The organism is Sphingomonas changnyeongensis (assembly GCF_009913435.1).
GTDB classification, from domain to species: Bacteria; Pseudomonadota; Alphaproteobacteria; order Sphingomonadales; family Sphingomonadaceae; genus Sphingomonas_B; species Sphingomonas_B changnyeongensis.
The window spans coordinates 549,544-658,807 of the sequence record NZ_CP047895.1 but is presented as its reverse complement, the minus strand read 5'-3'; the positions used below and the strand labels follow the sequence as shown (position 1 = coordinate 658,807).

The 109,264-nt window shown below is 69.3% G+C and carries 112 protein-coding genes, 1 tRNA gene and 5 pseudogenes (1 of these 118 cut by a window edge); 49 read left to right on the top strand and 69 right to left on the bottom strand.

All coding sequences use genetic code 11. The annotated features are described in order from the left end of the window. Positions 1-250 precede the first annotated feature (250 nt). The 4 genes from hemE (at position 251) to GVO57_RS03375 (ending at position 4,026) form a co-directional block, all read left to right on the top strand. A complete protein-coding gene (gene hemE / locus GVO57_RS03390; protein ID WP_160591849.1) occupies positions 251-1,279 on the top strand; it encodes a uroporphyrinogen decarboxylase in 1,029 nt (342 codons plus the stop codon). After that, positions 1,279-1,722: a CopD family protein gene (locus tag GVO57_RS03385; protein WP_160591847.1), complete on the top strand. Its 444-nt coding sequence runs from the start codon at positions 1,279-1,281 to the stop codon at positions 1,720-1,722. Before hemE ends, GVO57_RS03385 begins: the two co-directional genes overlap by 1 nt. Before the next feature lie 254 nt (positions 1,723-1,976). Continuing rightward, a complete protein-coding gene (gene rho / locus GVO57_RS03380) occupies positions 1,977-3,233 on the top strand; it encodes a transcription termination factor Rho (RefSeq protein ID WP_160591845.1) in 1,257 nt (418 codons plus the stop codon). Positions 3,234-3,333: 100 nt separating this feature from the next. Further along, positions 3,334-4,026, top strand: coding sequence for a YjbE family putative metal transport protein (locus GVO57_RS03375; RefSeq protein ID WP_407695707.1), 693 nt, complete (start codon positions 3,334-3,336; stop codon positions 4,024-4,026). Positions 4,027-4,099: 73 nt separating this feature from the next. On the opposite strand, the gene GVO57_RS03370 is transcribed toward GVO57_RS03375, so the two are convergent. Continuing rightward, positions 4,100-4,795 (bottom strand): dienelactone hydrolase family protein, encoded by a 696-nt coding sequence (locus tag GVO57_RS03370; protein WP_160591841.1) that lies wholly within the window; start codon positions 4,793-4,795, stop codon positions 4,100-4,102. Between the two features lie 92 nt (positions 4,796-4,887). Here GVO57_RS03370 and GVO57_RS03365 point away from each other — a divergent pair, with 92 nt between their 5' ends. Genes GVO57_RS03365 through GVO57_RS03340 form a run of 6 tightly spaced genes read left to right on the top strand, consistent with a single transcriptional unit; the run spans position 4,888 to position 10,636 of the window. Further along, positions 4,888-5,121, top strand: coding sequence for a DUF6489 family protein (locus GVO57_RS03365; RefSeq protein ID WP_160591839.1), 234 nt, complete (start codon positions 4,888-4,890; stop codon positions 5,119-5,121). Next, positions 5,118-6,413 (top strand): tRNA uridine-5-carboxymethylaminomethyl(34) synthesis GTPase MnmE, encoded by a 1,296-nt coding sequence (mnmE, locus tag GVO57_RS03360; protein WP_160591836.1) that lies wholly within the window; start codon positions 5,118-5,120, stop codon positions 6,411-6,413. Before GVO57_RS03365 ends, mnmE begins: the two co-directional genes overlap by 4 nt. A 56-nt stretch (positions 6,414-6,469) precedes the next feature. Continuing rightward, complete coding sequence (gene mnmG, locus GVO57_RS03355) at positions 6,470-8,305, top strand: tRNA uridine-5-carboxymethylaminomethyl(34) synthesis enzyme MnmG (RefSeq protein ID WP_160591834.1); 1,836 nt, start codon at positions 6,470-6,472, stop codon at positions 8,303-8,305. After that, positions 8,302-8,919, top strand: coding sequence for a 16S rRNA (guanine(527)-N(7))-methyltransferase RsmG (gene rsmG / locus GVO57_RS03350; protein WP_160591832.1), 618 nt, complete (start codon positions 8,302-8,304; stop codon positions 8,917-8,919). The genes mnmG and rsmG overlap by 4 nt, the downstream gene beginning before the upstream one ends. Next, complete coding sequence (locus GVO57_RS03345) at positions 8,916-9,695, top strand: ParA family protein (RefSeq protein ID WP_160591830.1); 780 nt, start codon at positions 8,916-8,918, stop codon at positions 9,693-9,695. Before rsmG ends, GVO57_RS03345 begins: the two co-directional genes overlap by 4 nt. Positions 9,696-9,742: 47 nt before the next feature. Further along, positions 9,743-10,636 carry a ParB/RepB/Spo0J family partition protein gene (locus tag GVO57_RS03340; protein ID WP_160591828.1) on the top strand — a complete coding sequence of 298 codons (894 nt, stop codon included), beginning with the start codon at positions 9,743-9,745 and terminating at the stop codon, positions 10,634-10,636. Positions 10,637-10,700: 64 nt separating this feature from the next. On the opposite strand, the gene holA is transcribed toward GVO57_RS03340, so the two are convergent. From holA to GVO57_RS03320, 4 genes are read right to left on the bottom strand one after another with little or no spacing between them, the layout of a single operon-like run. After that, the gene (gene holA / locus GVO57_RS03335; RefSeq protein ID WP_160591826.1) at positions 10,701-11,729 is read right to left on the bottom strand and encodes a DNA polymerase III subunit delta; all 1,029 of its coding nucleotides are present in this window, start codon (positions 11,727-11,729) and stop codon (positions 10,701-10,703) included. A 24-nt stretch (positions 11,730-11,753) separates the two neighbouring features. Continuing rightward, on the bottom strand, positions 11,754-12,257 hold the full coding sequence (gene lptE, locus GVO57_RS03330; protein WP_160591824.1) for an LPS assembly lipoprotein LptE: 504 nt from the start codon (positions 12,255-12,257) through the stop codon (positions 11,754-11,756). Further along, complete coding sequence (leuS, locus tag GVO57_RS03325; protein ID WP_160591822.1) at positions 12,254-14,758, bottom strand: leucine--tRNA ligase; 2,505 nt, start codon at positions 14,756-14,758, stop codon at positions 12,254-12,256. The genes lptE and leuS overlap by 4 nt, the downstream gene beginning before the upstream one ends. A gap of 6 nt (positions 14,759-14,764) precedes the next feature. After that, positions 14,765-15,244, bottom strand: coding sequence for a DUF3576 domain-containing protein (locus tag GVO57_RS03320; protein ID WP_160591820.1), 480 nt, complete (start codon positions 15,242-15,244; stop codon positions 14,765-14,767). 191 nt (positions 15,245-15,435) lie between these two features. On the opposite strand from GVO57_RS03320, the gene GVO57_RS03315 reads away from it, so the two are divergent. Further along, a complete protein-coding gene (locus tag GVO57_RS03315; protein ID WP_233281449.1) occupies positions 15,436-16,134 on the top strand; it encodes a porin in 699 nt (232 codons plus the stop codon). A gap of 27 nt (positions 16,135-16,161) precedes the next feature. On the opposite strand, the gene GVO57_RS03310 is transcribed toward GVO57_RS03315, so the two are convergent. Next, positions 16,162-16,731, bottom strand: coding sequence for a thiamine phosphate synthase (locus tag GVO57_RS03310; RefSeq protein ID WP_160591818.1), 570 nt, complete (start codon positions 16,729-16,731; stop codon positions 16,162-16,164). A gap of 53 nt (positions 16,732-16,784) precedes the next feature. On the opposite strand from GVO57_RS03310, the gene GVO57_RS03305 reads away from it, so the two are divergent. Together GVO57_RS03305 and GVO57_RS03300 are read left to right on the top strand one after the other, a co-directional pair. Further along, positions 16,785-17,486 carry a YggS family pyridoxal phosphate-dependent enzyme gene (locus GVO57_RS03305; protein ID WP_160593797.1) on the top strand — a complete coding sequence of 234 codons (702 nt, stop codon included), beginning with the start codon at positions 16,785-16,787 and terminating at the stop codon, positions 17,484-17,486. Continuing rightward, complete coding sequence (locus GVO57_RS03300; RefSeq protein ID WP_160591816.1) at positions 17,483-18,151, top strand: HAD family hydrolase; 669 nt, start codon at positions 17,483-17,485, stop codon at positions 18,149-18,151. Before GVO57_RS03305 ends, GVO57_RS03300 begins: the two co-directional genes overlap by 4 nt. A 66-nt stretch (positions 18,152-18,217) precedes the next feature. Here GVO57_RS03300 and ribA read toward each other — a convergent pair whose 3' ends face one another. The 7 genes from ribA to GVO57_RS03265 form a co-directional block, all read right to left on the bottom strand. Further along, positions 18,218-19,270 (bottom strand): GTP cyclohydrolase II, encoded by a 1,053-nt coding sequence (gene ribA / locus GVO57_RS03295; protein ID WP_233281448.1) that lies wholly within the window; start codon positions 19,268-19,270, stop codon positions 18,218-18,220. Next, positions 19,267-20,058, bottom strand: a complete 792-nt coding sequence (locus GVO57_RS03290) for an exodeoxyribonuclease III (protein ID WP_201752678.1) — start codon at positions 20,056-20,058, stop codon at positions 19,267-19,269. The genes ribA and GVO57_RS03290 overlap by 4 nt, the downstream gene beginning before the upstream one ends. A gap of 198 nt (positions 20,059-20,256) precedes the next feature. Next, a complete protein-coding gene (locus GVO57_RS03285; RefSeq protein WP_160593794.1) occupies positions 20,257-20,859 on the bottom strand; it encodes a LolA family protein in 603 nt (200 codons plus the stop codon). A 149-nt stretch (positions 20,860-21,008) separates the two neighbouring features. Continuing rightward, on the bottom strand, positions 21,009-22,928 hold the full coding sequence (locus GVO57_RS03280; RefSeq protein ID WP_160591814.1) for a S9 family peptidase: 1,920 nt from the start codon (positions 22,926-22,928) through the stop codon (positions 21,009-21,011). A gap of 102 nt (positions 22,929-23,030) precedes the next feature. After that, the gene (locus GVO57_RS03275) at positions 23,031-23,453 is read right to left on the bottom strand and encodes a hypothetical protein (RefSeq protein ID WP_160591812.1); all 423 of its coding nucleotides are present in this window, start codon (positions 23,451-23,453) and stop codon (positions 23,031-23,033) included. Then, positions 23,396-23,713 (bottom strand): hypothetical protein, encoded by a 318-nt coding sequence (locus GVO57_RS03270; RefSeq protein ID WP_160591810.1) that lies wholly within the window; start codon positions 23,711-23,713, stop codon positions 23,396-23,398. Before GVO57_RS03270 ends, GVO57_RS03275 begins: the two co-directional genes overlap by 58 nt. Further along, positions 23,697-26,012, bottom strand: a complete 2,316-nt coding sequence (locus GVO57_RS03265) for an FtsK/SpoIIIE family DNA translocase (RefSeq protein ID WP_160591809.1) — start codon at positions 26,010-26,012, stop codon at positions 23,697-23,699. The genes GVO57_RS03270 and GVO57_RS03265 overlap by 17 nt, the downstream gene beginning before the upstream one ends. Before the next feature lie 190 nt (positions 26,013-26,202). Here GVO57_RS03265 and GVO57_RS03260 point away from each other — a divergent pair, with 190 nt between their 5' ends. Next, a complete protein-coding gene (locus GVO57_RS03260) occupies positions 26,203-27,408 on the top strand; it encodes an FAD-dependent monooxygenase (RefSeq protein WP_160591807.1) in 1,206 nt (401 codons plus the stop codon). Positions 27,409-27,505: 97 nt separating this feature from the next. Here GVO57_RS03260 and GVO57_RS03255 read toward each other — a convergent pair. Continuing rightward, positions 27,506-28,451 (bottom strand): annotated as a pseudogene (locus tag GVO57_RS03255) (isoaspartyl peptidase/L-asparaginase family protein). A gap of 147 nt (positions 28,452-28,598) precedes the next feature. Between GVO57_RS03255 and ispG the strand changes: the two are divergent. From ispG to GVO57_RS03235, 4 genes are read left to right on the top strand one after another with little or no spacing between them, the layout of a single operon-like run. After that, on the top strand, positions 28,599-29,735 hold the full coding sequence (gene ispG / locus GVO57_RS03250; protein ID WP_160591805.1) for a flavodoxin-dependent (E)-4-hydroxy-3-methylbut-2-enyl-diphosphate synthase: 1,137 nt from the start codon (positions 28,599-28,601) through the stop codon (positions 29,733-29,735). Between the two features lie 37 nt (positions 29,736-29,772). Beyond that, the gene (locus GVO57_RS03245) at positions 29,773-30,972 is read left to right on the top strand and encodes a DMT family transporter (protein WP_327785537.1); all 1,200 of its coding nucleotides are present in this window, start codon (positions 29,773-29,775) and stop codon (positions 30,970-30,972) included. Further along, positions 30,866-31,183 (top strand): GNAT family N-acetyltransferase, encoded by a 318-nt coding sequence (locus GVO57_RS03240; RefSeq protein WP_327785553.1) that lies wholly within the window; start codon positions 30,866-30,868, stop codon positions 31,181-31,183. Before GVO57_RS03245 ends, GVO57_RS03240 begins: the two co-directional genes overlap by 107 nt. Further along, a complete protein-coding gene (locus tag GVO57_RS03235) occupies positions 31,183-31,497 on the top strand; it encodes a DMT family transporter (protein WP_160591801.1) in 315 nt (104 codons plus the stop codon). The genes GVO57_RS03240 and GVO57_RS03235 overlap by 1 nt, the downstream gene beginning before the upstream one ends. Positions 31,498-31,562: 65 nt before the next feature. Here GVO57_RS03235 and GVO57_RS03230 read toward each other — a convergent pair. Further along, positions 31,563-31,637: transfer RNA gene (locus tag GVO57_RS03230), tRNA-Gly, on the bottom strand. Between the two features lie 146 nt (positions 31,638-31,783). Here GVO57_RS03230 and GVO57_RS03225 point away from each other — a divergent pair. From GVO57_RS03225 to GVO57_RS03215, 3 genes are read left to right on the top strand one after another with little or no spacing between them, the layout of a single operon-like run. Next, entirely contained in the window at positions 31,784-32,680 is an 897-nt protein-coding gene (locus GVO57_RS03225) for a tetratricopeptide repeat protein (RefSeq protein ID WP_160593793.1), read from the top strand. Beyond that, positions 32,680-33,303, top strand: coding sequence for an LON peptidase substrate-binding domain-containing protein (locus tag GVO57_RS03220; protein WP_160591799.1), 624 nt, complete (start codon positions 32,680-32,682; stop codon positions 33,301-33,303). Before GVO57_RS03225 ends, GVO57_RS03220 begins: the two co-directional genes overlap by 1 nt. Then, positions 33,300-33,515 carry a Trm112 family protein gene (locus tag GVO57_RS03215; protein ID WP_160591797.1) on the top strand — a complete coding sequence of 72 codons (216 nt, stop codon included), beginning with the start codon at positions 33,300-33,302 and terminating at the stop codon, positions 33,513-33,515. Before GVO57_RS03220 ends, GVO57_RS03215 begins: the two co-directional genes overlap by 4 nt. A 6-nt stretch (positions 33,516-33,521) precedes the next feature. Here GVO57_RS03215 and GVO57_RS03210 read toward each other — a convergent pair whose 3' ends face one another. The 15 genes and pseudogenes from GVO57_RS03210 to GVO57_RS03140 all read right to left on the bottom strand — a co-directional run bounded on the left by GVO57_RS03210 (position 33,522) and on the right by GVO57_RS03140 (position 44,008). Continuing rightward, entirely contained in the window at positions 33,522-33,740 is a 219-nt protein-coding gene (locus GVO57_RS03210) for a toxin-antitoxin system HicB family antitoxin (RefSeq protein ID WP_160591794.1), read from the bottom strand. Between the two features lie 2 nt (positions 33,741-33,742). Further along, positions 33,743-34,624 (bottom strand): SPFH domain-containing protein, encoded by an 882-nt coding sequence (locus GVO57_RS03205; protein ID WP_160591793.1) that lies wholly within the window; start codon positions 34,622-34,624, stop codon positions 33,743-33,745. A gap of 73 nt (positions 34,625-34,697) precedes the next feature. Beyond that, the gene (pal, locus tag GVO57_RS03200) at positions 34,698-35,204 is read right to left on the bottom strand and encodes a peptidoglycan-associated lipoprotein Pal (RefSeq protein ID WP_160593792.1); all 507 of its coding nucleotides are present in this window, start codon (positions 35,202-35,204) and stop codon (positions 34,698-34,700) included. 33 nt (positions 35,205-35,237) lie between these two features. Beyond that, a pseudogene (gene tolB / locus GVO57_RS03195) lies at positions 35,238-36,586 on the bottom strand (Tol-Pal system beta propeller repeat protein TolB). 55 nt (positions 36,587-36,641) lie between these two features. Next, complete coding sequence (locus GVO57_RS03190) at positions 36,642-37,418, bottom strand: cell envelope biogenesis protein TolA (RefSeq protein ID WP_160591792.1); 777 nt, start codon at positions 37,416-37,418, stop codon at positions 36,642-36,644. Between the two features lies 1 nt (position 37,419). Next, positions 37,420-37,848: an ExbD/TolR family protein gene (locus tag GVO57_RS03185; protein WP_160591790.1), complete on the bottom strand. Its 429-nt coding sequence runs from the start codon at positions 37,846-37,848 to the stop codon at positions 37,420-37,422. After that, positions 37,848-38,549: a protein TolQ gene (gene tolQ / locus GVO57_RS03180; protein ID WP_407695720.1), complete on the bottom strand. Its 702-nt coding sequence runs from the start codon at positions 38,547-38,549 to the stop codon at positions 37,848-37,850. Before tolQ ends, GVO57_RS03185 begins: the two co-directional genes overlap by 1 nt. After that, a complete protein-coding gene (ybgC, locus tag GVO57_RS03175; protein WP_160591786.1) occupies positions 38,546-38,995 on the bottom strand; it encodes a tol-pal system-associated acyl-CoA thioesterase in 450 nt (149 codons plus the stop codon). The genes tolQ and ybgC overlap by 4 nt, the downstream gene beginning before the upstream one ends. Positions 38,996-39,066: 71 nt before the next feature. Next, a complete protein-coding gene (ruvB, locus tag GVO57_RS03170) occupies positions 39,067-40,083 on the bottom strand; it encodes a Holliday junction branch migration DNA helicase RuvB (RefSeq protein WP_160591784.1) in 1,017 nt (338 codons plus the stop codon). Next, positions 40,080-40,694, bottom strand: a complete 615-nt coding sequence (gene ruvA, locus GVO57_RS03165; RefSeq protein WP_160591782.1) for a Holliday junction branch migration protein RuvA — start codon at positions 40,692-40,694, stop codon at positions 40,080-40,082. The genes ruvB and ruvA overlap by 4 nt, the downstream gene beginning before the upstream one ends. A gap of 31 nt (positions 40,695-40,725) precedes the next feature. Then, positions 40,726-41,202, bottom strand: coding sequence for a crossover junction endodeoxyribonuclease RuvC (gene ruvC / locus GVO57_RS03160; protein ID WP_160591780.1), 477 nt, complete (start codon positions 41,200-41,202; stop codon positions 40,726-40,728). Positions 41,203-41,227: 25 nt separating this feature from the next. Beyond that, entirely contained in the window at positions 41,228-41,971 is a 744-nt protein-coding gene (locus GVO57_RS03155; RefSeq protein WP_160591778.1) for a YebC/PmpR family DNA-binding transcriptional regulator, read from the bottom strand. 30 nt (positions 41,972-42,001) lie between these two features. Further along, positions 42,002-42,241, bottom strand: coding sequence for a DUF2312 domain-containing protein (locus GVO57_RS03150; protein ID WP_160591776.1), 240 nt, complete (start codon positions 42,239-42,241; stop codon positions 42,002-42,004). Between the two features lie 91 nt (positions 42,242-42,332). Beyond that, positions 42,333-43,706: a metal-dependent hydrolase family protein gene (locus GVO57_RS03145; protein ID WP_160591774.1), complete on the bottom strand. Its 1,374-nt coding sequence runs from the start codon at positions 43,704-43,706 to the stop codon at positions 42,333-42,335. After that, positions 43,703-44,008 (bottom strand): DUF1244 domain-containing protein, encoded by a 306-nt coding sequence (locus GVO57_RS03140; RefSeq protein WP_160591773.1) that lies wholly within the window; start codon positions 44,006-44,008, stop codon positions 43,703-43,705. Before GVO57_RS03140 ends, GVO57_RS03145 begins: the two co-directional genes overlap by 4 nt. A gap of 73 nt (positions 44,009-44,081) precedes the next feature. On the opposite strand from GVO57_RS03140, the gene pyk reads away from it, so the two are divergent. Further along, complete coding sequence (pyk, locus tag GVO57_RS03135) at positions 44,082-45,542, top strand: pyruvate kinase (RefSeq protein ID WP_160591771.1); 1,461 nt, start codon at positions 44,082-44,084, stop codon at positions 45,540-45,542. A 51-nt stretch (positions 45,543-45,593) separates the two neighbouring features. On the opposite strand, the gene GVO57_RS03130 is transcribed toward pyk, so the two are convergent. Then, positions 45,594-46,034, bottom strand: coding sequence for a hypothetical protein (locus GVO57_RS03130; RefSeq protein WP_407695705.1), 441 nt, complete (start codon positions 46,032-46,034; stop codon positions 45,594-45,596). A 227-nt stretch (positions 46,035-46,261) separates the two neighbouring features. Here GVO57_RS03130 and GVO57_RS03125 point away from each other — a divergent pair, with 227 nt between their 5' ends. Next, positions 46,262-47,260: an adenosine kinase gene (locus GVO57_RS03125; RefSeq protein ID WP_160591769.1), complete on the top strand. Its 999-nt coding sequence runs from the start codon at positions 46,262-46,264 to the stop codon at positions 47,258-47,260. Between the two features lie 84 nt (positions 47,261-47,344). Here the strand turns inward: GVO57_RS03125 and GVO57_RS03120 are convergent, their stop codons facing one another. The 8 genes from GVO57_RS03120 to GVO57_RS03080 form a co-directional block, all read right to left on the bottom strand. Beyond that, complete coding sequence (locus tag GVO57_RS03120; protein ID WP_160591767.1) at positions 47,345-48,877, bottom strand: amino acid permease; 1,533 nt, start codon at positions 48,875-48,877, stop codon at positions 47,345-47,347. A 147-nt stretch (positions 48,878-49,024) separates the two neighbouring features. Further along, positions 49,025-49,414 carry an HIT domain-containing protein gene (locus tag GVO57_RS03115; protein ID WP_160591765.1) on the bottom strand — a complete coding sequence of 130 codons (390 nt, stop codon included), beginning with the start codon at positions 49,412-49,414 and terminating at the stop codon, positions 49,025-49,027. A gap of 226 nt (positions 49,415-49,640) precedes the next feature. Then, positions 49,641-51,302 carry an ATP-binding protein gene (locus GVO57_RS03110; protein ID WP_160591763.1) on the bottom strand — a complete coding sequence of 554 codons (1,662 nt, stop codon included), beginning with the start codon at positions 51,300-51,302 and terminating at the stop codon, positions 49,641-49,643. Between the two features lie 58 nt (positions 51,303-51,360). Further along, complete coding sequence (locus GVO57_RS03105) at positions 51,361-52,122, bottom strand: TIGR02186 family protein (protein ID WP_160591761.1); 762 nt, start codon at positions 52,120-52,122, stop codon at positions 51,361-51,363. Then, positions 52,119-53,033 carry a sulfite exporter TauE/SafE family protein gene (locus GVO57_RS03100; protein ID WP_160591759.1) on the bottom strand — a complete coding sequence of 305 codons (915 nt, stop codon included), beginning with the start codon at positions 53,031-53,033 and terminating at the stop codon, positions 52,119-52,121. Before GVO57_RS03100 ends, GVO57_RS03105 begins: the two co-directional genes overlap by 4 nt. Before the next feature lie 56 nt (positions 53,034-53,089). Next, positions 53,090-53,452 carry a hypothetical protein gene (locus tag GVO57_RS03095; RefSeq protein WP_160591757.1) on the bottom strand — a complete coding sequence of 121 codons (363 nt, stop codon included), beginning with the start codon at positions 53,450-53,452 and terminating at the stop codon, positions 53,090-53,092. A gap of 109 nt (positions 53,453-53,561) precedes the next feature. Beyond that, positions 53,562-55,472: a glycosyltransferase gene (locus tag GVO57_RS03085; RefSeq protein ID WP_327785536.1), complete on the bottom strand. Its 1,911-nt coding sequence runs from the start codon at positions 55,470-55,472 to the stop codon at positions 53,562-53,564. 134 nt (positions 55,473-55,606) lie between these two features. Continuing rightward, positions 55,607-56,791, bottom strand: a complete 1,185-nt coding sequence (locus GVO57_RS03080) for a serine hydrolase domain-containing protein (RefSeq protein WP_160591753.1) — start codon at positions 56,789-56,791, stop codon at positions 55,607-55,609. Positions 56,792-56,867: 76 nt separating this feature from the next. Here GVO57_RS03080 and GVO57_RS03075 point away from each other — a divergent pair, with 76 nt between their 5' ends. Further along, on the top strand, positions 56,868-57,233 hold the full coding sequence (locus tag GVO57_RS03075) for a hypothetical protein (protein WP_160591751.1): 366 nt from the start codon (positions 56,868-56,870) through the stop codon (positions 57,231-57,233). A 37-nt stretch (positions 57,234-57,270) separates the two neighbouring features. On the opposite strand, the gene GVO57_RS03070 is transcribed toward GVO57_RS03075, so the two are convergent. Together GVO57_RS03070 and GVO57_RS03065 are read right to left on the bottom strand one after the other, a co-directional pair. Further along, positions 57,271-58,611: an amidohydrolase gene (locus GVO57_RS03070; protein WP_160591749.1), complete on the bottom strand. Its 1,341-nt coding sequence runs from the start codon at positions 58,609-58,611 to the stop codon at positions 57,271-57,273. 2 nt (positions 58,612-58,613) lie between these two features. Further along, on the bottom strand, positions 58,614-59,228 hold the full coding sequence (locus GVO57_RS03065) for a DUF3617 domain-containing protein (RefSeq protein WP_160591747.1): 615 nt from the start codon (positions 59,226-59,228) through the stop codon (positions 58,614-58,616). A gap of 67 nt (positions 59,229-59,295) precedes the next feature. On the opposite strand from GVO57_RS03065, the gene uvrB reads away from it, so the two are divergent. Both uvrB and GVO57_RS14765 read left to right on the top strand, forming a co-directional pair. Beyond that, positions 59,296-61,497, top strand: coding sequence for an excinuclease ABC subunit UvrB (gene uvrB / locus GVO57_RS03060; protein WP_160591745.1), 2,202 nt, complete (start codon positions 59,296-59,298; stop codon positions 61,495-61,497). A gap of 439 nt (positions 61,498-61,936) precedes the next feature. Then, positions 61,937-62,290, top strand: coding sequence for a hypothetical protein (locus GVO57_RS14765; RefSeq protein ID WP_233281447.1), 354 nt, complete (start codon positions 61,937-61,939; stop codon positions 62,288-62,290). Positions 62,291-62,591: 301 nt separating this feature from the next. Here GVO57_RS14765 and GVO57_RS03050 read toward each other — a convergent pair whose 3' ends face one another. The 3 genes from GVO57_RS03050 to GVO57_RS03040 form a co-directional block, all read right to left on the bottom strand. Continuing rightward, positions 62,592-63,065, bottom strand: a complete 474-nt coding sequence (locus GVO57_RS03050; RefSeq protein ID WP_201752720.1) for a DUF2721 domain-containing protein — start codon at positions 63,063-63,065, stop codon at positions 62,592-62,594. 98 nt (positions 63,066-63,163) lie between these two features. Next, positions 63,164-63,589 carry an acyl-CoA thioesterase gene (locus tag GVO57_RS03045; protein ID WP_160591741.1) on the bottom strand — a complete coding sequence of 142 codons (426 nt, stop codon included), beginning with the start codon at positions 63,587-63,589 and terminating at the stop codon, positions 63,164-63,166. Between the two features lie 4 nt (positions 63,590-63,593). Next, entirely contained in the window at positions 63,594-64,808 is a 1,215-nt protein-coding gene (locus tag GVO57_RS03040; RefSeq protein ID WP_160591739.1) for an LL-diaminopimelate aminotransferase, read from the bottom strand. A 111-nt stretch (positions 64,809-64,919) separates the two neighbouring features. Here GVO57_RS03040 and GVO57_RS03035 point away from each other — a divergent pair, with 111 nt between their 5' ends. The 5 genes and pseudogenes from GVO57_RS03035 to murA all read left to right on the top strand — a co-directional run bounded on the left by GVO57_RS03035 (position 64,920) and on the right by murA (position 70,122). Further along, a complete protein-coding gene (locus GVO57_RS03035) occupies positions 64,920-65,390 on the top strand; it encodes a DUF3429 domain-containing protein (protein WP_160591737.1) in 471 nt (156 codons plus the stop codon). 155 nt (positions 65,391-65,545) lie between these two features. After that, a complete protein-coding gene (locus GVO57_RS03030) occupies positions 65,546-67,339 on the top strand; it encodes a PHA/PHB synthase family protein (protein ID WP_160591735.1) in 1,794 nt (597 codons plus the stop codon). Between the two features lie 121 nt (positions 67,340-67,460). Further along, the gene (locus tag GVO57_RS03025) at positions 67,461-68,294 is read left to right on the top strand and encodes a phasin family protein (RefSeq protein ID WP_160591733.1); all 834 of its coding nucleotides are present in this window, start codon (positions 67,461-67,463) and stop codon (positions 68,292-68,294) included. A gap of 159 nt (positions 68,295-68,453) precedes the next feature. Beyond that, complete coding sequence (gene clpS, locus GVO57_RS03020) at positions 68,454-68,786, top strand: ATP-dependent Clp protease adapter ClpS (protein WP_201752677.1); 333 nt, start codon at positions 68,454-68,456, stop codon at positions 68,784-68,786. 53 nt (positions 68,787-68,839) lie between these two features. Continuing rightward, positions 68,840-70,122 (top strand): annotated as a pseudogene (gene murA, locus GVO57_RS03015) (UDP-N-acetylglucosamine 1-carboxyvinyltransferase). A gap of 14 nt (positions 70,123-70,136) precedes the next feature. Here the strand turns inward: murA and GVO57_RS03010 are convergent. The 3 genes from GVO57_RS03010 to GVO57_RS03000 form a co-directional block, all read right to left on the bottom strand. Next, a complete protein-coding gene (locus tag GVO57_RS03010; RefSeq protein ID WP_160593788.1) occupies positions 70,137-71,354 on the bottom strand; it encodes a DUF445 domain-containing protein in 1,218 nt (405 codons plus the stop codon). Positions 71,355-71,500: 146 nt separating this feature from the next. Further along, positions 71,501-74,575 carry an efflux RND transporter permease subunit gene (locus tag GVO57_RS03005; protein ID WP_160591731.1) on the bottom strand — a complete coding sequence of 1,025 codons (3,075 nt, stop codon included), beginning with the start codon at positions 74,573-74,575 and terminating at the stop codon, positions 71,501-71,503. Positions 74,576-74,598: 23 nt separating this feature from the next. Next, a complete protein-coding gene (locus GVO57_RS03000) occupies positions 74,599-75,780 on the bottom strand; it encodes an efflux RND transporter periplasmic adaptor subunit (RefSeq protein WP_160591730.1) in 1,182 nt (393 codons plus the stop codon). A gap of 272 nt (positions 75,781-76,052) precedes the next feature. Between GVO57_RS03000 and GVO57_RS02995 the strand changes: the two genes are divergently transcribed. Next, the gene (locus GVO57_RS02995) at positions 76,053-76,313 is read left to right on the top strand and encodes a GlsB/YeaQ/YmgE family stress response membrane protein (RefSeq protein WP_160591728.1); all 261 of its coding nucleotides are present in this window, start codon (positions 76,053-76,055) and stop codon (positions 76,311-76,313) included. Between the two features lie 67 nt (positions 76,314-76,380). Then, positions 76,381-77,103: an SIMPL domain-containing protein gene (locus GVO57_RS02990; protein ID WP_160591726.1), complete on the top strand. Its 723-nt coding sequence runs from the start codon at positions 76,381-76,383 to the stop codon at positions 77,101-77,103. A gap of 9 nt (positions 77,104-77,112) precedes the next feature. Here GVO57_RS02990 and GVO57_RS02985 read toward each other — a convergent pair whose 3' ends face one another. Then, a complete protein-coding gene (locus GVO57_RS02985; protein ID WP_160591724.1) occupies positions 77,113-77,370 on the bottom strand; it encodes a GlsB/YeaQ/YmgE family stress response membrane protein in 258 nt (85 codons plus the stop codon). Between the two features lie 155 nt (positions 77,371-77,525). Between GVO57_RS02985 and GVO57_RS02980 the strand changes: the two genes are divergently transcribed. The 3 genes from GVO57_RS02980 (at position 77,526) to GVO57_RS02970 (ending at position 79,747) form a co-directional block, all read left to right on the top strand. Continuing rightward, the gene (locus tag GVO57_RS02980) at positions 77,526-78,287 is read left to right on the top strand and encodes a class II aldolase/adducin family protein (protein WP_160591722.1); all 762 of its coding nucleotides are present in this window, start codon (positions 77,526-77,528) and stop codon (positions 78,285-78,287) included. Between the two features lie 4 nt (positions 78,288-78,291). Next, complete coding sequence (locus GVO57_RS02975; RefSeq protein WP_160591720.1) at positions 78,292-78,861, top strand: (2Fe-2S)-binding protein; 570 nt, start codon at positions 78,292-78,294, stop codon at positions 78,859-78,861. A 115-nt stretch (positions 78,862-78,976) separates the two neighbouring features. Next, positions 78,977-79,747, top strand: a complete 771-nt coding sequence (locus GVO57_RS02970) for an RcnB family protein (protein WP_233281446.1) — start codon at positions 78,977-78,979, stop codon at positions 79,745-79,747. A 66-nt stretch (positions 79,748-79,813) separates the two neighbouring features. On the opposite strand, the gene rplT is transcribed toward GVO57_RS02970, so the two are convergent. The 4 genes from rplT to GVO57_RS02950 form a co-directional block, all read right to left on the bottom strand. Beyond that, positions 79,814-80,191 carry a 50S ribosomal protein L20 gene (gene rplT, locus GVO57_RS02965; RefSeq protein WP_160591716.1) on the bottom strand — a complete coding sequence of 126 codons (378 nt, stop codon included), beginning with the start codon at positions 80,189-80,191 and terminating at the stop codon, positions 79,814-79,816. Between the two features lie 12 nt (positions 80,192-80,203). Continuing rightward, complete coding sequence (gene rpmI, locus GVO57_RS02960) at positions 80,204-80,407, bottom strand: 50S ribosomal protein L35 (RefSeq protein ID WP_160591714.1); 204 nt, start codon at positions 80,405-80,407, stop codon at positions 80,204-80,206. Positions 80,408-80,557: 150 nt separating this feature from the next. After that, on the bottom strand, positions 80,558-81,055 hold the full coding sequence (locus GVO57_RS02955) for a Dps family protein (protein WP_160591713.1): 498 nt from the start codon (positions 81,053-81,055) through the stop codon (positions 80,558-80,560). A gap of 109 nt (positions 81,056-81,164) precedes the next feature. After that, positions 81,165-81,473 carry a hypothetical protein gene (locus tag GVO57_RS02950; protein WP_160591712.1) on the bottom strand — a complete coding sequence of 103 codons (309 nt, stop codon included), beginning with the start codon at positions 81,471-81,473 and terminating at the stop codon, positions 81,165-81,167. Between the two features lie 233 nt (positions 81,474-81,706). Here GVO57_RS02950 and rpmG point away from each other — a divergent pair, with 233 nt between their 5' ends. Then, positions 81,707-81,874: a 50S ribosomal protein L33 gene (gene rpmG / locus GVO57_RS02945; RefSeq protein WP_066571778.1), complete on the top strand. Its 168-nt coding sequence runs from the start codon at positions 81,707-81,709 to the stop codon at positions 81,872-81,874. 189 nt (positions 81,875-82,063) lie between these two features. On the opposite strand, the gene GVO57_RS02940 is transcribed toward rpmG, so the two are convergent. Next, positions 82,064-82,426: a response regulator gene (locus GVO57_RS02940; protein ID WP_160591710.1), complete on the bottom strand. Its 363-nt coding sequence runs from the start codon at positions 82,424-82,426 to the stop codon at positions 82,064-82,066. A gap of 43 nt (positions 82,427-82,469) precedes the next feature. On the opposite strand from GVO57_RS02940, the gene GVO57_RS02935 reads away from it, so the two are divergent. The 3 genes and pseudogenes from GVO57_RS02935 to GVO57_RS02925 all read left to right on the top strand — a co-directional run bounded on the left by GVO57_RS02935 (position 82,470) and on the right by GVO57_RS02925 (position 83,867). Beyond that, positions 82,470-82,739, top strand: a complete 270-nt coding sequence (locus tag GVO57_RS02935; protein ID WP_160591708.1) for a DUF3572 family protein — start codon at positions 82,470-82,472, stop codon at positions 82,737-82,739. Further along, positions 82,736-83,410, top strand: coding sequence for an HAD family hydrolase (locus GVO57_RS02930; RefSeq protein ID WP_160591706.1), 675 nt, complete (start codon positions 82,736-82,738; stop codon positions 83,408-83,410). Before GVO57_RS02935 ends, GVO57_RS02930 begins: the two co-directional genes overlap by 4 nt. Continuing rightward, a pseudogene (locus tag GVO57_RS02925) lies at positions 83,407-83,867 on the top strand (RidA family protein). The gene GVO57_RS02930 and the pseudogene GVO57_RS02925 overlap by 4 nt, the downstream one beginning before the upstream one ends. Before the next feature lie 17 nt (positions 83,868-83,884). Here the strand turns inward: GVO57_RS02925 and GVO57_RS02920 are convergent. Next, complete coding sequence (locus GVO57_RS02920; protein ID WP_160591704.1) at positions 83,885-84,349, bottom strand: cytochrome c; 465 nt, start codon at positions 84,347-84,349, stop codon at positions 83,885-83,887. A gap of 116 nt (positions 84,350-84,465) precedes the next feature. On the opposite strand from GVO57_RS02920, the gene gyrB reads away from it, so the two are divergent. Next, positions 84,466-86,925, top strand: a complete 2,460-nt coding sequence (gene gyrB, locus GVO57_RS02915; protein WP_160591702.1) for a DNA topoisomerase (ATP-hydrolyzing) subunit B — start codon at positions 84,466-84,468, stop codon at positions 86,923-86,925. Between the two features lie 222 nt (positions 86,926-87,147). Here gyrB and GVO57_RS02910 read toward each other — a convergent pair whose 3' ends face one another. The 3 genes from GVO57_RS02910 to GVO57_RS02900 all read right to left on the bottom strand — a co-directional run bounded on the left by GVO57_RS02910 (position 87,148) and on the right by GVO57_RS02900 (position 89,512). Then, positions 87,148-87,978 (bottom strand): ferredoxin--NADP reductase, encoded by an 831-nt coding sequence (locus GVO57_RS02910; protein ID WP_160591699.1) that lies wholly within the window; start codon positions 87,976-87,978, stop codon positions 87,148-87,150. A gap of 116 nt (positions 87,979-88,094) precedes the next feature. After that, on the bottom strand, positions 88,095-88,451 hold the full coding sequence (locus GVO57_RS02905) for a hypothetical protein (protein WP_160591697.1): 357 nt from the start codon (positions 88,449-88,451) through the stop codon (positions 88,095-88,097). Beyond that, complete coding sequence (locus tag GVO57_RS02900) at positions 88,448-89,512, bottom strand: Glu/Leu/Phe/Val family dehydrogenase (protein ID WP_160591695.1); 1,065 nt, start codon at positions 89,510-89,512, stop codon at positions 88,448-88,450. Before GVO57_RS02900 ends, GVO57_RS02905 begins: the two co-directional genes overlap by 4 nt. A gap of 131 nt (positions 89,513-89,643) precedes the next feature. On the opposite strand from GVO57_RS02900, the gene GVO57_RS02895 reads away from it, so the two are divergent. After that, positions 89,644-90,105 (top strand): Lrp/AsnC family transcriptional regulator, encoded by a 462-nt coding sequence (locus tag GVO57_RS02895; protein WP_160591693.1) that lies wholly within the window; start codon positions 89,644-89,646, stop codon positions 90,103-90,105. Positions 90,106-90,127: 22 nt separating this feature from the next. Here the strand turns inward: GVO57_RS02895 and GVO57_RS02890 are convergent, their stop codons facing one another. From GVO57_RS02890 to GVO57_RS02860, 7 genes are all read right to left on the bottom strand, one after another. Next, positions 90,128-91,516: a tetratricopeptide repeat protein gene (locus tag GVO57_RS02890; RefSeq protein ID WP_160591689.1), complete on the bottom strand. Its 1,389-nt coding sequence runs from the start codon at positions 91,514-91,516 to the stop codon at positions 90,128-90,130. 35 nt (positions 91,517-91,551) lie between these two features. Then, entirely contained in the window at positions 91,552-92,292 is a 741-nt protein-coding gene (locus GVO57_RS02885; RefSeq protein WP_160591687.1) for a transferrin-binding protein-like solute binding protein, read from the bottom strand. 469 nt (positions 92,293-92,761) lie between these two features. Next, the gene (gene rpoN, locus GVO57_RS02880; protein ID WP_160591685.1) at positions 92,762-94,378 is read right to left on the bottom strand and encodes an RNA polymerase factor sigma-54; all 1,617 of its coding nucleotides are present in this window, start codon (positions 94,376-94,378) and stop codon (positions 92,762-92,764) included. A gap of 8 nt (positions 94,379-94,386) precedes the next feature. Beyond that, positions 94,387-95,211 carry an LPS export ABC transporter ATP-binding protein gene (gene lptB / locus GVO57_RS02875; protein ID WP_160591683.1) on the bottom strand — a complete coding sequence of 275 codons (825 nt, stop codon included), beginning with the start codon at positions 95,209-95,211 and terminating at the stop codon, positions 94,387-94,389. 126 nt (positions 95,212-95,337) lie between these two features. Then, a complete protein-coding gene (locus GVO57_RS02870) occupies positions 95,338-95,889 on the bottom strand; it encodes an LptA/OstA family protein (RefSeq protein WP_407695704.1) in 552 nt (183 codons plus the stop codon). After that, entirely contained in the window at positions 95,886-96,533 is a 648-nt protein-coding gene (locus tag GVO57_RS02865) for an LPS export ABC transporter periplasmic protein LptC (RefSeq protein WP_160591681.1), read from the bottom strand. The genes GVO57_RS02870 and GVO57_RS02865 overlap by 4 nt, the downstream gene beginning before the upstream one ends. A 53-nt stretch (positions 96,534-96,586) precedes the next feature. Then, the gene (locus GVO57_RS02860; protein WP_160591679.1) at positions 96,587-97,204 is read right to left on the bottom strand and encodes a ribonuclease D; all 618 of its coding nucleotides are present in this window, start codon (positions 97,202-97,204) and stop codon (positions 96,587-96,589) included. Here GVO57_RS02860 and GVO57_RS02855 point away from each other — a divergent pair. After that, the gene (locus tag GVO57_RS02855; protein WP_160591677.1) at positions 97,193-97,576 is read left to right on the top strand and encodes a hypothetical protein; all 384 of its coding nucleotides are present in this window, start codon (positions 97,193-97,195) and stop codon (positions 97,574-97,576) included. The two genes, GVO57_RS02860 and GVO57_RS02855, sit on opposite strands and share 12 nt — an antisense overlap. A gap of 38 nt (positions 97,577-97,614) precedes the next feature. After that, positions 97,615-98,376: a cold-shock protein gene (locus GVO57_RS15345; RefSeq protein WP_160591674.1), complete on the top strand. Its 762-nt coding sequence runs from the start codon at positions 97,615-97,617 to the stop codon at positions 98,374-98,376. Between the two features lie 103 nt (positions 98,377-98,479). Here GVO57_RS15345 and GVO57_RS02845 read toward each other — a convergent pair whose 3' ends face one another. The 5 genes and pseudogenes from GVO57_RS02845 to GVO57_RS02825 form a co-directional block, all read right to left on the bottom strand. Then, complete coding sequence (locus tag GVO57_RS02845; protein WP_160591672.1) at positions 98,480-99,178, bottom strand: DJ-1/PfpI family protein; 699 nt, start codon at positions 99,176-99,178, stop codon at positions 98,480-98,482. A gap of 41 nt (positions 99,179-99,219) precedes the next feature. Next, a pseudogene (locus tag GVO57_RS02840) lies at positions 99,220-102,629 on the bottom strand (chromosome segregation SMC family protein). 67 nt (positions 102,630-102,696) lie between these two features. Beyond that, entirely contained in the window at positions 102,697-103,452 is a 756-nt protein-coding gene (locus GVO57_RS02835) for a thioredoxin domain-containing protein (RefSeq protein WP_160591670.1), read from the bottom strand. A 22-nt stretch (positions 103,453-103,474) separates the two neighbouring features. After that, positions 103,475-104,152 (bottom strand): DsbA family protein, encoded by a 678-nt coding sequence (locus GVO57_RS02830; RefSeq protein WP_160591668.1) that lies wholly within the window; start codon positions 104,150-104,152, stop codon positions 103,475-103,477. Then, positions 104,149-104,709 carry a DUF721 domain-containing protein gene (locus tag GVO57_RS02825; protein WP_160591666.1) on the bottom strand — a complete coding sequence of 187 codons (561 nt, stop codon included), beginning with the start codon at positions 104,707-104,709 and terminating at the stop codon, positions 104,149-104,151. The genes GVO57_RS02830 and GVO57_RS02825 overlap by 4 nt, the downstream gene beginning before the upstream one ends. A gap of 55 nt (positions 104,710-104,764) precedes the next feature. Between GVO57_RS02825 and mutY the strand changes: the two genes are divergently transcribed. The 5 genes from mutY to GVO57_RS02800 all read left to right on the top strand — a co-directional run. Further along, positions 104,765-105,850, top strand: coding sequence for an A/G-specific adenine glycosylase (mutY, locus tag GVO57_RS02820; protein WP_233281445.1), 1,086 nt, complete (start codon positions 104,765-104,767; stop codon positions 105,848-105,850). Beyond that, complete coding sequence (locus tag GVO57_RS02815) at positions 105,828-107,153, top strand: serine hydrolase domain-containing protein (protein ID WP_160591664.1); 1,326 nt, start codon at positions 105,828-105,830, stop codon at positions 107,151-107,153. Before mutY ends, GVO57_RS02815 begins: the two co-directional genes overlap by 23 nt. Continuing rightward, positions 107,153-108,067 carry an NAD(+) diphosphatase gene (nudC, locus tag GVO57_RS02810; protein WP_407695703.1) on the top strand — a complete coding sequence of 305 codons (915 nt, stop codon included), beginning with the start codon at positions 107,153-107,155 and terminating at the stop codon, positions 108,065-108,067. The genes GVO57_RS02815 and nudC overlap by 1 nt, the downstream gene beginning before the upstream one ends. 111 nt (positions 108,068-108,178) lie before the next feature. After that, a complete protein-coding gene (locus GVO57_RS02805) occupies positions 108,179-109,096 on the top strand; it encodes a DnaJ C-terminal domain-containing protein (RefSeq protein ID WP_160591662.1) in 918 nt (305 codons plus the stop codon). Between the two features lie 6 nt (positions 109,097-109,102). After that, positions 109,103-109,264 carry the 5' portion of a YihY/virulence factor BrkB family protein gene (locus tag GVO57_RS02800; RefSeq protein ID WP_160591660.1) on the top strand. It continues 828 nt past the right edge of the window, so only the first 162 of its 990 coding nucleotides appear in the window; its start codon is at positions 109,103-109,105; its stop codon lies beyond the right edge, outside the window.

Here is a 109,264-nt window from a genome sequence, read left to right as displayed (position 1 = left end):
CGCGTGACACGCAAGGGGAAGCATCGAACGGGCGATTCAGGCCCCGCTGTCCGGTGATTCGCACACCATGCCGTCCACAGCCCCGAATTTTCATCCAGACCATGTGGATAATGGGGAGGAGCGAAACGACTCGCGGCGCTTTTGCGGATTCCCACGCCGTCAAATTGTTGGCAGGATCAGGATGCGTCCTGAATTCCCATGACTCGCGCTCTAACATCATCAACCACCCGAACCTTAAGAAAAGGATAAGATGAAGAGCGATCGTCCCTTGCTTGCCGTCCTGCGGGGCGAGCGCCGTGATCCCCCGCCCGTCTGGCTCATGCGCCAGGCCGGCCGTTACCTTCCCGAATATCGCGCCTTGCGGGCGGAAAAGGGCGGTTTTCTCGAGCTTGTGCATGACAGCGCGGCGGCTGCCGAAGTCACGCTGCAGCCGCTGCGCCGGTTCGGATTCGACGGGGCGATCCTGTTTTCTGACATTCTCGTCATTCCCCATGCGCTGGGGCAGGATCTGCGCTTCCTGGCGGGCGAAGGGCCGCAGCTGAGCCCCAGGCTGGTCGACACCGCGCTTGAACAACTGGCCCCGGTGCCGGCGCGACTCGATCCGGTCTATGAAACGGTCCGGCTGGTCGCAGGCGCGCTCGATCCGGCGGTGACGTTTCTCGGCTTTGCCGGCAGCCCCTGGACGGTCGCGACCTATATGGTGGCGGGCGAGGGCAGCCGCGAACAGGCCGAGGCGCGGCGCATGGCGTATCGCGACCCTCAAGCCTTTGGCGCGATCATCACCGCGATCGAGCAGGCGACCATCGATTATCTCGACCGCCAGATTCAGGCGGGCGTCCATGCCGTGCAGCTGTTCGACAGCTGGGCCGGCAGCCTGTCGCCCGATCAGTATGAGACCTGGGTCATCGCGCCGACCGAACGGATCGTGAAGGCGCTGCGGGCGCGGCATCCCGACACGCCGATCATCGGCTTTCCCAAAGGGTCGGGGGGCAAGCTGCCCGCTTATGCGCGTGAAACCGGCGTCGATGCGGTCGGGCTGGACGAGACGGTCGATCCGGCCTGGGCGAACGCCAATCTGCCCGAAGGGTTGCCGGTGCAGGGCAATCTCGATCCGCTGGCGCTGATCGCAGGCGGCGCCCCGCTCGATGCGGCGATTGACCGGGTGCTGGATGCCTTTGCCGGTCGGCCGCATGTGTTCAACCTCGGGCACGGCATTCTGCTCGACACCCCGATCGAGCGTGTCGAACAATTGCTGGCCCGCGTGCGGAAAGGCGGCTGATGGCAGCCTGGCTTGCGCCCGCCTATGACTGGCTGAAGGCCGCGCACATCATCTTCGTGATTTTCTGGATGGCGGGGCTGTTCATTTTCCCCCGCTATCTGATCCATCATCAGGATGCGCTCAGCCGGCCGGACGAGGCGGCGCGCTGGGTGGAGCGCGAGGCGCGGCTGCGCCGGATCATCCTGACGCCGGCGCTGATCGCGGTCTGGCTGTTCGGGCTGCTGCTTGCCGCCGGGGGCCAGTGGTGGGCGTCGGGCTGGCTGCATGCCAAGATGGCGCTCGTTTTCGGGCTGAGCGGCTTTCATGGCTGGGCGGTCGGCTATGCGCGCAAGCTCAGTGAGGGGCGGGCGACGCTGCCGGATCGCCGGCTGCGGATGCTCAACGAGCTGCCCGCGCTGGGCGTCGTGCTGATCGTCTGGCTGGTGGTGCTGAAGCCGTTCTGACGCAGCGGCTTCTGCCTCCCCGTCAGGTGCTGGCCGGGGGCTCTGGCTGCCGGGGACGCCCCGGCTTGACTCGCCTTGGACCGCTGCCTAACTCGTTGGCATCTGCCTGCGGACGCGTCCTGCGCCGCACCGGGCATCGTCGATCCGCGTCTGTGTCGTTCGTCTGCTTGTGTCGTCGCCCGATGACCGGCTGTTGACCGGCTCCGGTCCGAGACGATCGCTCCACCCCCAAGCCCCTAGCCACCGGACTTTACATGCACCTCAAGGATCTGAAGAAAAAATCGCCGGCCGAATTGGTCGAAATGGCCGAGCGGCTGGGCGTCGAAGGGGCGTCGACGCTGCGCAAACAGGATCTGATGTTCGCCATCCTGAAGGCCGAGGCCGAAAATGGCGTCCAGATCATGGGCGAGGGCACGATCGAGGTGCTGCCCGACGGCTTCGGCTTTCTGCGCAGCCCGGAGGCCAACTACCTCGCCGGTCCCGACGACATTTATGTGTCGCCCAACCAGGTGCGCAAATACGGCCTGCGCACCGGTGACACGGTCGAGGGCGAGGTGCGCGGACCCAAGGATGGCGAGCGTTATTTCGCGCTCACCCGGCTGGTCGCGGTGAACTTCGACGATCCCGAGGTGGTGCGCCACCGGGTCAATTTCGACAATCTGACCCCGCTCTATCCCGAACAGAAGCTGAAGCTCGACCTGGGCGATCCGACGGTCAAGGATAAGTCGGCGCGGGTGATCGACATCATCGCGCCGCAGGGCAAGGGCCAGCGCGCGCTGATCGTCGCGCCGCCGCGCGTCGGCAAGACGGTGCTGCTCCAGAACATCGCCCGCTCGATCACCGCCAACCATCCCGAAGTGTTCCTGATCGTGCTGCTGATCGACGAGCGGCCCGAGGAAGTGACCGACATGCAGCGGTCGGTGAAGGGCGAGGTGATCAGCTCGACCTTCGACGAACCGGCGTCGCGCCATGTGCAGGTCGCCGAAATGGTGATCGAAAAGGCCAAGCGCCTGGTCGAGCACAAAAAGGACGTGGTGATCCTGCTCGATTCGATCACCCGTCTGGGCCGCGCCTACAACACTGTCGTGCCCAGCTCGGGCAAGGTGCTGACCGGCGGCGTCGATGCCAATGCGCTGCAGCGGCCGAAGCGTTTCTTCGGTGCGGCGCGCAACATCGAGGAAGGCGGGTCGCTGTCGATCATCGCCACCGCGCTGATCGATACCGGCAGCCGCATGGACGAGGTGATCTTCGAAGAGTTCAAGGGCACCGGCAACTCGGAAATCGTCCTTGACCGCAAGGTCGCCGACAAGCGCATCTTCCCGGCGATGGACGTCGGCAAATCCGGCACCCGCAAGGAAGAGCTGCTGGTCGACAAGTCGACGCTCAGCAAGATGTGGGTGCTGCGCCGCATCCTGATGCAGATGGGCACGGTCGACGCGATGGAGTTCCTGCTCGACAAGATGAAGGATTCGAAGACCAACGAGGATTTCTTCGATTCGATGAACCAGTAAGGATCCGCGGCACCGCCGCTCCGGAATGTCGGGGCGGCTGCCGACGGTTTCTGCAGCCCGGCTGCACAGCCTGTGGGGATCGACGGAAACAATGTTTGAAATGCTGATGATGACCGCTGCGACCGGCGGAATCTGGGCGCATGTGGTGGCCGATTTTTCCAATCTGGGCTCTCCCGCCGCGCTGGCGGCGTTCGGCCAGGTGCTGATGATCGACATCATGCTGGCCGGCGACAATGCGATCGTCGTCGGCTCGCTGGCCGCCGGCCTGCCTGCCGATCAGCGCCGCAAGGTGATCATGATCGGCATCATCGCGGCGCTGGTGCTGCGCATCGCCTTTGCACTGATCGTCACCCAGCTGATGCAGATTGTCGGCCTGATCTTTGCCGGCGGTCTGTTGCTGCTCTGGGTGTCGTGGAAGCTGTTCCGCGAGCTGCGTCCGGCAGGGCAGAGCGGTGATTCACCCGAAATCGCCGGTGACGAGGATTCGGGCGTTGCCCCGGCCAAGAGCTTTGCCGCCGCGGCCTGGGCGGTCGCGGTTGCCGATGTCAGCATGAGCCTCGACAATGTGCTGGCCGTCGCGGGCGCGGCGCGTGACCATCCGGGGATCCTGATTGTCGGCCTGCTGCTGTCGGTGGTGCTGATGGGCATCGCGGCGAATGTGATCGCCAAATATATCGAGCGGTATCGCTGGATCGCCTATATCGGCCTGGTCGTGATCCTCTATGTCGCGGGGACGATGGTCTATGAAGGCGTCGTCGATCCGAAGGTGGGCATCGGCACGCTGTTCGGCTGAGGTGAACGCCCCGAAATGACAACGGCCCCGGAGCAGGAGCTCCGGGGCCGTTTTCATGTCTCGGCCAGTCGTGTCAGCCCAGATGTTCGGCGAAAAAGGCTTCGGTGCGGCTGTCGGCCAGCCGGGCCGCCTCGTCATTGCGCCGCTGGCCCATTTCGGCGGCAAAGCCGTGGTCGAGCCCGACATAATCATGCAGCACGACGCGCGGATGATCATCCAGCGCGTCATGCATCGCCTGTTGCACCTCGGGGCCGACAAAATGGTCGGCAGTCGGGATGTGCAGCATCAGCGGGTTGGCGATCGCGTGGCGCTCATCCAGCAGATTGTCGATGCCGACGCCATAATAGCCGACACTGGCGTCGATATCGGTGCGCGCGGCCGCCATGAACGCCAGCCGCCCACCTAGGCAATAGCCGACACAGCCGGTCTTGGCCGCCCCCATCGCCCGCGCGGCGCGGATCGTCGCTTCGATATCGGCAACCCCGGCATTCTGGTCGAACTGCCCGAACAGGCCGAGGGCGCGCTGAAACTGGTCGGGCACATCGGGATCAAGCTCGATGCCCTTTTCCAGCCGCCAGAACAGGTCAGGTGCGATGGCCAGATAGCCAAGGCTTGCCCAATGGTCGCATTTGCGGCGGATGCCTTCGTTCACGCCGAAGATTTCCTGGATCACGATGATCGCCGCGCGCGGCGTGCCCGCCGGTTCGGCGGCATAGGCGCTGAAACTGCCGTCGCCGGCCAGGGTGTCGATGCTGATCATGCGGCCCATCCAATCTCTCCCTTGCTTGCGGATCGCGCGCCCCCGCGTCACTGTTTCGGCGTTAGCAGCGCGGCCCGGCGCGGCTCAAGCGGGAGGACAGGATGAAGTTCAATGTCGAGGTGGATTGCACGCCCGAAGAGGCGCGCCGCTTTCTGGGCCTGCCCGATCTGACGCCGGTGCACGAAGCCTATGTCGCCCAGCTGGTCGACACGGTGAAGAATGGCGTGAGCGGCGAGGCGGTGGAGGCGATGTTCAAAAGCTGGGGCCCGATGAGCGATGCCGGCTTTCGCATGTGGCAGCAGCTGCTTGACGGGATGAGCGGTCGCAAGCCGTGACGGACACGATCTTTGCGCTGTCGAGCGGTTCGCCGCCGTCAGCGATTGCGGTGATGCGGATCAGCGGCCCGGCGGCGCAGCAGGTGCTCGACCGGCTGGCCGGGGTGGTTCCCGAACCCCAGCGCCTGTCGCTGCGGACGCTGCGCGATGCAGCCGGAGAGGTGCTGGACCGGGCGCTGGTGGCGTTTTTCCCGGCAGCATCGTCGGTGACCGGTGAGGATCTGGTCGAGCTGCATCTGCATGGCGGGCGTGCGGTGGTGGCCGCTGTCGAACGCACGCTGGGCGCGATGCCTGGCGTGCGCGCGGCGCGCGCCGGTGAGTTCACATGGCGGGCGTTCGAGAATGGCCGCATGGATCTGGTGCAGGTCGAGGCGCTGTCCGATCTGCTGCGTGCCGAGACTGAGGGACAGAGGCGGGCCGCGTTGGCCGGCAACCGGCTGTCGGCGCAGGTCGAAGGCTGGCGCCAGCAGATCCTGATGCTGTCGGCGCTGGTCGAGGCGGCGCTCGACCAGTCGGACGAGGATGATGTTCCGGTCGAGGACGGGCGGATCGCCGCACTGGCGGCGGCGCTGGACGCGGACATGGCAGCGCTGCGCGCGAGGCCCGAGGCGGAACGGCTGCACGACGGGATCAGGGTCGTGTTCGCCGGACCGCCGAACGCCGGAAAATCAAGCTTGATCAACGCTCTGGCAGGCCGGGACGTGGCGATTACCTCGCCGGTGGCCGGCACCACCCGCGACGTGATCGAAGCGCCGGTGCGGATCGGCGGCGTCGCATTTGTGCTGACCGACACCGCCGGGCTGCGGGCCGAAGCCGGGGATGCGATCGAACGGATCGGGATCGAGCGCGCACGCGAGCGGCTGCGGGGTGCCGATATTCTGGTCTGGCTCGACGATGCCGAACCGGACCCGGAGACAGTGGGGGAAGACGGGCCTGATGCCGTCATTCTCGTTCATGCCCGGGCCGACATGGCCGGGCGGGAGACCCTGCCGGCAGGTCGGCTCGCGGTGTCGGCCATGACGGGGGAGGGGCTGGGCGCGCTGGCGGACCGGCTTGTCGCCACGGCACGGACATTGTTGCCGGTGGAAGGGGAGGCGGCGCTCAATCGGCGGCAGCGCGCGCTGGTTGCGGAATGTCACGAGTTGATCGTCGCCTTTCGGGGCGAGCCCGATGAGCTGATCCGGGCCGAATTGCTGCGACGGTGCCGGCAGGCCTTGGATGCGCTGACCGGAAGGGCCGGCACCGAGGACATGCTCGACGCGCTGTTCAGCACCTTTTGTGTCGGCAAATAGGCCGTTCCACGTGGAACATTTTTGACTTTTGGGTCCGTTCGGGGCTTTAGGGCGGCATGTTTGACGTGATCGTCATCGGCGGCGGCCATGCCGGCTGCGAGGCGGCAGCGGCCAGCGCGCGTGTCGGCGCGCCGACGGCGCTGGTCACATTTTCGCACGCAACCATCGGCGCGATGTCGTGCAACCCGGCAATCGGTGGCCTGGGCAAGGGCCATCTGGTGCGCGAGGTCGATGCGCTTGACGGCCTGATCGCCCGTGCCGCCGATGCAGCGGCCATCCACTACCGGATGCTCAATGCCTCGAAGGGCGCTGCCGTGCGCGGCCCCCGCGTGCAGGCTGACCGACGCCTGTACCGCGCGGCGATCCAGCAGATGCTGGCCGATCAGCCGGGGCTGGACATTGTCCAGGCCGAGGTCGCGTCGCTGCTCGTGGACGGCGGGCGGATCGCCGGTGTTCGCCTTGCCGATGGCCGTGATCTTGGTGCCGGGGCAGTGGTGATCGCGACCGGCACCTTCCTCAACGGCCGCATGTTCTGTGGTCGGGAAACCCAGACCGGCGGGCGCACCAGCGAGCCGGCAGCGCAATTGCTGGGTGATCAGCTGCGCGCGCTTGGCCTGCCGATCGCGCGGCTGAAGACGGGCACCCCACCGCGCCTTGATGGGCGGACCATTGACTGGGCAGCGCTGGACAGCCAGCCCTCCGACGCGCCGGGCTGGACGATGTCCGCGATGGTCGCTGACCGCCCCAATCCGGCCATTGCCTGCGGGATCACCCGCACCAATGCGGCGACGCATGATGTCATCCGCGCGGCCCTTGATGAATCGCCGCTGTTCAGCGGGGCGATTGAAGGGCAGGGCCCGCGATATTGCCCCTCGATCGAGGACAAGATCGTCCGCTTCGGCGACCGTGACGGCCATCAGATTTTTCTGGAGCCGGAGGGGCTGGACGACGCGACCGTCTATCCCAATGGCATTTCGACCTCGCTTTCGGCGGCCAGCCAGCTCGCCTTTGTCCGCACGATTGCCGGGCTGGAGCGCGCGGAGATCGTGCAGCCCGGATATGCGGTCGAATATGACCATATCGATCCACGTGCGTTGACCGCCGATCTGCAACTGCGCGCGCTCCCCGGGCTGTTCCTTGCCGGGCAGATCAATGGAACCACCGGCTATGAAGAGGCCGCAGCGCAGGGGCTGGTCGCGGGCCTCAACGCCGCGCGCCATGCCGGCGGCCAGGATCCATGCATATTCGACCGCGCCGAATCCTATATCGGCGTGATGATCGACGATCTGACCCTTCAGGGCGTGACCGAGCCTTACCGGATGCTGACCGCACGCGCCGAATACCGGCTGAGGCTGCGGGCGGACAATGCCATAGAGCGGCTGACCCCGATCGGTGTGGCGCTGGGCTGTGTGGGTGCGCCGCGCCGGGCCTTGTTCGATCAGCGCGCCGCTGCCCGCGCCGAAATCGCGATGGTGCTGGCGCGCAAGGTTCGCGCCGAGGTGCTTGGCGTGGCGGGTCTGCCCGCAGACGGCGCGCCGCGCCCGCTGGCGGAATGGGTGCGTCATGCCGGTGTCGATGCGCCTGCGCTGGTGCGGGCTGTGCCGGAACTGGAAAAGGTCGACCGCGCGATCGTTGATGGGGCGATCGAGGATGCCCGCTATGCGCCCTATCTCGAGCGCCAGGATGCAGAGGTCCGCGCGCTCCGCCAGGCCGGATCGGTGAGCCTGCCGGTGGATCTCGATTATCGGTCGATCCCTGGCCTGTCGAACGAGATGGTCGAGCGCCTGGAAGCCGCGCGTCCTGCCGATTTCGAGGCCGCCCGCCGCATCCGGGGGGTGACCCCGGCGGCGCTCGCCACGATTCTCGCGCATCGCCAGAAGCGCGCCGCGTGACCGAGGAGGAAGCGCGGGCGTGGCTCGCCGCCCGCTGGCCACAGGCCGCCTGTGCCCGGCTTGAGCTTTATGTCGATCTGCTGCTGGCCGAGAATGGCCGGCAGAATCTGATCGCGCGCGCCAGTGAGGCGGTGGTCTGGGGGCGGCATATCGTTGATTCGGCCCAGCTGCTCACCCATGCGCCCGACGCCGCCAGCTGGCTCGATATCGGGTCGGGGCCGGGGTTGCCGGGGCTGGTGCTCGCTATTCTGGCCGACCAGCCGATGACATTGGTCGAGCCGCGGGCGCGCCGGGTGACGTTTCTTCGCGATGCGACCGAGATGCTCGGGCTCGGTCATGTCAGCGTCCATCAGATGACGGTCGAGAAGCTTGTGCCCGGCCCGCACCGGGCGATCACCGCCCGCGCTTATGCGCCGCTGCCGCAGATCTTCGCATCGGCTGCCCATGTTGCGGACTTATCCACAGTCTGGATCCTGCCCAAGGGGCGCAGCGCGCAGTCTGAACTGGAAGCTGCGCGCGCGGCATGGCAGGGTGTGTTCCACGTGAAACAGAGCGTGACGGACGATCAGGCACAGATCGTTGTCGCGACCCAGGTCAGGCGGACGGCACGATGATCTGTATCGGCGTGGCAAATCAGAAGGGCGGGGTGGGCAAAACGACCACCGCGATCAACGTCGCCACCGCATTGGCCGCAACCGGCTGGCGCGTGCTGCTGGTCGATCTCGATCCGCAGGGCAATGCGTCCACCGGTCTTGGCGTCGGTCAGGCTCAGCGCAGCCATTCGAGCTATGATCTGCTGACGGCGCAGTGCAGCCTTGCCGATGCGGTGGTGCCGACCAAGGTGCCGCGCCTCGATCTGGTGCCGGCAACGGTCGATCTGTCGGGTGCCGAGATCGAGCTGGTCGAGATGGACCAGCGCACCCACCGGTTGCGCAATGCGCTTGCCGGCGCGCCGGGCCGTTGGGACATTTGCCTGATCGACTGCCCGCCTTCGCTGGGTTTGCTGACGATCAACGCGATGGTGGCGGCGGATTCGCTGCTCGTGCCGCTGCAATGCGAGTTTTTCGCGCTGGAGGGGCTGAGCCAGCTTCTTCAGACCATCGACCGCATCCGCGCGCGCTTCAATCCGGCGCTGGCGATCCTCGGCGTTGCGCTGACCATGTATGACCGGCGCAACAATTTGACCGAGCAGGTCGCCGAAGATGTCCGCACCTGTCTGGGCGGAGTGGTGTTCGACACCGTCATTCCGCGCAATGTCCGTCTGTCGGAAGCGCCAAGCCATGGGGTACCGGCGCTGATCTATGACCATCGCTGTCCGGGGTCCGAAGCCTATATCGCGCTGGCCCGCGAGCTGATCGGCCGGCTGCCGCCCAGCGCCCGCGCCGCATGACCGGGGCCAGAGTTTGACCGGGGCAGGCGCATGATCGGGGGAAGGGGATGAGCGAGGGCAATCGTAAACGGCCTGCCGGGCTTGGTCGCGGCCTGTCGGCTCTGCTGGGTGAGGCGGTGCGCGAGGAACCGGTCGCGCCCGCTGGCGAGCGGTCGCGCGGAATCCTCATGGTCCCGGTTGCGGAACTGCAGCCGCATCCGGAGCAGCCGCGCCGCCATTTTGACGAGGCGGCGCTCGACGAACTGGCCCGATCGATCGAATCGCGCGGCCTGATCCAGCCCATCGTCGCGCGCCCGTTTGGCGGCGGCTATCAGATCGTCGCCGGCGAACGCCGCTGGCGCGCGGCGCAGCGGGCACGGCTGCATCAGGTGCCGGTGATCGTCCGCGATTTCGACGAGGCCGAAACGCTCGAACTGGCGCTGGTCGAGAATATTCAGCGCGAGGATCTGAACGCCATCGAGGAAGCCGAGGCGTATAAGAAGCTGATCGTCCGTTTCGGCCACAGCCAGGAAGCGCTGGGGCGGATCGTCCACAAAAGCCGCAGCCATATCGCCAATCTGCTGCGCTTGCTCGATCTGCCCGCGCCGGTCCGGGCGGCCGTGGCCGATGGGCGGCTGTCCATGGGCCATGCGCGCGCGTTGATCACGGCCCGCGATCCGGAAAAGCTGGCGCAGATGGTGATCGACAAGGGGCTGTCGGTGCGGGAGACCGAGCGGCTGGCCCGCGATGTCCGCACCGGCGGCACGCCTGCCCAGAGCGCGGCGCCGCGCGTGCAGGCGGCCGATGCCGATATCGCCGCGCTCGAGCGGCAGCTGGGCGATCTGCTGGGCCTGAAGGTCAGGATCAGCCATAGCGGCACCGCCGGCAGCGTCACCCTTGGCTATTCAAGCCTCGATCAGCTCGATCTGATCTGCCAGCGCCTGTCCGGCGAGCGGATCTGACCGGTTAGAGCGGTTTCCAGTCAGGTGGACTCACCTGACGGTTCGGAAAACGCGGCAAACCGCTCTATCGCCGCCGTGCTGCTGCCCGGGCAATGGTCAGCAGCTGTTCGGCTGCGATCAGCCCGGCTGGGCTGCCTGGGGCCATCATCTGTGCGTGAGCGTCGGTCAGCCGGTCGATGATCGTCGCAAGGCCGGGTCCGTCCCACCGCCGCAATGCTGCCTCGATCACTGGTTTATCTTTCCAGAACAAAGACTTGCCAGCCGCCTCCAACGCCGCAGAGATGCTCTGCCGGTCATCCGCCTCAACCCTGAGTGCGGCAAGCTGCAAGACCCGCCGGAATGCCGCCCGGATCACCGCCACCGCCTCCGGCCCGGCGACTGCACCTTGCCGGATCTGATCGGCCACTTGCCGGGCCATGCCGGTCAGCACGGGATCGATGACGTCGAACGGATCAGCGTCCCGGTCATTGGCGATCACCGCCGCAATCGCTTCAGCAGAAACCGTGCGCGGCGTCTGCGCATCGGCGTCGAGATAATCGGCCAGCTTGTCCAGCTCCCGCTCCAGCACCGCCCGGTTGCCGCCGCTCGCCTCGACCAGCGCGCGCGCCCCTTCGCCCGACAGGGTCAGGCCCCTTGCCGCCGCCAGCCCCGTCGCCAGCCGCGCGGCGTCGCCGCCTTCGGGCACATAGCTGGCAAAGGCGAGGGCGTGCGGCGATGCCAGCGCGAGCTTGAGCAGTTTGGATGCAGGCTTGAGCGCACCGGCCAGGATCACCACCGGATTGCCCGCGCGCGGGGCTTCGAGCAGCGCCTCCGCGGCTGCCAGCACCTCATCACCGCTCGCGCGCACGCGGATCCAGCGCGGTCCGCCGAACAGCGACTGGGCGGCGGCCTCGTCGGCCAGCCAGGCCGGGTCGCGGGCCAGCTGCGCGCCATCGGCATCGATCCGGTCGGCATCCGCGCCCAGCCGCGCCCCAACCCGTTCGGCCAGCGCCGCCGATCCCGCCTCGTCAGGGCCGTGAAACAGGAACAGCCGGACCGACTCGTCCAGCCGCTCAATCGCCCGTTCGACATCGGGGCGCTTCGCGGCTTTCATCGCCCGACCATCAACGACGCACCGTCACGGCTTTGCCTGCCGCGACGCGAACAGGGCCACCCGGGCGACAATCTGGTCCGCCACCTCGCCCGCCAGCCGCTCGAGCGCGCTGTTCTCCGCCGCGATGGTCGCATATTCGGACCGGACCACGTCGATGCCGGCATCCGATCCCGCCGTGGCGTCGAGCACCACGGTGCCGCCGTCCAACTCGACCAGCTGGTAACGGGCGCGCAGCGTCCGCCGTTCACGCGTCACGGCATCGTCGGCGCGCACGCCAAAGCCCTCGATCTTGTCCTCAAGCGTCACGTCGAGCCGGTAGCGCGGCTGGGCGCTCGCCGCCCCCGGCAGCCGGTCCTGCAGCGCGCTGCGCACCAGCCAGCCATCGCGCCCCGCAATCGGGCCGATGCTGACATCACCCAGCGCCTGAACGACGCCCGACCCGCCACCCCCGCCATAAAGCGGCCGCAGCCCGCAGCCCGGCAGCAGCATGGCGAGCGCCGCGGCGGCGAAGAGCGCCCACCGGGTCATGCGACGAGATTGACCAGCCGGTCGGGCACGACGATCACCTTGCGCGGCGGCTTGCCGTCAAGAACGCGGGCGACATTGGGCGCGGCGAGCGCCAGCGCCTCGACCGCCTCGCGCGCCTGGCCGCGCGCCACGGTGAGCGTGTCGCGCAGCTTGCCATTGACCTGCACGGCAATGGTCACCTGATCGTCGACCAGCAGCGCCGGATCATGTGCCGGCCAGGCGGCATCGGCCACCAGCCCGTCTTCGCCCAGCAGCGCCCAGGCTTCTTCGGCCAGATGCGGCATCATCGGCGCGACGAGCAGGACGAGCGTGCGGATCGCCATGTTGCGTGCCGCCGACGGCGCGGCCTTTTCAACGGCCCCGGTGAACTCATACAACTTGGCGATCGCCTTGTTGAAGGCAAGCGCCTCGATATCGGCGGCGACGCCCGCGATCGTCTGGTTGCGCCGGCGTTCCAATGCCTCGTCGTCCCCCGTTGCCGCGTCCATCGCCGTCACCAGCCGCCAGACGCGATTGACGAAGCGCGATGCGCCCTCGATGCCGTTGACCGACCATTCAAGGTCACGCTCCGGCGGCGAATCCGACACGACGAACCAGCGCACCGCGTCTGCGCCATAGGCGTCGATGATGCCGGTCGGATCGATGACGTTCTTCTTGGATTTCGACATCTTCTCGACGCGGCCGACAGTTACCGGCTGGCCGTCACGCGTGACGAAGCCGCCGTCGCGTTTCTCGATATCGTCCGGGCTCAGCCATTTGCCGTCCGGGCCCTGATAGGTTTCGTGCGTCACCATGCCCTGGGTGAACAGGCCGGTGAACGGCTCCTTGACGTCAAGACGCCCGATCCGCGCCAGCGCCCGCGTCCAGAACCGGGCATAGAGCAGATGCAGGATCGCATGTTCGACCCCGCCGATATACTGGCCGACCGGCAGCCAGCTTTCGGCCACCGCCTTGTCGAACGGCCGGTCAGCGGGCTGGCTGGCGAAGCGGATGAAATACCAGGAGGAATCGACAAAGGTGTCGAGCGTGTCGGTTTCCCGCCGCGCCTTTGCACCGCATTTGGGGCAGTCGACATGCTTCCAGCTCGGATGGCGGTCGAGCGGATTGCCGGGGATGTCGAAGCTGACATCCTCGGGCAGCACCACGGGCAGCTGATCCTTGGGCACGGGCACCGCGCCGCAATGGTCGCAATGGATGATCGGGATCGGGGTGCCCCAGTAACGCTGGCGGCTGACCCCCCAGTCGCGCAGCCGGAACACGGTTGTTCCCTGTCCCCAGCCGCCGGCCTCTGCGCGTTCGATCACCAGCCGCTTGGCGGCCTCGACCTCCTGCCCGTCAAGGAAGCGCGAGTTTACCAGCCGCCCCGGCCCGGTATAGGCGGTGTCACCGACAAAGACCGGATCGGTCTCGTCCCCGTCCGCGACGACGCGGGTGACCGGCAGGCCGTATTTGCGCGCGAAATCCATGTCGCGCTGGTCGTGCGCCGGCACGCCGAACACCGCCCCGGTGCCGTAATCCATCAGCACGAAGTTCGCGATATGGACGGGCAGGCGCCATTCCGGATCGAACGGATGGGTGGCCGTCAGCCCGGTATCGAATCCCTTTTTCTCCGCTGTTTCCAGCTCGGCCGCGGTCGTGCCGCCGGCGCGGCATTCGGCGATGAAGGCGGCGGCCGCCGGGTTGGTTTCGGCCAGCGCGGCGGCGATCGGATGATCGGCGGCGACAGCGACAAAGCTGGCCCCGAAGATCGTGTCGGGCCGGGTGGTGAACACCTCGACCGTGCCGCCCGACGACAGGGCGAAGCGGAATTGCAGCCCCTGGCTGCGGCCGATCCAGTTTTCCTGCATCAGCCGGACCTTTTCGGGCCAATGTTCGAGCGTCTGCAGCCCGTCGATCAGCTCGTCGGCGAAATCGGTGATCTTCAGAAACCACTGGCTGAGCTTGCGCTTTTCGACGAGCGCGCCCGAGCGCCAGCCCCGACCGTCGATCACCTGTTCATTGGCGAGCACCGTCTGGTCGACCGGATCCCAGTTGACCGCCGATTCCTTGCGATAGACCAGCCCATGTTCGAACAGGTCGAGGAACAGCGCCTGTTCCTGGCCATAATATTCGGGCTCGCAGGTTGCGAGTTCGCGGCTCCAGTCGAGCGCGAAACCCAGCGATTTCAGCTGGTCGCGCATCGTGGCGATGTTCGCCCGCGTCCAGGTGCCGGGATGCACGCCCTTTTCCATCGCGGCATTTTCAGCCGGCATGCCAAAGGCGTCCCAGCCCATCGGATGCAGCACTTCCATGCCCTGCATCCGGCGGAACCGCGCCAGCACGTCGCCCATCGTATAGTTGCGGACATGGCCCATATGGATGCGCCCCGAGGGATAGGGGAACATCTCGAGCACATAGCTTTTGGGCTTCGGGCTGTCGTCCGACGCATGGAAGGTGCCGCGTTCGGCCCAGACCTTCTGCCAGCGTGCATCGGCCGCCCGCGGATTGAAGCGCGCGGTCATCGGGATTTACTCGGCAATGGTGGCGCGGCGCAGGTCGCGCGCCCGCGTCAGGATGATGTCTTCCAGCTTCTGCACGGTCGCCGCCTGCACGGGCGCATCGACCCATTGGCCGTTCTGCAGCGTCTGGCGCGATGCGGCGACGCGCAGCCCGTCGGCGCGCAGATCCTGGTCGAGAATGGTGACGGTCACCTTCATCCGCTCGCTCTGCGCGGCCGGGTTCACATACCAGTCGGTGACGATCACGCCGCCATTGGAATCGGTCTGCACCAGCGGCATGAACGACAGCGTCTCAAGCGCCGCGCGCCACAGATAGGCGTTGACGCCGATCGTCGTCACCTTGGATGCGGCGATGTCCGCCTCGCGGCTGCGGTCCTTCTTGCTGCCGCCGCCCAGGCCCTTGGACAGATCGTCCTTGATCCACTGGCATCCCGCCAGGCTCAGGGATGCGGTCAACAGCAACGCGGCGGCACGGCTCAAGCGCGGCATTCTTTTTCCTCAGGATCGGGGCTTATGGCGTTTGCGCCGTTATAGGCTCTGGCCCCGCCCCCGCAAGCGTCCCTGCCATGCCGGTGCTGTGGGCTTGCGGCCACACCTGCCGGGAAAGCGACTCCGGGCGGTGGCAAAGCCGAAAAACATCATATAGTTGAAAATATGAACCGGGAGCATTTGGACAGCTGATGGCAATGAGTCGGAACTGGTGGATTGCGGGGGGCGCGGCACTTGCCGTCGTCGGCGCCGCGATGTCGCCGGTTTTTGGCGCGCCCCATGCCGCTGCCGAACGTCCCGTCCGGCTGAGCGCCCGGGGCGGCATCGGCTCCTTCACGCCGGCCGCCGCCGATCCGCGCGTCGCCGCCGCGCTCGCCCGGGCCGGGCTCAGCCATAGCGGATTCCGCTTCACGCCGGCGGCGATCGGCACCGGCAACCGGTCGGTCACCGTCGCCGTCCGCGCCGCATCCAATGCCGGGCGCACCGACGGCACACGCACGGCCGGCACCGTCATCCTGACGCCTATCGCCTATAATCTGGGCGTGGCCGTGGGCTGGAAACGCTTTGCCCTGTCGGGTGATGTCGCCCGCATCGACACCGCCGGAATGCCCGGCAGCCGTGAGCGCGTCGATCTCGGCCTCAGCTACAACGCCCCGCGCTGGAGCGGCCGCATTCAGGTGGAGCGTGACCGGCCGATGGATCCGGTGTCGAAGCTGACCGGTGGCCAGTCGACCTCGTTCGATCTGGGCGGCTCCTATCGCATCGCGCGCAACATCGATGTGACGGCGGGCGTGCGCTACCGCGCCGAGGACCGCGACCGGCTGAAGCTGGTCGACGATCGCCGGCGTGACGCGCAGGCGGTCTATATCGGCACCGCGTTCAAGTTCTGATCCGCGCGGGTGTTCCGCGCCCGGCATTCAACGCGCTTGCGCGCCCCAGCCATCGATCCCGGCCCAGCCATGCGCGCCCAGGGCGGCCAGCCGCCGCGCCCGGTCTGACGTCATGCCGCCAAGTGCGATCACCGGCAGCCGCGCATGCCGGGCCAGCAGGCCGAAGCGCACCGGCCCCAGCGTCGCGGCACCAGGGTGGGAGCGGGTGGCAAAGACCGGCGACAGCAGCACCTGATCGGCCCCGCGCCGGGCTGCGGCCACCAGCTCCGCCCGGTCATGCGCGGTCGCCAGTTCGATCAGCTGCCGGTGCGCCCGCCGGGGATGCTGGTAGACACCGTCGAGCCGGAGGCGCACCGCGTCCTCTGCCGGCCCGGCCAGCACGACGGTCAGGCCGCGCCGCCGCGCAAGGGCGCGGATACGGGTGATCAGCGCGCCGCGCGCCCCGGCATCCAGCCCGTAATGGCGCACCACGACGCCCGCGCCGCGCTGCAGCCGCGCCAGCGCCGGCCACAGCGCCGCGCCCTGCCGTTCGTCGGTGAGCAGCCAGCAGCGCGGCAGGGGACGGGACCGGGGCAAAGGGCGGTGGCGTTCGGGCATGGGCCTATCCTATAGCAGCGGCCATGACCCTTGCCGCAACGCCCCCCGGCGACATGCCTCCAGCCCCGCCCTCAACCCCGCCCGCAACCTCGGCGGACAGCCCCGCCGCGCGGCTGGCCGCCGTGCAGCAGCGCATTGCCCGTGCCGCCAAAGTCGCGCGGCACGACTTGGCCGACATCGCGCTCATTGCCGTGTCCAAAACCCATGAGGCCGAGGCGATCCGCCCGCTGATCGCCGCCGGCCAGCGCCGGTTCGGCGAAAACCGCGTGCAGGAAGCGGCGGCGAAATGGCCGGCGCTGCGCGCCGAGCATGACGGGATCGAGCTGCATCTTGTCGGCCAGCTGCAATCGAACAAGGCCGACGAGGCGGTGGCGCTGTTCGACGCGATCCATGCGCTCGATCGCCCGTCGCTGGTGACCGCGCTGGCGCGCGCGATCGACCGGGCGGGGCGCGCGCCGACGCTGTTCGTGCAGGTCAATATCGGCGATGAGCCGCAAAAGGGCGGCTGTGCGGTCGCCGATCTGCCGGGCCTGCTCGGCGAGGCGCGGGGCGCGGGGCTGGCACCGGCCGGGCTGATGTGCGTGCCGCCGCTGGGCGTCGAGCCGGCACCTTATTTCGCGCTGCTCGCCAAAATCGCGCGCGACCATGGCCTGCCGCTGCTGAGCATGGGCATGTCGGACGATTTCGAGACCGCCGTGACGCTGGGCGCGACCCATGTCCGTGTTGGCTCCGCACTGTTCGGGCCGCGCGCATGAGGTTCGATGCGATCATCTTCGATTTCGACGGGGTGCTGATCGAAAGCGAATATGTCGGCAATGCCCATCTGGCCGGGCTGCTGACCGAACTTGGCCATCCGGTGTCGGTCGAGGATGCGCTGACGCGTTTTTCCGGCCTGTCGGGACAGGCATTTTACGACGCGATCGAGGCGCATATCGGCCACAGACTGCCCGAGGGGTTCCATCAGGGCCGTGCCGAGGAAGACGCCCGCGTGCTGCGCGAGGGGCTGGAGGCGGTGGCCGGGGCGGTCGATTTCGTCCGCGATCTTCCCACCGATCTGCCGCGCGCCATCGCATCGTCCAGCCGGGTCAACTGGATCGCCACCCATCTGGCGCATCTGGGGCTGGCCGATGCGTTCGGCGACCGGCTGTTCAGCGGGCGCGAACATGTCGCGCGCGGCAAGCCGGCCCCGGATATCTATCTGCACGCCGCCCGCGCGCTGGGCGTCGACATCGCCCGCACCGTCATCCTCGAGGATTCAGAGGTCGGCGCGACCGGCGCGGTCGCATCGGGCGCGCATGTGATCGGGCTGGCCGCCGGCAGCCACTGCCTTGACGGGCATGACGCGCGGCTGCGGGCGCGCGGCGTGCATGCGGTGGCCCATGATTTCCACGAGGTGCGCCGGCTGATCGGCATGATCTGATCCGACCGGGCTAATCGCGCCGCATTTTCCGAGCCGTCAGGTGATTCCACCTGACTGGAAACCGCTCTAGAGCTGGTGGCCGGTCCGGTCCCGCTTGGTGTCGAGATAGCGGGCATTGTGCGGATTGGGCGTCATCCGGTGGGGCACGCGCTCGACCACGTCGATGCCTGCCCGGCCCAGTTCGGCGACCTTGTCGGGATTGTTGGTCATCAGCCGCACCCGCGTCTGGCCGAGCAACGTCAGCATCCGCGCCGCGACGCGGAAATCGCGCGCATCGACGGCAAAGCCCAGCCGGACATTGGCATCGACCGTGTCGAAGCCCTGATCCTGCAGCGCATAGGCGCGCAGCTTGTTGACGATGCCGATACCGCGCCCTTCCTGGCGCAGATAGAGCAGGATGCCCCAGCCCGATCCGGCCATGGCCTGAAGTGCGGCCTGAAGCTGCGGCCCGCAATCGCATTTGAGCGATCCGAACACGTCGCCGGTCAGGCATTCGCTGTGCAGCCTCACGAGCGGTGGCGTGCCGTCGGGCTGGCCGATCACCAGCGCGACATGGACATCGCCGCCATCGGCCGAGCGGAAGGCGACGATTTCCGCCCCCTCCGCCGCCGATACGGGCAGCCGCGCCCGGGTGGCGATGTGCAGATTGGCGGCATCCTCGGCAGCGGCGATGTCCGCCGGGCTGAGCGCGTCGGCGCTGGCCTCCGCCTCCCTGACGAAAAATGCCGGCAGCAGCCCGGCGATCCGCGCCAGTTCGAGCGCCGCCGCCGCCAGTTGGGGCGACGTGACCGGGATCGCCCGGAACGGTCCCTTGAGCGGCGTCGACAGGTCGAGCGCCGGATCGGCAAGCGCCACCGCGACATCGAAATCGATCCAGGGCGCGCGCATCACCTGCACCGCCTGGCCGGGCGTGGCCGCCGCCGCCTGGTTGGCGAGCCTGAGCGTCGCCGCCCGGCTGGCCGACAGCAGCAGATCGGCCCGGTGATCGGGGTCGAACGCCGCCAGCCGCGTGGCATCGGCCGTTTCGACGGGCAGCAGCGCGATCGCCTGCCCGTCTGCGCCGATCACGACGGGCCAGCCCCGGCGCAGCCCGTCAATCGCCCGCGCCGCGGCGCTCAAAAGCGGAACTCCGTCACCAGCGGGACATGGTCGGAGGGCTTTTCCCAGCCCCGGCAGGGTTCGTGGACGCGGTGCGCAACCGCGGTCGCGGCCAGATCGGGGCTGGCCCACATGTGATCGAGCCGCCGGCCACGGTCGGACGCCGCCCAGTCGCGCGCGCGGTAGCTCCACCAGCTGTAATAACGCGCCGGGGCGGGGATGAACCGGCGGCCCAGATCCACCCAGCCATGCGCATCCTGCAGCCGCGTCAGCGCCTCGACCTCGATGGGCGTGTGGCTGACCACGTCGAGCAGCTGCTTGTGGCTCCACACATCGCTTTCCAGCGGCGCGATGTTGAAATCGCCGACCATGATCGTCGGCGCGTCGACCGTTTCCGACCAGCGCGTCATCCGCGCGATGAAATCCAGCTTCTGGCCGAATTTGGGGTTGAGCTCGCGGTCGGGAACGTCGCCCCCGGCGGGCACATAGACATTTTCCAGCCTGACGCCGTTGGGCAGGCGCACGCCCAGATGCCGGGCCTCGCCATTGTCCTGCCAGTCATGGCGCATGTCGGCGGTCAGCGGCACGCGGCTGATGATCGCGACGCCGTGATGCATCCGCTGGCCATTGAGCAGCACATGGGGATAGCCGAGCGCCGCGAACGCGGCGGCGGGAAAGCTGCTATCCTCGACCTTGGTTTCCTGCAGGCACAAGATGTCGGGCGATTCCTCGGCCAGGAAGCGTTCGACAATGGCCAGCCGGAAGCGGACCGAGTTGATGTTCCACGAGGCGAGTTTCAGGCTGTCCATCGCTGCCGAGCAATAAGGAGCCGGGCCGGGTTCGACAAGGAAAGACCCCCGCTCCGGGGGCGTGGAGCGGGGGCCGACCGAGCGTCATCACGCTGGCGGGTCAGAGGCTTGGGGCGGGGAACAGGGGGAAGTCCCGCCGGGCTCTTTGACCACGAAGCCAATCTAGCAGGCCAAGCTGTCGCTGCGATGAATGGGTGTTCAGCGCTGCCGGTCGCGGCGCGGATCGGTGAAACGGAACAGCGTGTCGCTGAGCGGCGGGTTGAGCCGCTGGTTGGCGAGCCGGACTGTCGTGCGGTTGTTCTGCGCGTCGAGCGCCACCCAGCCCTGCAGCAACAGCCCGCCGGGCGCGTCGCCGCGCTGGGTGAAGGCCAGGGTGATCGCGCCATATTCGGGATGCTTGGGGTCGCGGACCAGCACGTTCACCACATCGGACTGGCCGGACGGGACGATGCGCGCGACCCGCGACAGATCCTTGCGCGGATCGAGCAGCACGCCGAGCGGCGACCCGCCGATCGGCCAGCGCGACACCTGCCGCACCTGATAGTCGACAAAGCTGAGCGCGCGCCCGTCGCTGACGACGAGCAGCGGCACGCCCGGCGCATACTGGAACCGGATCTTGCCCGGCTGCTTGAGCGACAGCGTGCCGGTCAGCGTCTTGCCGGTGCGGTCGGTCTGGGTGAAATCGGCGGTCATCGCCGCCAGCCCGCGCAGATGCGCGCCGACCCGGGCAAGATCGCCGCCCGGCTGGGCAGGCGCCTGTGCTTGGGCAGCCGCCATAGCGGGAACCAGCAGGGCCGGCATGACGCCCGTCAGGGCAAGCCGCAGGGCCGGGCGCAGGCAATGGCGCAGAAACTGGCGGGGGCGCAGCGACATGATTTCTCCTGTAGCGGGGGGCGGGCCGACCCTGGCCCGGCACCGTTGAACCGGCGCTGAACCCCCCGCAAACGGCCTTATTTCAGCAGATTCTGATCCCAGAACATCAGCGTGGTCCACATCAGATAGTCCTGGTTCGCCTTTTTGGCGAAGCCATGGCCCTCGTCGGCGGCCAGCAGGTGCCAGGCGGTCCGGCCCTTGGCGCGCACCGCCTTGACGATCTGGTCCGCCTCCGACGCCGGGACGCGGGGATCATTACCGCCGGTCACGACCATCAGCGGGATGCGCAGCTCGTCCACCCGGGTCATCGGCGAGATCTCGATCAGCTTCTGCCGCTGCTTGGGGTCGCGTTCGTCGCCATATTCGACGCGGCGCAGATCGCGGCGATAGCCCTGGGTGTTTTCGAGGAAGGTGACGAAGTTCGAGATCGCGACCGTGCACTGGGCGGCCTTGAACCGGTCGCCGAAGCGGATCGCGCTCGCATAGCACATATAGCCGCCATAAGAGCCGCCCGACACGCCGAACCGCGCCGGATCGAGCCCGGCATCGCGGCCGAGCACGTCGAGGAATGCGCCGATGTCGCGCACCGAATCCTCGCGCTTGAACGGCCCGTTGTCGAGCGACACGAATGTCTTGCCGAAGCCGGTCGAGCCGCGGACATTGGGGAAGAATAGGGCGACGCCCAGTTCGTTGAGATAATAATTGTTCCGCCCCAGAAAACCGGGCTGGGACTGGCCTTCCGGCCCGCCATGGATCGAAAAGATCAGCGGCCGCCGCCCGGGGAAGCGCGCCGGATCGGGGCGGTAGAGAAAGCCCGACACCTCAAGCCCGTCAAAGCTCCTGACCGTCACCAGCTCCGCCGGGCGGTTGCGCGCCGGATCGAGTCCGCCGGTCTCGCTCTGCGTCCAGCGGGTGACGGCGAGCGTCGCGGGATCGACCGCATACATGTCGGCCGATGCGGTTGCGGAACTGAGCGTCAGGCCGATCATGCCCCAGGGCGCGATCTCGATGCCGCCCGCCACGCCCTGCGGCAGGGCGTCGACGGTGCGCACGGCGCGCGTCCGCGTGTCGAGGATGCGCAGCCGGCTGGCCCCCGCCTCGTTGACCAGATAGGCGATGAAGCTGCCATCGGCGGCAATGTCGAACCCGTCGACATCCCAGCGCGGTTCGGGCGACACCGGGGTGAACCGGCCGGTCGCGGGATCGAGCGTGCCGAGCCGCTGGAAATCCGATCCGTCGTCGGACGTCACCCACAACACCCCGTCGGGGGCGAATTTCGCGCCCGAATAGGCGATGTCGCGGCGATGATCGCCGATCGGCGTCATCGCCCCGCTGGCCAGATCCATGCGGAACAGGTTTGTCTTGGTGACCGACACATATTGGGCGACGATCGCGCTTTTCCCGTCGGGCGCGAAATCGGCGACCGCCCAGCCGCCGCCCTTGACCTGGGCGACCATGCGGTCGGTCGCCGGATCGCGCGGGTCCATCACATAGAGGTCCGAATCCGTGCCGTTCCGCCGTGTCGAGCTATAGGCGATCAGCCGCCCGTCATGGCTCCATGCGTTGAGCGAATTGCGGCTCTTGCCGTCGGTCAGCAGCTTCAGCCGTCCATCGGCGAGCGTATAGAGCTGCCAGAACTCGCTGCCGCCGACATCCTTCTGGACGACGGTGACATCGCCCCGCCCGCGCGCGACCGACACGCCGGCAATCGCATCGGCTTCAAAGCTGATCTGCGTGCGCGCGCCCATCGGCTGCGCCACTTCATGGATCTGCGGCACATTGCCGAACCGGGTGGTGATCAGCGCCGACCGCCGCGTCGGGTGCCACGCCCTAAACGCGCCCGAACGGACCTCCAGATAGGGGCGGGTCTGGTCGGCAAGCGCGGCGGGGACGGCGGGGATGCCATCGGCGGTCAGCGCCTCGGGCTTTGCCGCGGTTTGCGCGACGGCGGCGCTCGCGGTCAGCGCGGCGCAGCCAAGCAGCACGGTTTTGAACATGATCCCTCCCTTCTGTGTGTCTGAGTTCTGGTTCGGGCCAAGGCGTAGAATGTGGCGCTGCGGCTGTCGATGCGGCCCTCGTCGATGCATATTCTGCTCTTGCTAGCGGCAGCCAGCCGGCCGCCGCTCGGTCAGCCGCCATTCGGGCACTGCGGCAACGAGATACCAGTTCCTGGTGTCGTCGGTTGACCGCCCGCCCAGCGGTCCGCCGCCGGTCACTTTGAAGGACAGGCAGGTCTCGCCATGCCAGACCAGGTCTGCCGGCTCGCCATTGCCGGTCACGACCGCGCGGACCGGCAGGTCGCTGCCGACCGGCCACAGCCGCACCCAGCCGCCATTGCCGCCCGCATGGTCGATGAACGCGCTCGCGAAATAACGCCCCGAGGGCGCGAACACCGGCCGTTCGCCGGTCTGGATCCCCGCGCCGATCCTGTCGATGACCATGTAATCCATGCCCTCGTAGAAACTCAGCCGGATGCCGAACAGGCGCTCAGCCGCCCAGACCCGGTCGAGCGTATAGACCACGCAGCTGTCGGGCAGGGCCGCGCAATCGCTGCTTTCCAGCCTTTCCCACCCCGGTCGGTGCGCAGCTCGAGCACCGGCCCGGTGCGCCGGACCAGATCGGCATGGCGGGCGATCAGCGCCGCCTCATCCGCCGATGCTGCGCCCGGTTGCGGCTGGGGGCTGGCCGGAGCCGCTGTCGCCGGCTGGGCGGCGGCGGGTGCCGCGCCGAACGGGGCGCTCAGCGCCGCCGCAATCGCAATCAGATCAGACCGGATTGCCATCGGTGTCGATCAGCACTTCGCGGCGGCCGACATGGTCCGGCCGCCCGACCTTGCCCTCTTTTTCCATCCGCTCGATCAGCCGGGCGGCGCTGTTATAGCCGATGCGCAGCTGGCGCTGGACATAGGAGGTCGAGGCCTTCTGGCTTTCCGCCACGATCTGCACGGCGCGGCGATAGAGCTGGTCTTCCGGGCTGTCGTCGCCCGACGGCGCGCCATCGAGTTCGAAGCCGCCATCCTCCGGCTCCTCGGTGACGGCCTGGATGTAATCGGGCTTGCCCTGTGCACGCCAGTGATCGGCAATGGCGCGCACCTCGTCGTCCGACACGAACGGGCCATGGACGCGGGCGATCTGCTTGCCGCCGGGCATATAGAGCATGTCGCCCTTGCCGAGCAGCTGCTCGGCCCCCTGTTCGCCCAGGATGGTGCGCGAATCGATCTTGGAGGTGACCTGGAAGCTGATCCGCGTCGGCAGGTTCGCCTTGATGACCCCGGTGATGACATCGACCGAGGGGCGCTGCGTCGCCATGATCAGATGGATGCCCGCCGCGCGCGCCTTCTGCGCCAGCCGCTGGATCAGGAACTCCACTTCCTTGCCCGCGGTCATCATCAGGTCGGCTAGCTCGTCGACGATCACGACGATCTGCGGCAGCGGTTCATAGACCAGCTGCTCTTCCTCATAGAGCGGCTGGCCGGTCTCGGCGTCATAGCCGGTCTGCACGCGGCGGCCGAGCGGCTGGCCCTTGGCCTTGGCGAGCCGCACCTTCTCGTTGAAGCTGGCAAGCGAGCGCACCGAGACCGAGGCCATCATCCGGTAGCGTTCCTCCATCTGCTCGACCGCCCAGCGCAGCGCGCGGATCGCCTTGGGCGGTTCGGTGACCACCGGGGCGAGCAGATGGGGAATGTCGTCATAGATGCTGAGTTCGAGCATCTTGGGATCGATCATGATCATCCGGCACTGGTCCGGCGTCAGCCGGTAGAGCAGCGACAGGATCATCGCGTTCAGGCCGACCGACTTGCCCGACCCGGTGGTGCCCGCGACCAGCAAATGCGGCATCGGGGCCAGATCGGCGATCACCGGATCGCCGGCGATGTTCTTGCCCAGGATGATCGGCAGCGATCCCGCCTGGTCGGCAAAGGCGCTGCTGGCGACCAGTTCATGCAGCACCACCGCCTCGCGCTTCTGGTTGGGCAGCTCGATCCCGATTACCGTGCGGCCCGGGATCGTCGCGACGCGCGCCGACAGCGCCGACATGTTGCGGGCGATGTCGTCGGCCAGCTGGATCACGCGGCTAGCCTTGATGCCGGCGGCGGGCTCCAGCTCATACATGGTGACGACCGGGCCGGGCCGGACCTCGACGATCGAGCCCTTTACGTGGAAATCGTCGAGCACGCTTTCGAGCAGCCGGGCATTGCGTTCGAGCGCCGCGGTGTCGAGCGTGCCGCCGCTTGCCGGCGGGGCCGGGCGCAGCAGGTCGAGCGGGGGCAGGGCGTAACGGTCCTTGAGGTCAAGGCTTGCCTGGACCGGCGGCTGGGGGCGCGGGTCCTTGTCCTTTTTCTCAGGCACCGAGATCACCGGCGGCGGCCGGTGGTCCGCCTCGACCGGCCGGCGCTTTTCCGCCGGGGCGCGCGGGCGCTTGACCGGGGCGGGCGTGTCGTCGTGCCAGATCTCGTCATCCATTTCCGGCCGGGTGCGCCGCCGCAGCAGCCAGGCGCGCTCCATCTCGTCAAGCTCGAGGCACAGGGTCCAGACGATCAGCCCGGCCAGCCCGGTGACGGCGACCAGGCCTGCCCCGGTCCAGCCGCGCACCGCCGGGTCGGCAATCGCCGACAGGCCAAGCTGGCCAAGCTGCGCGCCGAGATGGCCGAGCACGCCGCCAACCCCCGCCGGCAGGCCCGGAATGGCCCCCGGGCGGATGCCGGTCGCCGCCGCGCCGATCAGCGCGATGCCGACCAGCGCGACCGGCAGGTTGCGCCGCCAGCGCCCGACCGCGCGGTCATGATAGAGGCGCAGCGCCATCAGGCCGAGCATCGGCAGCATCAGGCCGATCGCCGGGCCGAAGCCGGTCAGCAACAGGTCGGCGGCCCATGCGCCGGGGGTGCCGATCCAATTGCCGGGGGCCCCGCCGGCGGCGGTGTTGAGCGCCGCGTCACTGGGACGGTAGCTGATCAGCGCGAGCGCGAGCAGCAGCGCGAGCGCCGCCAGCGCCACCGCGCCGGCCACCGCCGCGCCGCGCTGCACGCCGCGCGCCACCGCCTGGCGCCAGCCGGGCATGTCCTCGTCCGCCACCTGTGTCGCCATCGCCCTCATCTCCCGCGTCCATCGCCCGCGCCGCGCCTGCGCGCCACCGAGACGATGGGGCGGCTTTGTGCGCGAAATGTTCCCGGCCCTGCCCATGTCGCCCAGCCGGACTCGGTCGTCAAGTTCGGGGGCGTGAGGCACCGGCGATCGCCGCTGGTGATGCGGTGTGCGAGGCGCTATCTGTCAGGCCATGGATAGCGACGTCATCATCCTCGGCGGCGGCCTTGTCGGCCTGACACTGGCGCTGGCGCTCGACGCGCACGGCCTGTCGTCGACGGTCATCGATCCGGCCGAGCCGGCCACGGTGCTTGCCCCGGCGTTTGACGGCCGGGCATCGGCCATCGCCTCGGCGAGCTGGCGGATGCTCGAGGCGATCGGTCTTGGCGCGCGGCTGGAGGGCAAGGGCTGCCCGATCGCCGCGATCCGGGTGTCGGACGGGCTGAAACCGGGCGCGCTGGATTTCGAGCCCGCGGCCGATGACGGCGCGCTGGGCATCATGTTCGAAAACCGGGCGCTGCGCCACGCGCTCCACGCTGCCGCCGCCGATGCCGCCAATGTCACGCTGCTGATGCCGGCCCGCCCGGTCGCGACCGAGCGCGGCGAACATGGCGTCATGGTGCGCCTGGCCGATGGCCGCGAGGTGCGCGCGCCGCTGCTGATCGCGGCCGAGGGGCGCCAGTCGCCGACGCGCGAGGCGGCGGGCATTCCCATCGCGCGCTGGCAATATGAGCATGTGGCGATCATCGCGGCGATCGAGCATGAACGCCCGCACGACAATATCGCCTATGAGATTTTCTATCCCGAAGGTCCGTTCGCGATCCTGCCGATGCTGCCGGGCAACCGTTCGGGGCTGGTCTGGTCGGTCACCCGCGACGATGCGCCGGGCTATCTGAAGCTTGGCCCGCGCGGCTTCGTCGCCGAACTGCACAAGAAGATGGGCGGGCTGCTCGGCGACATGAGGCTCGCCGCGCCGCTGTCCAGCTATCCGCTCGGGTTCCACCATGCCGCGCGCATCACCGATCAGCGGCTGGCGCTGGTCGGCGATGCGGCGCACGGCATTCACCCGATTGCCGGGCAGGGCCTCAATCTCGGCCTGCGCGACGCCGCCGCGCTCACCGAGGTGCTGGTCGATGGCGCGCGGCTGGGGCTTGATCTGGGTGATCAGCAGCTGATGGACCGGTATCGCCGCTGGCGCAGCCTCGACACCTTCCTTGTCGCGGCATCGACCGACGGGCTGGCGCGGCTGTTCGGCATTCGCGGCGAAGCGGCATCGGCGGTGCGCCGCTTCGGGCTGGGCGCGGTGCAGCGGGTGCGCCCGCTCAAGCAGCTGTTCATGGCCGAGGCGCGCGGCGAGGCGGGCGATCTGCCCCGGCTGCTTGCCGGGGCGATGGTCTGACGGTCAGGTCGCCTGCGGCAGGACCGTCACCGCTCCAGCTGTTTGTTTTGCCGCGTTTTCCGGGCCGTCAAGTGATTCCACCTGACTGGAAACCGCTCTAGCCTTCATCGCCATAGATGGCGACCTGGCGCGCCCCCGATGCATCGGCGCGGCCCCGGTACATGCCCCGGCTGTTGAACAGCCAGAAGCCTTCGCCCCCCGGCCCGGCGACGATCGTGCCGCCGGTGCCGCCCAGCGCCCCATATCGGCGATGGCGGCGGCGGCGGCGCTGCGCAGATCCTCCCCGCCAGCCGCACCCGCGCCGCGATCTCATGGCCGACCCCGGCGCGGATGAAGAACTCGCCCGCCCCGGTGCAAGACACCGCCCCGGCGCGATCATCGGCATAGGTGCCGGCCCCGATCAGCGGCGAATCGCCGATCCGCCCCCAGATCTTGCCCATCACCCCGCCGGTCGAGGTCGCGGCCGCGACATGGCCGTCGCCGTCGCACGCGACCGCGCCCACCGTGCCGTATTTCATCTCGATATCGAACGCGTCGCCGCCGCTGCTCAGCAGCTCGCCCAGCTGGCGGCGGCGTTCGGGCGTGGCGAACCAGTCCGGCCCCGCTTCGGGCAGGCCCTGTTCGCGGGCGAACAGATCGGCCCCCGAGCCCGACAGCAGCACATGCGGGCTTGCCTCCATCACCCGCCGCGCGAGCGTGACCGGGTTGCGGGTGGCGGTCACGCCGGTCACCGCGCCGGCGCGGCGGTCGCGCCCGTCCATCACCGCCGCGTCCAGCTCGATCCGGCCGTCACGGGTGAACACCGCGCCGCGCCCCGCATTGAAGGCGGGATCATCCTCCAGCACGCGCACCGCCGCCTCGGCGGCATCGAGCGCGGTCCCGCCCGCAGCCAGGATCGCCGTCCCGGCATCAAGCGCCGCCGCCAGCCCGGCGCGCGCCGCCCGGTCCTGTTCGGCAGACACGGTGTCGCGCGTCAATATCCCCGCGCCGCCATGGACGACCAGGCTCCACCGGCCCTGCGATCTTGCTTGTGCTTCGGTCATGCCGGGTGCCCTAGCGTCACTGCGTTTCCTGCGCCACCCGGCTGCCGGTTTGCGCCCGGCTTTGGCCATTGGCGCGCGGTTGCTTCCGGGGGCGGGCACAGCCTGCTATGACGCGCAGGGTCTTCCTTGCAGGTGAACGGGAACAGCATGTCCGTACGTCCCTGGCGCGATATTGCGCGCCGTCAGTGCCGCCAGATCATGGTCGGGAACGTGCCGGTCGGCGGCGACGCCCCGGTGACGGTCCAGACGATGACCAACACCCCGACATCCGATGTCAAGGCGACGATCGACCAGATCCGGCGCTGCGAGGAGGCGGGGGCCGACATCATCCGCGTGTCCTGCCCCGATGTCGAAAGCACGGCGGCGCTGAAGCAGATCGTGCGCGCGGCGCGCGTGCCGATCGTCGCCGACATCCATTTCCACTACCAGCGCGCGCTGGAGGCGGCGGATGCGGGGGCGGCGTGCCTGCGCATCAATCCGGGCAATATCGGCTCGGCCGACCGGGTGCGCGAGGTGGTCAATGCCGCCAAGGCCAATGGCTGCGCGATCCGCATCGGCGTCAATGCCGGCAGCCTGGAGCGCGATCTGCTGGAAAAATATGGCGAGCCCTGCCCCGAGGCGCTGGTCGAATCCGCGCTCGACCATATCCGCATCCTCGAGGATCATGATTTCCGCGAATACAAGGTGGCGGTGAAGGCGTCGGACGTGTTTCTGGCGGTCGCCGCCTATCAGCAGCTGGCCGAGGCGGTCGACTGTCCGCTGCATCTGGGCATCACCGAGGCGGGCGGGCTGATCGGCGGCACGGTCAAGTCGGCGATCGGGCTGGGATCGCTGCTGTGGTTCGGGATCGGCGACACGATCCGCGTCTCGCTGTCGGCCGAACCCGAGGAGGAAGTGCGCGTCGGCTTTGAAATCCTGAAGGCGCTCGGCATCCGCAATCGCGGCGTGCGCATCGTCTCCTGCCCCAGCTGCGCGCGCCAGGGGTTCGACGTGATCCGCACCGTGGAAACGCTCGAGGCGCGGCTGCAGCATATCCGCACGCCGCTGTCGCTGTCGGTGCTGGGCTGTGTCGTCAACGGCCCCGGCGAAGCGCGCGAGACCGATATCGGCCTGACTGGCGGCGGTGCCGGCAAGCACATGGTCTATCTGTCGGGCGTCACCGACCATCATGTGAACGATGCCGACATGATCGACCATATCGTCCGGCTGGTGGAGGCCAAGGCGGCCGAGATCGAGGCGGCGAATGCGGCGGCCGACGGCGTTGCCGCCCGGTCGCAGCGGTGAACGGCGCGGCGCAGGCTGCCGAATAACCCCCGGCCCCGTGCCGCCCGAACGGGGCCATGACGTCATGCCGGTGCCGCCGACCCTTGCCCTGCCGCTGGCCGCCGCCTGCGCCGGAATCGCGCTGTTCGCGCTGATGGACGCGGCGATGAAGGCGGCGGCGATCGCGATCGGGGCCTATAGCGCGATGCTGTGGCGCGCGCTGATCGGCACGGTGCCGACCGGGCTGGCGTTCTGGGCGGCGGGGATGCGCTGGCCGGGCGGTCATGCGCTGCGGCTGCACATGCTGCGCGGCGCGATCACGGCGGTGATGGCGGTGCTGTTTTTCTGGGGCATTGCGCGGATGCCGCTGGCCGAAGCGGTGGCGCTGACCTTCGTTGCGCCGCTCGCCGCGCTCTATCTCGCGGCCGTGCTGCTCGGGGAAAAGGTGCGGCCGGCGGCGATCCTCGGCTCGCTGCTCGGGCTGGCGGGCGTCGGCCTGATCCTGGTGGCGCGGGGACAGGCGGGCAGTGGCGGCGTCGGCTTTGCGGGGCCGGTCGCGATCATCTGCTCGGCGATGCTCTATGCGGTCAACCTCGTGCTGATGCGCAAACAGGCGCTGGTCGCCCGCCCGCTCGAAGTCGCGTTTTTCCAGAATCTGACCAGCTTTGCCGTGCTGATGCTGGCCGCGCCCTTTGCCGCGACATGGCCGTCGACGGCGGAAATCCCGCTGCTCGCGCTCAGTGCGCTGCTCGCCACCGTGTCGCTGCTGCTCACCTCCTGGGCCTATGCGCGGGCCGAGGCGCAGGCGCTGATCGCGGTCGAATATACCGCCTTTGGCTGGGCGGCGCTGATCGGCTGGCTGGCGTTCGGCGAACGGCTGGGCTGGCCGGTCATGGCCGGAACAGCGCTGATCATCGCCGGTTGCATCATCGCCGCGCGCGGCCAGCCAAAGGCGGCGGTCGGCGCGGCGCAAGGGGGACTGGATGACGGAGAATATCGCGATCCGGCTGGCGCGGCCGGGGGACGAGGGCGAGGTGCTGCGGCTGATCAAGGCGCTGGCCGTTTACGAACGCTGCCCCGATGCGGTGGCGGCGACGGCCGAATCGCTGCGCGCGACGCTGTTCGGCCCGGCCCCGCAGGTCTTCGCCTTTCTGGCCGGGCCGGAGGCGGCACCGGTCGGCCTTGCGCTCTGGTTCCAGACCTATTCGACCTGGACCGGGCGGCCGAGCCTGTATCTGGAAGATCTGTTCGTCGATGATTCGGCGCGCGGCCAGGGGGTGGCGCGGGCGCTGCTCCGCCGGCTGGCGCAGGAGGCGCTGGCGCGCGACTGTGCGCGGATCGACTGGGCGGTGCTCGACTGGAACACCGAAGCGATGGCCTTTTACCGGCGGATCGGCGCGCGGGCGCAAAGCGGCTGGCAGCCCTGGCGGATCGAGGGCGCGGCGCTCAGCGCGCTGGCGGCGGGCTGATGGCCTGGCTGCTGCTGATCCTGGGCGGGCTGTTCGAGGTCGGCTTCACCACCTGCCTGCGATTCGTCGACGGGTTTCGCAACATTCCCTGGACGCTCGGCTTCCTCGGCTCGGTGACCCTGTCGATGAGCCTGCTCGAACTGGCGGCGCGGCAGATCCCGCTCGGCACCGCCTATGCGGTGTGGACCGGGATCGGCGCGATCGGCACGGTCATGATCGGCGTCCTGTTTTTCGGTGAGGCGGCAACACCGCTCCGGCTGGTGCTGCTGACCGCCATCGTCCTGTGCATCGCCGGGCTGAAGCTCATCGGCTGACAGGCCGACAGGCCCGCGCGGCATGGCCGTGCGCTGCCGGTGGATTTCGATGCTGTCTGGAAAACTGGAGCGGGCGAAGGGATTCGAACCCTCGACCCCAACCTTGGCAAGGTTGTGCTCTACCCCTGAGCTACGCCCGCTCTGGCGCCGTTGCCCCGGCGGACCGGGGCGGGTGAGGTGGCGGGCATTAGCGCCTGATTCGGATGTGCGCAAGTCCCTTGGCATATGCCGGCTTTGCCCCACATAAGGGGGCACACAACGGAGCGTGAAAGTGGCCAGTTTGGGATTGAGCCCCGCCGAGCGCGAGGCGATCGAGACGTTCAAGCGCGAGGTCATCGAACCATCGATGACGTCGCTGGTGATTCTCGATTTCTGGGCGCAGTGGTGCGGCCCGTGCAAGGCGCTGGCGCCGATCCTTGAAAAGGTCGCGGCCGATTATGCCGACAAGGGCGTCCTGCTCCGCAAGATCGACGTCGATGCGAATCAGCTGATCGCCGCGCAGTTCCGTGTCCAGTCGATCCCGACGGTCTATGCCGTCCATCAGGGGCAGCTGGTCGCCGACCTGACCCCGGCGCGCACCGAGCGCCAGCTGGCCCAGGCGCTCGACCAGATCCTGAAGCAGCTGAACATCACCGGCGCCGCCCAGGCCCGCGAGGCCGAACTGGAACCGCTGGTCGCGATGGGGGAACAGGTGCTGGCCGAAGGCGATGGCCCGCGTGCCGTCGGCATTTTCCGGCAGCTGGCCGACATGGCACCCGAGGAGCCGGCGGTCGTCTCCGGCCTTGCCCGTGCGCTGGTCGCGGCTGGCGAGGTCGAGGAGGCGTCCACGCTCCTCGCCGGGCAGAGCGAGGCGGTGCGCAAGGATCCGGCCGTCGCCCGGGCCGAATCGGCGGTTGCGCTGGCGCGCGAGGCACCGGCGGTTGCCGATCTGGCCGGTCTGCGTGCGCGGGTGGCGGCGAATCCCGGCGATCTGGCCGGGCGTTATGACCTGGCCGGCGGGCTGATGGCGGCGGGCGACCGCGACGGGGCAGCCGATGAGCTGCTGGCGATCATCGCTGCCGAGCGCGACTGGAATGACGGCGCGGCGCGCACCCGGCTGCTGCGCCTGATGGAGGTTGTCGGGCTGGAGGACCCCTGGGCGGCGGCCACGCGGCGGCGGCTTTCGGCGGCGCTGTTCACCTGATGGCCGAGGGCGCCACCCGGCTGTCGGTGTTTCCCCTGGGCGGGGCGCTGCTGTTTCCGCGCATGCAGCTGCCGCTGCACATTTTCGAGCCGCGCTACCGGGCGCTGGTCAGCGATGCGATGGCGCGCGACCGGCGCATCGGCATGGTGCAGCCGCGCGGCCCCGGCGATCCGCCGCCTTTGTTCGAAATCGGCTGTGTCGGCCGCATCGCGCATGTCGAGGCGCTCGACGATGGCCGCTACAACATCATCCTCGAAGGGCTGGCGCGGTTCCGCATCCTGTCCGAACTGCGCGTGGCGACGCCGTTCCGCCAGGTCGAGGCGCAGCTGATCGACGATGCGCCCGAAGATCCGCTGCCGCTGGCGCAGCGCGCGGCGCTGGAGACCGAATCGCGCCGCTTCGCCGAGGCGCAGGGCTATGCGGTCGACTGGAACGCGGTCAGCCGGCTCGACGACGAATCGCTGGTCAATGGCATCGCCCAGATCGCGCCGTTCGACACCGCCGCCAAACAGGCGCTGCTCGAGGCACCTGACCTTGCCGACCGGGCCGAGCTGATCATCCAGCTGATGCAGTTTTTCGGCCGGCATGGCGGCGAGCGCGACGATCCGGTGACGCTTCAATGAGCGGGGCCGACGACTCGCCTGCGCCCGCCGCGCTCGACCCCCGGCTGCTTGCCGTGCTGGTCTGTCCGCTCACCCGCACGCCGCTGCGCTATGACGCGGCGGCCGGGGAGCTGATTTCCGATGCCGCCGGCCTTGCCTATCCGGTGCGCGGCGGCGTGCCGGTGATGCTGGTCGAGGAAGCCCGGCAGATCGGCGACCGCGCGCCGGCCTGACCGTGTTCAGCCGCGTGGCGGTCGGCCGCGCCGGGCCGGTGCCGGCGCAGCGACCTGGATACCGCGCCGCGCCAGCGCCTCGCGCAGCAGCGCCTCGATCTCGGCATTGACCGAGCGCAGTTCCGCCGCCGCGCAGCGCTCGATCGCGGCGTGCAGGGCCGGATCGAGACGCAGCGCAAAGGGCTTGCGCCCCGGCGGTGGGGAATCGGCGGGCGGTGCCGCCATCGTCACTGATACAAGGTGCCGGTGTTGACGACCGGCTGGGTGTCGCGTTCGCCGCACAGCACGACCATCAGGTTCGACACCATCGCCGCGCGGCGTTCATCGTCCAGTTCGACGACATTCTTCTGCGACAGCAGCTCGAGCGCCATTTCGACCATGCCGACCGCCCCTTCGACCAGCGTCTGGCGCGCGGCGACGACCGCCTGGGCCTGTTGCCGGCGCAGCATCGCCCCGGCGATTTCGGGCGCATAGGCCAGATGGGTGAAGCCGCATTCATCGACCGCGATGCCTGCGGTCGCCAGCCGCTTCATCAGCTCCTGGCGCAGTTCCTCGCCCACCTCGTCATGATTGCCGCGCAGCGTGACCTCGGCATGGGTGAAATCGTCATAGGGATAGCGCGATCCGATGGCGCGCACCCCGGCCTCGATCTGCACATCGGCAAACGCCTTGTAATCATCGACGTCGAACAGCGCCTGGGCGGTGTCGGTGACCCGCCACACCACCTGTGCGGCGATCTCGATCGGGTTGCCGCGCAGATCGTTGACCTTCAGGATCTCGCTGACCAGGTTATTGGCGCGCACCGACACTTTTTTGCGGACCAGCCACGGCCAGGTCCAGCGCAGGCCGGTGCCGCGATCGGTGCCCAGATAGGCCCCGAACAGGATGATCGCCGCCGCCTGATTGGGCTGCAGCATGTAAAAGCCCGGCGTGATGACCAGCAGCGCGATGGCCGCCGCGACCAGCAGCGGGCCGTTCTGCGTCGCCGCCGCCAGCCCGATGACGCCGACCGCGCCAAGCAGCAGCAACAGCATCACATAGCCATTGACCGCCTGGGTCGAGCGTTCGCGGCTGACGTTCAGCGCCTGATGGGGTGTCTCGCTAGTCATGGTGCCTCCCGAAAATATGATATCATATTAATATCATTTTCCGGGAGGCGCAAGCTGATCCGGGGACCCGTCGTTACTGGACCGTCACGGTGACGGCGCGGCGGTTCTGCGCCCAGGCGGCCTCGTCCGATCCGGTCGCTTCGGGGCGTTCCTTGCCATAGCTGAGCACGCTGATCCGCGCCGCATCGATGCCGAGCGAGGCGAGATAATTCTTCGCCGCATTCGCCCGGCGTTCGCCCAGCGCGAGATTATATTCGCGGGTGCCGCGTTCATCGGCATGGCCCTCGATGGTCACGCGCACCTGCGGATATTGGCGCAGATAGGCGGCCTGGCTGTCGAGCACCGCCCGGTCGGTCGCGTCGACATCCGACTGGTCGGTGTCGAAATAGATGCGGTCCGACTGCACGGCGGCGCGGAAATGCTCCTGGCTGCCCGGCTGCGGGCCGGCATCGGGCGTCGGCGTCGCCGCCTGGCTCTGTTCAACCGGCGGCGGCGGCAGGTCTTCGGCCTTGGGCGTCTTGGCGCAGCCCGCAAGCGCGATCAGCGCGGCCGAGGCCAAAAGGGCGGGGGAAAGGCGGATCATCTGGGTTCTCCTTTTTGGCAAACAGGGGCGTCAGGGGAGCAACGGCCCCCAGGTGGGATCGGAGCCGTCGACCGGAGTCGGGATCCGGCGCAGGTTGCGGCCGGTCAGATCGACCTGCCACACCGTCGAGCGGCCCGACCGGCCGGGGCTGGTGCGGAAAAACTGGATCACCCGGCCATTGGGCGACCAGGTCGGCGCTTCATCCTGCCAGTCATCGGTCAGCAGCCGCTCATTGCCGCCCGAAGGCGCCATGACGCCAATGCGGAAGCCGCCGGCGATCCGCGTATAGGCGATCAGGTCGCCGCGCGGGCTCCATTCCGGGGTCGCATAGGCACCGCCGCCAAAGCTGATCCGGCGCTGGTCCGATCCGTCGGCGTTCATCACGTAAAGCTGCTGCTTGCCCGACCGGTCGCTCTCGAACACGATCCGGCTGCCGTCGGGGGAAAAGCTGCCGCCAACGTCGATCGCCGGCGACGTCGTCAGCCGCACGGGCGTGCCGCCGGTCGCGGGCATCTTGTAGATGTCGGTGTTGCCGCCGACGCTCATCGAGAACAGCAATGTCCGCCCGTCGGGCGAGAAACGCGGTGCGATGATCTGGTTGGCGGTGTCGAGCACCAGCCGCTGGCCGCCGGTGCCGACATCATAGACATAGATTCGCGGCCGCCGCCCCTGATAGCTGACATAGACGATCGACTTGTAATCGGGCGAGAAACGCGGGGTGAGGACCAGATTCTGGCCATTGGTCAGGAACCGGTGATTGGCCCCGTCCGAATCCATGATCGCCAGCCGCTTGACGCGCGCATCCTTCGGCCCGGTTTCGGCGATATAGGCGATGCGGCTGTCGAAGAACGGGCTTTCGCCCGACAGGCGCGAATAGACCATGTCGGCGCATTTGTGCGCGGCGCGCCGCCAGTCGCGCGGCGCGACGACAAAGCCGGCGCGCTTCAGCTCGGTCTGCAGCGTCACGTCATAGAGATAGCAGCCGATGGTCAGCTGCCCCTGATCGGCGCGGACATAGCCCTGGACCAGCGCCTCGGCCCCATGCCGCGCCACACGCCATAGCCTGGGGCGTTGATCTGGCCGAAATCGGGCGTCGGCAGCCCGCCCGGCCCCACCGGCACGAACAGCCCCGATCCGCGCAGATCGGTCGCGATCACATCGGCGATCTGCCGCCCGAGCGTGTCGGTCGCCCCCGCCTCGGTCTGCTGCGCGGCGGGCGTCGCGAGCGCGGGCACGGCGATCTTCAGATCATCGCCGCTCGCCGCCGTCACATCGACGCTCAGGCCCGCGGGCGGCGCGGTGTCCGCCGCGCCGCCTGCGGTCTGCGCTGCCGCGGCACCTGCGCCAAGCGCTGTCAGCACCGCCGCCAGCCGGACCATCCTGTTCATCCCTGCCACCACCCTGTCCTGTCCTTCCATCCGTCCCGCGCGGCGGTCACAGCCCTTCGTAAAGCTGCGGCCGGATCACCCGCCACGCCGCATAATATTGTTTCGGCAGCCGATAGGGGGCCGCCCGTCTGACCGCCGCCAGCGCCCGTTCGACAAACACATCGGCCTGGGCACGGTTGCTTGCCGTCACGCCGCTCGGGCCGATCACGCGCAGTTCGCCGACGATCGCGCCGTCTTCCGACAGGTTGGCGACGATCGTCACCCGCAGCCGGTCGACATCGGCACCGCTTGGCGGCTTCCAGTGCGGCTTGAGCTGGCGGATCAGCTCCGCGGCCAGCGCGCCCTGTTCCTTCGGGCCGATGGGCGCGTCGGTTGCGGTGCTGCGGCTGGCCGATGCCTTTTCGGCAATGCCCTTCAGAAAATCGGGGCCGAGCCGCGCGCCTTTGGGTGGTGCTGCTGCGCTGGCCTCGGCGGGCTTGCGCGGCGGCTTGGCAGTTTCGGTCGCGGCTTTGGCCGGGGCCGGCTTGTCGGCAGCGCGCGGGCGCGGCGCGGGTGCATCGGGCCGGGGCGCGGGGGCGGCGACGGGTTCGGCTGCCGGTTCGGGCTGACCGAGTTCGGGTGCGATGCTCGTCGCCGGCTGTGTCTTTGCAGGATCGGGCGTCGCGGCCTCCAGCCCGACATCCTCGACGAACTGGACTTCGACCGGCGGCCGGTCGGCGGTCAGCGGCAGCGGGGCGGCGAAAAAGCCGATCGACAGCAGGCCGATCGCGAGCACATGGCCGCCCGCCGCGATTCCCAGCCCCAGCCGCTCGGCCCGGTCCATGTCAGCGCCGCTCCTCGCCGGTGCTGACCAGCGCCACCTTGTTGAGCCCCGCCCGGTTGAGTTCGCCCAGCACGCGCATCACCCGCCCGTAATCGAGCGTGCGGTCGGCGCGCAGATGGATTTGCGGCTTTTCCCCCCGCCCGGCAATCGCGCGCAGCCGGTCGGGCAGATCGTCGGCGGTCACCGGATCCTCGCCGATCGCGATGACGCCGTCGGCGGCGATGGCAATCACCACCGGCTCGTCGGGCTGGTCGAGCGCGCCGGCGCGGCTTTCGGGCAGGTCGACGGGCACCCCGGTGGTCAGCAGCGGCGCCGTCACCATGAAGATGATCAGCAGCACCAGCATCACATCGACGAGCGGCGTGACGTTGATGTCGGCCATCGGCGCGCGCCCGCGCCCCCGCCGGCCCGAGGGAAGCTGCGCCCCCATCAGCGGTCGGCGTCCAGTTCGCGCGACAGGGTGGCGTGGAAGGCATCGGCAAAGCGCAGCAGCCGCGCCTCCAGCCGGTCGATGCCGTGGCTCAGCCGGTTATAGGCGATGACCGCGGGGATGGCCGCGAACAGACCGATCGCGGTCGCAAACAGCGCCTCGGCAATGCCGGGTGCGACGACGGCAAGGCTGGTATTCTGCGCCGATGCGATGGCGGTGAAGCTGCGCATGATGCCCCACACCGTTCCGAACAGGCCGACAAAGGGCGCGACGCTGCCGATGGTCGCCAGCACGTTCAGGCGCGCCGACAGCCGGTCGATTTCGGCCGCGCAGGCGCTGTTCATCAGCGTCGCCAGCCGGGCGCGCACGCCCTCGCGGTCGATCACCGGGCCGGCGGTCGAGCGCCGCCATTCGCGGATGCCGGCGGCCAGGATGCGGGCGGCGGGGATTTCGGCCTCGCCGTGCCGGTCGAAAAACCGGTCAATGTCCTGGGCTTTCCAGAACTCCCGCTCTAGCCGGTCGCTTTCGCCGCCCGCGCGGCGCAGCTTCGCACCGGCGGCAAGGATGATCGCCCAGCTCCAGATGCTCGCGGCGAGCAGGCCGATCATCACCGCCTTCACGACCAGATCGGCCTGCTGGAACAGGGCGATGGGCGACAGGCTGGCGGGATCGCCGGGCAACAGGGTCGGGTCCAAGGTCAGGCTTCCTCCAACAATTCGGCGAACCGGTCGATCCAGGCGCGGGGCTGGCGCCGGGGCCGCCCCTCGGGGCTGACGAACGCCGCCAGCACCTCTGCCTCGGTCAGCATTTCGTCGCCGCGCATGACTGTCTGATGAATATGAACGGCAGGTGCCGTGATCCGGGTCAGCCGGGTCACGACCAGCAGATCGTCGTCGAGCCGCGCCGGGCGGCGATAGCGGATCCTGAGGTCGGCGACCGCATAGACGCCGTCGCCCGCCTCATGCGTGGCGCGCTGGTCGATCCCGGCAACGCGCAGCATGTCCGACCGCGCCCGTTCCATGTAGCGCAGATAATTGGCGTGATAGACGATGCCCGACAGGTCGGTGTCCTCGAAATAGACGCGCACCGGGAACCGGTGCGTGCGCCCGACAAAGCGGCCCGAGGCAGGAAGATCGCGGCTGTCCATCGCGCCCGCCTTAACCCATTGCGACTCGGGCGACCAACCCCCCTTTGGGGACAGGTTGGGGGGCGGGCCGGTCAGTCGAACAGCCCGCCCGGATCGCCGCCCGGCACCTCAAGCCCCAGATGCGTCCAGCCCGGCCCGTTCAGGCAGCGCCCGCGCGCCGTGCGGGCGACGAGGCCGAGCTGGATCAGATAGGGTTCGATCACATCCTCGATCGTGTCGCGCGGTTCCGACAGGCCGGCGGCGAGCGTTTCCACGCCCACCGGGCCGCCGCGATAAATGTCGGCGATCATCGTCAGATAGCGGCGGTCCATCGCGTCGAGGCCGAGCGAATCGACCTCCAGCCGGGTGAGCGCGGCATCGGCGATCGCGCGCGTGACCACGCTTGCCCCGGCCACCTGGGCAAAGTCGCGCACCCGGCGCAGCAGCCGCCCCGCGACCCGCGGCGTGCCGCGCGCGCGCCGTGCGATCTCGCTCGCGCCATCGGGATCGATGCCCATGCCGAGCAGCCGTGCCCCGCGCGTCACCACCCGTTCCAGCTCGGCCACCGTGTAGAAATTGAGCCGGACCGGAATGCCGAACCGGTCGCGCAGCGGCGTGGCGAGCAGCCCCTGCCGCGTCGTCGCGCCGACCAGCGTGAACGGCGGCAGATCGATCCGCACCGACCGCGCCGACGGCCCCTCGCCGATCATCAGGTCGAGCGCGCGATCCTCCATCGCCGGATAGAGCACCTCCTCGACCGCCGGGTTCAGCCGGTGAATCTCGTCGATGAACAGCACATCGCCCGCTTCAAGGTTGGTCAGCAGCGCCGCCAGGTCGCCGGCCTTGGCGATCACCGGCCCCGATGTGGCGCGAAAGCTGACCCCCATTTCGCGCGCCATGATCTGGGCGAGCGTCGTCTTGCCAAGGCCCGGCGGGCCGAAGAACAGCACATGGTCGAGCGCCTCGCCGCGCAGCCGGGCGCTGTCGATGAACACGCGCAGATTGGCGCGCGCCGCTTCCTGGCCGACAAACTCCTCAAGCGTCTTGGGCCTGAGTGCGGCATCGGGATCATCGTCCTGCCGGGCGGGCGACAGCAGCGGCGCGGTCATGCGGTCGCCAGCCGCAGCGCGGTGCGCACCAGCGCGTCAAGCCCGGCATCGGCGCCCAGCTCGTCGGCCGCGCGCGCCACCGCGCTGGCGGCGACCGCCGGTTTGAAGCCCAGATTCTGCAGCGCCGAGACGGCATCGGCTGCAGCCCCTGCCGGGGGTGACGTCATGCCGTCAGCCAGCGCGGTGCCGGGAATGCCGGTGATGCCCATGGCTCCGGCCTTGTCCTTCAGCTCGTTGACGATGCGCGTCGCCAGCCGGGGGCCGACGCCATTGGCGCGCGCGACCATCGCCTGGTCGCCCGCCGCGCAGGCGCGGGCCAGTTCCTCGGCCGACAGCGCCGACAGGATGGCGAGCGCGACCTTGCTGCCCACGCCCTGAACCGCGGTCAGCAGGCGGAACCAGTGGCGTTCCTCGGCGCTGGCAAAGCCGATCAGGCGCATGTCGCTGTCGCTGACCTGCATTTCGGTGTGGATGGTGACGCGCGCGCCTTCGCCGCCCAGCCGGTCGCGCGTGCGTGCGCTGCACTGGACCAGATAGCCGACGCCCTGAACGTCGATCACCGCCCAGTCGGGGCCGGTTGCATCCAGAAGGCCGGTCAGCTTTGCGATCATGCTTTGTTCTAGGCCGGGGGCGGCCCGGCGGTCAACGATGGCTGCCGAGCAGATGGGCGTGGGTGATCGCCACCGCCAGCGCATCGGCGGCGTCCGGCCCGGCCAGCCTGACGCCGGGCAGCAGCACGCCCAGCATCGCCTGAATCTGCTTCTTGTCCGCGCCGCCGGTGCCGACCAGCGCCTTCTTGACCAGCTTGGTCGCATATTCGGCGACCGGCAGGCCGGCACGGGCGAGCGCGAGCAGCGCGACGCCGCGCGCATGGCCAAGCTTCAGCGTCGACTGCGGATTGACGTTGACGAACACCTCCTCGACCGCGCCGGCATCGGGCCGGTGGCGGGCGATCACCTCGGCCAGCGCGGCATCGAGCGCGGCGAGCCGGTCGGGCAGCGGCAGCGCGGCATCGGTGCGCACCTGCCCGTTCGCGACATGCGACAGGCGGCTGCCGGCCTTGGCGATCACGCCCCAGCCGGTCGCCGTCAGCCCCGGATCAAGGCCGATGATGATCATCGCCGGCCAGGCTGGCGGTGCCGGTTCAGCCCAGCCGCTCCATCACCGCGTCGGGGATGTCGTAATTGCCCCACACGGTCTGGACGTCATCGTCATCGTCGAGCGCGTCGATGAGCTTGAGCAGCAGCCGGGCATCGTCCTCGCCCACTTCGGCGCGCATGTTGGGCCGCCAGGCGAGCTTCACCCCGTCGGCCGCGCCCAGCGTCTGTTCGAGCGCGCGGGCGACCTCGTGCAGCGAATCGACGCTGGTCCACACCGCATGGCTGTCGCCATCGCTCTCGACATCGTCGGCACCGGCCTCGATCGCGGCTTCCAGCACCTTGTCCTCGTCGCCGACATGGCCCGGATATTCGATCAGCCCCAGCCGTTCGAACCCGTGGCTGACCGAACCCGACGCGCCCATATTGCCGCCATTCTTGGTGATGGCGGTGCGGACATTGGTCGCGGTGCGGTTGCGGTTGTCGGTCAGCGCCTCGACGATCAGCGCGACGCCGCCGGGACCGAAGCCCTCATAGCGGACTTCTTCATAATTCTCGCCTTCGCCCTTCGACGCCTTGTCGATCGCCCGCTGAATATTGTCCTTGGGCATCGACTGCGCCTTGGCGGCGTTGATCGCCGCGCGCAGCCGCGGGTTCATGTCCGGGTCGGGCAGGCCCATCTTGGCCGCGACGGTGATTTCGCGGCTGAGCTTGGAAAACATCGCCGAGCGCTTTTTGTCCTGCGCGCCCTTGCGGTGCATGATGTTCTTGAATTTGGAATGGCCGGCCATCGTCCCTGACCCTTTGCTGGCAGCCCGCGCTCAGTCGAGGCCGAGTGCGTTGCGATAGGTTTCGAGAAGGGCGTCGGCTTCCTGCCGCGCATTCTTTTCCATGCGGCGCAGGCGCACGATCGCCCGCATCGTCTTCACGTCATAGCCATTGGCCTTGGCCTCGGCATAGACGTCGCGGATATCGTCGGCGATGCCCTTTTTCTCTTCTTCCAGCCGTTCAATCCGCTCGATGAACAGGCGCAATTGCTCGGCTGCGACCGCGTCACTCATATCAACCCCGCTCAAATGAAGGCGTGCGCTTTACGCGCTCGGCGGCGATAGGGCAACGCCCTGCGCCGCCAGGGGCCTGCGCGACCGGGCCTCAGCGCGCCGGGAAGGTCTGGCGCGCCCCGCCCAGCTTGTGGACGACGCCGCGCCGCATCACGAACTCGACCTTTTCCAGCCGCCGCACATCGTCGATCGGATTGCCCTCGACCGCGATCAGATCGGCGTCCTTGCCGGGGGCGATCGATCCGATCCGGTCGGCACGGCCAAGCAGCGTCGCCGCCTCGACCGTCGCGGCGCGGATCGCATCGACCGGCGTGATGCCGACCGCGGTCATCAGCGCGAACTCCTCGCCATTGATGCCGTGCACGCCGACGCCCGAATCGGTGCCGAAGGCGATGCGCACCCCGCCCCTGGCGGCGCGGGCATGGCTTTGCTTCACGACCTTCGCCACTTCCTCGGCCTTGGCGACCGAGGCGGCGGGCCGCTCGCCGGCGCGGCCCTGGCGCAGCACGCTTTCAAAGGCGAGCATCGTCGGCACCAGATAGGCACCGGTCTTGCGGAACAGGGCGATCGTCTCGTCATCGATGAACGAGCCATGCTCGATCGAATCGACGCCCGCGCGCAGCGCGGCGTCGATCCCTTCCTTGCCATGGGCATGGGCGGTCGCCTTGCGGCCAAAGGCATGGGCGGTGTCGATGATCGCCTTCATCTCTTCGTCGGTCATCTGCTTGCCGAGACCGCCTGCGATATTGCTGCCGACCCCGCCCGAGGCGGCGAACTTGATCACCTCGGCGCCCTGGAAGATCTGGTCGCGCGTCGCCCGGCGGCAATCATCGGCACCGTTGCACAGGGCGGTCGAGCCATGGCGCTCGGCCTCGGCAAACTCGGCCTTCAGGCCATTGGCATCGCCATGCCCGGCGGTGACCGAGATCATCTCGCCGGCATTGACGATCGTCGGCCCTTCGACATCGCCGCGCGCAATCGCGTCGCGCAGCGCGCGGATGCCGCGCGGCTGGCCGCCCAGGTCGCGCACCGTGGTGAAGCCCGCCGCCAGCGTCTTGCGCGCCGCGACCAGCGCGTCGACAAACCCGTCCTCATCGTCCTTGATCGCAAAATCGAGCCGGGCGCGCAGCGGCTCGCCGGTCGAATAGAAATGGACGTGCATGTCGATCAGGCCCGGCAGCACATGGCGCGTACGCAGGTCGATCAGCTCGGCCCCCGGCTCGGGGGTCACAAAGCCGTCGCGCAGCTCGGCGATCGTGCCGCCGCGCACGATGATCGTCGTCGGCCCGCGCGTGACGCGGCCGGGTTCGGCCAGCACCGCCCCGGCCTGGATGTAGCGGACAGGTGCTGCCGCCGGCGCGGTCTGGGCTGCCGCAGGCCCGGTCTGGGCGACCGCCGGCATTGTCTGGGCCAACGCGGCGCCGGCCATCAGCCATGCGCCGAGTGCCAATCTGCTGATCCTCATCCCTGTTCTCCCTGTTCGCGGTTGCGGGCGATGCTCTGTTCCATCCGCGCGAGCTGTTCGGCGGTCGCGGGCTGCTGATGGGCGGCTTTCCACTGCGCATAGGGCATGCCGTAAACCGCCTCGCGCCCCTGGTCGCGGTCAAGCGCGCCACCGCTCGCCTCGGCCAGCCAGTCGCCCAGGCAATTGCGGCAAAAACCGGCGAGCCCCATCAGGTCGACATTCTGCGCATCGGTGCGGTGCTGCAGATGGGCGACGAGGCGGCGGAACGCGGCGGCGGCCGCGGCGTCGGAATATTGTATCATGCGCCCTTCCCCCGGGTTGATCGCCCCCGATTAGACGCTAGACCCATCAAATCCAACGGCAATGGCGAGAGTGATGGCGAATAGCGTGGAGGCGCGGTCGCGCCGGGTGCGGGTCCTGGCGACATTGGGACCGGCCAGCCGCAGTCCCGAAATGATCGAGAAACTGTTCCGGGCCGGGGCGGACGCATTCCGCGTCAACATGAGCCATGGCGCACAGGCCGATCATGCGCAGACCATCGCCCATATCCGGGCGCTCGAAAAGCAGCTCGGCCGCCCGACCACCATCCTTGTCGACCTGCAAGGGCCAAAGCTGCGCGTCGGCAGCTTTGCCGAGGGCATGGTGCTGCTCAAGACCGGCCAGACCTTCGTGCTCGACCGCGACACCACGCCCGGCGACCAGAGCCGCGTCTGCCTGCCGCACCGCGAGCTGTTCGTGGCGCTGGAGGAGGGCGCGCGGCTGCTGCTCGACGATGGCAAGCTGGTGCTGCGCGTCGTCGCCCACAGCCATGACCGGATCGAGACGGTGGTCGAGGTCGGCGGCGCCTTGTCGAACAACAAGGGGCTGAACGTCCCCGATGTCGTCGTGCCGCTGGCCGCGCTCACCGAAAAGGACCGTTCGGATCTGGCCTTTGCGCTCGATCAGGGGGTGGACTGGGTCGCGCTCAGCTTCGTCCAGCGGCCCGAGGATGTCGCCGAAGCGCGGCGGATGATCGGCGGGCGCGCGGCGCTGCTGGCCAAGATCGAGAAGCCGGCGGCGCTCGAACGGCTCGATGCGATCATCGAACTGGCCGATGCGGTGATGGTCGCGCGCGGCGATCTGGGCGTGGAGCTGCCGCCCCAGGCGGTGCCGCCGATGCAGAAGCGGATCGTCGAGGCGGCGCGGCGCATGGGCCGGCCGGTGGTCGTCGCCACCCAGATGCTCGAATCGATGATCAAGGCCCCGACGCCGACCCGGGCCGAAGTGTCCGACGTCGCGACCGCCATCTATGACGGCGCCGATGCGGTCATGCTGTCGGCCGAAAGCGCGGCGGGCGACTGGCCGGTCGAATCGGTGGCGATGATGAACGCCATTGCCGAGGCGGTGGAGCGCGATCCCGGCTATGCCGCGCGCGTCCATTTCACCGAAACGCGGCCCGATCCGACCACCGCCGATGCGCTGGCCGAAGCATCCGGCGAGATCGCCCGGACGATCGGCGCGGCGGCGATCATCTGCTTCACCACCTCCGGCTCCACGGCCCGGCGCGTGGCGCGCGAGCGGCCCTCGGCGCCGTTGCTCGTCCTCACCCCCCGGATGGAAACCGCGCGCCGGCTCGGCCTGCTCTGGGGCGCGCATGCGGTGCGCACGCGCGACGTGTCGTCGTTCGAGGAAATGATCGGCAAGTCGAAGCGCATGGCCCTGCGCCATGGTCTCGCCAAGGCGGGCGACCGGGTGATCATCATGGCCGGGGTGCCGTTCGGGACGCCGGGGTCGACCAATGTCGTCCATGTCGCGCGCATCAGCGGCGACGAGCTGCGCGGCCACCGCACCGACTGACGCTGCGCCCGGCGCCGCCGGCATCGCGGCTGGCGGCGCAGCAGGCGGGGCTCAGGGGCGCGTGGCGCCCTGGGGCCGGTGCCGGGCGGCGAGCGCGGCGACGCAGCTTGCCCGGTCGATGTCGCGGCCGTCGGGCTGGCGGGCATCGACATAGGTGACGACCGGTTCGCCGCGCGCGCGGGTGCGGTAGAGATAGGCGTCGAGCACGCAGATCGGCCCGGCGAATTGCAGCTTCACCGCCTGATCCTCGCGGATGTCGAGCTCGGGCGGGCCGAACAGCGCCACCAGCCCGGCCGCGGTCGCGCCGAGCACCCGTTCCAGCCCGGAGACGCTCAGCACCGGCGGCGTCACCGGCAGCGCGCGCGGTAGGGGCGCGGGCCGCGCGGTACAGCCGCCGACCAGCGCCAGGCCCGCCATCGCCGCCATCGTTGCGCCTTTCGCCCGCAGGCACGCCATGTTCTGCAGTCCGCTCCGCCCGATCATCGCCGTCATGCCCGCTGACAAACATGGCCGCCGCCGCCCGGCAAGCGGCGGCTGATCCGGCTGCGCCAGCCCGGTTGTGGGCAAAGGCGGCCCGTGTCCGCCTGCCCAGCCTGCCAGCCTTGGCCGCCGCCCGCGCTTTGGCCGGAGTTGACGGCGCTCCGATCCGCTCTATGGCCCGCGCGATCCCCCGGGCTGCGGCGTGCGCCGCGCGCCCCCGCCCTTTGAAGGAGAAGAATGTGTCCGATGCCCGTTACGATATCGTCGCGATCGGCAATGCGATCGTCGACGTGATCGCCCGCGCCGACGAAGGCTTCATCACCGACAATGGCCTGCGCAAGGGCTCGATGCAGCTGCTGTTCTCGACCGATGAGGCCGAGACGCTCTATGCCAAGATGGGGCCGGGCGTGGAAACCAGCGGCGGGTCGGCGGCGAACACGCTTGCCGGGCTGGCGGCGCTCGGGCTGCGCTGCGGCTTTATCGGCCAGGTTGCCGACGATCAGCTCGGCCGCGTCTTCGCGCACGACATGCGCGCCCAGGGCGTGCGCTTCGACACCGCGCCGCGCGCCGGCGAACCGGCGACCGCGCGCTGCCTGATCGTCGTCACCCCCGACGGGCAGCGGACGATGAACACCTTTCTCGGCGCGTCGCAGTTCCTGCCCGCGACCGCGCTCGACCGGGAGATGATCGCGGCGGCGGAGATCCTCTATCTCGAAGGCTATCTCTGGGATCCGGAAGAACCGCGCGCGGCGATGCGCGACGCCATCGCAGTCGCGCGCGCCGCCGGCCGCCGTGTCGCCTTCACCCTGTCGGACGTGTTCTGCATCGAACGCCACCGTGACAGCTTCCGCCAGCTGCTGGCCGACGGGCTGGTCGACATCCTGTTCGCCAATGAAAACGAACTGCTGTCGCTCGAGGAAAGCGACGATTTCGAAGCCGCGCTCGCCGCGGTCGCCGCGCGGGTGCCGACGCTGGTCGTCACCCGCAGCGAACAGGGCGCGATCGCCGTGCAGAATGGTGAGCGCGCGGCGGTTGCCGCCGAACCGGTGACCCAGGTGGTCGACACCACCGGAGCGGGTGACCTGTTCGCCGCCGGTTTCCTGGCCGGTCAGGCGGAAGGCCGCAGCCTGGGCGACAGCCTGGTGATGGGCGCCGTCTGCGCCGCCGAAGTGATCAGCCATGTCGGCCCGCGCCCGCAGGCCGACATCAAGGCGATGGTCGCCGCCCGGCTGGGCTAAACGAAAACGGCCGGCCCGTCCCCGACGGGGGCGGGCCGGCCGGTTCGGGGTGCCGGGCTGAAGCGTCAGCCCGGCAAAACGCGATTACAGTCCGGTGGGCAGCGGCGGCACCGGGCCGGGCGGCACATCGCCATCGGTTTCCGGCACATCGACGATGCCGCGCCCGACATGGCTGCGGCTGCGGCTGTAGAGGAAATAGACGACCAGCCCGATCGCCGCCCACACGAAGAACAGCAGCTTGCTCTTCTCGTCCAGGCTCCAGAACAGATAGGCGCAGCCGGCAACCGCGATCGGCGCGGTCAGATAGAGCGCCGGCGTGCGGAACGGCCGCTTCCGCGTCGGCTCGGTCTGGCGCAGGATCATCACCGCGATCGACACCGCCGCAAAGGCGAACAGCGTGCCCGAGTTCGAGATGTTGGCCAGCTGCCCGACCGGGAAGAAGGCGGCGAACAGCGCCACCGCGATGCCGGTGATCACGGTGATCACGTGCGGCGTGTTGTAGCGCGGGTGGATCTTCGAAAACGCCTGGGGCAGCAGCCCGTCGCGGCTCATCACGAAGAAGATGCGGGTCTGGCCGAACATCATCATCAGGATGACCGATGGCAGGGCAAGGCCCGCCGCCAGCCCGATCAGGTTGCCGATCTGCGGCCAGCCGATCTGGCGCAGCGTCCAGGCCAGAGCTTCCTTCGAACAGGTGACGGCATTGTCGCTGATCAGCGCGCACTGGGCAGCCAGTTCGCGGCTGCCGGGTTCGAGCGCCTCGCCGCCCGGGCCGAGCACCGGCTGCCCGCCGACCGTGCCGATCACCCCGGCTGCGACGAGCAGGTAGAAGATCGTGCAGATGGCAAGCGAGCCGATCAGGCCGATCGGCATGTTGCGCTGCGGGTTCTTGGTCTCTTCGGCCGCGGTCGAGACGGCGTCGAAGCCGACATAGGCGAAGAAGATCGACGCCGCCGCCGCCGACACGCCGCCAAAGCCGAGCGGCATGAACGGCGTGAACTTTTCCATGTTCATCACCGGCACGGCGAGAACGATGAACAGGCAGAGCGCCGCAACCTTGATCGCAACGAGGACGGCGTTGACCGTCGCGCTTTCCTTGGTCCCCAGCACCAGCAGCCAGGTGACCAGCCCGGCAATCGCCATCGCCGGCAGGTTGATCATCCCGCCATCGAACGGCCCGAGCACCAGAGTGTCGGGAATGTCGATGGCAAAGGCATGTTCGATCAGCCCGACGACATAGCCGGACCAGCCGACTGAGACGGCCCCCGCCGCCACCGCATATTCAAGGATCAGCGCCCAGCCGACCATCCAGGCCAAAAGCTCGCCCATCACCGCATAGCTGTAGGTGTAGGCGGAGCCCGAAACCGGCACCATCGCCGCCATTTCGGCATAGCAGAGTGCCGCGACCGCGCAGACCAGCCCGGCGATCACGAACGAGATCATCATGCCCGGTCCGGCCTTTTGCGCGGCCTCCGCCGTCAGCACGAAAATGCCCGTGCCGATGACCGCGCCGATGCCGAGCATCGTCAGCTGGAACGCCCCCAGCGTGCGGTGCAGCGATTTTTTCTCCGCCGTGGCGAGAATGGCGTCGAGAGGCTTTTTACGCCCGAAAAACATGCCTGTCTGATCCCCGATTGTCATGCGCGGTCGGCCGCGTCGCTCTGGGGCGGAAACCCTAGAGGCTAATCACGGCCGTGCAACATTATTATCATGAACGGCCCCCTGCGCGCCGCCGGGCCGGCCCAATCCCCGCCCGATGCGCGGTCAGGCGTCGCCTGGCCGGGCGAGCATCGGACCGAGCGGCCGCCCGGCCAGGATATGGACGTGCAGGTGCGGCACCTCCTGATGGGCGTCATGGCCGATATTGGCGAGCAGCCGGTAACCCGGCTCGACCAGCCCCGCCGCGCGCGCAACCAGCCCGACCGCGCGGACAAAGCCGGCAATCTCGGCATCGCTCGCCCGGGCCGAGAAGTCGTCCCACGACACATAGGCCCCTTTGGGGATCACCAGCACATGGTGCGGCGCCTGCGGGTTGATGTCGGCAAAGGCGAGCGTCCATTCGTCTTCATGCACGCGCGTGCACGGCAGCTCACCGCGCAGGATGCGCGCGAACACATTGCCGTCGTCATAGGGCAAGGTGGCGTCGGTCGGCATGGGTCCTCCCTGTGGTCGGCCATGGCCGATAGGGCGAAACCGGCGCGTCTGGCAACGTGGCGCGTTTGATGGGAAGAACGGCACCGGGCGTCGTTAGCTGGGAAGAACGGCACCGGCCCGCTCCCCCACCCGGCCTCCCATAGCGTAACCTGCCGTTGGGAGGCCGGGTGGGGGAGCGGGCCGGTGCCGCCCCTGCGCCGGAAGGCGCAGCACAAACATCCCCTGCTCAGCGCCCCTGGGAGCGCCAGCGCTTGATCACGCGGCCGAGCATCTCGTCCTCGCCGCCGGTCTGTTTCCAGAGTTCTGAGAATAGCGGGTCGCCCGAGGCGGGACGGCGATGTTCCTCCAGCGTGTCGAGCGACACGCGGATCGGGATCGACACGCCTTCGCCGCAGATGATCGCCTCGCGGTTGCGAAGCGCCGGCACCGAATCGAGGAAGCCGCGAGAGCCTTCGGGCATCGCCGCTTTCACGAACGCCTGGTCGCGTTCGTTGTTGAGGCGCATCGAGATGATCGTGCCGCACTGCGACAGAACGCCTTCGGCCAGATCGGACGGACGCTGGGTGATCAGGCCCAGCGACACGCCATATTTGCGCCCTTCCTTGGCGATGCGGCTGAGGATGCGGCCGACCGACGAGCCATCGGCATTGCGTTCATTGGGCACGTAGCGATGCGCTTCCTCGCAGACGAGCAGCACCGGCCGCTGGCGCTCGCCGCGCGCCCAGATCGCGAAGTCGAACACCATGCGCGACAGCACGGCGACGACGACCGAGGTGATTTCCGACGGCACGCCCGACACGTCGATGATCGAGATCGGCTTGCCGTCGCCGGGCAGGCGGAAGACCCGCGCGATGAAATCGCTCATCGTGTCGGCGACCAGCATGCCTGAGAACATGAAGCTGTAGCGCGGATCGGCCTTGATCTCGTCGATCTTGGTCTTGAGCCGCATATAGGGCGCGCTGTCGCCGGCCTTGTCCAGCTTGCCCATTTCCAGCTGGATCAGGTTGGTCAGATCCGACAGCAGATAGGGGATGGGCGCATCGACGGTTAGCTTGGACACGCTTTCGGCCAGCCGGTTCTTGGCCTTGGCGGCGAGCAGGCATTTGGCGAGAATGTCGGCGTCCATCTGCCGGTTCGACCCGGTCGAGGTCAGGAACACCTCGCAATGTTCCTCGAAGTTCATCAGCCAATAGGGCATGGCCAGGTTCGACACGTCATAGATCGCGCCATTGCCCTTGAACGCGGCGGCATATTCGCCGTGCGGGTCGATCATCACGATATGGCCTTCGGGCGCCATGTCGCAGATGCGGTGCAGGATCAGCGCGGCCGAGGTCGATTTGCCGGTGCCGGTCGATCCGAGCAGCGCGAAATGCTTGCCGAGCAGCGCATCGATGAACAGCGCGCCGCGGATGTTGCGCGTCGGATAGACGGTGCCGATCTCGATCGAGGGGCGGCCATCGGCGGCATAGATTTCCTTCATGTCGGCGCTGGTCACCGGATGTACCGGCGTGCCCGGCGTCGGATAGCGGGTGACGCCGCGGCGAAAGTTGTAGATCCGCCCGGTCAGCCGTTCCTCATCGCCCTCGCCAAGGAAATCGATATGGGCGCGCACGCCGCTGCCGTCGCCGTCGAGGCACAGCGAGCGGACATTGGCGACCAGCCAGACGCTGCCGACCTTGATCTTGACCTGCGATCCGACCTGGCCGGCCATGGCGACGCTGGGATCGGCGTCCTGGCCCAGCAGATCGATCTGCGCCCGTTCGAGCCAGAGCTGCGAGTTCGAACCCGCAATCTCGATCACCGCGCCCAGTGCGGGCAGCGCCGCATGGCCGGTCGCGGCCTTGGTGTCGGCCGGCTGGAACGCCCCGGCATGATTGGCGAGATCCATGGTCCCTCCCAGGAAAACTCAGTCGGCAGGGGGTGATAACGGGGCGGGGTAAAGAAAGTCAGAAGCGGCGGAACGCCATGCCCGCGCCCCAGCCTAGCCCCAGCGACAGCAGCACCGCGACGATGCCATAAGCCAGGCCATGGCTTTCGGCGGTGGCGGCGACATAGCGTTCAAAGCCGCTTTTCGCGATGTCGATGTCGCGCACCGCCCCGGCGATCACCTTGCCGTCGCTGATCAGGAAGGTTTCGGCGGTGTAGGCGCCGACCGGCACCCGCGCGGGGATGCGGATGCGCGCGCGGTAGAGCACGCCGTCGGTGATTTCGACCGCGCCCGGCTGTTCGACGAACAGGCCGCTGCGCTGGCGCAGGTCGATCAGCCCGCGTTCGAACCGGCGCGCCTTGTCCGGCGACCCGGCATCGGCGGGCGACAGCTGGAGATTCTGGATGCCGAGTTCATAGATCGCCGCCGTCCGCTCATCGACCAGATCGCCGATCGGGCGCGAGGTCGCGACCGCGTAAAAGGCGGGGGCGGAACGGAAACGGCTGCTTTCGGCATTGAGCCAGATGCCGGCGACCTTGCGCTTCTCGCGCACCAGGATCGATTCGGACGGGCCTTTCACCACCACCGCGATGTCGGCCGGGCGGCGCGGCACCCGGCCGCCGGGGTAGAGGATCGCGCCGAACAGCAGCAGTTCGGCCCCGGTGAAGCTGTAGATGATCTCGATCCGCCGCTGCGACACGTCGGGGACCAGCACCGGCTTGGTCGCGCCGGACAGCAGCGGCAGCGCGGCGAGCGCGGCAAGGATGCGGCGCCCCCTCATGCCAGCTCGATCGAATAGATTTCATCGGGCCGCCAGCCCAGGCCGAGCGCCATGCGCATCGCGACCGTGAGCACAAGGATGGCGAGCGCGAGCCGCAGGATGTCGGGGCGAATGCGCTGCGCCAGCCGTGCACCCAGCTGCGCGCCCACCACCCCGCCGACCAGCAGCAGCGCCGCCAGCACGATATCGACCGCGCGCGTCGTCGTGGCGTGGATGAGCGTGGTCGCCGCCGTCACGAACAGGATCTGGAACAGCGATGTGCCGACCACCACCCGCGTGCTCATGCCCAGCAGATAGATCATCGCCGGCACCATGATGAAGCCGCCGCCGACGCCGAGGATCATCGTCAATATCCCCGTCGTCATGCCGAGCAGGAACGGCGCGAGCGGCGAGATGTAGAGGCCAGAGGCATAGAAGCGCCAGCGCAGCGGCAGGGCGGCGACCAGCGGATGGTGCCGCCTTGTGCGCGCGGGCGGCACCACGCCGCGCCGGGCGGCGCCGAGCGCAGCCAGTGCGTCGCGCATCATCAGCCCGCCGATGCTGCCCAGGAGCAGCAGATAGAGGATGCTGATCGCGGTATCGATCTGGCCCAGCCCCTGCAGCAGGCGGAACAGCCACGCCCCGATGAGCGCGCCCAATATGCCGCCGGCGACCATCACCAGCCCCATATGCACATCGACGCCGCCGCGCCGGAAATGCGCGAACACGCCCGACACGCTCGATCCGGTCACCTGGCTGGCGGCAGACGCGGCAGCGACCGTCGGCGGGATGCCGTAGAAGATCAGGAAGGGCGTCACCAGAAAGCCGCCGCCGACGCCGAACATGCCCGACAGCACGCCCACGCCAAGGCCGAGCGCGGTGATGACGAGCGCGTTGACCGACAGATTGGCGATGGGCAGGTAAAGGTCCACGCTTGCTCCCCGTGTCCTGCCCCACCCCTATCGGCGCGGGCGGCGCGGGGGCAAGCTCAGAAATCAGCGCCGAGGCTGAGCGCGGGGCCGGAGCCGGGGCGGGCGCGGCCGGCGATGCGCTGCCGCCATTCGGCCGCGATCCGCATCCGGCCGAGGCGCAGCGCCAGTTGCGGCCCGGCATCGAGCCGCGCTGCGCCCGGCTGTGCCCCGCCCCACAGCGCCGCGCCCAGCCGCAGCCGCGCGCCCAGCGGCCGTTCGACCCTGACCAGCGCATCGACAAACGCATCGCGCCGCTTCAGCCCGACCAGCCCCGCCTGCCCATAGCCCGACAGGCGCAGCCCATGTGGCAGCATGACGTCATCGACCCCGCCGAACAGCGTCAGCGCGACCGCGTTGCGCCCGCCGCGCTCGATCGCCACGCGCCGCTCGACCGCGAGCGTCAGGCCTGCGGGTGCGCGCGGCAGGCTGACATCGAGGCCGAGCGCGGCCTCTGCCCCCGCTGGCCGAGCGGACGGGACAGGCGGCCGGTTACGGCGATGCCAGGGTGCAGGGGCCGCGTGACGCGCAGCCCCGCCTGCGCCGCCGCCAGCTGCCCCCCGGCGCGAGCGCCGCTGCGGGGCCGCTGTCGGGCCGGGCGAGCACCCACAGGCTGATGGCTGCCGCCCGCCGCCGGCCCTGACGGTCGGGAGGGGCGATCCGCTGAGCGGTCGCAGCCGCACCGCCAGACGCCTGCTGCGTCGGCTCTGGCTGCCGTGCCTGTGGCGGAACCGGAACGGGCGCGGCCGGTTCGCGCGCCGCAACCGGCGGTTCCGCTGCCCGCTCCGGGGCGAGGGCGGCAATATGTGGCGGGACCGGCCCGGGCGGATCGACTGGCATAAATGCGGTCCGCGCGGGCGCGCTCGCCGGTTCGGGGGGCGGCGCGTCCGGCCGGATCGCCGCCGCCCAGCGCCAGGCCGGGCGCGGCGGCGGTGGATCGGCCGGCCACAGGATCATCAGCCGCACCGCCACCCAGGCCAGCACCGTGCCGGCCAGGAAGCGCAGCGGCCCGCCTTTCATTCGGCGGGCTGCACCGATGGGAAACGATGTTCGGTCTTGTCCCACACCACCGGGCCGCCGCGCGCCTCGCGGACATAGCGGTTGATGGCGGCGCGCGAGGCGGCGATGGCGATGATGTTGGCAATCACCGACCGGGGGATGGAGGCCAGCCCTTCGCGCCAGCCATAGGCGCGCCCGACAAACCAGGCCCGCATCGCCAGCCGCCACATCAGCAGTGCCGCGCCCGCTGCGAACAATGGGGCCTCGCCGGGTGCGGGCTGCGGCGCGCGCCCGGCCAGCGCCAGCAGCGCCCAGCCGATCATCGCCAGATAGGCGGCAAAGACGATCAGCGCCGCCAGCACCGCCCGCCGGTCGCGCAGCCGCATCCAGCGTTCGGCCAGCCCGCCGCGCCAGCCCAGCCGCCGCCAGCCGGACAGCGAGATCCCCGCCAGCCAGCGCGCCTTTTGCCGCACCGCCGCCGTCACCGCGTCGGGGAAATGCGCGCGCACCGCGACCGCCTGGCCCCCCGCGCGGCCGGGCAGGCGCACGAACACCCCCGGCCCCGGCCTCGGCGATGCGCAGCCCCAGCTCATAATCCTCGGTCACGCTCGCCTCGTCGAACGGCGCGCCGTGCAGCCGTGCGATCCGCATCAGCGCCGCGCGCGAAAACGCGCAGCCGACGCCGGCCGAGGGCATGGCCGCGCCCACCGCCTCGCGCACCACCAGCTGCTTCATGTGCGATTCGGCAAACTCGTCCGCATAGGTGGACGACACCGCCCGCGCCCAGAATCCGCGCCCCTGCTCGATCAGCGGCAGCACCGGCAGCTGGACGAGATCGAAGCGTTCGGACAGTGCGTCGAACACCCGGATTTCGGCCGAATGGACGACATCTTCGGCATCGTGCAGCACCACCGCCTTGGCCGCGATCCCGTCGGCCTGTTCGTCGGCCAGCAGCGCCGCCCACAGCGCGTTCAGATTGTCGGCCTTGGTCGTCGGGCCGGGGCGGGGATTGACGACCAGCCGGATGCGGCGGTCGGCGGCGGCCAGCGGGGCGACCGCGGCGGTCGTCGCCGGATCATTGGCATAGCAGCCGACATAGATGCGGAAATCCGCCCCGTCCCAGCGCCTGACCGCAGTTGCCAGCATCGGCGCGATCACCGGGGATTCCTGCCATGCCGGCACGAACACGGCGATCCTGCCCGGACGGCTGGCGGTCAGCGTCGCGGCATCGGCGGGGGGAAAGCGGGTATAGACGGCAAAGCGGCGCCAGCCCGCGCGCGCCAGCCAGATCAGGTCGATCGCCAGATCGTCGATCCCGCCGACCAGAATGCCGATCGCGGCAAACAGCGCCAGTTCATGCGTGGCGCGTTCGAGCGTCCACAGCAGCACGTCTGAGGTCCCCACGACTCCCCCCGTTTCGGACCGGCTTTGGTCCGAAACGGGCAAATCGCATGATCACCGCGCAGCCGTGAGCGGAGAATGATCCGAACCGGGCGCAAAGCGGGGCTGGTGCAAAAGCGGGACAGTGGAACAGCGGATCAGCGGCCCCGGGCGAGCGCCTCTTCGGTGGCGCTGAAGGCGGAGCGGCCGCGCGGCGCGTCGTCGGGAACGGCGGTGATGAAATAGACGATGCCGGTCCCCGCTGCCGGATCGAGCCACAGGCCCGAGCGCAGGCCATAAGCCTCGCCGGCATGGCCGATCCGCGCCCGCCCGTCGCCGAACAGATTGTCCGCACAGCCGGGCGTCCCGCTCTCCAGCCAGTGGACGGCCAGGCCATAGCGGCAGAACAGCCCGGCGCTGCCGCCATGTTCGTCGCCGCCATCGCCCGGATCGGGCGGATGCGTCCAGACCGGGCCGGTCAGCGTCGCGATCGATCCGGGCGACAGAAAGCCTTCGCCGCCGCGCAGCAGCATCTGCCCGATCCGCGCCAGCCCGGCGGCCGAAATGCGCGCGCCACCCTGGGGGCTGAACAGCGCGCCGTTGCGTCCCGGCCGATAATCCTCGAGCGCGCACGGCGTGCCGGGCGCGCGCCGCACCGGGCAGTCGGGCCGCCGCCCGCCCAGCTGATCGGCGCGGCCGCTGCCATCCGCCCCGATCAGCGGCACGGCGCGCGCGATCATGTCGTCCGAACAGGTCGTCCAGTTGAAACAGGCCTCGACCCCCAGCGGTGCGAACACCAGCCGCGCCATCAGCCGGTCGAACCGTTCCCCGGTCGCCGCCTCCATCACCCCGGCGATCACCGGAAAGTTGAGATTGGCATAGCGGAACCAGCTGCCCGGCCCATGATCCGGATCCCATGCCGCCGGATCCGCCAGCGCGTCCTTCAGGCTGTGGCCGAGCGGCAGCGCATAATCGATCCCGTCCGCCAGCCCGGCGCGGTGCGACAGCAACAGCCTGAGCGTGACCGGGCGGCCCGGAAAGCGCGGATGCCGGACCGCAAAGCCGAGCAGTGCTGAAACATCGGCATCAAGGTCGAGCCGCCCCTGTTCGACGAGGCGCATCACGCCGAGCGCGGTCAGCAGCTTTGAAATCGACGCGATGCGCACCGGATCGTGGATCGTCGCCCCGGCTTCATGCGCCGCGCCCAGGCCGTTCCGGTCGAATGCCAGCCTGACGGTGACGCGGTGGGCGGCCGGTGCCGTCTGCGCGACCGCCTTGCCTGACGGCAGCACCGCGTGCAGGGCGATGAGGGCGGCGATCAGCAGGCGGGGCGGTTGCGGCATCCGGGCAGGCTGGCCGGTCGGTGCCGTTCATGCAAGGATCGACCCGCCCGCCGCGCGGCTGGGCGAGGAGACGGTGATGCCCGCACCCGTTCGGCTGGTCTTTGTCTACAACGCCCGGGCGGGGCTGGTCGCCGGCGCGCTCGACAGCCTGCACAAGTTGGTCAGCCCGGCCACCTATCCGTGCAGCCTGTGCGCGGTGACCTATGGCCTGGTGCGGATCGATCCGCGCTGGCGCGCCTGGCTGGCGACCACAGCGTATGACACGGTGTTTCACCACCGCCCCGATTTCCGCGCCGCCTATCCGGCCTTTGCCGATCTGCCGCTGCCCGCCGTGCTCGCCGATCGCGGCGACGGGCCGGCGGTGCTGCTGTCCGCCGATGATCTGGCCGCGATCACCACGCCCGAGGCGCTGATCGCGGCCATTGAGGCCCGGCTGGGCTGATCTCCCCAAGCATTTCCGCGCCGGGCCTGAAACCGCTTCAGCGCGGCTGGAGCAGGTCGAGCGCGGCGATGGTCATCGCCTCCGCGCCCAGCCGCACCGACGGTTCGGGATCGATGCGGAACAGCGGCGAATGGTGCGACGGCACCGGCGCGCCGCCCCTGGCTTCGGCCTCGATCGCCGCCGGGGGCGTGCCGCCGACCGCGAAATAATAGCCCTTCACCCCGTGCTTCGCCTCGACCAGATAGGCGAAATCCTCCGCCCCCATGCCGGTCTGTTCGAACGGCACCACCGCCGCATCGCCAAGCGCGGTGCGGAACCGGGCGTTGAGCCGCCGGGCGAGCGCCGCATCGTTGATCGTCGTCGGCGTGCCTTCGATCACCTTGACCTCGGGCAGCTTGTCTTCGGGCAGGCCATTGGCGCGGCCAATGCCTTCGGCGACCCGGCGGATGCCCGCGATCAGCTGGGCGCGCGTTTCCTCGTCATTGGCGCGCACGGTGATCTGCAGATCGGCCCGGTCGGAAATGATGTTGTGCTTCAGCCCGGCATGAAAGGCGCCGACGGTGATCACCCCGGGGCGCAGCGGCGGCCGGTCGCGGCTGATCACGCCCTGCAAAGCGGTCACGATCTGCGCGCCGATATAGACCGGATCCTTGCCCTGATGCGGGCTTGCGCCATGCGCGCCGATGCCGTGCACGGTCACGTTGACGCTGTCGGACGAGGAATATTGGATCCCCTCGGCCGCGCTGACCGTGCCGGTCGGCAGCTGGGCCGCGACATGGAAGGCGAGCGCATAATCGGGCTTGGGAAAGCGGGTGTAGAGCCCGTCGTCGATCATCGCCTTGGCACCGCCCACCCGCTCTTCGGCCGGCTGGACGATGAAGATCGCGGTGCCGCGCCACTCGCCGCGCCGGGCGGCAAGCTGGCGGGCGGTGCCGACCATCGCGGTGATGTGCACATCATGGCCGCAGGCATGCATGACCGGCGCCTCGACGCCGTCCACGCCCACCTGCCGCGCCTTGCTGGCATTGGGCAGGCCCGATTTTTCCTCGACCGGCAGCCCGTCCATGTCGGCGCGCAGCAGCACGACCGGGCCGTCGCCATTTTTGAGCACGCCGACCACGCCGGTGCCGCCGACCTTCTCGGTCACCACCATCCCCGGCACGGCGCGCAGTTCCTTTGCCATGCGCGCGGCGGTGTTGACCTCGCGGAACGACAGTTCGGGATTGCGGTGGAACCAGTCCCACAGCGCGCCGAGCGAGGCGTCATAATCCACCTTCACCGCCGCGCGGATCGCGCCCGGGCCGGCATTGCTCTGGGCGGCCGCGGGGGCGGCGGGCAGCACGGCGATGGCGGCGGCCGCCAGCAACAGGTCACGCATGGTCATTTTCCTTCCCCAACTCCCTTGGTGTCTTGCCCGGCGGGCGCGGCGGCGGCCTTGCATTCGCCGATCCGCGTGCCGACCGCCTCGGTTGCAAGCGTCATCACCTCGGTCTTGCCGCCCGCGACCGAGCGTGCCTCGACCGCCGTCTTCACCTGATAGGCCTCGGGCGAATAGGTGCCGCCGATCCGCGTCACGACGCTGCCGCCGCGCGGATCGGCGCAGCGCAGCACGGCATTGATCTTGCCGTCGCCCAGCGCGAACCGGTCATAGCTGCAATTGTTGCCGGTCTTGCCGGTGAACAGCTCGCCCGACGGCTTGGCCGCTTCTTCGGGCGTCACGCAATATTCGACCTTCACCGTCTGCTGCATCGCCGTCCTGACCTGGGCGGCGACCTGTTCGGGCACGCCCTCCAGCTTCACATCGCTGACCGTCGAGCTGATCTGCCAGCGCCCGGGCGCGATGCGCGCTTCCTCGGCCAGGCCCGTTTCCGCCATGCGGTTGGTGACCTCGGCAAAGCTCGCATTCTCCGCCTTCACCTCCGGCTCGCTGCTGCACGCGGCGAGCGCCAGCGGGGTCAGAGCGAGGCAGAGCAGGGCGGGCGTTGATCGATTCATCGGCATTTCTCCCCTTGCCGCCGGCCGGCGTTGCGGCGGGTGGCGGGCGCGACCATATCGGCTTGTGATGGCGATTCAAATCCGCACCACGCTCGACGAGCCCGAGACCGGCCAGGCCTTTGTCCCGCACCGCCCGGCGCGGCCGGAAAAATCCGAAGGCGGCCGCCCGTTCCGGCTGGTGTCGGACTATGCGCCGGCCGGCGACCAGCCCCAGGCGATTGCCGAGCTGGTGGCGGCGGCAGAGGCGCGCGAACGCGATCAGGTGCTGCTGGGCGTCACCGGATCGGGCAAGACGTTCACCATGGCCAAGGTGGTTGAACAGCTGCAGCGCCCGGCGCTGGTGCTGGCGCCCAACAAGATCCTTGCCGCGCAGCTTTACGGCGAGTTCAAGTCGTTCTTTCCCGAAAACGCCGTCGAATATTTCGTCAGCTATTACGACTATTATCAGCCCGAGGCCTATGTGCCGCGGACCGATACCTATATCGAGAAGGAAAGCTCGATCAACGAGGCGATCGACCGGATGCGTCATTCGGCCACCCGGGCGCTTTTGGAACGCGACGATGTGCTGATCGTCGCGTCGGTGTCGTGTCTCTACGGCATCGGCTCGGTCGAAACCTATTCGGCGATGACCTTTGCGCTGCGCAAGGGGCAGGGGGCCGACCAGGCCGAGATCGTCCGCAAGCTCGTCGCGCTGCAGTACAAGCGCAACGACGCCGCCTTTGCGCGCGGCGCGTTCCGTGTGCGCGGCGACACGGTCGAGCTGTTTCCCTCGCATTATGAAGACACGGCCTGGCGCATCACCTTTTTCGGCGATGAGATCGAGGAGATTGTCGAGTTCGATCCGCTGACCGGCAAGAAGGTCGCCGCGCTCGATTATGTGAAGATCTACGCCAACTCGCATTACGTCACCCCCGGCCCGACGCTCAAACAGGCGACCGAGGCGATCCGCCACGAACTGGCCGAGCGGCTGAAGGAGCTGGTCGCCGAGGGCAAGCTGCTCGAGGCGCAGCGGCTGGAGCAGCGCACCAATTTCGATCTGGAGATGATCGCCGCCACCGGATCCTGTGCGGGGATCGAGAATTACAGCCGCTTCCTGACCGGCCGTCTGCCCGGCGAACCGCCGCCGACCCTGTTCGAATATCTGCCTGAAAACGCGCTGCTGTTCGTCGATGAAAGCCATGTCACCATCGGCCAGATCAACGGGATGAGCCGGGGCGACCATCGCCGCAAGCTGACGCTGGCCGAATATGGCTTCCGCCTGCCCTCGGCGATCGACAACCGGCCGCTGCGCTTCAACGAATGGGAGGCGATGCGGCCGCAGACCGTCTATGTGTCGGCCACGCCCGGCGGCTGGGAAATGGAACAGACCGGCGGCGCGTTCGTCGAACAGGTGATCCGCCCGACCGGGCTGATCGACCCGCCGGTCGAGATCCGGCCGGTCGAGGATCAGGTCGACGATCTGGTCAATGAATGCCGGATCGTCGCGCAGCAGGGCTATCGCGCGCTGGTGACGACGCTCACCAAGCGGATGGCCGAGGATCTGACCGAATATCTGCACGAAGCGGGGCTGAAGGTCCGCTACATGCATTCCGACGTCGAGACGCTGGAGCGCATCGAGCTGATCCGCGACCTGAGGCTCGGCGTCTATGACGTGCTGGTCGGCATCAACCTGCTGCGCGAGGGGCTGGACATCCCCGAATGCGGGCTGGTCGCGATCCTCGATGCGGACAAGGAAGGGTTTCTGCGCTCCGAAACCTCGCTGATCCAGACGATCGGCCGCGCCGCGCGCAATGCCGAGGGGCGGGTGATCCTTTATGCCGACAGCATCACCGGATCGATGGAGCGGGCGATGCGCGAGACCGAGCGCCGCCGCGCCAAGCAGATCGCCTATAACGAAGCGCATGGCATCACGCCGCAGACGGTGCGGCGCAACATCGGCGATGTGATCGCCCATATCGCCGCCAAGGATTCGGTGCTGGTCGAGATCGGCGACGAGGATGCGCCCCGCCATCTCGTCGGCCACAATCTGCGCGCCTATATCGAAGAGCTTGAAAAGAAGATGCGCGACGCCGCGGCCAATCTCGAGTTCGAGGAGGCCGCGCGCATCCGCGACGAGATCCGCCAGCTCGAACAGGCCGAACTGGGCCTGCCGGCCGACGAGCATAAGGCGCCGGTCATGGGCCGCTCGAACGAGGGCAAGCCGGGGACGCGCAAGACCCGGTTCGGCAACCAGCAACAGGCGCGCGCCGCCCGCCGCACCCGCCGCTGATGCGCCCCGGTTCGTCGCCCGGCGCGGTTGTCATCGCCGCGCCATGCCGCCATGCCGGGGCCATGCAGCGCTGCACGGGAGAAAATCGGGTGTGTCGTTCCGGTCTGGCCGCGATCCTGACCGGGGGGCGGTCCTTGCCCTGTCCGCCTGTGTCGCGCCGCCCAAGCCTGCCCCCACCGCCCCGCCGGTGATTGTCCAGCCGGTCGCGCCGCCAGCGGCTATTCCGCCGCGCAGTGCCGACTGGCGCGACTGGCCGGCGACGCCGGGCGACTGGCGCTATCGCCGCCTGAGCGGGGCCACCGCGGCCGAATATGGCGATGCGCGCGCCGTTCATGCGGCGCTGCGCTGCGAGGGCGGGCGGCTGCGCCTTGTGTGGCCCGCCGCCCGGCCCGGCCCGGTGCGGATCATCACCACATCGGCCGAGACCAGCCGGCCCGGCATGGCCGCGCCCGAAGGCGGGCTGCAGATCCTGTTCGAGGCGCGCGATCCGCTGCTCGACGCGATGGCGTTCAGCCGCGGGCGGTTCGTGCTGCAGGGGGCGGGGCGGAACTGGTGCTGCCGGCCTGGCCCGAACTGTCGCGCGCAATCGAGGATTGCCGGCCCGGCAGCGGGGGATGAACAATCATCCCATAAATATTTTTGCGCAAGTCTTGATCGCTGCGACTCGGGCCACCTAGATTCAGGGTGCGAGCCAGCCGGTTCGCTATGGCTTCAACAAGCGAAAGGAGGTGATCCGATGTCTCATGGTTCAGCAGAGAGGTCGGTCAAGTCCGTTCGGGAGCTGCGCGCCTGATCAAAGGCTGCAGCCTTAAGGCTTCCGGAGGCGGCACTTCCGGCCGCTGACCATGTAGGAAGAGCCGTCGGGCCCATGCCCGGCGGCTCTTTTTCGTTGCGATGCGGTTGTTTGTTGCGCGCCTCGCGGCGCAGGGGCGGCACCGGATGCTTTCGTTTGGGAAGAACGGCACCGGCCCGCTCCCCCACCCGGCCTCCCAACGGCAGGATACGCTATGGGAGGCCGGGTGGGGGTGCGGGCCGGTGCCGCCCCCGCGCCGCAAGGCGCAGCACAAATAACCCGCACCACAAACAACCGCCCCTCAGCGCCGTTTGCCGGCGCGATCGCGTTCCAGCAATTCCTCGCGCACGCGCAGCCCGCGGATCGCCAGGTTGATCTCGATCAGGAACAGCACCAGCCCGGTGACGAGCAGCGCCATCGCCAGGATGAACGACAGCGCGACCGCGACGCGGTAGGCGAGCCCCGCCAGCTGGGTGACGAACAGCAGCGCGACCAGCAGGCAGATGGCGATCGCGCTGGCGACGTTGAACGAGATGGCGGCGTTGACCAGCGCGATCCGCCGGTCGATCAGCCGCAGCTCCTCGACATGGCGGTCATGTTCGTCGCCGGTGGTCGCGCCGTGCAGATCGGCAAGCAGGCGCGACCGGTCGACGATCCGCGCCAGCCGCCCGGTCAGCACGTTCAGGAACGCGCCGATGCCCGCCAGCAGAAAAACCGGCGCGATGGCCAGCTGGATCGTCTGGGCGATGTTGGAGATGGCCGGCAGATGCATCATCACCGCCAAGGCATCGCCCGCTTCGCTGCCATGGGTCAAGCGCGGGGACCGACGGGATCGGCCAACGCGCGGGCCGGGCGGTCGGGCCTGTCGGCCATTCAGGCTGGAACGGGCGTCTCGAACGCCGCGATCCGGGCCTTGAACGCCTCGGGGATCGGCTGCGACCGGCCGCTTGCCAGATCGACGCACACATAGACCAGCTCGATCTCGGCGCGCAGATCGTCGCCGCCCGGGCCATGGAGCGCGATCAGGTTGGTCATGCTCGCGGTGCCGAAGCGCGACACCCGCACCCAGGCGTCGATTTCCTCATCGACGCGGATCGGCTGACGATAGGTGACGAGCGCCCGGCCGACATGAAACTCCGGCGTTGCGCCGTCGCCGGGCTTCAGCCCCAGCGCGCGCCAATATTCGACGATCGCCATGTCGGCATAATCGAGATAGCGGGCGTTGAACACGACCGCCTGCGGATCGACCTCCGAATAGCGGACGCGGAACCGGTGCGCGAAGCGGAACCCCTCCGGCATAATCTCAGCCGCGCCCGCCCGGGCCGGGCACGTTCATCCCCACCGACCGGAAATAGGCGCGGATCTGCCGCGCCGCCTGGCGGATGCGCTGCTCATTCTCCACCATGGCGATGCGCACAAAGCCTTCGCCCTCCTCGCCATAGCCGACGCCGGCCGCCACTGCGACGCCGGCATGGGTCAGCAGCTGCTTGGAAAACTCCAGACTGCCCATATGGGCAAGCGCGGGCGGCAGCGGTGCCCAGGCGAACATGCTCGCCTTGGGCACCGGAATGTCCCAGCCCGCGCGGCCGAAGCTTTCGACCAGCACGTCGCGGCGCTTGCGGTAAAGCTGCCGGTTCTGCTCGATAATGTCCTGCGGCCCGTTGAGCGCCGCGACCGCCGCCGCCTGGATCGGCGTGAACGCGCCATAATCGAGATAGGATTTGACGCGGGTGAGCGCGGCGATCAGCACCGGATTGCCGACCGCAAAGCCGATGCGCCAGCCGGCCATCGAATAGGTCTTGGACATGGACGTGAACTCGACCGCCACGTCCTTCGCGCCCTTGACCTGCAGGATCGACGGGGTCGGCTTGTCATCGTCGAAATAGATTTCGGAATAAGCGAGATCCGACAGGATCCACAGCCGGTGTTCGCGCGCAAAGGCCACGACACGTTCGTAAAAGGCGAGATCGACCGTCTCGGCGGTCGGGTTGGACGGATAGCCCATGACCAGCACCGACGGCTTGGGCACGGTGAACTTCACCGCGCGCTCCAGCGCCTCGAAATAGCGTTCGTCGGGCGTCGTCGGCACCGAACGGATCGTCGCCCCGGCGATGATGAAGCCGAAAGTGTGGATCGGATAGGACGGGTTGGGCGCCAGCACGACATCGCCGGGCGCGGTGATCGCCTGGGCCAGGTTGGCCAGCCCTTCCTTGGACCCGAGGGTCACGACCACCTCGCGCTCCGGATCCAGATCGACGCCGAACCGCCGGCCATAATAGGCGGCATGGGCGCGCCGCAGCCCCGGAATGCCCTTCGACGCCGAATAGCCATGGGCGTCGGGCTTGCGCGCCACCTCGCACAGCTTTTCGATCACATGCGGCGGGGGCGGCAGATCGGGATTGCCCATCCCCAGATCGATGATGTCTTCTCCCGCCGCACGTGCGGCCGCACGCATCGCATTGACTTCGGCGATGACATAGGGCGGCAGCCGCTTGATGCGGTAGAAGTCGTTGTCCATGTCGACCGTGTATCGGCAGCAGCGGCGCGGGTGAAGCCCCCGCTCTCTGCGTCGCCGCAGGCGCGCGATAACCGGGCTTGAGCGCGGCCTGACGGCTTTCTACCAAGGGGCATGACCGCTCCCGTCCCGCCCGCACCCGGTGAACTGCCGCCGCTTGCCCGCCTGCTCGGGCTGTCCGGGCTGCTGCCGCAATTGTTCGCGGTGGCGGCGCTGCTGGTCGGCGGGCTGGACTGGCGCTTCACCGCGCTGGCTCTCGCCTACGCCTATGCAGCGCTCATTCTCAGTTTTCTGGGCGGTTTGTGGTGGGGGCTCGGTGCGCGCGCGCCCGCCGGTGCGCCGCCATGGCTGTGGATCGCCGCTGTCGCGCCTTCGCTGATCGCGCTCGCCAGCGCCATTCCCTGGTCGATCGGCGCGCGCTGGCCGGGACCGTCGCTGGTGCTGATCGGCGGATCGTTGATCGCCGCCCTTGCCGTCGACCTGCGGCTGGTCGCGCGCGGCATCGCCCCGGCGGGCTGGCTCGCGCTCCGGGTGCCGCTGTCGCTTGGCCTGGGAACGCTGACCCTGATCGCCGCGATGCTGTGAGGTTTGTGGCGCGGGGTTGATCGGGAAGGACGGCACCGGGGGTTTTTGTCTGTCGCGGCACCGGCCCGCACCCCCACCCCGCCCAAATCGCGCATGACCTTTGCCGATGCCGGGGCTAGACTGGCCCGCGACCCGCAGCGAGCACAGGAAGGTCCATGGCCAGCCAGACGCACGATTCCGCCGCCCCGACGCTCGAGGAGCTGCAGCGCTGGACCTGGGTGATCGGCCGTGCCCAGCAGCTGATGCTCGAACATGGCGTCGAGACGATGCTGAAGGTGGCCGAGACCCCGCCGCCGGGGGGCGCGCTGGCCGCCGCCTCTCTGGCTCCCGTGCCGCTCGCCATGCCGGGGCTGGGCGGCATGGGCGATGCCGCCGCGCTGGCCCGCGCGGCCGGGGATTTCTGGATGGACGCGCTCAAGCTGTGGACCTGTGCGCTGGGCGGCGGGCTGGCGGGTGAGGCGGGCGGCGCGCCACCGGCGCGGGCCGACCGGCGGTTCGATGCGCCCGAATGGCGCGACCATCCGACCTATGACCTGATCCGGCAAATGTATCTGCTGATCGGCGACCATCTGTTGCGCGGGGTCGATCTGATCGAGGGAGTCGAGCCGCAGGAGCGCGAAAAGCTGCGCTTTGCGACGCGCACGATGATGGATGCGCTCAGCCCGTCCAACTTCGTTTTCACCAACCCGCTGGTGATGAAGAAGACGCTGGAGACCGGGGGCGAGAATCTGCTGCGCGGGCTGGAGCATCTGCTCAAGGATCTGCGTCAGGGCCAGCTCAGCCATGTCGCCCCGGGCGCGTTCGAGCTGGGGAAGAACCTTGCCACCACGCCCGGCAAGGTCGTCAAGCGCACGCGGCTCTACGAACTGATCCAATATGCGCCGACGACGACCGAGGTGCTGGAAACGCCGCTGGTCATCTTTCCGCCTTGGATCAACCGCTTCTACATTCTCGACCTCAGCCCGAAGAAAAGCTTCATCCGCTGGGCGGTCGATCAGGGGCTGACGGTGTTCGTCGTCAGCTGGAAATCGGCCGATGCGTCGATGCGCGACGTGACCTGGGACGATTATGTCGCCGCGCAGATCGACGCCGTCGACACGATCCGCGACCTGCTGGGCGTGCGCGGCGTGCACACGATCGGCTATTGCGTCGCCGGCACCACGCTTGCCGCGACGCTGGCGGTGCTTGCCGCGCGCGGCGAGGCCGACAAGGTGGCCTCGGCGACCTTCTTCACCGCCCAGGTCGATTTCAGCCGCGCCGGGGACCTGAAGCTGTTCGTCGATGATGACCAGCTGAAGATGCTCGAGGGGCTGGCCCCCGAGGGCTATTTCGACGGCCGCTACATGGCCGCGACCTTCAACCTGCTGCGCGGCCGCGACCTGATCTGGAACTATGTCGTCAACAACTATCTGCTGGGCGAGGATTATCCCCAGTTCGATCTGCTGCACTGGAACGGCGACACCACCAACCTGCCGGCGGCGTGGCACCGCGCCTATCTGGCCGACCTGTACCGCGACAACAAGCTGGTGGTGCCCAAGGCGCTGACCGTGCTCGGCCAGCCGGTCGATCTGCGGCAGGTGCAGACCCCGGCCTATGTGCAGGCGGGGCGCGAGGACCATATCGCCCCGCCCGAATCGGTGTGGAAGATCACCGATCATTTCGCAGGGCCGCTGCGCTTCGTGCTTGCCGGGTCGGGCCATATCGCCGGGGTGGTGAACCCGCCGTCCGCCGGCAAATATCAATATTGGACCAATGCGAACAAGGCCGGATCGCTGGCCGAGTTCGTGGCCGGCGCGACCGAGACGCCGGGCAGCTGGTGGCCGGACTGGATCGGCTGGATCGAGGACCGGTCGCGCGACAAGGTGAGCGCCAAGCGCGCGCGCATCCCCGGCAAGGGCGCATTGCCGGCGCTTGCCGATGCGCCGGGAGACTATGTCCGCCAGCGCTGACCGTTTCTTGTGCAATGCACAAAAAACAGCTTGAACCGGAGCCGCGCAAGCATTATTGTGCAATGCAGCAAAACGCTCCGGTCCGGGTTGTCCGGCCCGGCATCGTTCGGGACAGACTGCGATGAGCGCACGGACCAACAAGCCCGGCAGCAAGGCCGGCACGCCCAAGGCGGCCAAGGCCGCTCCGACGGCGGCGGTTGCCGAAAAGCCGGTCGCCAAGGTTGCCGCCCCCAAGCCGGCTGCACCGGCTCAGCCAATCCCGGCAGCGCCGGTCAAGGCGGCCTCTGCCAAGACCGCGCCTGCTAAGGCCGAACCTGTCAAGGCCGAACCTGTCAAGGCTCAGGTGATCAAGGCCGAACCGGCTGCACCCGTCACGGCTGTGGCCGATCCTGTTCCGGCTCCGGCCGTGCCTGCTGCCGCTGCCCCGACCGATCAAACCCTCCCCGCTGCGGGCGTTGCCCCGGCGCCGACCGAAGGACCGAAGATGACCGACACCGTCCACACCGCCGCCGAAACCGCCACCGGCTTTGCCGCCGACGCCCAGGCTCGCGCCCAGGCGATGTTCGCCGAAATGAACGACCGCGCCAAGGCGGCGATGGAGCGTTCGGCCAAGATGCTCGAAGAGCTGGGCGATCTGAACAAGGGCAATATCGAAGCCGTGGTCGAAAGCTCGCGCGTCGCCGCCAAGGCTGCCGAAACGCTTGGCCAGCACGCTGCCGAAACCGCGCGCAAGGGCTTTGAACAGGCGACCGCGGCGTTCAAGGGCTTCGCTTCGGCCAAGACCCCGACCGAGCTGTTCCAGATGCAGAGCGATTTCATGCGCAAGAGCTTTGATGACATGATCGCCGATGCCGCCAAGACCAGCGAAACCGTGCTGAAGCTGGCCGGTGACGTCATGCAGCCGCTGTCGAACCGCGTCGCGGTGGCGGCGGAGAAGATCAAGACCGTCGCCTGATCGCGCCGGACCCTGTTCCAGACGGGCCGTTCCCCGGCAAAGCCCGGGGAGCGGCCCGTTCCCGTTTTTGCCCGGCCCTTGCAGCCGGGCGGGGCGATGCCATATTCTGATCCGGCCATGATTCAGCACCCGCGCGACATTTGCCCTGAAGCGCCGCTTATGGCGGGCGACGAGGATGATGCCGGAACCGGCCCTGGCACCGGCGTCGGCGTGGCGACGCGCACCCGCGCGAAGCCCAAAAAGCCGTCGCTCTACAAGGTGCTGATGCTCAACGACGATTATACGCCGATGGAGTTCGTCGTCCTTGTGCTGCAGCGGTTTTTCCGCATGGGCATCGAGGATGCGACGCGGGTGATGCTGCACGTCCACCAGAAGGGCGTCGGCGTCTGCGGCATTTTTTCCTATGAGGTGGCCGAGAGCAAGGTGTCGCAGGTCATGGACTTTGCGCGCCAGCACCAGCACCCGCTGCAGTGCACGCTCGAGAAAGCGTGACGCTGCCACCGGCCGCCACTTGCGCGCGCCCCTGCACGCGTTAAGCACCCGACATGGACCGTATCGTCATTCGTGGCGGCCGCCCGCTTGAGGGCCGCCTGCCGATCTCGGGCGCGAAGAACTCGGCGCTCACCCTGCTGCCCTGCGCGCTGCTGACCGATGAGCCGCTGACGCTCCGCAACCTGCCGCGGCTCGCCGATGTCGACAGTTTCGGCCATCTGCTCAACCAGCTGGGCGTGTCGACGACCACCGAAGGCACAAGGCCGGAGGATTTCGGCCGCGTGATGACGATGCGCGCGACCAGCCTGACCGCGACGATGGCCCCTATGACATCGTCCGCAAGATGCGCGCCTCGATCCTGGTGCTCGGCCCGATTCTCGCCCGCGCCGGGGAAGCGACCGTCTCGCTGCCCGGCGGCTGCGCGATCGGCAACCGGCCGATCGACCTGCATCTGAAAGCGCTCGAGGCGATGGGCGCGAAGATCGAACTGGCAAGCGGCTATGTCCGCGCCTCCGCCCCTGGCGGGCGGCTGCCCGGCGGCATTGTCGATTTTCCGATCGTGTCGGTCGGCGCGACCGAAAATGCGCTGATGGCCGCCGTCACCGCCTCCGGCCGCACGGTGCTCAACAATGCCGCGCGCGAGCCGGAGATTGTCGATCTCTGCCGCTGCCTGATCGCGATGGGCGCGCGGATCGACGGCGTGGGCACCGAAACGCTGACCATCGACGGGGTGCGCGCGCTGCACGGCGCGACCTATGCCGTCATGCCCGACCGGATCGAAGCGGGCAGCTATGCCTGTGCCGTCGCCATCACCGGCGGCAAGCTCGATCTGGTCGGCGCGCGCGCGAGCGAAATGCGCGCCACCATTGCCGGGCTGAGCGAGGCGGGGGTCGAGGTCGAGGAACTGGCCGATGGTCTCAGGATCACCGCATCGGGGCGGCTCAAGGCGCTGTCGGTGTCGACCGCGCCCTATCCGGGCTTTGCCACCGACATGCAGGCCCAGTTCATGGCCATGCTGACCCTCGCCGAAGGGTCGAGCGTGCTGACCGAGACGATTTTTGAAAACCGCTATATGCACGTGCCCGAGCTGTCGCGCATGGGCGCCGACATTCAGGTGCGCGGCCGCTCTGCGGTGGTCCATGGCGTGGCCGGGCTGACCGGGGCGCCGGTGATGGCGACCGATCTGCGCGCGTCGATGAGCCTGATCATCGCCGGGCTGGCGGCCAAAGGCGAGACGCAGGTGCGGCGCGTCTATCACCTCGACCGCGGCTATGAACGGCTGGAGGAAAAGCTGAGCGCGGTCGGCGCGGACATCGAGCGCGACAGCGAGGGCTGATCCGCGCCTGGCCGTCAGAGCCAGACTGACAGGCCGTGCAGGGCAAGGCCGACCAGCCCGCCCACCAGCGTGCCGTTGATGCGGATATATTGCAGGTCGCGGCCGACGGCATCTTCGACCCGCCGGGTCACGGTCTGGCTGTCCCAGCTGCGGATCGTGTCGCTGACCAGCCTGACCAGCGGATCGCCATAGCGGGCCGCAAAGCCGGTCGCGGTGCGCCGCGCAAAGCGGTTGAGCGCGCGCTGCAACCGCGGATCGGCGGTCAGCGCAGTCCCCAGCTGGCTGAGCACCGCGCCCAGCCGGCCCGACGCGGCCGCGCCCGGGTCACGCGCGGCGCGCAGCAATGCGGCCCGCGCCTGTTCCCACAGCCCGTCGATCCAGGCGCGCATCGCCGGATTGTCGAGCAGCTCGTCACGCAGCCGGGCGACCCGTCGTCCCATCGCCGGATCATGTTCCAGATCATGGGCAAGGTCGGCCAGCCCCTGGTCGATCCGCATGCGCAGCGGATGGCCGGGATCGGCGGCGACGTCGTCGATCAGCCGCAACAGCCCGTCGATCAGCTTGTCGGCCAGCGTCTCGTCCAGCCCGGTCCAGCGCAGGATCGATCCGGCGCGCTCATGCACCATCTGGCGGATGACATGCTCGTTCGCCTCCAGCGCCCGGCTGGTCCAGCGCAGCAGCCCGTCGATCAGCGGCAGGTGCCGGTCCTTGGCCAGCGCCGCGCCGAGCGCCTGGCCGAGCAGCGGGGCCGCATCCAGCCGGCGCAGCCGCGTGTCGATGGCCTCGCGCGCCATGCCGCCCAGGCTTGCGGGATCGAGCGCCTCCAGCAGATCGGCGGCCAGCCGCGTCGCGCCGTCGCGCACCCGGCCATCGCCCAGTGTCGGCAGGGTCAGGAAGCGGACGGCCGCGCCGGCCACGTCGACCCGCCGCATCCGCCGGGCGACCACCGCCGGGATCAGGAAATGGGTGCGCAGGAACCGGGCGAGCGTGTCGCCGATCCGGTCCTTGTTGCGCGGAATGATCGCCGTGTGCGGGATCGGCAGGCCGAGCGGATGCCGGAACAGCGCGGTGACCGCGAACCAGTCGGCCAGCCCGCCGACCATCGCCGCTTCGGCAAAGGCGCGCACGAACCCGAGCGCCGGGGCAAGGGCCGGATCGGCGGGCTCAAGCAGCCGTGCGCCGATGAAGATCGCCGCCATCAGGATCAGCAGCCCGGTCGCCACCAGCCGCATCCGCCTGAGGCCCGCCACGCCGTCCGCCGCGCCGTCGCGCGGGCCGGCCAGCAGGCGCGGGGGGAGAGACGGGACCGGGGGCGGCGGCAGGGAGGGGGCACGCTCATGACCGAGACAAAGCGCGACCCCCGTTCGGGTTCAACCCCTTATTCCGCCGGCTGCGCCGCGCGCCGGCCATCATCGCCGGGCCGGAAGGTGAGCAGCCGCGACAGCAGCCGGCCCAGCCGCCGTTCCAGATCGTCGGCCAGGCTGAAACCCGCCGGCACGATGATCAGGGTCAGCAGCGTCGACAGGATCAGCCCGCCGATCACCGTCACGCCCATCGGCGCGCGCCACGCACCATCGCCGGTCAGCGACAGCGCGGTCGGGATCATGCCGGCGACCATCGCCACCGTGGTCATCACGATCGGCTGGGCGCGCTTGTGCCCGGCATCGAGGATCGCCTCGTCCTTCGGCACGCCCTTGCCGATTTCCTCCAGCGCGAAATCGACGAGCAGGATCGAGTTCTTGGCAACGATGCCGAGCAGCATCAGCAGGCCGATGAACACCGGCATCGACACCGGCTGGCCGGCGATGTGGAGCGCGATCGCCGCGCCCAGCGGGGCGAGCAGCAGCGAGCCCATGTTGACGAAGGGCGGCATCACCCGGCGGTAGAGCAGCACCAGCACCGCGAACACCAGTAGCACGCCCGAGATAACGGCGATGACAAAGTTCTGGACCAGCTCGGCCTGCCATTTGGCGTCGCCCTGCGTCACCCGCCGGATGCCCTGGGGCAGGTTGGCATAGCTGGGCAGCTTGTTGATCTTGTCCATCGCCTGGCTGTTGATCACGCCGGGCGCGAGATCGGCGCCGATGACCACGCGGCGGATCTGGTTGTAGCGGCGGATCTCGGTTGGCCCCGCGCCGAAGCTGATTTCCGCCACCGCCTTCAGCGGCACCGAACCGCCGGTCGCCGTCGGCACCGGCAGGTTCTCGATCGTCGACAGGTTGGTCCGCGCCTGTTCGGGCAGCATCACCCGGATCGGGATCTGCCGGTCGGACAGCGAGAATTTGGCGACATTCTGGTCGATGTCGCCCAGCGTCGCGATGCGGATCGCCTGGCTGAGCGCGCTTGTCGTCACGCCCAGATCGGCAGCCAGATCGAGCCGCGGCTTGATCAGGATTTCCGGCCGGCTCATGTCGCCCTCGATGCGCGCGGCGCGCACTTCGGACAGCTGGCCCATTTCGCGCACGATCTTGAGCGCCTGGGCGTTGAGCGCGACCGGATCGTCGCCGCCGATTACGATCGTGATGTCGCGGCCCGAAAACCCGCCCGACTGGGACTGGAAGCTGACCCGCGCATCGGCGATCGCCGCCAGCTGCGGCTGGAGCGCGCGTTCGAACTCGACGCTCGACCGTTCCCGGCCTTTCTTGAGGGTGATGAAGATGTCGCCATTGCCGACATTCACATCGGCAAAGGCCGCGGCGACCTCGGGCTGGCGGCTGAGCAGATCGGCTGCCCGGTCGGTCACCCGCTCGGTCTGCGCAAGCGTCGAGCCGGGGGGCAGCTCGATCTTCACCTGGCTGAAATCGCTGTCGACGGTCGGCTGGAACTGCATCGGCAGCGTCGCGAAAGCGACGATGGTCGCGGCAAAGGACGCGACCGCGAGGCCGACCGTCCACCAGCGATGGCCAAGCGACCAGCGCAGGATCGCCATGTAACGGTCCATCAGCCAGCCGCCGCCATGTTCGACCTCGCCATGCGCCTTCAGGAAATAGGCGGCGATCATCGGCGTGATCATGCGCGCGACGCCCAGCGACATCAGCACCGCGACGACGACGGTCATGCCGAACTGGATGAAGAACTGGCCCGAAATCCCCGGCATCAGCGCGACGGGCAGGAACACCGCGACGATCGCCATGGTGGTGGCGAGCACGGCGAGGCCGATCTCGTCGGCGGCGTCGATCGATGCCTGATAGGCGCTTTTACCCATCCGCATGTGCCGGACGATGTTCTCGATCTCCACGATCGCGTCGTCGACGAGCACGCCCGACACCAGGCTCAGCGCCAACAGGCTGAGATTGTTGAGCGTGAAGCCCATCAGGTCCATGAACCAGAAGGCCGGGATCGCCGACAGCGGGATGGCGAGCGCCGAGATGATGGTCGCCCGGAAATCGCGCAGGAACAGGAACACGACGACGACGGCGAGCACCGCGCCCTCGACCATCGACCAGATCGACGATTTATACTGTTCCTTCACATAGTCGGTGCGCGTGAACAGGATGCTGAACCTGACCTTGGGGTTGGCCTTTTCCAGCTCGCGCAGCACCTTTTCGGCTTCGTCATGGATGGTCACGTCGGACGCACCCTTGGCCTTGGCGATCGAGAAGCTGAGCACCTGCCGCCCGTTCATCTTCGCAAGGCTGCGCTGTTCGGCATAGCTGTCGCGCACGGTGGCGATGTCGGCCAGGCGCACGCGCCGGCCTCCACCGACCGAGATTTCGGTCTGGCCGAGCTGATAGGCGGTCGCCGCATTGCCGAGCACGCGCACCGCCTGTTCGGATCCGGCGATCTGGGCGCGCCCGCCCGCGGCGTTGAGGTTGATCTGGCGCAGCTGCAGATTGACCTGCGCGGCGGTCAGCCCCTGGGCCTGCATGCGGGCGGGATCGAGGATCACGCGGATCTCGCGGTTCACCCCGCCCGAACGGCGCACCTGAGCCATGCCGCCAATGCCCAGCAGCTGCTTGGCAACCGTGTTGTCGACATACCAGGACAGCTCTTCGAGCGTCATGTCGACCGCTTCGGCCGAATAATAGGTCACCGGGCCGCCCGCGATGTCGATGCGTGCGACCTGCGGTTCCAGAATGCCTTCGGGCAGATCGCCGCGGATGTTCGAGACCGCCTGGTTCACGTCGTTGAACGCGCGGTCGACGGGGGTGCCGATCGCGAACTGCACCATCGTGCGGCTGTTGCCTTCGCTGACATAGGACGAGATTTCATCGACGCCCGAAATGCCGCGCACCGCCGCCTCGACGCGCTGGGTGACCTGGGTTTCCAGCTCTGTCGGCGCGGCACCGGGCTGGGCGACCACGACCTGCACGGCCGGGAAGCTGATGTCCGGATTCTCGTTGACGTCCATCCGCCAGAAGGCGACCAGCCCGGCCAGCGTCAGCGCGACGAAAAGGACGATGGGCGGCACCGGGTTGCGGATCGACCAGGCCGAGATGTTGCGAAAGCTCATCGCGCTTATTCCCTCAGCTATGCTCAGCGCCGCGCCGGGTTGACGCGCTCGGGCACCACCGTCTCGCCCGGATTGATGAACGCGCCCGCCGACAGCACGACCCGTTCGGTCCCGTTCAGGCCGTCGATGATCGCGATGCCATTGTCGCCGACCTGGCCGGTGCGCACGGCGCGGCGGGCCACCTTGTTCGCCCCGTCGACGATATAGACGAAGTTGCCGCTATTGTCGCTCAGCACCGCCGATTCGGGCAGCACCGGCGCCTCGATATTGCCGGTGAGGACATCGGTCTGCGCAAAGCCGCCCGGACGCAGCGCCGGATCATAGGCGAGCGCGATGCGCGCCGTGCCCTGACGGGTGTTGGGATCGATGATCGGCGACACCTGCCACACCTCGCCGGTGAACGACCGGGTCGATCCGACCGGCGTCACCGTCGCGCGGACGCCGGGGCGCAGCCCCGCCAGATCGGATTCGGCCAGCTGCGCGCGCAGCTCCATCTGGCCGCCCGCGGCGATGCGGAACAGCACGCCGCTGCCCGCGCCGACCACCTGGCCCGGCTCGACCGCGCGGGTCAGCACCAGCCCGGCTGCCGGCGCACGAATGTCCAGCCGCCCGGTGCGCGCCCGCGCTTCGGCCAGCTGGGCGCGCGCCACGCGCACGCGGGCCAGCGCCGCATCGCGCGTCGCGGTGCGGCGGTCGACATCGGCCTGCGAAATGAACCCGCGCGCGACCAGCTGGCGGGCGCGTTCCAGTTCGTTATCGGCCAGCCGGGCATCGGCCTCGGCCACGCCGACCTGCGCGGCGAGCGATTCGTTCTGCTGCGCCTGCACGGCGCGCTCGATCACCGCGAGCACCGCCCCTGCGGCCACCCAGTCGCCCGGTTCGACCAGAACGCGCTGCACCATGCCGCCTTCGCCCACCACGCCGACCGGCATTTCGCGCCGCGCCGCCAGCTGACCGGTGGCCGAGACGGTGCGCGCCACCGGCTGGCGCGCCGGCACGATCACCGAGACGTGCGGCGCCTCCGCCTTGCCGCCCTTGGCCGGGGCGGAGGCCGTGTCGCCGCCGCGCCCGAACAGCAGATAGGCACCGATGACCGCGACCAGCACGACGGCGATCCCGACGATCAGCGCGCGCCGGCGCCGCGCGCCCGTATCAATCAACTGCTGGCCCACATCCTGCGACAGGACGTTCGTTTCGTAGTTCATCAGCTCAACCTTCCGCAGCGGCGGTCCTGGAAAACACCCGCTGTATTATCCTAATAAGTCACCTGTCTCAAGTGCCGAATCCGCCGCCACGGAAGGCGCTCCGGCCCAGCTACGTCGCCCGGCGACGCCCGGACGCCTCCGGCGCCGCCGCCCGCGCGAAAATTGCGCCGGGCAGGTCGGGCGGTTCGCCGCATCCGGGCTTGCCTTTGCCGCTACGGCGGCTGAACTGTGCACGCTGCCCTTCGCGGGCGGCGCGTCAGGAAAGGGCTGCGTTGGAACGGGATCTGTTTTTGTGGATTGCGGTCGGGCTGGTGTCAGGCCTTGCCGTGACGCTGATCCTGCGGCGCCGCGATCCCGGCGGCTTCGTCGTCGCGCTGCTGCTCGGCATTGCCGGGGCGGTGGGCAGCGGGGCGCTGGTGCTGTCGATCCTCGGCCCGGCGCTCACCCCGCTTGCCAGCGGGGCCTGTGCCGCCTGTGGCGCGCTGGCGCTGGTCATCGGTTACCGGCTGGTGCTGCGCCTGCGCGCGCCCTGATCTGCCGTTCAGCCCCGGTTTAGCGCGCCGGCGTCACTGCTGGGCTCACCCGCAACCGGAGACCTGCATGCGCCTGTTCCACCCCCTTGTCGCGCTGCCGCTGCTGGCGGCCCCGCCCGTCCTCCAGCCGCTGCTGGCGCAGCCCGCCATGCCCGCATCCGCCCCGGTGACGGGGACGGTGCTCGACATCGAATCGCGCGGCGAGGTGCAGGTGCGCCCCGATCTGGCGGTGATCGGCGCAGGGGTGGTGACCGAGGCCGCCGATGCGCGGACCGCGCTTGCCGACAACAGCCGGCGGATGGCGGCGGTGATCGCCGCGCTCGCCCGCGCCGGCGTGGCGGAGGCGGATATCCGCACCGAGCAGGTTTCGCTGCAGCCGCAATATCGCCATGCCGAAAACCGGCCGCCGGTGATCACCGGCTACCGCGCGGTCAACAACCTGTCGGTGCGGCTGCGCGATATCGGCCGCGCCGGGGCGGTGCTCGACACGCTGGTCGCAAATGGCATCAACCAGATCAACGGTCCCGACCTGACGGTGGCCGATCCCGCCGCCGCGCTCGATGCGGCGCGGCGCGAGGCGGTGGCGACGGCGCGGGCGCGCGCCCGCCTTTATGCCGAGGCCGCCGGGCTGACCGTCCACCGCATCGTCGCGATCCGCGAGGGCGACGACACCGGACGGCCGATCCCGGTCGCGATGCTCCGCATGGAAGCGACCGCCGCCGACACCAAGATCATGCCGGGCGAACAGACGCTGGGCGTGACCTTGCAGGTCAGGTTCGAGCTGCGCTGACCGGTCCCCTCAGCGCACGCTGCCGTGCCGCACGAGGTTGACGATCGCCAGCAGCGCCACCGCGCCCAGGAACGACACGATCAGCGAGCTGAGCGAGAAATCATTGCTGTTGATCGTGCCGCCGGCCACCACCAGCCCGGCGATGAACGCGCCGACGATGCCGACGACGATGTTGAGCAATATGCCCTGCTGGGCGTCGGTGCGCATGACGATGCTCGCCAGCCAGCCGATGACCCCGCCGATGACGAGCCACAGGATAAGGTTCATGCCCGGTCCTCCCTTTGCTGGCGGCCTGAGGGTCGGGGCCGCCGGTCCTCAGGTTCAGGACTCGCGAATGCGGCCAAGGGTTCCGTTCCCGGATCCGTTGAAGGCCGGCGCGCTTCCGTGCGATACTCAGGGGGGACAGACAAAGGAGAGGCAGGATGGCAACGGCGATCAAGACGCGTCCGGACATGAGCGCGGCGGAATGGGAAGCGCGGCAGGAGCTGGCCGCCTGCTACCGGGTCTTCGCGATGCTCGGCTGGGACGAGATGATCTACAACCACATCACGGTGAAGCTGCCGGATGAGGACGGGGCGTTTCTGATCAACCCGTTCGGCCTGCATTTCAGCGAGGTGAAGGCGTCGAACCTCGTCAAGATCGACATTGACGGCAACAAGCTCGACGACAATCCCTATCCGGTCAATCTTGCCGGCTTTACCCAGCACAGCGTGTTTCACCGGCACCTGCATGATGCGCATTGCATCATCCACACCCACACGACCGCCGGTATGGCGGTGAGCGCGCTCGAAGGCGGGCTGCAGCCGGTCAACTTCTACGCCTGCAACTTTATCGGCCAGATCGCCTATCACCCGTTCGAAGGCGTGACGGTGCGCGGCGAAGAGGGCGAAAGGCTGATCCGCAACCTTGGCGACAAGCGGGTGATGTTCCTTGAAAATCACGGCATTCTGGTGATGGGCCGCACGCTGCCCGAAGCGTTCATCAAGCATTGGTCGCTGCAGCGCGCCTGCGAGATCCAGCTGGCGACGCTGTCGATGGGCCAGGCCGTCCGCATCCCCGACGAGGTGGTGGCCGTCCATCAGCGCGATCTGTCCAAGGTCCAGATCCCTGGCGGGCCGGGCAAGGCCGATTTCGCCGCGATGGTCCGGCTGGTCGATCGCATCGACACCAGCTGGCGCGAGTGACGGGGTGACCCGCTTCACGGTCAACAACCAGCCGGTCAGCTATGCGCTCGATCCGCAGACGCCGCTGCTCTGGGCGCTGCGCGACGCATCGAACCTGACCGGCACCAAGTTCGGCTGCGGCACCGGCGAATGTGGGGCGTGCATCGTCGATATCGACGGCGCGGCGGTGCCCAGCTGCCGCGTGTCGATCGCCGCGTGCGAGGGGCGGTTCGTCACCACCATCGAGGGGCTGTCGCGCGACCGCAGCCATCCGGTGCAGCAGGCCTTTGCCGCGCTGGGCGTCAGCCAGTGCGGGTTCTGCATCCCGGGCATGGTGATGGCGGCGGCCGCGCTGATTCGCCGCAATCCGTCGCCCGCCGATGCCGAGATCGATGCGGCGATCACCAATATCTGCCGGTGCGGCATCTATCCGCGGCTGCGCGAGGCGATCCGGCTGGCCGGGCGGATCGCGACCGGGGCGGAGACGGTGTCGGCGCTGCCGCCGCCGGGCATCGATCCGGGCGATGCCGCCGCCGCCGTGCCCGCGCTCACGCCGCTCCGGTCGCCGGGCGCGGCTGCGCCTGACGCCCGCTGAACTGCCCAAAGCTGAACGGGCGGCGGGGCCGCGCTTCACCTTGCCTTCATCGGCGATCGACCAGTCTGTGCCAGCGATGATGCCCGCACCGGCGGGCGGATGAAGGAGAATGTCGATGCGCGTGCCGCTGATCGCGATGGCCGGAATGGCGCTGCTGCCGGTTCCCGTCGCCGCGCAGGACCAGTCGGCCCCGGCGACGATGGACGTCGGCGTCATCGAACGCGCGCCCGATTCGACCAATGCGCCCGATCGCCTCGGCCGTGACTGGCAGCGTTATCGCGGCGATCGCGGGCGGGCAGGGGAGCGGACCAGCCCCGGCTGGCGGGAACCCGAGCGTGGCACGGACGACCGCCGGGGCGCACCCGGCAGGCGTGACGGGACCGATGATCGCGACCGGCAGGATCGCACCCCCGGGGACTGGCGCAGCGACCGGCGCGATGACCGGCGAGACGAGGACTGGCGCGATGATGGCCGGCGCGATGGACGCTGGCGCGCCGGCGGCGCGCCGGAACAGGGCTGGGATGACGACCGCTCACAGCGCGATCGCCGGGGCTGGGGCCGCGACGGCGGGCGCGACTGGGATCCTGGCTGGCGGCAGGACCGGCGTTATGACTGGCAGGGCTGGCGCGCGCGCCATGGCGGCGTCCGCCCGCCGCGCTACGTCCCGCCGCCGGGCTGGGCGCATGGCTATCGCCGCTTCCGCCCCGGACTGATCATCGCGCCGCCGATCTTCGGGCGCGGCTACTGGCTTGCCGATCCGTTCGCCTATCGCCTGCCGCCGGCCTGGGGCGCCTATCGCTGGATCCGCTATTATGACGATGTGCTGCTGGTCGACATCCGCTCCGGGCGGGTGGTCGACATGGTGATCGGCTTTTTCCGCTGGTGATGCGAAAAGGGCCGGGGCATCGCTGCCCCGGCCCGATCCGGTCGGTTGCCGATCCCGTGAGCGGGATCAGGCGGCGACGCGCGCGCCTTCGGGCAGCGCCGCCTTCACCTGCGCGACGATCGCGCTGAACGCGTCACCTTCGTGCATCGCGATATCGGCCAGAACCTTCCGGTCCAGTTCGATATTCGCAAGCTTCAGGCCGTGCATGAACACGCCATAGGTCAGGCCTTCGGCGCGGACCGCCGCGTTGATGCGCTGGATCCAGAGCGCGCGGAAGCTGCGCTTCTTCACCTTGCGGTCGCGATAGGCGTACTGGCCGGCCTTTTCGACGGCCTGGCGGGCGATGCGGATCGTATTCTTGCGACGGCCATAATAGCCCTTCGCCTGATCAAGAATCCGCTTGTGCTTCAGCTTGGTGGTCGTGCCACGCTTCACTCGTGCCATGTCGGGTCCTCCTTACTTCAGGCCGTAGGGCGCCCAAGCCTTGACGGTCTTGGTGTCGGCGTCCGACAGCACCGAGGTGCCGCGATTCTGGCGGATATACTTGGCGTTGTGGCTGATCAGCCGGTGGCGCTTGCCGGCCACGCCGTGCTTGATCAGGCCGGTCGCGGTGAGCTTGAAGCGCTTCTTCACACCGCTCTTGGTCTTGAGCTTGGGCATTTTCGTCCTTTCTACGTTATTCGACGATTGCGGACGGCCGCGGCAGCCCATTCCGGCCGGGCAGTCCCTTCGATCGCGAAGCGCGGGCGCATAACCGAGGCGGGCGCGAAATGCAACCGCGGCCCGCCCGGCACACGCGCTTCTTCCGGGTCAGCCGCCCCGGCCGGTTTCGAACAGGAACCAGGCGCGCTTTTCGGCCTGGTCGATCCAGTCATCGGCCATGCTGCTGGTCGCGGTGTCGCCGGCGGTCTCGGCGGCCTCGCGCGCGGCGCGGATCTGCTGCACCAGCTTCAGATTGTCGTCGCGCAGCTCGGCCAGCATGTCCTGCGGCGTGACGAAATCGGCGTCATTGTCGGCAATCGTCTGGCGACGGGCGATGTCGCCGATCGACCGCAGCGTCGTGTTGCCGATCTTGCGCACCCGCTCGGCAATGTCGTCGGTCACCGCCAGGATCTCCGATGCCTGCTGGTCCATCAGCTCGTGATAGTCGCGGAAATGCGGCCCCGAGACGTGCCAGTGGAAGTTCTTGGTCTTGAGATAGAGCGCAAAGGCGTCGGCCAGCACGCTGTTGAGCGCGTCGGCCACGCTCTTCGTCGCGTTGCTCGCCAGATCGGTCGGGGTCTTCAGGTCGCCAGCCACTTTCGCCATCGATGCCTCCTCATTGCGGTCAGGACATGATGGCTGGAGAACGAGGCGGCAAGGCAAAGGTGGCGGGCCGGGCCAAAAAAACGGCCGGCACCGGGGCAGGCCGGCGGGTTCAGTTCAGCCGCACCTGGGCAGCCGCCAGATAGATCTGGCTTGCTTCCCGGTCGGTGCGCCCGCACCGTGCCGCCTCGCGCATCAGGTCCAGATAGCTGCCCACCAGGCCCCGCGCGCCCCCGGCTGCCATGGCGCTTTCAAGCGCATGGGCAAGATCCGCAACCGGATGCAGGCCGTAATCACGTGCCGTGCGGCGGATGCCGTCGATTCGCGCGCACAGCAGCGCCGGCGCCACCCGCCCGGCGATGCCCGCCAGTCCGTCAATCTCTGCGCAGATGCGCGCGCAGGCCTGATCCAGTCCGCTCATCCCTGTCCCATCCTCTCCCCGGCCCGCGCCTGTGCGAGTCTCCCGCGCGGTGCCCGCAGCCCAAACCCTCGCGCGCGAGCGTGAAGGAGGCGTTAAGCCCGGGAGCCCGGAGATACCCGGATGCTCAAATCCGCAGGCCTTGACTCACAGGCCGGCCTCGCGCATGAGCGCCCACCGATGGGAGCGGCGGCGACGCCGCTTTTCTTTTTCCAGTTCATGAAGGTTCACCGGTCATGGCCAAGCCGACCACCGTCAAGATCAAGCTCGTCAGCACCGCCGACACCGGCTTCTTCTATGTGACCAAGAAGAATCCGCGCACCCAGACGGAGAAGCTGAGCTTCCGCAAATATGACCCCGTCGTGCGCAAGCATGTCGAGTTCAAGGAAGCCAAGATCAAGTAATCCGGCACCGGGCGGCGGATCGCCGCCCGCATCTGCGTTGTCCGGGTGCTTCGGATCCCGGGCGCAGATTTTGTGCTGCCTCTGGGCCCTGCGCTGCGCCGGCACCTTGCCCTGGCGCGCGCCGCCCCGTCCGAACCATTTCCGGAATCGCCGGCCTTTCGTCCGGATGCGTTGTGCCGGACGCCCCGGTCAGACGAGCGCGCCCACGCTTTCGACAAAGCGAATCACCGAAATCGGTTTCGACACATAGGCTTCCGCCCCCGCCGCGCGGATGCGTTCCTCGTCGCCCTTGGCCGCATAGGCGGTGACCGCCATGATCGGGATCGGCCGCAGCTGTTCGTCGGCCTTCAGCGTCGCGATCAGTTCCAGCCCGCTGACATGCGGCAGCTGAATGTCCATGATCACCAGATCCGGCGCGAAATCCCGCGCCCGCGCAACCGCTTCCCGGCCGTCCCGCACCGCTTCGGCAACATAGTCATGTGCCCTGAGCAGATCGCAGAACAGCTTGAGATTGAGCTCGTTGTCCTCGACAACAAGGACTTTCTTCGGCACCAGTGCCCCGCTTTCTTCTCGCCCCCGCTAAGGCTCATAGACGATGCAACCGGTTGAAACAAATCGCGATGCGCAGACGCTTGGTCTGACCGCGCTGGTCTGGGTGCTGGAGGATGGCGACCGGGCCGAACGGTTGCTCGCCCTGACCGGCCTGTCGCCCGCCGATCTGCGCGCCCGGCTGGCCGACCGGACATGTCTGGCGGCGGCGCTCGCCTTTCTGGAAGCGCATGAGCCGGATCTGCTTGGCTGTGCGGCGGCGCTCGGTGTCGATCCCGCCGATCTGGTTGCCGCGCGGCGGGAGCTTGAACGATGAGCCGGCCGCTGCTGATCACCGACTGCGACGAGGTGCTGCTCCACATGGTCCGCCATTTCGGCGACTGGCTGGGCGAGGCGCATGACATTGATTTCGCACTGGGCAGCGAGTTTGCCCGCGCGCTGACGCGCCGCGCCTGCGGCAGCCCGGTCGCGCCGGCTGAGATCTGGCCGCTGCTCGACGGCTTTTTCGTCACCGAAATGCACCGCCAGACGCCGGTGCCCCATGCGCGCGAGACGCTGGCGGCGATCGCCGAGCACGCCGACATTGTCGTGCTGACCAATCTGGGCGATCACCATCAGGACGGCCGGGCGCGCCAGCTTGAGGCGATCGGCATCCGCCACCGCGTGGTGTGCAACCAGGGCGGCAAGGGCGCGCCGGTGGCGCGGCTGCTCGATGAATATGGGCCAGGCGCGGCGGTGTTCGTCGACGATCTGGCCGTGCATCACGAATCGGTCGCGCAGCACGCGCCGGATGTGCAGCGGCTGCACATGGTCGCCGAACCGGCGCTCGCCCCGATGCTGCCGCCCGCGCCCCATGCCCATGCGCGCATCGATTGCTGGCGCGAGGCCGGGCCGTGGATCGCCGCGCGGCTGGGCATCGCGCAACCGGGTCTCACGCTGCCCGCCACCCCCGATTTTCCCGACCAGATGATGGAGCCCCATGCATGAGCATCGATGATCGCCTGAAGGAACTGGGTCTGAAGCTGCCGGTTCCGGCCGCCCGGTGGCCGCCTATGTGCCAACGGTCGAGGCGGGCGGTTTCCTTTATGTGTCGGGCCAGCTGCCGTTTCGCGGCGGCGAGGTGGTGACCGGGCGGCTGGGCGAGGATCTGGACGTCGAGCGCGGCCGCGAGGCGGCGCGGCTGTGCGGCATCATGCTGCTCGCCCAGATCGCCAAGGCGCTGGGTTCGCTCGACCGGGTCGAGCGGATCGTGAAGCTGGGCGTGTTCGTGACCTCCGACCCGCGCTTTACCGACCAGCCCAAGGTCGCCGACGGGGCCTCGACGCTGATGGCCGATGTGTTCGGCGAGGCGGGCCGCCATGCGCGCAGCGCCGTCGGCGTGCCCGCGCTGCCGCTGGGTGCGGCGGTCGAAATCGACGCGATCGTCGCCGTGCGCCCCGCCTGACGCCGCCGGGGCCGGCCTTATTTGGGCTGCGGCTTGCGGTAACGGTCGTGGCAGGATCCGCAGGCCTTGCCGGTTTCGGCAAGCGCGGCGCGGAAGCCGGCGACATCGCCCGCCTTGGCCGCGCTTTCCAGCCGCGCGGTCGCCGTCTGATAGGCGGCGGCCGCGGCGGCAAACCCGGCCTGATCGGACCAGATCAGCGGCAGCGCGTCGCTGCCTGCCCCGTCCGATCCGGCGGGGAAGCTGCCCGGCAATGCCTTTGCCCAGAGCGCAAGCCCGCTGGCCGGAAAGGCGGCGCGGCTGATGTCGCCGCTTTCGCCCATCGCCCGCAGCGCGCCGAAGGTGACGGCCGACATGCGGAACCCCGCGCGCCGCGCGGTCAGCGCCTGGCCGGTCCCGTCGCCCGCCGGCGCGGCGGCCGCCAACGCTCCGGCGCACAGGCCCGCAAGCCCGCCGCCCACGCCCAGAAGCACCCCGATGCGCATGGCCTGTTCCCCTCTTTATCCGAAGCGCGCAGCCTAGCGCGCCCGCACCCCCGCGACAATCGCCCGGCCGGGCCATTTTGCTTCCGTTCGGGGCCCCGATTCCCTATATCCTCGTCATGGCAACGACCCCCAATGACAACAGCTACGGCGCGGACTCGATCAAGGTGCTCAAGGGCCTGGACGCGGTCCGCAAGCGCCCGGGAATGTATATCGGCGACACCGACGACGGCTCGGGCCTTCACCACATGGTGTTCGAGGTGTCGGACAATGCGATTGACGAGGCGCTGGCCGGGCATTGCGACCTGATCCTGATCCAGCTCAATCCCGACGGCTCGGTGTCGGTCGAGGATAATGGCCGCGGCATTCCGACCGACATTCACCCCGAAGAGGGCGTGTCCGCGGCCGAGGTGATCATGACCCAGCTGCACGCCGGGGGAAAGTTCGAGAACACGTCGGACGACAATGCCTATAAGGTCTCGGGCGGCCTGCACGGCGTCGGCGTGTCGGTGGTCAATGCGCTCAGCGAATGGCTGGACCTGACGATCTGGCGCGACGGGCGCGAGCATTTCATGCGGTTCCGCCACGGCGATGCCGAGGCGCCGCTCAAGGTGGTCGGCGATGCGCCCGCCGGCAAGCGCGGCACCCGCGTCACCTTCCTGCCGTCGCCGGCGACGTTCAAGATCACCGAGTTCGATTTCGACAAGCTCGAGCATCGCTACCGCGAACTCGCCTTTTTGAACTCGGGCGTCCGGCTGAAGCTGGTCGATGCCCGCCATGCCGAACGGGTGGAGCATGAGCTGTATTACGAGGGCGGCATCGCCGCGTTCGTCAAATGGCTCGACCGCGCCAAGACGCCGCTGTTTCCGGACCCGATCGCCATTTCCGGCCAGCGCGATGCCATCGGCATCGACATCGCGCTCGAATGGAATGACAGCTATTACGAGAATGTCCTCGCCTTCACGAACAACATCCCGCAGCGCGACGGCGGCACCCATATGGCGGCGTTCCGCGCCGCGCTGACGCGCACGCTCAACGGCTATGCCGAACGCTCGGGCCTGCTCAAGAAGGAAAAGGTCAGCCTGACCGGCGACGACATGCGCGAAGGGCTGACCGCGATCGTGTCGGTCAAGCTGCCGGACCCGAAGTTCAGCTCGCAGACCAAGGACAAGCTGGTCAGTTCCGAGGTGCGCCAGCCGATGGAACAGCTGATGGCCGACAAGCTCGACGAATGGCTGGAGGAAAACCCCCAGCATGCGCGGTCGATCGTCCAGAAGGTGATCGACGCCGCCGCCGCGCGCGAGGCGGCGCGCCGCGCGCGCGAGCTGACGCGGCGCAAGGGGGTGATGGACATCGCCTCGCTGCCCGGCAAGCTTGCCGACTGCCAGGAACGCGATCCCGCCAAGTCGGAACTGTTCCTCGTCGAAGGTGACAGCGCCGGCGGCTCGGCCAAGCAGGGCCGCGACCGCCATTATCAGGCGATCCTGCCCCTCAAGGGCAAGATCCTGAACGTCGAGCGCGCGCGGTTCGACCGGATGCTGTCGTCCAAGGAAATCGGCACGATGATCCAGGCGCTCGGCACCGGCATCGGGCGCGACGATTTCAAGATCGACAAGCTGCGCTATCACAAGATCATCATCATGACCGACGCCGATGTCGACGGCGCCCATATCCGCACGCTGCTGCTGACCTTCTTCTACCGCCAGATGCCCGAGATCATCGCCGGCGGGCATCTCTACATCGCCCAGCCGCCGCTCTACAAAGTCGCGCGCGGCCGGTCCGAGACCTATGTGAAGGACAATGCCGCGCTCGACGATTATCTGATCGACAATGGCATCGAGGCGATGCGCCTCGACACCGTCGACGGCGCGCGGGCGGGGGCCGATCTGCGCCAGCTCGTCGAACATGCGCGGCGGATGCGGATGCTGATGGCCTATGCGCCGCGCCGTTACGATCCGGCGATCATCGAGGCGCTGGCCCTTGGCGGCGCGCTTGCCCCCGATCTGGTCGACCGGGGCGGGGCGATTGCCCGCGTCGCCGCCTGGCTCGACCGCGGCGATCCCGAGGCGCGGTGGACCGGCCGGGTGGCGGCCGAGGGCGGCTATCATCTCGAACGGCTGTGGCGCGGGGTGACCGACCATCATCTGATCGAACAGGCCTTTCTGGGCTCGGCGGAGGCGCGCAAGCTCCATGCCCTCGCGCTCGAACAGGCCGACAGCTATCGCGAGCCGTCGCGGCTCGTCTCGGTCCGCGCCGCAGCCGCTGAAGAGGGGGAGGAGGGCGCACCCGCCGACGGCCGCGGCATCGCTGTCACCCGCCCGTCCGAACTGCTCGAGGCCGTGCTCGCCGCCGGGCGCAAGGGCCTGTCGGTCCAGCGTTACAAGGGGCTGGGCGAGATGAATGCCGAGCAGCTGTGGGAAACGACCCTCGATCCGGAAAACCGCTCGCTGCTCAAGGTCGAGATCGCCCAGGCCGATCTGGCCGACGAGATCTTCACCCGGCTGATGGGCGATGTCGTCGAGCCGCGCCGCGAGTTCATCCAGCAAAATGCGCTGAGCGTCGCCAATCTGGACGTTTGATTAGGGAAGAACGGCTTAGCTGTGAAGAACGGCACCGGCCCGCTCCCCCACCCGGCCTCCCAACGGCAGGTTACGCTATGGGAGGCCGGGTGGGGGAGCGGGCCGGTGCCGCCCCCGCGCCGCGAGGCGCGCAACAAACAACCCGCCGTGCGGCGTGAGCCGAACCACAAACAACCGCCCCCGCGCCGCTAGGCGCGCAAAAATCCCCGCCCGGTCGCCGGGTCAGCCGACAAAGGCGCGTTCGATCACATAGTCGCCGGGCGCGGCGTTCGAGCCCTCGACAAAGCCGAGCGCGTCGAACCGGGCGGCGAACTCCTTGATCATCTCCATGCTGCCGCACAGCATCACCCGGTCGGTCGCCGGATCGAATGCTGCCGGGCCGTTCAGGCCCTCAAAGATCGCGCCATTGTCGATCAGTGCGCCGATGCGCCCGCTGGTGCGGAACGCCTCGCGCGTCACCGTCGGCAGATAATGGAACTGCGCGCGGGCCTGATCCTCGACCAGCGGATCGCCGGTCAGCTTGCTCTCCAGCAGGTCGAAATAGGCCAGCTCCGACACCTTGCGCACCGAATGGGCGACGAGGATCTGGTCATAAAGCTCATAGACGTCGGGATCGCGGATCAGGCTCATGAACGGCGCGAGACCCGTGCCCGTCGACAGCAGGAACAGCCTTTTGCCGGGCTTGAGCGCATCGGTCACCAGCGTGCCCGTCGGCTTGCGGCCCAGATAGATCTGGTCGCCGGGCTGGATATGCTGGAGCCGCGAGGTCAGCGGGCCGTTCTCGACCTTGATCGACAGGAACTCCAGCTCCTCGTCCCAGGCGGGGCTGGCGACCGAATAGGCGCGCAGCAGCGGCTTGCCATTGTCGCCGGGCAGGCCGATCATCACGAACTCGCCCGAGCGGAACCGGAACGAGGCCGGGCGGGTGATGCGGAAGCTGAACAGCCGGTCGTCCCAGTGATGGACGGTCTGCACGGTCTCGACGCTGAGCGCGCCGGTCGGCTCGAGCGGGGTGGGCACGGGCGCGGCGGCGGTTCCGGTGTGGGCGCTCATGCCGCGCGCTCCGCCAGGGCGGCACCGGGCCGCGCCGCAAGACCCAGATCGGCACGCATCACGTTCTTCTCCCGCTGACAGGCCGGGCATCTGCCCGCAAAGATTCTGCCCTCTAGCTAGGAACGCGTTTCACGAACAAGGGGATTCGCGCTTGGGGCGGCCCGGCAAAGCCTGTCTTGACGTGGCCTTCCGGGCATCCGGGGCGGCGGGGTGTGGCCGCCGGCCATGGCCGGGTTGCGGGTGACGCGGACCTTGGCGACGGCGATCAGCGCACGCATCTTCTCGACCAGCAGGTCGAGTGCGTGATCGGCAATCGGGTCCAGCTGCACATCCATCTGCACCATGTCGCCCAGGCAGGCCATCGTCACCGCCCTGGGCAGGATCGCGCGCTGGGCAAGCTGGTCGAGCACGCGCGCCGGCGTGCCGGGATCGGCGGTGGCCAGGATGCTGATCCGCGCCGAGGCCGCTTTCATGCCGCCAGCCCGGTTCTGCCCAGCCCCGCCCGGCCTTCGGCCATGATCGCTTCGGCCATCGCATCGGCGACCGCCGCCGGGGTTTCGCCGCATTCGCCCGCACGCACCAGGATCAGCGCCATGCGCGGGCCGATCGCCCGCACCCGCGCCTCGACCGCATCGGCTGCCTCGCCCAGATATTCGGCGGCGACGTTGATGATCCCCCCGGCATTGGCGACATAATCGGGCGCATAAAGGATGCCGCGCTCCGCCAGCCGCGCGCCATCTTCGGGTGTCGCCAGCTGGTTGTTGGCCGCGCCGCACACCAGCCGGGCGCGCAGCGCCGCGATGGTCTGCCGGTCGAGCGCCCCGCCCAGCGCGCAGGGCGCAAAGATATCGGCATCGGCGGCAATGATCGCCCCCGGCGACACCATGTCGGCGCCGAACCGCGCGGCGACCGCCGCCGCCCGCGCCGCATCGGCATCGGCCACGACCAGCCGTGCCCCGGCCTCGTGCAGCAATGTGCACAGCGCCGCGCCGACCTGGCCGACGCCCTGCACCGCCACCCGCAGGCCGGACAGGCCGGTCCCCAGGCTGCGCGCCGCCGCCTCCATCGCCACGAACACGCCCAGCGCCGTCCACGGGCTGGGATCGCCGCCGGCCTGGCCGGGGCGGGCGGGCAGCCCGGCGACGAATCGGGTCTTTGCGCGCACCTCCGCCATGTCGGCGGTGGTCGTGCCCACATCCTCGGCGGTGACATAAGCACCGCCCAGCCCCGCGACCGCGCGCCCGAAGGCGGCGAACAGCCGCGCGCGGCTGGGCAGCGTGGCGGGCATGCGGATCACCGCCTTGCCGCCGCCAAAGGGCAGGCCGGCGAGCGCATTCTTGTAGCTCATGCCCCGCGCCAGCCGCAGCGCGTCGGCGAGCATCGCGGCATCATCGTCATACTGCCACAGCCGGCATCCGCCCGCCGCCGGGCCGAGTGCGGTCGAATGAATGGCGATCACCCCGTGCAGGCCGGTCTCGGGATCCTCGATCAGATGCACGGCTTCGTGCGGGGCGGGGGTGGGCAGATGGGCCATGACGGTCTCTCTCGCTTGTGGCGCGGCAGGCAAATCATGACGCAGTCTGGCGGGTGATTCTTGCCTATCTTGTGGGGTTCGGGCCATATTGCGCAAAAATATGCCGACTGGTGGACATAATGAGCAAAACCATGCCGGAGCTTGACCCGTTCGACCGCAAGATCCTGCGCGAGCTGCAACAGGATGCCGGCCTGTCGATGGCCGAGCTGGCCGAGCGTGTCGGCCTGTCCACCTCGCCCTGCTGGCGGCGTGTCCAGCGGCTGACCGAGGACGGGCTGATCCGCCGCCGCGTCGCGCTGCTCGACCGCCAGGCGCTGGGGCTGAAGGCGCAGATCTTTGCGCAGGTGAAGCTCAACTCGCACGGCCGCGCCAATCTGGAGGAGTTCAGCGCGGCGATCCGCGACTATCCCGAAGTGCTCGAATGCTATGTGCTGATGGGGACGGTCGATTTCCTGCTCAAGATCGTCGTCGAGGATGTCGATGCCTATGAACGCTTCTTTTTCGACCGGCTGAGCCGGGTGCCGGGAGTGCAGGAAATCAACTCGGTCGTCGCGCTGTCGGAGATCAAGGCGACGACCGCGCTGCCGGTGTGACGGGCGGCGGCCCGCTTTCCCGTCAGAACTCGCGCGACAGCGCGAACTCGACCCGGGTGCGGCTGAAATCGAAGATCGGAATGGTCGAGCTGCTCGACGTGCGGGTGATGCGGATCAGCGGCGCGAGCCCGTGCAGCGTGAAGCGGCGCAGGATCAGCCCGGCGGTCAGGTCGACCCGCGTGTCGCGCCGCACCGCGCCGAACAGCGGGTCGCGGGCATCGCCCTGCAGCCGGCTGCCCACCGCCTGCAGGAACAGCAGCTGTTTGCCAAAGGCGCGCGAGGCGAGCAGGTCGAATGCCACCGTGCGGTTGGCGAGGAACGCTTCGCGGGCATCCTGCCGCGTGATCCGCGCGCCCACCCGCCCGCTGAAGCGCGGGGAGAAGGCGCGGTCATAGGCGATGTTGAGATCGGCGAGCACCCCGTCCTGCGCCGGAATCGCCGGAAAGCGGCTGTCGAGCAGGGTCAGCTCGGCCTCGATCTGGCTGGTCCGGTCGAGCGGGCGCAACAGGTTGAACGATCCGCCGACCGCATCGGAAAAGCGCACGCCGCCGAACCAGCGGCGGGTGCCGACCAGTGCCGGGCGCAGCCGCGTGCCGCCGGCGCGCAGCTCAGGCCCGGTCGCGAGCGTGAGCACGACATCGTTGAACTGAGACCGGCCATAAAGATCCGCGCGCGCCGACACGCGGCTCAGCCATTCGATCCTGTCCGACAGGGCGGCGCGGGCAAAGCCCTGCCCCGACAGCGACACGCCGATGCCCGAGCGCGCGCGCGCATCGGGGCTGAGCACCAGCGGGGCGACGACCGTATCGACGCTTTGCAGGCTGGTGGCGCGGTTGATGTTCGAATCCGGGGCGAGCGCCAGCTCGAACGCCCCGCCGATCGGGCGGCTCGACCGCAGCGCGAGCGCGAACCGGTCGACGACCCGCGCCACATCTTCGGGCAGCCCGGCGGCCCCGGCGCGGCGCAGCTCGCGGCGCGCGCCTGCTTCGTCGCCCGCGAGAGCGAGCAGCCGCGCCAGTTCAAGCCGCGGGCGCGGCGCGCCGGGCTTTTCGTCGATCAGCTCCTTGAGCCAGGCGATGGCCGCCGCCCGGTCCCCGCGCGCCTCGGCCAGCACCGACAGGCGGAAGCGCGCTTCGGCGCGAATATCACCATTCGGGTCGCGGGTCAGGCCGCGGAGCAGCGTTTCGGCAGCCGCGATCCGGCCGGCTGCGGCCTGGGCCTCGGCCACCGCGAACACCTGTGCGGCGCTCAGCCCCGAGGCGCAGACGCGCGCCTGTTCGCAGGGCGTCTGGCCCGGCGAAGCCGGGGCGGGCGGCGGTGCGGCGGACTGGGCAGCAGCTGGCAGGGCCGGCACGGCGAGGGTGAGCAAGGTGAGGGCGAGCAGCATCGCGCGCCGCGCGGCGACCGCCATTCTCCCCTCCCAGTCCGCCCGGACCCTGTCCGCGCTCAGTTGCCCCGGCCGACCACGGCGCCCACCGCCGTCCCGCCGGTGCCGGTCAGGCGGAAGCTATAGCCGACTTCCTGACCCTGCGGGCCGAAAAATGCGCCGGTAAAGCCGCCGCTATAGGTGTTGCCGCCGGCATCGGTGCCCGATTGGGTGAAGCTGCCGGTAAAGCCCCCGCCCAGCGCCGCGATGGTGCCGGTGCCGTTGAACGTGCCCAGGCTGCGCGTCGTCGAACTGTCGGTGGCCAGCGTTCCCGTGAGGTTCAGCTGGGTCGACACCGTCATCGCCGAGAAATTGGCGGTGAAGCTGCTGGTGCCGGACAGCGAATAGACGCCGTTCGGCGTCACCCACAGCCCGTCGGGCTTGGTCGTGTAGCTGGCTGACCCGGTGCTTGGCTGGGTCGGCGACTGGCGGATGCCGAACACGAAATACTGGGTCGCCAGCGTCGAGGTCGCGCCATTGTCGGTCAGCGCCTGCCATGCGCCATAGCTGACATAGGTCAGCGCCAGCTGGGTGTTGCCGCTGCCGGGGTTGAACAGGATCAGCTCGTCGTCGCGGTTGCCGCTGGACTTGGCATAGACGGTCGCGACCGCATCCGACCGGCCGGGCGCGGTATTGGCCTCGCGGTTCGCCGGCAGGAAGCTGGTGCTCGCGCCGGTCGCGTCGCGGATCGTATAGCCCCCGGTCGCCGCGTCATAGGCAAGGCTGACGCCGCTGCCGGCATCGGACAGCGTGCCGGTCACGCCGCTATTGCCCGATGCGCCGAGCGTCGCCTGGATGCGGCCACCGGGGCGGCGAAGGTCTCGCTGACCTGAAGATTGGTGAGCGTGGTGTTTGTCGTCGGCGCGGGCGCAGGCGCAGGCGCGGGCGCAGGCGCAGGCGCAGGCGCAGGCGCAGGCGCAGGCGCAGGGCTTGGCGCGGGTGCCGGGGCAGGGCTGGGTGCCGGGGCGGGAGCAGGTGCCGGGCTGGGTGCTGGTGCCGGTGCTGGCGCAGGTGCCGGAGCCGGGCTGGGTGCTGGCGCCGGCGCAGGCGCCGGAGGGGCCGAGCCGGCGGAGCCGACGCCGCCGCCCCCACCGCCGCCACAGGCGGCCAGCGTCAGGGCAAGGGTCAGGAAGCTGCAGTTGCGGCTGAACTTGGTCATCATGGCCGGTCCCCAGATTAGGCGCGGCCGATCATGCCCCCGTTAATCCTTCAACCTGGTAAACCCGCCCCTCAGGCGGCGCGCATGCCAAGCGCCTTTTGTCGCCGGCGCTGCACGGATGATCCGATTCCCATCGCCTCGCGATATTTGGCGACGGTGCGCCTGGCGATGTCGAACCCGCGTTCGCGCAGCATGTCGACCAGCGTATCGTCGGACAGGATCGCATCCGGCTGTTCGGCGGCGATCAGCGTGCGGATCGCGGTCTTGACCGCCTCGGCCGACACCGCTTCGCCGCCATCGGCGGCCTGGATCGCACTGGTGAAGAAATATTTCAGCTCGAACAGTCCGCGCGCGCAGCTCAGATATTTGTTGGAGGTCACGCGGCTGACCGTCGATTCGTGCAGCCCGACCGCCTCGGCGACCTGACGCAGCGTCAGCGGGCGCAGATGGGCGACGCCCTTCTGGAAAAACCCCTCCTGGCGGCGCACGATCTCGGTCGCGACCTTGATGATCGTGCGCTGGCGCTGGTCGAGCGCCTTGACCAGCCAGTTGGCGGTTTGCAGCTGCTCGCCCAGCCAGGCCCGCGATGCCTTGTTCGCACCCGCGCACAGCTCGGCATAATAATGCCGGTCGACGAGCAGCCGGGGCAGCGTCGCGCCGTTGATCTCGATCGCCCAGCCGTCGCCGCGCCGGGTGACGAACAGATCGGGGCTGACCGCCTCCACCCGCGCGCCGTCGAACCTCAGCCCCGGCTTCGGGTCATAGCCGCGCAGTTCGCGGATCATGTCGGCCAGATCTTCCTCGTCCACGCCGCAGATGCGCCTGAGCTGGGCGAGCTTGCCGGCCGCGAGCAGGTCGAGATTGTCGATCATCCGCGCCATGGCCGGATCGTAACGGTCGGCCTCGCGCGCCTGCAACGCCAGACATTCGGCCAGGCTGCGCGCGCCGACCCCGGTCGGGTCGAAGCCGTGGATGACGCCCAGCACCCGCTCGACCGTCGCCAGCGGCACGCCCAGCCGCTGCGCCACGTCGAGCAGCGCGGCGCGCAGATAGCCGGCCTCGTCGATCAGATCGATCAGATGGGTGGCGATCGCCAGATCGGGGCCGGACAGGCACTGGCCGGCCTGGGCGAGCAGATGATCGCCAAGCGATGCGGCGGGCGCGGCAAAGCTGTCGAAATCCGGCCCATCGGCGCTGGCGGCGGACCCGCCGTCCGATCCGCCGCCCAGCGACGGTTCCCAGTCCTGCGTGCCGCCGCCCGTCCTGTCGCCGGAATTGTCCCCGGCCACGCCTGCCCCGCCATGGTCGGGCGCGGCATCGGCGGGACCGTCATGGTGAAAGGTCTCGGCCACCAGATCGACGTCGAGCGGGGTGTCGGCAAGGCCGTCGCCATGTGCGATCAGCCGGTCGGCGGTGACCGGATCGCCCGGCGCGTCGCGGTCGCCCCAGACTTCGCCCCAGCCATCGCCTTCTCCCTCACCATCGGCTCCGCCATCGCCGTCCGCGCCGGGTGCTGCGCTGCGTCCCTGTTCCTCGGTGCCGAGCAGCGGGTTGCGTTCCAGCTCGCCGGCGATGAAGCTTTCGATCTCGAGATTGGACAGCGTCAGCAGCTTGATCGCCTGCTGGAGCTGGGGCGTCATCACCAGCGATTGCGACTGGCGCAGGTCGAGGCGAGGGGAGAGCGCCATGCCAGCCGCTACAGCGCGAAGCCCTCGCCCAGATACAGGCGGCGGACATTGGCGTCGGCGACCAGCGCCTCGGGGCTGCCCGCGAACAGCACCCGGCCGTCATAGATGATGCAGGCGCGGTCGACGATGTCGAGCGTCTCGCGCACATTGTGATCGGTGATCAGCACCCCGATGCCACGCTGTTTCAGCTGCTTGACCAGATCGCGAATGTCGGAGATCGAAATCGGGTCGATGCCCGCAAACGGCTCGTCGAGCAGGATGATCGACGGATCGGCCGCCAGCGCGCGCGCAATCTCGCAGCGCCGCCTTTCCCCGCCCGACAGCGCCATGGCCGGCGATCCGCGCAGCCGTGCCAGCCCGAATTCGTCGAGCAGCGTTTCAAGCCGTGCGGCACGGGCATCCTTATCCGGCTCGGCCAGTTCGAGCACGGCCGAGATATTCTGTTCAACGCTGAGCCCGCGAAAGATCGAGGTTTCCTGCGGCAGATAGCCCAGCCCGAGGATCGCCCGGCGATACATCGGCAGGCCGGTAATGTCCTGCCCGTCGAGCAGGATGCGCCCCGAATCGGGCTTCACCAGCCCCATGATCGAATAAAAGCAGGTCGTCTTGCCCGCGCCATTGGGGCCGAGCAGGCCGACCACCTCGCCGCGCGCGACCGACAGCGACACATCGGACAGCACGGTGCGCCGGTCATAGGCCTTGGCGATCGACACCACCGCCAGCCCGCCCGCCGGGGCCGCATCCGCCGATTGCGCCGGGCCGGCTTCGGGTCGGGCGGCTTCGGATCGGGCCGCTTCGGGCCGGTCCGCTTCGGGATGGACGAGTTCGGTCATGCCGGCTCCGGTGGATCGCAGGTCGCGGTTGATGATTGGTGAAGACGCGCCGATTGGCAAGCTTTGTGCATGGCAGGTTCGGGGCGATTGCGCGTGCCGCCGATCGCGCCCGGCCGCCGCGCGGCGTCAGCGCCGCTCGCCGGTGCCGTCCTGCCGCTGCGGCACGGTGAACCTGCCGGTGACGCGGCCGCCCCGGCCCGTCGTCGTGCCGGGTGCAGCGGCGCCGTCCATGCTCGCCCGGCCGCTGTTGAGGTCTATCACCAGCCGTCCGCCCCGGATCACGTTCGCCCCCTGGTTGAGCGTGACGCCGCCGACCATGGTGATCTGGCGCCGATTGAGATCGTAGATTGCATATTGGCCGCGCGCCGTCTCGCTCGGGCTGCGCAAGGTGACGCCCCCGGCGGCATCGAGCCGCTCGATCTGCAGCCCGTCGCCGCCCTGACGGTCATAGGCAATGGTCAGCCGTGCGGCATCAAGCGCCAGGTCGCCCTGGCGCACGCGCACATTGCCGGCAAAGACCGCCCGGTCGGCCCGGTCCTGCACCTCGATCCGGTCGGCCTCGACATCGACCGGGGCAGCGGTGTTGTGGCCGCGCAGCGCCTGGGCAGCGGCGGGGCCGGCCAGCGCCAGCATCGCCGCCAGCGCCGGCATCGCGCGGATACGGGCAAACATCGTCATCGCGTTCCTCTGGCCTTACCCTGGGTGATGCGCAAGCGCGCCCCGCCTTCCAGCCGCACGACGCGGGCGTTCAGATCGGCGCTCAGCCGCTGCGCGCCGAACGTGCCGATCGGCATCCGCCCGTCAACCGCCCCCCGGCTGGCAATCGTGCGGCCCTTCAGATCGACATCGACATCGCGTGTCGCCAGCCGGTAGCCATCGGCCGACTGGAACGTTACCGGCCCTTCGACGGCGACCGTTTCTTTCTGCATGTCATAGCGCGCCCGCCCCGCCTCGAGCACCGCCGGCCCGTCGCGCATCAGCAGCCGCGCCGACAGGTCGCTCAGCCGCACGATCGGTTCGCGCGAGGTGGCCTGCACGGCCGATCCGGCGCGCAGCGAAAAGGGCTGACCCTTGCTGTCCTCGCCGCGGTAGAGTGCCTCGGTGGCGCGCATCCGTTCGCGCGCGACCTCGACCCGGTTCTTGTCGAGCACGAAGCTCAGCTCGTTGCTGTCGGTCAGCGGGGCAATGGACAGCACGGCGACCAGCGCGCCGATCAGCACCGGCAGCCCGCCCTGGAGCAGTCGCACCAGCCGGTCATGGCTGCTGCCGGGCAGCGCCCACAGGCGGCGCGCGTCGCGCGACCGGTCGGCGGCCTCAGACACGTGCCGCGTCGCCTGGCTGCTGACCGGGCCGGGGGAAGCCGGGCTGTCGCCGATCAGACATGCGCGAAAATGTCGATTTCCGGCCAGCCCGCCAGATCGAGCGCGGCGCGGTGCGGCAGGAAATCGAAACAGGCCTGAGCGAGCTCGGCCCGCCCCTCGCGCGCCAGCCGGCGGTCAAGCTCCTCGCGCAGCGCGTGAAGATAGCGCACGTCGGACGCCGCATAGTCGCACTGCGCCTCGCTCAGCACCGGGCCGCCCCAGTCCGAGCTTTGCTGCTGCTTGGAAATGTCCTGGCCCAGCAGCTCGCGCACCAGCTCCTTCAGCCCGTGCCTGTCGGTGTAGGTCCGCACCAGTCGCGATGCGGTCTTGGTGCAATAGACCGGGGCGGCGACGACGCCCAGATAATGCCGGATCGCGGCCAGGTCGAACCGCGCGAAATGATAGAGCTTGAGCCGCGCCGGATCGGCGAGCACCGCCCGCAACACCGGGGCCGCATAGTCCGAGCCGGGCCCGAAGCGGACCAGATGTTCGTCGCCGCGCCCGTCGCTGATCTGGACGACGCACAGCCGGTCGCGGGGCGTGACCAGCCCCATGGTCTCGGTGTCGACGGCAATCGGTCCGTCGGCGAGCACGCCGGCCGGCAGGTCTTCTTCATGGAAATGAACGGTCATGCCCTGCGCATAGGCCTGTCGGGGCCGCCGCTCAATGGCCGATGGCCGCCGGGGGCCGGCCTGCCCGCCGGGCCGCAGGCGATTCGGTGGCGGCGATGTCGCGTCCGCGCGGCGGATTCGGTTGGTCTTTGCCGGACGATCAGCGGGATCGGCACGGCCCGGTTGCGGCGACCTGTCATGCGGTCAATCGCGGTCCTTTGTCTCGACGGCGATGATTTTCGGCAACAGATGAACGCGTCGCGACGATCGCCATTGCGGGCTGTGGATATTTTGTTCGCGATGGGCGCGATTCTCGGCTATAGCGAAACTTGGGCGCATCTATGGCTTTGCGTCTTGGGAACGAGCGGCCATCGTCCGGTGCGCCTGTTCTGACGGGTTTTGGTGGGCGAACCGGGAAAGATTTGAACGGCATGGGTTTCGACAGAGGGCGGCGCGGTCAGCGCGGTGGCAGGGACAAGCGGGACGGTTTCGGCGACGAAGGCTTTGACAGCTTTGGCGACCGTGGCGGCTTTGGCGATCGCGGCTTCGGCGGCGGCGGCGGCTTTGGTGGTGGCGGCGGCGGCTTCGGCGGCCCGCGCGGCGGCTTTGGTGGCGGCGGCGGTTTTGGTGGCGGTGGTGGCGGCTTCGGCGGTGGCGGCCGGGGCGGCATGCCCGCCCAGGTGATCGGCGAAGGCACCGGCGTCGTGAAGTTCTTCAACGGCCAGAAGGGCTTCGGCTTCATCGTGCGCGACGATGGCGGCGAAGATGTGTTCGTGCACATCTCGGCGGTCGAACGCGCCGGCCTGACCGGCCTGGCCGAAGGTCAGCCGCTGGGCTTCACGCTGGTCGACCGTGGCGGGCGCGTCTCGGCGACCGACCTCAAGATTGAAGGCGAGCCGCTGCCCGTCACCGACCGCGGTCCCCCGCGCGACGCCGCGCCGCGCGGCGCCGGCGGGCCGCAGCGTCAGCTGACCGGCGAAAAGGCGAGCGGGACGGTCAAGTTCTTCAACGCCATGAAGGGCTTCGGCTTCATCCAGCGCGATGACGGCCAGCCCGATGCCTTTGTGCATATCTCGGCGGTCGAGCGTGCCGGCATGCCGGGCCTGAACGAAGGCGATCGGCTGGAGTTCGAACTGGAGGTTGATCGCCGTGGCAAATATGCTGCGGTCAATCTGACGCCGCTTCAGTCCTGATCCGGCCTTTGGCTGACAGACAGAAAGGCGGGCCTTCTCGGCCCGCCTTTTTTGTGTCCGGCGGTCCAGGCTGGGGGGTGATCCCGCCCGGCCCGACCATGCATCAGCCCGGCTGCCGGGCCTTCAGCCGTGCCGCCGCCGCCAGATAACGCTGCGGCCGGTCGGGCGCCGTCCGGTCGACGAGCGCGCGGTAGCGGGCGACGGTATCGGGCGCGGCGCGTTCGGGGGTGCCGGCGTCAAAGGGCGGTGCCGGATCATATTCGAGCGCCAGCTGCACGAATCGGGCATGATCGTCGCCGGCGATGCGCGCAATCAGCGCAAAGGCAAAGTCGATGCCCGCGGTCACGCCGCCGCCGGTCACGCGGTTGCGGTCGAAAACCACCCGTTCGCGCACCGGGATCGCGCCAAACGCCGCCAGATAGTCATGGCTCGCCCAGTGGCAGGTCGCGCGGTAGCCGGTCAGCAGCCCGGCGGCCCCCAGCATCAGCGATCCGACGCACACGCTCGTCACCCATTGCGCGCCCGGTGCGGCGCGGATCAGCCAGTCGAGCGCCGCTTCATCCTCCATCGCGCCGGTGATGCCGAAACCGCCGGGCACGCAGACAATGTCGGGCTGGGCGGCGGTCGCAAATGTTGCCGAGGGCAGCAGCGCAAAGCCCGAATCGGTCGCCACAGGGTCCAGTGAGGCGGCCACCAGCTCGATCCGCGCCCCGGGCAGGCGCGACAACACCTGCGCCGGTCCGGTCAGGTCGAGCTGGGTGACATTGGGGTAAAGCAGGAAGGCGATGGTCGGGCCGGTCACGGCAGTTCCTTTCGGGTGGGGCGAACGAATCGCGGGGCGGATTATTGCGCGGCGAGCAGGGCCTCGGCCGCGCCCAGATCGACCGACACCAGCCGGCTGACGCCGCGTTCGACCATGGTGACGCCGAACAGCCTGTGCATCCGGCTCATCGTCACCGCATTGTGGGTGACGATCAGATAGCGGGTCGCCGTATCGGTCGCCATCGCATCGAGCAGGTCGCAAAAGCGTTCGACATTGGCGTCGTCGAGCGGCGCATCGACCTCGTCCAGCACGCACACCGGGCGGGGTTGGTCAGGAACAGGCCGAAGATCAGCGCCACTGCGGTCAGCGCCTGTTCGCCGCCCGACAACAGGGTCAGGCTGGCCAGCTTCTTGCCCGGCGGCTGGGCCATGATCTCCAGCCCCGCTTCCAGCGGATCGTCCGAATCGACCAGCTGCAAATAGGCCTCGCCGCCCCCGAACAGCTGGGTGAACAGCCGCCGGAAATGCCCGTCCACGGCGGCAAAGGCCTGCAGCAGCCGCGCCCGCCCCTCGCGGTTGAGGCTGCCGATCGAGCCGCGCAGCCGGTTGACCGCCTCGGTCAGCTCGTCCCGCTCGCCGGTCATGCGCTCAAGCGCGGCGCTCAGCTCGGCCAGTTCTTGCTCGGCGACCAGATTGACCGGGCCGATCCGTTCGCGGTCGCGCAGCAGCTGGTCGTGGCGCGCCGATTCGGCCTCGGGCGTGCCGACATCGGCCGATGCAAAGCCGACCCGTTCGGGCAGCACCGGCGGCGGGCAGGAAAAACGCTCGCCCGATACCCGGCCCATCTCCACCCGCCTCAGGTCGCTCGCCTCGGCCCGCGCCGCCGCGCCCGCCCGCGCCTCGCGCGCCGCCGCCAGCGCCTCGCCTGCCTCGGCGAGCTGCGCCTCGACCGCGCGGGCGCGCGCCTCGGCGGCGGTCAGTGCGGCCATCGCCGCGCCGGTCGCCGCTTCCGCCTCCTTGCGGGCCGCGCCCAGCCGGTCGATCTCGGCCTCGAGCAGGGCGGGACGGGGGCCGAGCGCCGCCAGCTCCTCCGCCAGCTCGTCATCGCGCCGCGCCATGTCGGCGATCCGCCGCGCGGCGTCGCCGGCGCGGCTGCGCCAGCTGCGCGCCTCGGCCTGTGCCGCCTGGTGCCGGTCGCGGTCACCGGCCAGCGCCCGCTCGCGCGTCGCCGCCAGCGCCTTGCGGTCGGCAACCAGCGCGCGTGCCGCCGCACTGTCCGCCTGCAGCGCCGCGACCTCGCCCGCAATGCCGCTGCCATCGGGCAGGGCGGCGAGCGCCGCCTCGGCGGCCCGCGTTTCCGCCTCGGCCTCGTCGCGCTCCGCTGCGGCGCGGGCCTGCCGGTCGGTCAGTTCGCGCAGCCTTGTGCCGTGCCGCTCCAGCGCAGCCTCGGCCGCGTCCTCGGCGCGCCGTCCGGCGCGGATGCGGGCATCGGCTTCGGCACGCGCGTGGCGCGCCTGTTCAGCCGCGCTCCGCGCTTCGGCCAACTGCCGGGCGGTATCGGCCATGTCGGCTTCGGCCCGGTCATGCGCCGCCCGCGCCTCGGGCAGCGCGGCATCAAGTGCGTCGAGCCGGTTGGCGCGGATCAGCCGTTCGGCGGCCGCCGCCCCGCCTTCCTCGGTCTCCAGCCCGTCCCAGCGCCGCATCCGCCCGTCGGGCGTCACCAGCGCCTGCCCGGCGGCCAGCGGCAGGCCCGGATCCGCCGGCACCAGCGCGATCTGGGCGAGCCGCCGGGCGAGCGCTGCCGGCGCGGTGACATGATCGGCCAGCCGCGCCGCCCCCGGCGGCAGGGCCGGGTCGCCGCCGTCGCCGCCGTCGCCGGCTGCGAGGGCGCGCCAGCCGCTGACCGGCAGGTCCAGCTCGTCGCCAAAGGCGGCGGCCAGTGCGCGTTCATGGCCGGGTGCGGCCCGGACATGATCGATCAGCCGGTCGCCGCTGCGCCCGGACAGCGTCTTGGCGAGTGCCGTCCGCTCGGCTTCGAGCGCGCCCAGCGCGGCGCGGGCGGCGGCGCGCGCTGTCTCGGCCGCGTCGCGCGCGGCGGCGGCCACGGCGCGCGCGGCCTCCGCCGCCTCGATCGCCCGCCCGGCCTCCGCCGCTGCCTGTTCGGCGGCGATGCGTTCGGTGGTGGCGGCGGTGCGCGCGGCGGTCAGCGCGGCATCGTCGCCAAGCGCCGAAATCTGGGCATCGACCTGCGCCAGCTCGCGCGCCGCCCGGTCGCGCCGTCCCCGCGCCGCCGCCACCGCTGAACGGGCGATCTGCGCATCCGCCTGTTCGCGCGCCTGGCGCGATAGCGCCTGGGCCAGCGCCACCTCGGCATCGCGGGCGGCGCTTTCGGCCCCGGCGAGTGCCGCGGCCAGGGCCGGGGCCTCGGCCTCGCTTTCGGCGATGCGGGCGGCGAGCATCCGCACCTCATCGCCCAGCCGGGCGATCGCCTCGGCTGCGTCATGCGCCAGTGCGCCCTCGCGCGCCCGGTCCGCGTCCAGCCGCGCCCGCGCATGGCCCAGATCGGCGAGCCGGGTCCGCGCCGCGTCACGCTCCGCGCTCAAGCCCGCGAGGCGGCGGGCCAGCTCGGCGGCCTGGTCGCGCGCCTGTTCGACCGCGCTGCGCGCCTCGGCCAGCTGACGGGCGGCGGCCCCGCTCAGGGCGGCGGCGTCGCGCTGCGCCTCGCCAAGCGTCGCCACCCGGTCCTCGGCGGCAGCCGCCTCGGCCCGTGCCGCCTCCGCCGCTGCCGCTGCATCGCGCCAGCGGGCATAGATCATCCGCGCTTCGGCGCGGGTGATATCGGCCGAAATCGCGCGGTAGCGTTCGGCGGTGCGCGCCTGACGCCGCAGCTGCCCGGCGCGCGCGTCCATATCGGCGATCATTTCACCGAGCCGCGCCAGATTGGCCTCGGTCGCGCGCAGCCTTTGTTCGGCATCCTTGCGCCGGACGTGCAGCCCGGCAATGCCCGCCGCCTCTTCCAGCATCGCCCGGCGCTCGACCGGGCGCGCGGCGATCACCGCGCCGATCCGCCCCTGGCTGACCAGCGCCGGCGAATGCGCCCCGGTCGCGGCATCGGCAAGCAGCAGCGCCACGTCGCGCGCGCGCACGTCGCGCCCGTTCAGCCGATAGGCGGAACCGGCCCCGCGCTCGATCCGGCGGACGATCTCGATCTCGTCATCCTCGCCCCCCGGCCCGCCGCGCGCGAACAATTGCACCTCGGCAAAGTCGCGCGCCGGGCGCTGCTGGGTGCCGGCGAAGATGACATCGTCCATCCCGCCGCCGCGCAGCGACCGGGCCGATCCTTCGCCCATCACCCAGCGCAGCGCCTCGAGCAGGTTCGATTTGCCGCAGCCATTGGGGCCGACAATGCCGGTCAGCCCCGGCTCGATCCTGAGTTCGGCGGGTTCGACAAAGCTTTTGAAGCCGACAAGCTTCAGGCCGGTGAAGCGCATTCCCGCTCTCCCCGCCCCGGTCGTCTGCGCCACCCCGGCCCGGCGGGCCGTGCCGGAGGGGCGATGCTCAGGCCCCGGCGGCCTTCAGCTTGGGTTCCAGCTGTTCCCAGGTGCCGGTCGCCTCGAGCAGCTGGCCATTGAGGAAGAAGGCCGGGGTGCCCGGGATCTTCAGCTCGTCATTGGCGGTCTTCTGCATGGCGATCAGCTGGTCGGTCATCGCCTTGTCGGCGAGGCACTGGTCCAGCCGCGCCTCGGCGATGCCGCGCTGGCGGGCAAAGGCGTCGAAGCCGAGCAGCCGGGCGAGGCCCTGGAACTGCTGGGCCGGGGCCTGGGACTGGAGCGCCTGCACGGCGGCCTGATCGGCCTTTTGCGCGCGGTCGAAAATCTCGTTCTGCGTCGCCAGCGCCTGTTCGGTCATCGCGAAATACGGCTCCGGCCCGCCGCAGCGCGACACGAGCGTCAGCGTCATGTCGATCGGGTCGCGCACATAGTTACGCACCTCAAGGCTGACCGTGCCCTTTTTCACATATTGGTCGCGCAGCTTTTCAAAGCCTTCGCGCGCAAACTCGGCGCAGTGCGGGCAGGTGAGCGACAGATATTCAACCAGCTTCACCGGCGCGTCGGGATTGCCCATGCGCATCCCGCCTTCGGGGAGGGCGGTGACGACATCGCTCCATTCCTTGCCGGCCGGCGGCGGGATCGCCGCGCCGCCGGTCGCCGGGGCGGCGGCGGTGCCATTTGCCGGGGCCGATCCGTTATCGGCGCTCTGGCTGCAGGCAGACAGCGCCAGCGCAGCCGCGCCGAGCATCAGGGCAAAACGCATCGTCAGTCTCTCCGTCACTTGGTCACAAGGGGGCGAGGCCCGGCCAGTCATTGGCCGCAACCGGCGTCCCGTTGAGGATGAAATGGGGCGTGCCCGGAATCCGCCTTTCGCTCCAGGCCTCATTGGCCTGGTCGATCAGCGTCTTTTGCTGCGCCGGATCGGCCAGACAGGCATTGGCGCGTTCGGCCGACACGCCGAAGCGGGCGACGATCGCGGTCAGCCCCGATGCGCGGGCGGTCATCCGGATGCGCTCGACCGGGCTGGCGGCCTCAAGCGCCGCCCGCTCGGCCTGTTCATAGGCAATGGTGCGGTCGATCCATGCCTTTTGCTCGGCAAAGATCGCCTCGCTCGCGGCAAAGAAGCGCGCCGGGCCGGCGCAGCGGGCGAGCAGGGCCGCGGTCAGGTCCAGCCGGTCGCGCAGCGCGTGGCGGAACTCGATGCTGACCTTGCCGCCGGCAATGGCGCGGGCAAGCGGTGTCGCCGCCTCGGCCGAGAAATGCGCGCAATGGTCGCAGGTGTAGCTTGCATATTCGACCAGCTTGCGCGGCGCGTCGGGATTGCCGCGCACATAGCTGCCTGCCGGGGTGACGGCGACGCGCCCGGCCCAGTCGGTGCGGGCGGCCTCGGTGCGGGCGGCAGTGGTGGGGGCGGCGACCATCAGGGCCGTGCCGATCAGCGCCATGAAACGGACCATCGTCATGCCTTTACCTTGCCGGCCACGGCCAGCTTTTCGCCGGTCGCGATGCCGCGCGCCAGCTGTTCAAGGACCGCGCGCAGTTCGGGATCGCCGACCGCGCGCAGGCTGTCGCCCAGATCGACGGGGATCTCGACCGGCGGTTCGGCAGTGGCGGCCGGGGCCGGCGTGCGGCGCGGGCGCGGCGTCAGTCCCTGGCGCAGCATCACCCGGTCGATCGCCGGATAGCCGAAGAAACGGTTCACCCGCGAAATGATCTCGGGGATCACGTGCTGGAGCATCGGCGCATGGGCGCTTGCCACCTGCAGCGTCAGCGCCCCGCCCGCGCGCTGCCCGGCGGGAAAGCGGATCGATTCGGGGGCCGAGACATCGGCATAGCGCGGCCCGACAATCTCCGCCCAGCGGCTGACGACCGCGTGCTGGACAAAGCCGAAGCGGCGGAATGACGCGCGGCCGATCGCGGGCAGCATTTCGGCCACCGCGCGCGGACGCCCGCCGCGTGCGGGTTCATGCCCCCGCCCGGCTTGCTGTCCGCCATCCTGTCTGGGCTTGCGACCGCTCATCGCCGATCCTTGCCACAGCTTTCCCGCGAGCGTCCACCCGCCTAAAGCCGGGGGCGTGATCGCGCCCGACCTTCTTGACTGGTATGACCGGCATGCCCGCCGCCTGCCCTGGCGCAGCCCGCCCGGCACGCCGCCGCCCGATCCCTACCGGGTGTGGCTGTCCGAAATCATGCTGCAGCAGACGACGGTGGCCGCCGCCGCGCCCTATTTCGCGCGGTTCACCGCCCGCTGGCCGACCGTCGCCGATCTGGCCGCTACCGAGGACGCCGAGCTGATGGCCGCATGGGCGGGGCTTGGCTATTATGCGCGGGCGCGCAACCTGCTTGCCTGCGCGCGGGCGGTGATGGCCGATCATGGCGGCGTGTTCCCCGCGACCGAACAGGGGCTGCGCGCGCTGCCGGGGATCGGGCCTTATACGGCGGCGGCGATCGCCGCGATCGCGTTCGGGCAGGCCGCGACCGTTGTCGACGGCAATGTCGAACGGGTGATCGCGCGGCTGTTCGCGCTCGACCGGCCGATCGCCCAGGCCAAGCCCGAGATCCGCGATCACGCCGCGCGCCTGACCCCGGCGGTGCGGCCGGGCGATTATGCGCAGGCGATGATGGATCTGGGGGCCACCATCTGCACGCCGCGCAACCCGGCCTGTGCGATCTGCCCGGTGCGTCGGGCCTGCGCCGCTGCGGCGACGGGCGATCCGGCCCGCTATCCGGTGCGCGCGGCAAAGCCGGTGCGGCCGCACCGCCACGGCATCGGGTTTTTCGCCGTGGCGGAGGATCATCTGCTGCTGGTGCGGCGGCCGCCAAAGGGGCTGCTGGCGGGCATGCGCGCGCTGCCGGTCAGCGACTGGGGCGATCCGGCGGATGCCGGTGCGCGGCTGGCCCAGGCGCCGCTCACCGCGCGCTGGACGCTGCGCGCGCCGCCGGTGCGCCATGTCTTCACGCATTTCTCGCTCGACCTCGATGTGGCGGTGGCGCGGCTCGACAGGCGTTGCGCGCTGCCGCCGGGCGGGGAATGGTGGCCGCTGGCCGAACTGGACCGAGCGGGCCTGCCCAGCCTGTTTGCCAAGGCGGCGCGGCTGGCTGTCACGGGGCTGGCGGTTACCGGGAAGGACGAAGGGGATGATGATGGCGAACAGGCCTGACCTGTCGGGGTTTGACCGGCGCGGCTTTCTGGGCGGCGCGGCGCGGCTGGGGGCCGGGGCGGTGGCGGCCGGGCTGGCGGGGCCGGCCTTTGCGGCAGTCGAGCCGGTTCCCGCCGTCTGGCGCGGCGTCCATGCGCTCATCGGCCGCTATGTCGGGCAGAAGACGCTGCCCGGCGCCGCCGCCGCGGTCGCGCGCGGCACCGGGGCCGCCTATTTCCTGAGCGCGGGGACGCTGGCGCGCGGGTCGGCGGCGGATGTCGGCCCGGACACGCTTTACCGCATCTATTCGATGACCAAGCCCGTGACCGGGATCGCGGCGATGATGCTGGTCGAGGACGGGCGGCTGGGGCTTGATCAGAACATCGCCGATTTCATTCCGGGCTTTGCCAGCCCGCGCGTGCTGGTCGATCCGGCAGCCGGGCTGGACAGCCGCCCGGCGCAGGGGCCGATCACCGTCCGCCATCTGCTGACCCACACGGCGGGCCTTGGCTATACCATCGTCACCAAGGGGCCGCTGCGCGACGCCTATTTCCGGCTCGGCCTGACGCCGTTTGCCGTCAGCCGGCTGAAGCTGCCCGACCAGCCCGAAGCCGTGCCCGCGCCCAGCCTGGCCGAGTTTGCCGACCGGCTGGCGACGCTGCCGCTGATCGCCGATCCGGGCACGCGGTGGAGCTATTCGGTGTCGCTCGACCTGCTCGGCCGGGTGATCGAGCTGGCCTCGGGCATGGCGTTCGACGCGTTTCTGGACGCGCGGCTGTTCCGCCCGCTTGGCATGTCGAGCAGCTTTTTCACCGTTCCCGCAGCCGAGCTGCCGCGGCTGGTGACCAATTACTATCTGACCGATCGGGCCGAGCTGCCGATCGATGGCGGGCGGAGCAGCGTGTTTGCCGACAAGCCGGCCTTTCCCTTTGGCGGATCCGGGCTGGTCACCAGCCCGCGCGACTATGACCGGTTCCTGCAGATGCTGGCGGGTGAGGGCGCGATCGGCGATGTGCGGGTGATGCGCCCGGAAACCGCGCGGCTCGCCATGTCGAACCTGCTGCCCGACGGCGCATCGACCGCCGGCACCAATGTCGCGGGCCAGGGGTTTGGCGCGGGCGGGCGGGTGACGCTGGCGGCGACGCCGGCGGCAGCCGGCCTGGGTTCGGGGCCTGGGACGTTCGGCTGGGGCGGCGCTGCGGCGACCGTCGCCTTTGTCGACCGGGCGCGCGGCGTGCGCGCCAGCGGCTTTGCCCAATATATGCCCGACACCCGGCACCGCTTCACGCGCGAGTTCATCGCCGCCGTCTATGAAGGACTGTGATGTCCATGCTTGCTGATCATCAGCCCGGTTTCACCGGCTCCCCGCTCGACCGGGCGGACCGGCTGCGCGCCGATGCCGAGGCGCTGGCCGCGGCGATGGCCGACTGGCGGGCGCGGCTGCTGCGCCTCGACGGGATCGATCCGGTGCTGTCCCCCGACGGGCTGCTCGACTGGGGCAGCCTGGCCGAAGCCGATGAGACGGCGGAGCTGCTGCTGCTTGGCCTGATCGATGGCCGGCCCCATTTCGTCGCGCTCGATTACGCGCTGCCCGAGGCGGCGACCCGGTCGCCGGCGATTTTCCGCATGCTCGACCTGCTGCCCGCCAGCGAGGCGGCGACCTATGCAGCCGCGCGCAGCCTGATCGACTGGCATCTGCGCCACCGGTTCTGCGCGCGCTGCGGCAGCGGCGACAGCCGGATCGTGCGCGCCGGCTGGGGGCGCAAATGCGATGCCTGCGGCACCGAAAGCTATCCGCGCGTCGATCCGGTGGTCATCATGCTCGCCGAACATGACGGGCGGGTGCTGGTCGGCCGCCAGCCGCGCTACCCCAAGGGCCGTTATTCGGCGCTGGCGGGCTTTGTCGAACCCGGCGAGAGCATCGAGGAGGCGGTGGCCCGCGAGCTGTGGGAGGAAGCCGGGCTGCGGGTGCGCGACGTCCGCTATGTGACCAGCCAGCCCTGGCCGTTCCCCTCGTCGCTGATGATCGCCTGTGTCGCCACCGCCGATTCGCCCGAGCTGGTGCTCGACACCGAGGAGCTGGAAGATGCTTTCTGGGTCGACCGGGCGGGCGTCGCGGCGGCGATGAACGCAGGTGTCGGGGCTGGGCGGGCGGCATCCGATGCGCCGTTCATCGCCCCGCCGCCCTATGCGATCGCCCACAGCCTGTTCCGCTGGTGGCTGGACCGGGGCGGCTGACGCGGCAGACCGGCCGGCGGGTCTTGCCGGGGCGGGCCCGGCGACCCATGTTTGTGTTGCATAAATACAACATCATTTTATCTGATGTGCTGAAGGACAACGGACAAGCAGATGGCGGGTGATCCCTATTCGGTGCTGGGCGTGGCGCGCGGCGCGAGCGAGGCCGAGATCAAAAAGGCCTATCGCACGCTGGCCAAGGAGCTGCATCCCGACCGCAACAGCGATAATCCCAAGGCGGCCGAGCGGTTCGCGCAGGTGACGGCCGCCTATGACCTGCTGGGCGACAAGGACAAGCGCGCCCGCTTCGACCGGGGCGAGATCGATCCCGACGGCAATCCGACCCAGCCGTTCGGCTATGGCGCGGGACGCGGCGGGTTCCGCCCGGGCAATGGCCAGGCCGGGTTCGGCGGCGACAATGGCGATTTCGGCGACATCTTCGAAGGGCTGTTCGGCCGCATGGGCGGCGGCTTCACGCGCGGCTTTGGCGGGCGCGCGGCCCCGCCGGCCAAGGGCGCCGACATGACCTACCGGCTGCAGGTGCCGTTCGAGGATGCCGCGATCCTGAAGCCGCAGCGGATCACGCTTGGCGACGGCAAGACCATCGACCTGAAGCTGCCGGCCGGCGTCGAGACCGGCACCCAGATGCGCCTGGCCGGCAAGGGCGAGCCGGGGCCGGGCGGGCCGGGCGATGCGATGGTGACGGTCGAGATCCAGCCGCACCGTTTTTTCACGCGCGACGGCGACAATATCCGGCTCGACCTGCCGGTGACGCTGACCGAGGCGGTCGAGGGGGCCAAGGTCAAGGTGCCGACCGCCGATGGCGCGGTGATGCTGGCCATTCCGCCCGGCTCCAGCTCGGGCCGGGTGCTGCGCCTGAAAGGCAAGGGCTTCCACAAAAAGGGCGGCGAGCGCGGTGACCAGCTGGTCACGCTGATGATCCAGCTGCCGGCCGAGGATGCCGAGCTCAAGGCCTTTGTCGCCGGCTGGGAACCGGGGCGGCGCAACCCGCGCAGCGCGCTGGGCGTCTAGCCTCTGATGGACGCGGGGGCGGAGATCGAGCGTGCCGAGGCACCGGCCCCGCAAACGCCCGAGGCGCGCCGCCGCCGGCTGGTGCGCGCCGGCCAGCGGGTGGACCGCACGCTCGCCCGGCTCGGCCCCGGATCGCGGGTCCGCATCGTGCTGGCGCGGGCGGCATCG

Excerpts from the sequence above, each read along its gene's own strand:
- GVO57_RS02930 (WP_160591706.1), top strand. The coding sequence starts at position 82,736 with ATGAGCCGGCCGCTGCTGATCACCGACTGCGACGAGGTGCTGCTCCAC.
- ruvA (WP_160591782.1), bottom strand. The coding sequence starts at position 40,694 with ATGATCGCAAAGCTGACCGGCCTTCTGGATGCAACCGGCCCCGACTGG.
- GVO57_RS03280 (WP_160591814.1), bottom strand. The coding sequence starts at position 22,928 with ATGTTCAAAACCGTGCTGCTTGGCTGCGCCGCGCTGACCGCGAGCGCC.
- GVO57_RS03290 (WP_201752678.1), bottom strand. The coding sequence starts at position 20,058 with ATGGACAGCCTGAAACTCGCCTCGTGGAACATCAACTCGGTCCGCTTC.
- GVO57_RS02835 (WP_160591670.1), bottom strand. The coding sequence starts at position 103,452 with ATGCGTTTTGCCCTGATGCTCGGCGCGGCTGCGCTGGCGCTGTCTGCC.
- rpoN (WP_160591685.1), bottom strand. The coding sequence starts at position 94,378 with ATGGCGCTCTCCCCTCGCCTCGACCTGCGCCAGTCGCAATCGCTGGTG.
- GVO57_RS03270 (WP_160591810.1), bottom strand. The coding sequence starts at position 23,713 with ATGGCAATCCGGTCTGATCTGATTGCGATTGCGGCGGCGCTGAGCGCC.
- GVO57_RS03150 (WP_160591776.1), bottom strand. The coding sequence starts at position 42,241 with ATGAGTGACGCGGTCGCAGCCGAGCAATTGCGCCTGTTCATCGAGCGG.
- lptE (WP_160591824.1), bottom strand. The coding sequence starts at position 12,257 with ATGACCCGGTGGGCGCTCTTCGCCGCCGCGGCGCTCGCCATGCTGCTG.
- GVO57_RS03205 (WP_160591793.1), bottom strand. The coding sequence starts at position 34,624 with ATGACTAGCGAGACACCCCATCAGGCGCTGAACGTCAGCCGCGAACGC.
- GVO57_RS03320 (WP_160591820.1), bottom strand. The coding sequence starts at position 15,244 with ATGCCGCGCTTGAGCCGTGCCGCCGCGTTGCTGTTGACCGCATCCCTG.
- nudC (WP_407695703.1), top strand. The coding sequence starts at position 107,153 with ATGTCCATGCTTGCTGATCATCAGCCCGGTTTCACCGGCTCCCCGCTC.
- GVO57_RS02980 (WP_160591722.1), top strand. The coding sequence starts at position 77,526 with ATGGCAACGGCGATCAAGACGCGTCCGGACATGAGCGCGGCGGAATGG.
- GVO57_RS02950 (WP_160591712.1), bottom strand. The coding sequence starts at position 81,473 with ATGAGCGGACTGGATCAGGCCTGCGCGCGCATCTGCGCAGAGATTGAC.
- GVO57_RS03050 (WP_201752720.1), bottom strand. The coding sequence starts at position 63,065 with ATGATGCATCTGCCGGCCATCTCCAACATCGCCCAGACGATCCAGCTG.
- GVO57_RS03010 (WP_160593788.1), bottom strand. The coding sequence starts at position 71,354 with ATGCGGCTGGTGGCGACCGGGCTGCTGATCCTGATGGCGGCGATCTTC.
- GVO57_RS03315 (WP_233281449.1), top strand. The coding sequence starts at position 15,436 with ATGGCAATGAGTCGGAACTGGTGGATTGCGGGGGGCGCGGCACTTGCC.
- rho (WP_160591845.1), top strand. The coding sequence starts at position 1,977 with ATGCACCTCAAGGATCTGAAGAAAAAATCGCCGGCCGAATTGGTCGAA.
- GVO57_RS02895 (WP_160591693.1), top strand. The coding sequence starts at position 89,644 with ATGCCGGAGCTTGACCCGTTCGACCGCAAGATCCTGCGCGAGCTGCAA.
- GVO57_RS02830 (WP_160591668.1), bottom strand. The coding sequence starts at position 104,152 with ATGACGATGGTCCGTTTCATGGCGCTGATCGGCACGGCCCTGATGGTC.
- GVO57_RS15345 (WP_160591674.1), top strand. The coding sequence starts at position 97,615 with ATGGGTTTCGACAGAGGGCGGCGCGGTCAGCGCGGTGGCAGGGACAAG.
- GVO57_RS03035 (WP_160591737.1), top strand. The coding sequence starts at position 64,920 with ATGACCGCTCCCGTCCCGCCCGCACCCGGTGAACTGCCGCCGCTTGCC.
- GVO57_RS03130 (WP_407695705.1), bottom strand. The coding sequence starts at position 46,034 with ATGACGGCGATGATCGGGCGGAGCGGACTGCAGAACATGGCGTGCCTG.
- rplT (WP_160591716.1), bottom strand. The coding sequence starts at position 80,191 with ATGGCACGAGTGAAGCGTGGCACGACCACCAAGCTGAAGCACAAGCGG.
- GVO57_RS03370 (WP_160591841.1), bottom strand. The coding sequence starts at position 4,795 with ATGGGCCGCATGATCAGCATCGACACCCTGGCCGGCGACGGCAGTTTC.
- GVO57_RS02990 (WP_160591726.1), top strand. The coding sequence starts at position 76,381 with ATGCGCCTGTTCCACCCCCTTGTCGCGCTGCCGCTGCTGGCGGCCCCG.
- GVO57_RS03300 (WP_160591816.1), top strand. The coding sequence starts at position 17,483 with ATGAGGTTCGATGCGATCATCTTCGATTTCGACGGGGTGCTGATCGAA.
- GVO57_RS02920 (WP_160591704.1), bottom strand. The coding sequence starts at position 84,349 with ATGCGCATCGGGGTGCTTCTGGGCGTGGGCGGCGGGCTTGCGGGCCTG.
- GVO57_RS03110 (WP_160591763.1), bottom strand. The coding sequence starts at position 51,302 with ATGGATCTCGCCAATCATGCCGGGGCGTTCCAGCCGGCCGACACCAAG.
- GVO57_RS03385 (WP_160591847.1), top strand. The coding sequence starts at position 1,279 with ATGGCAGCCTGGCTTGCGCCCGCCTATGACTGGCTGAAGGCCGCGCAC.
- GVO57_RS03000 (WP_160591730.1), bottom strand. The coding sequence starts at position 75,780 with ATGAACTACGAAACGAACGTCCTGTCGCAGGATGTGGGCCAGCAGTTG.
- GVO57_RS03365 (WP_160591839.1), top strand. The coding sequence starts at position 4,888 with ATGAAGTTCAATGTCGAGGTGGATTGCACGCCCGAAGAGGCGCGCCGC.
- holA (WP_160591826.1), bottom strand. The coding sequence starts at position 11,729 with ATGAAAGCCGCGAAGCGCCCCGATGTCGAACGGGCGATTGAGCGGCTG.
- GVO57_RS03105 (WP_160591761.1), bottom strand. The coding sequence starts at position 52,122 with ATGAGGGGGCGCCGCATCCTTGCCGCGCTCGCCGCGCTGCCGCTGCTG.
- GVO57_RS02935 (WP_160591708.1), top strand. The coding sequence starts at position 82,470 with ATGCAACCGGTTGAAACAAATCGCGATGCGCAGACGCTTGGTCTGACC.
- GVO57_RS03005 (WP_160591731.1), bottom strand. The coding sequence starts at position 74,575 with ATGAGCTTTCGCAACATCTCGGCCTGGTCGATCCGCAACCCGGTGCCG.
- pyk (WP_160591771.1), top strand. The coding sequence starts at position 44,082 with ATGGCGAATAGCGTGGAGGCGCGGTCGCGCCGGGTGCGGGTCCTGGCG.
- gyrB (WP_160591702.1), top strand. The coding sequence starts at position 84,466 with ATGGCAACGACCCCCAATGACAACAGCTACGGCGCGGACTCGATCAAG.
- GVO57_RS03140 (WP_160591773.1), bottom strand. The coding sequence starts at position 44,008 with ATGATACAATATTCCGACGCCGCGGCCGCCGCCGCGTTCCGCCGCCTC.
- ruvC (WP_160591780.1), bottom strand. The coding sequence starts at position 41,202 with ATGATCATCATCGGCCTTGATCCGGGGCTGACGGCGACCGGCTGGGGC.
- uvrB (WP_160591745.1), top strand. The coding sequence starts at position 59,296 with ATGGCGATTCAAATCCGCACCACGCTCGACGAGCCCGAGACCGGCCAG.
- GVO57_RS02955 (WP_160591713.1), bottom strand. The coding sequence starts at position 81,055 with ATGGCGAAAGTGGCTGGCGACCTGAAGACCCCGACCGATCTGGCGAGC.
- GVO57_RS03080 (WP_160591753.1), bottom strand. The coding sequence starts at position 56,791 with ATGCCGCAACCGCCCCGCCTGCTGATCGCCGCCCTCATCGCCCTGCAC.
- GVO57_RS03190 (WP_160591792.1), bottom strand. The coding sequence starts at position 37,418 with ATGGACCGGGCCGAGCGGCTGGGGCTGGGAATCGCGGCGGGCGGCCAT.
- GVO57_RS03310 (WP_160591818.1), bottom strand. The coding sequence starts at position 16,731 with ATGCCCGAACGCCACCGCCCTTTGCCCCGGTCCCGTCCCCTGCCGCGC.
- GVO57_RS03040 (WP_160591739.1), bottom strand. The coding sequence starts at position 64,808 with ATGGACAACGACTTCTACCGCATCAAGCGGCTGCCGCCCTATGTCATC.
- GVO57_RS02860 (WP_160591679.1), bottom strand. The coding sequence starts at position 97,204 with ATGACCGTTCATTTCCATGAAGAAGACCTGCCGGCCGGCGTGCTCGCC.
- GVO57_RS03375 (WP_407695707.1), top strand. The coding sequence starts at position 3,334 with ATGCTGATGATGACCGCTGCGACCGGCGGAATCTGGGCGCATGTGGTG.
- GVO57_RS02910 (WP_160591699.1), bottom strand. The coding sequence starts at position 87,978 with ATGAGCGCCCACACCGGAACCGCCGCCGCGCCCGTGCCCACCCCGCTC.
- GVO57_RS03305 (WP_160593797.1), top strand. The coding sequence starts at position 16,785 with ATGCCTCCAGCCCCGCCCTCAACCCCGCCCGCAACCTCGGCGGACAGC.
- GVO57_RS02890 (WP_160591689.1), bottom strand. The coding sequence starts at position 91,516 with ATGGCGGTCGCCGCGCGGCGCGCGATGCTGCTCGCCCTCACCTTGCTC.
- GVO57_RS03220 (WP_160591799.1), top strand. The coding sequence starts at position 32,680 with ATGGCCGAGGGCGCCACCCGGCTGTCGGTGTTTCCCCTGGGCGGGGCG.
- GVO57_RS02815 (WP_160591664.1), top strand. The coding sequence starts at position 105,828 with ATGATGATGGCGAACAGGCCTGACCTGTCGGGGTTTGACCGGCGCGGC.
- GVO57_RS02855 (WP_160591677.1), top strand. The coding sequence starts at position 97,193 with ATGAACGGTCATGCCCTGCGCATAGGCCTGTCGGGGCCGCCGCTCAAT.
- GVO57_RS03340 (WP_160591828.1), top strand. The coding sequence starts at position 9,743 with ATGAGCGAGGGCAATCGTAAACGGCCTGCCGGGCTTGGTCGCGGCCTG.
- lptB (WP_160591683.1), bottom strand. The coding sequence starts at position 95,211 with ATGACCGAACTCGTCCATCCCGAAGCGGACCGGCCCGAAGCGGCCCGA.
- GVO57_RS02905 (WP_160591697.1), bottom strand. The coding sequence starts at position 88,451 with ATGAAAGCGGCCTCGGCGCGGATCAGCATCCTGGCCACCGCCGATCCC.
- GVO57_RS03030 (WP_160591735.1), top strand. The coding sequence starts at position 65,546 with ATGGCCAGCCAGACGCACGATTCCGCCGCCCCGACGCTCGAGGAGCTG.
- GVO57_RS02970 (WP_233281446.1), top strand. The coding sequence starts at position 78,977 with ATGCGCGTGCCGCTGATCGCGATGGCCGGAATGGCGCTGCTGCCGGTT.
- GVO57_RS14765 (WP_233281447.1), top strand. The coding sequence starts at position 61,937 with ATGGCCGCGCCCGAAGGCGGGCTGCAGATCCTGTTCGAGGCGCGCGAT.
- rpmG (WP_066571778.1), top strand. The coding sequence starts at position 81,707 with ATGGCCAAGCCGACCACCGTCAAGATCAAGCTCGTCAGCACCGCCGAC.
- GVO57_RS03115 (WP_160591765.1), bottom strand. The coding sequence starts at position 49,414 with ATGCCGACCGACGCCACCTTGCCCTATGACGACGGCAATGTGTTCGCG.
- rpmI (WP_160591714.1), bottom strand. The coding sequence starts at position 80,407 with ATGCCCAAGCTCAAGACCAAGAGCGGTGTGAAGAAGCGCTTCAAGCTC.
- GVO57_RS02805 (WP_160591662.1), top strand. The coding sequence starts at position 108,179 with ATGGCGGGTGATCCCTATTCGGTGCTGGGCGTGGCGCGCGGCGCGAGC.
- GVO57_RS03075 (WP_160591751.1), top strand. The coding sequence starts at position 56,868 with ATGCCCGCACCCGTTCGGCTGGTCTTTGTCTACAACGCCCGGGCGGGG.
- hemE (WP_160591849.1), top strand. The coding sequence starts at position 251 with ATGAAGAGCGATCGTCCCTTGCTTGCCGTCCTGCGGGGCGAGCGCCGT.
- GVO57_RS03345 (WP_160591830.1), top strand. The coding sequence starts at position 8,916 with ATGATCTGTATCGGCGTGGCAAATCAGAAGGGCGGGGTGGGCAAAACG.
- GVO57_RS03045 (WP_160591741.1), bottom strand. The coding sequence starts at position 63,589 with ATGCCGGAGGGGTTCCGCTTCGCGCACCGGTTCCGCGTCCGCTATTCG.
- GVO57_RS02825 (WP_160591666.1), bottom strand. The coding sequence starts at position 104,709 with ATGAGCGGTCGCAAGCCCAGACAGGATGGCGGACAGCAAGCCGGGCGG.
- GVO57_RS03210 (WP_160591794.1), bottom strand. The coding sequence starts at position 33,740 with ATGGCGGCACCGCCCGCCGATTCCCCACCGCCGGGGCGCAAGCCCTTT.
- GVO57_RS02870 (WP_407695704.1), bottom strand. The coding sequence starts at position 95,889 with ATGACGATGTTTGCCCGTATCCGCGCGATGCCGGCGCTGGCGGCGATG.
- GVO57_RS02900 (WP_160591695.1), bottom strand. The coding sequence starts at position 89,512 with ATGGCCCATCTGCCCACCCCCGCCCCGCACGAAGCCGTGCATCTGATC.
- GVO57_RS03155 (WP_160591778.1), bottom strand. The coding sequence starts at position 41,971 with ATGGCCGGCCATTCCAAATTCAAGAACATCATGCACCGCAAGGGCGCG.
- GVO57_RS03145 (WP_160591774.1), bottom strand. The coding sequence starts at position 43,706 with ATGAGGATCAGCAGATTGGCACTCGGCGCATGGCTGATGGCCGGCGCC.
- mnmG (WP_160591834.1), top strand. The coding sequence starts at position 6,470 with ATGTTTGACGTGATCGTCATCGGCGGCGGCCATGCCGGCTGCGAGGCG.
- GVO57_RS03260 (WP_160591807.1), top strand. The coding sequence starts at position 26,203 with ATGGATAGCGACGTCATCATCCTCGGCGGCGGCCTTGTCGGCCTGACA.
- GVO57_RS03235 (WP_160591801.1), top strand. The coding sequence starts at position 31,183 with ATGGCCTGGCTGCTGCTGATCCTGGGCGGGCTGTTCGAGGTCGGCTTC.
- GVO57_RS03285 (WP_160593794.1), bottom strand. The coding sequence starts at position 20,859 with ATGCCGGCCCTGCTGGTTCCCGCTATGGCGGCTGCCCAAGCACAGGCG.
- ruvB (WP_160591784.1), bottom strand. The coding sequence starts at position 40,083 with ATGACCGCGCCGCTGCTGTCGCCCGCCCGGCAGGACGATGATCCCGAT.
- GVO57_RS03265 (WP_160591809.1), bottom strand. The coding sequence starts at position 26,012 with ATGGCGACACAGGTGGCGGACGAGGACATGCCCGGCTGGCGCCAGGCG.
- GVO57_RS03070 (WP_160591749.1), bottom strand. The coding sequence starts at position 58,611 with ATGCGTGACCTGTTGCTGGCGGCCGCCGCCATCGCCGTGCTGCCCGCC.
- GVO57_RS03120 (WP_160591767.1), bottom strand. The coding sequence starts at position 48,877 with ATGTTTTTCGGGCGTAAAAAGCCTCTCGACGCCATTCTCGCCACGGCG.
- leuS (WP_160591822.1), bottom strand. The coding sequence starts at position 14,758 with ATGACCGCGCGCTTCAATCCGCGGGCGGCCGATGCACGCTGGCAGAAG.
- GVO57_RS03025 (WP_160591733.1), top strand. The coding sequence starts at position 67,461 with ATGAGCGCACGGACCAACAAGCCCGGCAGCAAGGCCGGCACGCCCAAG.
- GVO57_RS03065 (WP_160591747.1), bottom strand. The coding sequence starts at position 59,228 with ATGAATCGATCAACGCCCGCCCTGCTCTGCCTCGCTCTGACCCCGCTG.
- ispG (WP_160591805.1), top strand. The coding sequence starts at position 28,599 with ATGTCCGTACGTCCCTGGCGCGATATTGCGCGCCGTCAGTGCCGCCAG.
- clpS (WP_201752677.1), top strand. The coding sequence starts at position 68,454 with ATGGCGGGCGACGAGGATGATGCCGGAACCGGCCCTGGCACCGGCGTC.
- ybgC (WP_160591786.1), bottom strand. The coding sequence starts at position 38,995 with ATGGACAGCCGCGATCTTCCTGCCTCGGGCCGCTTTGTCGGGCGCACG.
- GVO57_RS02985 (WP_160591724.1), bottom strand. The coding sequence starts at position 77,370 with ATGAACCTTATCCTGTGGCTCGTCATCGGCGGGGTCATCGGCTGGCTG.
- GVO57_RS03215 (WP_160591797.1), top strand. The coding sequence starts at position 33,300 with ATGAGCGGGGCCGACGACTCGCCTGCGCCCGCCGCGCTCGACCCCCGG.
- GVO57_RS03185 (WP_160591790.1), bottom strand. The coding sequence starts at position 37,848 with ATGGGGGCGCAGCTTCCCTCGGGCCGGCGGGGGCGCGGGCGCGCGCCG.